Here is a 113,172-nt window from a genome sequence, read left to right on the forward strand (position 1 = left end):
GGACCCCCCCCCCCCATTTTCTGGGGGGGGGTGGGGCCCCCCCCCCGGCCGCCGGCCCCCCCCCCCCCCCCCCCCCCAACCCCCCGAGAATTTCTTCCGTCAGGCGGCTACCGTGCGGATGGCCCGGCGCACCAGGCCGATCGCGCCGCGGAATCCCTCGCGGGCATCGTCTGCGCCGAACCTCAACACGGTCCAGCCCTGCCGGATGAAGGCCTGATCGCGCCGTAGGTCCCTCTTCAGCTGCTCTGTGTTGCCGTGGTGCTCCCCCTCGTACTGGAGGGCGATCTTCCAACCGGGGTAGCCCAGGTCTGCGGTGGCCGGGAAATGTGCCGAGTACTCGGGGTCCCAGCATTCGACCTGCAACGTCGGCTCGGGGAGCCCGGCCCGGAGCATCGCCAGCCGGAACTGGGACTCCTTCGGAGAGTCAGAGCTCGTCCTGATCAGGCCCAATGCCTCCCGCGCCCTGGTGATTCCGGACAGGCCCGCATACCGGCCCACACCGTCTCGAAGCCGCTGCACCGTGGTGGAGGGTTCGCTCCGTGACTCCGCCCAGGCGCGGGGCACCCGGACCAGGGAGTCACCCAGCATCACGAGCTCCGTGAGGGTCAACAGGGAGGCACAGTCCAGCCACGTCCTCTCCACCGAGGTGACCCGGCGGCCGTGGATGCGCACGATGTCCTCGTCCAGAACGTCGGAGAAGTGCGTGACCACGGGGCGACGCTCCAACCGTGATCGAGAGGCCGGACGGATGACGTGCACCGTCGGCGGAGAGACCCACTGCTCCGGAAGCCACCATGATCGGAGCAGGGCGGCCGTGGTGTGGGATGCACAGGAGTCGGGCACCGCGGCCAGGACGGTGGACGCCAACGGCAACGACCTGTGGACGGGACCCGCCTCGGTCGAGCCGATCTCGGGTCCTGCAGGGCCGGACTGCGTGGTGGCCGCGGGCTCGGTGCGGGGCCCACGCCAGCGGTACCGTCCCCGGCTGACCCGCACGATGTCCCGGCGCCGAAGCCGCTCGACGGACACCCCGGCCGCCAGGGCCTCGGCGCGGGTGAACACGCCGACCCTCAGAGCCTCCGGGAGCGGACGGGGATGACGCACCACCCCAGTCTCCGATGCTCCGCGGCATCGTGCGGCGGTTATCCACAGGTGGTGATCGCGCCCCCACAGTCAGCCCCGAACAGGCGCCCTGCAGCCGTCGCCCAGCCATTCCTCCGGTTGCGAACGGCCGGGCCCCAGGAGTCCCCCGTAGACTGACGCCCGGTACCGTGGACGGGTACGGCTGTGCCCTGGTCCGGTGGCTCGCGTCAGTGACCCCGCGCGGCCCCCCGCATGCCGCCGTACCGACGTGGACACGCCGTGCCCACCGCGCAGGTCGAAGGTCAGGAGAGTTGTTGAAAGCCAAGAAGGTCTTCAAGGGCCCGATCATCTGGATCGTTTTGGCCGCCGTGTTCCTGATGCTGATCATCCCGGCGCTGACCCAGGGCTCCTCCGCCCGCGTGGACACCAACGTGGGGTTGACGCTGCTTCAGGAGAACAAGGCGGCCCAGGCGAAGATCCAGGACGGTGAACAGCGGGTCGACCTGACCCTGCGCGAGTCCTACTCCCAGGACGGCCGGGACCTCGGTACGGACGTCTACTTCTACTACTCCACGGCCCGTGCCGAGAACGTCGTGGCGGCCATCGACGACTCCGGGCTGGACGGTTTCACGGACGAGCCGGTGCAGAACAACTGGCTGCTGTCCATGCTGGGCTTCCTCATCCCCTTCCTGCTGATCGGCCTGGTCTTCTGGTTCCTGCTGTCCCGGATGCAGGGTGGCGGCGGCAAGGTCATGCAGTTCGGCAAGTCCAAGGCCAAGCTCATCACCAAGGACATGCCGCAGGTGACCTTCGTGGACGTGGCGGGTGCCGAGGAGGCCGTGGAGGAACTCCACGAGATCAAGGAGTTCCTCGCCGAGCCCGCCAAGTTCCAGGCCGTGGGCGCCAAGATCCCCAAGGGCGTGCTGCTCTACGGGCCTCCCGGCACGGGCAAGACCCTGCTGGCCAAGGCCGTGGCCGGCGAGGCGGGCGTGCCGTTCTACTCGATCTCCGGCTCGGACTTCGTGGAGATGTTCGTGGGCGTGGGCGCATCCCGCGTGCGTGACCTCTTCGAGCAGGCCAAGACCAACTCCCCGGCCATCATCTTCGTGGACGAGATCGACGCCGTCGGCCGCCACCGCGGTGCCGGCGTGGGCGGCGGCAACGACGAGCGTGAGCAGACCCTGAACCAGCTCCTGGTGGAGATGGACGGCTTCGACGCCACCACCAACGTGATCCTCATCGCGGCCACCAACCGCCCGGACGTCCTGGATCCCGCCCTGCTGCGCCCGGGCCGCTTCGACCGGCAGATCCCCGTGGAGGCCCCGGACCTGGACGGCCGCCACCAGATCCTCTCGGTGCACGCGCAGGGCAAGCCCATGGCCGAGGGCACCGACCTGCGCTCGCTGGCCAAGCGCACCCCCGGGTTCACCGGTGCGGACCTGGCCAACGTGCTCAACGAGGCCGCCCTGCTCACGGCCCGCTCCAATGCCCAGCTGATCGACGACCGCGCCCTCGATGAGGCCGTGGACCGCGTCATGGCCGGCCCGCAGAAGCGCTCCCGCCTGATGAAGGAGCACGAACGCAAGGTCACCGCCTACCACGAGGGCGGTCACGCGCTGGTGGCCGCCGGCCTGCGCAACTCGGCCCCGGTCACCAAGATCACCATCCTGCCCCGCGGCCGCGCCCTGGGCTACACCATGGTGGTCCCGGAGGACGACAAGTACTCGGTCACCCGCAACGAGCTGCTGGACCAGCTCGCCTACGCCATGGGCGGCCGCGTGGCCGAGGAGATCATCTTCCACGACCCCTCCACCGGCGCCTCGAACGACATCTCCAAGGCCACGGACACGGCCAAGAAGATGGTCACCGAGTACGGCATGAGCGAACGCGTCGGGGCCGTGAAGCTCGGCTCCGGCAGCGGCGAGCCCTTCATGGGCCGGGACATGGGCAGCGGCCGCGAGTACTCCGAGCAGGTGGCCGGCATGGTGGACGCCGAGGTGCGCCAGCTGCTGGACGCCGCCCATGACGAGGCCTACTGGATCATCAACGCCAACCGGGAGATCCTGGACCGGCTGGCCTATGAGCTGCTGGAGAAGGAGACCCTGAACCAGGCCCAGATCGCGGAGATCTTCGCCGGGATCCGCCAGCGTGAGCCCCGCCAGGTCTGGTTGTCCAGCGAGGACCGGCCGGTCTCCACGCAGCCCCCCGTGCTGTCACCGGCGGAGCGCCGGGCGCTCGCGGGGAAGAATGGCGACGTCGGCCCGGCGCCTCGGGACGACGCCGCACCGGAGGCGGTGGATCCGGAGTCCACCTCGGACTCGTTGAGCCCCACGGTGGACCCCACCCCGGGTAGCCAGCTGCCCGGTGAGCCCGACGGCGGCACCGGACGGCCCGGCGGCCCGGCCGGTCCCAGCGACCTGCCGCGCACCGACCTGCCGCGGACCGACCTGCCGCGCACCGACCAGGAATGAAGAGGACCGGGACCGTGAACGAGAAGCAACGCCAGCCGGGCACCGCCGGCGTGGACCGCCCCCGCATCCAGGCCGCCGTGCGGGAGATCCTGGAGGCGATCGGTGAGGACCCGGACCGGGAGGGGCTGCAGGACACCCCCCAGCGGGTGGCCAAGGCCTACGACGAGTTCTTCGCCGGGCTCGTGCAGGACCCGGGGGAGATCCTGGGCACCACCTTCGACATCTCCCACGAGGAACTCGTGCTGGTGAAGGACATCCCGTTCTACTCCACGTGCGAACACCACCTGGTGCCCTTCCACGGGGCGGCCCACATCGGCTACATCCCGAACCCGGAGGGCCGGGTGACCGGCCTGAGCAAGCTGGCCCGGCTCGTGGAGGTCTACGCCCGGCGTCCGCAGGTCCAGGAGCGGTTGACCACGCAGATCGTGGAGGCCCTGATGACCCACCTGACCCCGCGCGGGGCGATCGTGGTGATCGAGGCCGAGCACATGTGCATGTCCATGCGCGGGGTCCGCAAGCCGGGCGCCAAGACGGTCACCTCGGCCGTGAGGGGCCAGTTGCGTGAGGCCTCCACACGGTCCGAGGCGATGAGCCTGATCCTGCACGGCTGACGCCGGCCGGATCCCACCCGCTCCACGAAAGGACCACACCTGATGGATTCGATGGCCGCATCGACCGGAACCGGCCCGAACACGGGACCGATGACGGTGATCCGCAAGATCCGCCGCCGCACCCTGGCCGACCTTCCCACGGACCGCACCCTCGTGATGGGGATCCTCAACGTCACGCACAACTCGTTCTCGGACGGCGGCGCCTACCTGGACGCGGAGGCCGCGATCGAGCAGGGCCTGCGCCTGCTGTACTCCGGTGCGGACATCATCGACGTCGGTGGTGAGTCCACGCGGCCGGGGGCCGAGGCCGTCGACACGCTGACGGAGCAGAACCGCATCCTGCCCGTGGTCGAGGCCCTGCTGAAGGCCGGGGCGGTCGTCTCGGTGGACACCATGCACGTGGCCACCGCCGAGGCGGCGCTCAAGCTGGGCGAGGTCATCATCAACGACGTCTCCGGGCTGAACTATGAGCCGGACATGCCGGAGCTGATCGCCCGCACCGGCGCGACGTACATCCTCATGCACAACCGCGGCACCGCCCAGACCATGGACTCCCTGACCGACTACGAGGACGTGGTCGAGGACGTGGCACGCGAGCTGACGGACCTCGCGGAGGCGTTCCTCGCCGCCGGCGTGCTGCCGGAGCAGCTCATCCTGGATCCGGGGCTGGGCTTCTCGAAGGCCGGCACCCAGAACTGGGACCTGCTGCGCGGCCTGGACCGCCTGCAGTCCCTCGGGTTCCCCGTCCTCGTGGCGGCCTCCCGCAAGCGGTTCCTGGGTACCCTGCTCGCCTCCGACTCGGGGGCCGAGCCCGTTCCGGCGGAGCGGGACCACGCCACCGCGGCCGTCACCGCGCTGTCGGCCCAGCACCGGGTGTGGGGCGTGCGCGTGCACACGGTGGAGCCCTCCCTCCACGCGGTCCGGACCGCACGGGCCTGGCTCGGTCCTCAGGCCGCGACCGCCCAGGCCGAGGCCTGAGCCATGGGCGGGAGCACCGGGGGCCGGCCCGCTGACCGCATCACGCTCACGGGGCTGAGGGCCCGGGGCTACCACGGGGTGTTCGAGGCGGAGAAGCGGGACGGCCAGGAGTTCACCACGGACGTGGTGGTTCACCTGGACGCCGCCCCGGCCGCCGCCGGCGACGACCTGGCGCACACGGTGAACTACGCCCAGGTCGCCGCCACGGTGCTGCGGGTGATCACGGGGGAGTCCCTGGACCTCATCGAGACCGTCGCGGATCGGATCGCCGGGGCGCTGCTGGCCGAGCAGCCGGTGGCCGCCGCCGTCGAGGTGACCGTGCACAAGCCGCACGCGCCCATCGAGGCGGAATTCGCCGACGTCGCGGTCTCGGTGTACCGGAGCCGGACGTGACCGCCGCCGGGCCGACCGCCGGATCCGACGCCGGGCTGGACCGCGTCCCGCAGGACCCCGTCGGTGCCGTCCTGGCCCTCGGCGCCAACCTCGGGGACGCGGCCGCCACCGTGGAGGAGGCGGTCCGCCAGCTGCAGGACACCCCGGGGATCGAGGTGACCGGGGTGTCCCCGGTGGCCCGGACCCGGCCGGTGGGCGGGCCCGCGGGGCAGCCGGACTACCTGAACCTGGTGGTGACCGTGGCGACCCGGCTCTCGCCGACGGCCCTGCTCGCCGTGGGCCAGGGGATCGAGCAGGCCCACCACCGCACCCGTGACGTCCGTTGGGGCCCGCGCACCCTGGATATCGATGTCATCACCTACGGGGACCTGACATCTGATGACCCGGTGTTGACGCTGCCCCACCCGCGCGCCCACACCCGAGCCTTCGTGCTCGCCCCATGGTCCTGGCTGGACCCGGAGGCCACCCTGTCCGGAGCGCGGGTGGCGGACCTCGCGGCCCAGGCGGACGACGCCGGCTCCCTCACCCGCCTGCCCGGCGGCCAGTCACCGGGAGGGCCGGGCTCATGACCGGGATCCGCCCGCTGTGGCTGCTGCTGATCCTGCTGGTGTCCGGCGGGCTGGGCTGGGTGGCCGCCCTGCTGGCGGCGGGCGCGGGGGTGGTGGCGCCGGTGCTGGTGCGGTCCTCCCTGATCACCCTGGGCGCGGTGGCCGTCCTCGTGCTGGTGCTGGGGATCCGCGTCCAGCGGGACAAGCGGCGCCCGCTCGCGGCCCGGATGAACCCGCTGGTGGCCACCCGCACCCTGGCGCTGGCCCAGGCGGGCTCCTACGCCGGAGTCCTGATCGCCGGCTGGCACGGTGGGGTGTTGGTGCACCTGACCGCGGCCACGGGCTTCGGCACCGCCACGGTGAATGACGCGCTGCTGATGGTGATCGCGGGATTGGTACTGGTTATCGTGGGGTACATCGTGGAACAGTTCTGCCGGGTGCCCCCGGATGACGGGGCGGACGGCGCCACGGATACAGACGGCAGGAACGGCGGGGGGAACCGGGGGCGCTCCGGTCCCGCCTACGGCCCTGAGGGGGAAGGCGGCTATGCCAGCACAGCAAGAACGAGGGGCCCGTGACGTGCGCGGCCTCGAGGACGTGGAGTGGACCCCGGTCTCCCCGAAGCTGATCCCGGCGCAGCTGTTCGCCTTGGTGATCGGCACGGTCATCATCACCGCCGTGCTGTGCGTTCCGCTGGTGCTCATGCTCACCGGCGTCTGGCCCGGCTATCCGGCCTGGCTGGCCTGGCTGGTGCCGGCGGTGGCCCTGGTGTGGGGCGGGGTGGACATGCTCCTGGTCCCGCGCCGCGTGGCCGCCATGGGCTTCGCCGAGCGGGAGGACGACTTCCTGTTCAAGTCCGGTCTCTGGTTCCGCCGCGTGCTGGCCGTGCCCTATGGCCGCCTGCAGTACCTGGACGTCAAGGAGGGGCCGTTGCAACGGCGCTTCGGCATCCGCTCGCTCGAGCTGCAGACCGCATCCGCCTCCACCAACGCCACCATCGAGGGCATCCCGGTCGAGGACAGCGAACGACTGCGTGACGCCCTGATGGCCCGCGGCCAGGCGAGGCTGGCGGGCCTATGACGGGCCAGCCAGCGGAAGCGGACGGCCAGGGGCCGGACGAACGGCCTGACGCGGCGGACGGCCAGACGCCGCGCAGGCGACCGGAGGCGGCCGACGGCGAGTGGCACCGCGTGCACCCCATCAGCCCCTGGGTGCGCGGCTGGGTGATCCTCGTGGCCATGCTCTTCTTCGGCAGCCAGTCCTTCGGCGAGGACGCCATCCGGGCCCTGCTGGGCCAAGGCGAGTTCCAGGCGGCCCGGGGGCTGTGGATCACCCTGGCCGTCTATGCCGGGGTCTTCGTGATCATGGTGGTGATCTACTACTTCTCCTGGCGCTTCACGAAGTACCAACTCGCGGACGAGCAGGTCCTGCTGGACACCGGCGTGATCTTCCGCCAGCACCGGCGGGTGCGCTACGACCGCGTGCAGGCGGTGGACATCCGCCAGCCGCTGCTGGCCCGCATCTTCGGTCTGGCCGAGCTCAAGTTCGAGGCGGCCGACGGCGGCTCCACCGCCATGCAGCTGTCCTTCATCAAGGAGGCCGAGGCCCGCGTCCTGCGCGCCGAGATCATGGGACGGGCGGCCGGCATCCGTGCCGGGGTGAGCCCCGAGACGGCGGCGGAGCTCGGCCCGGCCGGCCCGGCGGGGTTGGCTGTGGCGGCGGGCGCGGCCGCCGCAGCCACCACCGAGGAAGCCGACGGGGCGGAACCGCCCGAGGACGTTGGCGCCGCGCCGATCCCCGAGGCGCCGGAGCAGGTCATGCTGCAGGTACCCGTGGGGCGGATGATCGGCTCCCTGATGCTGTCCACCGCGGTGGTGGTCATGCTGTCCATCCTGATCCTCATGGTCGTGGCGGCCGCGGTCCTGGACACGGTGCTGCCGCAGGAGGGCGAGGACAACTGGTGGCTGGTCCTGCTCTTCGCGCTCATCCCCTTCGCGTTCTCACTCATCGGCGTGGTCTGGGGCGGCTTCAACAAGGGCTACAACTTCACCGTGGCCACCTCCCCGGACGGGATGCGGCTGCGCTACGGGCTGCTGGAGACCTCGCAGCAGACCGTCCCCCCGGGACGCGTGCAGGCCGTGCGGGTCAGCCAGGGCCTGCTGTGGAGACCTTTCGGCTGGTACAAGATGGTCGTCAACGTGGCCGGGTACGGCCCGTCCATCGAGGGCGGCGCAGCCGACAAGTCGTTGGTGCTGCCGGTCGGCACCATCGAGGACGTCATGCGCGTCCTCTCCGTGGTGGTCCCGGATCCCGGCCTGGGCCCGGAGCGCACGGCTATGGTCCCGGAGGAACTCGAGACCGCCCCGGACCAGTCCCAGGACGCGCCGGACCAGTCCGACGATGCCCCGGACCAGTTCGAGGACGCGCCGGCGGTCATCCGGGAGGGGATCACCGGCCTCGGTGACGGGCACGGCTTCACCTGTGCGCCGCGGCGGGTGTGGTGGCTGGACCCGCTGACCTGGAGGCGCAACGCCTACCGCTCCACCCGCACCCTGCTGATGCTGCGCTCGGGCCGCCTGGAGCGCTACCTGCAGCTGATCCCCCACGAGCGGATCCAGTCCGTGGACCTGCAACAGGGGCCGTTGTTGCGGCGGCTGTCCGTGGCCACGCTGCGTTTCCACTCCACGCCCGGCCCGGTGGCCCCGCAGCTGGTCCACGCGGACGAGGAGGTCGCGGCCCGGCTGTTCCTCGAGGAGGCGGACATCGCCGCCGTCTCCCGGCGGATGCGGGACCGGAACCAGTGGATGCGCCAGGAGGAACTCGAGCGTTTCGACCAGCGCACCCGTCAGGCGGTGCAGCAGTGACCGGGCCCGGCATCGGACGGGCCGATCCCTCCGGGGCGGCGCCACAGCACCGCCCGGGCCGGCTCGGGGTCGGCGTGATCGGGGCCGGCAAGGTCGGCGCCGTGCTCGGAGCCGCCCTGCGCAACGCCGGACATGCCGTCACCGGGGTCCATGCGGTCTCCGAGGCCTCCCGCACCCGGGCGGAATCCCTGTTGCCCGAGGTGCCCGTCCTCGAGGTCCCCGAGATCCTCCGCCGCTCCGAGATGGTCCTGTTCGCCGTGCCGGACGACGCCCTGCCGGAGCTGGTGGCCGGACTGGCCGAGGCCGGCCACTTCCAGGCCGGCCACCTCGTGGTGCACACCTCGGGACGCCACGGGGTCTCCGTGTTGGACCCGGTGCGCGGTGCCGGTGCCATCCCGCTGGCGATCCACCCGGCCATGTCCTTCACCGGCCTCACCCTGGACCTGGCCCGGCTGCAGGACTGCATGTTCGGGGTGAGCGCGGATGCGGTGGTGTTGCCGGTGGCCCAGGCCCTCGTGGTGGAGATGGGCGGAGAGCCGGCGGTGATCCGCGAGCAGGACCGCGGGACCTATCACGCCGCACTGTCCCATGCCTCGAACCACCTGGTGACCCTGGCCGCCCAGTCGGCGCAGCTGCTGGCCTCGATCGGGGTGGAGCAGACCGAGAGGATGCTCGCACCCCTGATGTCCGCCTCGCTCGAGAACGCCCTGTCCAACGGGGACGGGGCCCTGACCGGACCGGTGGCCCGCGGGGACGTGGGCACGGTGCGCCGGCACCTCGACGTGCTGGACGCGCTGGTGGGCGAGGGGGCCGGGGAAGGCATCCCGGCCGACGTCGGGCAGGCGTACCGCGCCATGGCCGCCGCGACCGCCCAGCGCGCCCTGGCCCGCGGCGCCCTGTCCGAGGCGACCGTGGCCGAGCTGCTGACGCTGCTGGGCCGGTAGTCGAATCGTCAGTTGCCGTGCCGATCGGAGTCCAACCGCTACCGCAACTGACGACTCGATGGGGGCGCTCAGCCCTAGACTCTCCTGCGTGACCCCGCTCGACCGCGCCCCCGACCGCACCCCCGTCCCCACCGGCACCGGCCTGACCCTGGAGGACGCCACCACGCCGGCGACCCCCGGCTCCACCGGCCCGCTGCCTCAGGTGCTCACCACCCGCGCCGCGTTCCAGGCGGCGCTCGCCGAGAAGGTGCGAGCCGCCGTCCAGGCCGGGATCGACGAGCCCACCGTGGGACTGGTCCCCACCATGGGTGCCCTGCACGGCGGCCACGCGGCACTGGTCCGCCAGGCCCGCGCGGAGAATGACATCGTCATCGCCACGGTGTTCGTCAACCCCCTCCAGTTCGGGGATCCCGCCGACCTCGAGCACTACCCGCGCACGCTGGAGGCGGACCGTGCGATCCTCGGTGCCGCCGGCTGTGAACTGGTCTTCGCGCCGGACGTGCAGGAGATGTACCCGGGGTACCCCGATGCCCCGATCGTCACGGTGAGCGCCGGGCGGATGGGGGAGGTCCTGGAGGGGGCCTCCCGTCCCGGGCACTTCGACGGCGTCTGCACCGTGGTGGCCAAGCTGTGGAACATCACCGCGCCCCCGGCCCCGGCCCGGCTGCGCAGCTACTTCGGCCAGAAGGACGCCCAGCAGCTGGCGGTGCTGCGCCGCCTGCAGGCCGACCTCGACATCGCCGTGGAGATCCGGCCCGTGGCGCTCGTGCGCTCGCCGGAGGGGCTGGCCCTCTCGAGCCGGAACACCCGGCTCTCCCCGGACTCCCTCGCGGCGGCCCTGGTGCTGCACCGCGCCCTGGCCGGGCTTCGCCGGGACGCCGACGCCGGCCGGCCGGTGGACCTGGCCGGTGCCCGCGCGCTGGTGCGGGCCGAGCCGCTGGCGGTCCTGGACTACCTCGAGGTCGTGGACCACGCGACGCTCGAGCCGCTGAGCCCCGAGCAGCTGACCGCGCCGCTTCACCGGGAGGCCCTGGCGCTGGTGGCCGCGGTGTTCGAGCCCGTCCGCCTCATCGACAACGTCATCCTGCCGCCCGCCACCGGCTGAACGCTTGCTGAGCGTGCCCTGAGCGGGCGCCGGCTCGGTCTTGAAAGCGGGCGGCCGCCCGTGTTTAGGGTGGGCCATGACGATGAATGAGACCGCCCACGGCGAGAAGAAGCAGACCGTCACCCGGACCATCGAGGCCCCGGCCAAGGACATCTTCCAGATCCTGACCCTGCCGGCCCGCCACCAGGAGTTCGACGGCTCGGAGATGGTCCGTGCCGACGAGAAGTCCCAGCGCATCCAGCAGGTCGGCGACACGTTCGTGATGAACATGCACGCCGAGTCCCAGGGCGGTGACTATCAGCGGGAGAACCATGTGGTGGCCTATGACGAGAACAAGCTCGTCGGCTGGAAGCCCGGCGCGGTCGGCGGGGAACCCGGCGGCTGGCAGTGGGTGTACCAGCTGCAGTCGGTGGACCAGGACACCACCGAGGTCTCCCTCACCTACGACTGGTCCCAGGTGACGGATCCGGACCTGCTGGCGAAGAACATCTTCCCCGCCATCAGCGAGGACCAGATGGACGCCTCCCTGGCCCGGCTGCAGTCCCTGGTCTGAGCAGGCGGGCAGAGGGCGCGGGCGAGGGCCCGGGTCACGGCCCCGGCGGCACCGCTAGGATCGGGGGAACGCCGGACCGGCCCTGAGCCGGCCCGCCACCCACGGCGACCTGCCCTCGGAGGGCCGGGCGCCGCCGTCGTGCCCCGGATACGCCAAGGAGCCCCTCAGTGACTGTGACCAGCCAGCCGACCGCCCGCGAGGACCTCTACCGGCACGTCAACGGTGCTTGGCTCCAGTCCCACACGATCCCCGCGGACCAGGGCGCCTACGGGGCGTTCATGGAGTTGCGGGACGCCTCGGAGCTGGCCGTGAGACACCTCGCCGAGGACGCCGCGGCCTCGTTCTGGTCCGGCCCCGGCGCCGGTGGGGAGTCCGGGCCCGTCACCGCGGGGGACGACGACGCTGGCGCCCGACGCCGCATCGGTGCCCTCTACGCCTCCTTCATGGACTCCTCCGGGGTCGAGGACCGCGGGCTGGAGCCGATCGTGGCCGATCTGGCGCAGATCGAGTCCGTCTCCACGCCGGAGGAGTTCATCCGGCTCTCCGGGCAGCTCCAACGGGCCGGCGTCAGCGGGCTGATCGGCACCGGCGCCCTGAACGACGCCGGCAACCCCGAGCGGATGCTGCTGCACCTCATCCAGGACGGGCTGGGCCTGCCGGATGAGTCCTACTACCGCGAGGAGAAGTTCGCCCCGCTGGTGACGGACTACCGCCAGCACGTGGACAACCTGTTCATGCTCGCCGGGATCGGCGGGGACCGGCAGGAGGCCCAGCGGGACGCCGACCTCGTGGTGGACCTCGAGACGAAGATCGCGGCCGCGCACTGGGACGTGGTCAAGGTCCGGGACGCCGTGGCCCGCTACAACCTGATGGATCACGCCGCGCTGCTCGACTCCTTCCCGCTGGCCGGGCCCTGGCTCGAGGGCGTGGGCGCTGCGGGGGCCCGCAGCGAGGAGGTCGTGGCGTGGCAGCCGGACTTCCTGGCGGCGATGCAGACGCTGCTGGTGCAGGAGGACCTCGAGACGTGGAAGCGCTGGCTGCAGCTGCAGCTGCTGCGTTCCGCCGCGCCGTACCTCACGGAGGCCTTCGTCGCCGAGAACTTCGAGTTCTACGGCCGCAAGATCGCCGGCACCGAGGAGGTCCGGCCCCGCTGGAAGCGGGGCGTCTCCTTCGTCAACGGCGCCGTGGGGGAGGACGTGGGCCGGCTGTACGTGGCCAAGCACTTCCCCGCGGGCCACCAGGCCGCCATGGACGAGCTGATCTCCGCCCTCACCGAGGCCTACCGGCGCTCCATCGGCACGCTGGACTGGATGGGCGAGGAGACCCGGCAGAAGGCCCTGGAGAAGCTGTCCATGTTCAACCCCATGGTGGGCTTCCCCGTGAAGTGGATCGACTACTCCGCCCTCACCGTGGACCCCGGGGACCTGATCGCCAACGTCCGCGCGGCGAACGCCTTCGAGTTCGAGCGGGACCTGGCCAAGATCGAGACGGGCCCGGACCCGGAGGAATGGCACATGACCCCGCAGACGGTCAACGCCTACTACTCCCCGCTGGAGAACGCCATCGTGTTCCCGGCCGCCATCCTGCAGGCCCCGTTCTTCGACCCGGCCCGGCTGGCGGCGGAGAACTTCGGCGCGATCGGTGCCGTGATCGGCCATGAGATCGGCCACGGCTTCGACGACCAGGGCTCGCAGTACGCCGGGGACGGGTCCCTCCAGAACTGGTGGACCGACGCCGACCGTGCGGCCTTCGAGGAGCGGACCGCCCAGCTGGTGGGCCAGTACGAGGCCCTGCGGCCCGCCGAGGCGCCCGAGCACCAGGTCAACGGCGAGCTCACCCTCGGCGAGAACATCGGCGACCTGGGCGGACTCGGCATCGCCCACCAGGCCCTGGGCATCTGGCGGGAGGAGCACGCGGACGGCTCCGGCGGGGACGAGGATGCCGCGCGGGAACAGGACCGGGCCTTCTTCGCCTCCTGGGCGGAGTGCTGGCGCCAGCTGACCCGCACGGAGACGGCCATCACCCGCATCACCTCGGACCCGCATTCGCCGAACGAGTTCCGCTGCAACCAGGTGGTGAAGAACCTGGACGCCTTCCACGCCGCGTACGGAACCGAGCCGGGGGACGCGATGTGGCTGGACCCGCAGCAGCGGGTCACCATCTGGTAGGCCGCCTCCCGCGGTCACCGCGGGCCTCGGCGGGGGCACGTAGACTGGATGACCGTGAGCACGGACAATCCCATCAGCAGCACGGACCAGCGCCAGGTGCGCCATGACAAGCGAGCCGAGATCCTGGACTCGGGCCGCCAGGCCTACCCGGTGGCGGTGGCGCGCACCCACTCGCTGCACCAGGTCCGCGTGGCCCATCCAGACCTGGAGCCCGGCACGGAGACCGGTGAGACCGTGGGGATCGCCGGCCGAGTGGTGTTCCTGCGGAACACCGGCAAGCTGTGCTTCGCCACGCTCCAGGAAGGGGGCGACGGCGGCGAGGGGGTCCGCCTGCAGGTGATGGTCTCCCTGGCGAACGTCGGGGAGGAGTCCCTCGCGGCGTGGAAGCGACTGGTGGACCTGGGCGACCACGTCGCCGTCACCGGTGAGGTCATCGCCTCGCGCCGCGGCGAGCTGTCCATCATGGCCGGCTCCTGGCAGATGGCGTCCAAGGCCCTGCGCCCCCTGCCGGTCCTGCACGCAGAGCTCAACGAGGAGACCCGCGTCCGCCAGCGCTACGCGGACCTGATCGTCCGTCCGGAGGCCCGGAAAATGGTGCACGACCGCGCCGCCATCATCCGGTCGATCCGGTCCACGCTCGAATCCCACGACTACGTGGAGGTCGAGACCCCGGTGCTGCAGCTGATCCACGGCGGCGCCCACGCGCGGCCGTTCGAGACCCACCTCAACGCCTTCGACCAGGACATGACCCTGCGCATCGCCACCGAGCTGTACCTCAAGCGCGCGGTGGTGGGCGGGATCGACCGGGTCTTCGAGATCGGCCGGGTCTTCCGCAACGAGGGCGTGGACTCCACGCACTCTCCCGAGTTCACCACGCTGGAGTCCTATGAGGCGTGGGCGGACATGTACGTCATGGCGGAACGGATGCAGGAGATGATCCTGAACGCCGCGGACGCCGTGGGTGCCGGCCGGCTGCTTCAGACCCCGCAGGGCACCATCAACCTGGACGGTGACTGGGCCTGGGTGGAGGTCTACCCGGGGTTGTCCGAGGCGGCGGGGCGGGAGATCACCCCGGAGACGACCGTCGAGGAGCTGCGGGCGGTGGCCGAGGAGCACCAGGTCGGCTTCGACCCGTTCTGGGACGCGGAGAAGCTGGTCATCGAGCTGTTCGGCGAGATCGTGGAGCCGACCCTGATCGACCCCACCTTCGTCTACAACTACCCGCCGGCCGCCCAGCCGCTGGCGCGGCCGCACCGCGATCAGCCCGGGGTGATCGAGGCCTGGGACCTGATCATCGGCGGCATGGAACGGGGGACCGCGTTCTCCGAGCTGATCGACCCGGTGATCCAGCGCGAGCGGCTCGTCGCGCAGTCCCAGGCCGCCGCCGCCGGGGACGACGAGGCCATGCAGCTGGACGACGACTTCCTGCGGGCCCTGGAGTACGGGGCCCCGCCGATGGGCGGCATCGGCCTGGGCATCGACCGGCTCGTCATGCTGTTCACGGGGGCGGGCATCCGGGAGACCATCCTGTTCCCGCTGCTCAAGCCCGAGGCCCCCGGGGGCGGACACTGATGGCCACCTTCTGGGATTACTTCTCGGTCCTGGCCCCCTCGGTGGGGCTCGCCCTGATCTTCTGGTTGGTCATGCGCTCCGTGTTCCGGGTGGACACCGGCGAGCGTGAGGCCAAGGCCGTCCTCGAGGAGCGTGAGGCCCGTGAATGGGCCAGCGAGCGGGCCAGCCGGCAGGCGGACCGGCAGGCGGACCGGCAGGCGCCGGGGGGCCGTGCGCAGGAGCCGCCCGCCGAGGGCGGGGAACGCCCCGCTGCCGGACAAGAATGATGAATGCTGCTCGATTATTCTCACATTGACTATCCTGTGAGTTTACCGAGAATAGCGCCCTAACGGCCTGGCCGAGTTGAACATTGGCAGTGCAGTGGTAATACTCGGATTCTGAACTTGTAGCTGCGGATCGGATTCCGTATTGCACGGTGGAGCACCGAGGTTCACTCCGTCAGGTGAAAGGTGCTCCCGGGTTGAGGAAAGACAACAACGAGGGGGAACCTTGGCACAGAAGGTGGAAGTGGTCTTGGTGGATGATCTGGACGGTAGCCCGGCCGATGAAACCGTTCAGTTCTCCTTGGACGGACGTCATTATGAAATCGATTTGTCCACGGAGCACTCCAAGGAGCTGCGGTCGACCCTGAAGACGTACATCCGCAAGGCCCGCGCGGTGGCTCCGCCGGCCCCCGCCAACGAGGCGGCGCGGATCCGTGAATGGGCGGCGGACAACGGCTATGAGGTGTCCCGCCGCGGGCGGCTGCACCGGGACGTGGTGGAGGCGTACCGCAACGCCAAGAAGTAGCCGGCCCGGCGGTCGGCCCAGAAGCACCCGGAACCTGACTCGGGCGGCTGTTCTCCCAGTGGCGAACAGCCGCCCGAAGTCGTCTGTCGGTGCGTAGCATCGACACCACAGTCAGCAAGGAGTGTGCCCAAATGTTTGAGAGATTCACGGACCGTGCCCGGCGGGTGGTGGTGCTCGCGCAGGAAGAAGCGCGCATGCTCAACCACAGCTACATCGGTACCGAGCACATCCTGCTCGGTCTGATCCACGAAGGCGAAGGAGTGGCCGCCAAGGCCCTCGAGTCGCTCAACATCTCCCTGGGCGCCGTGCGCGAACAGGTACAGGAGATCATCGGCCAGGGTCAACAGACCCCCTCCGGCCACATCCCCTTCACCCCGCGTGCCAAGAAGGTCCTGGAGCTCTCCCTGCGTGAGGCGCTGCAGCTCGGACACAACTACATCGGCACCGAGCACATCCTGCTCGGCCTCATCCGCGAGGGCGAGGGCGTCGCCGCCCAGGTCCTCGTGAAGCTGGGGGCCGACCTGAACCGCGTCCGGCAGACCGTCATCCAGCTGCTGTCCGGCTACCAGGGCGGGGCCGGGGGCAAGGAGACCGCCGGCGCAGGCGTCTCGGCCGGCGGCCAGTCCGAGGGGGCCCCCGCGGGGTCCGTGGTGCTGGACCAGTTCGGCCGCAACCTGACCGCTGCCGCCCGTGAGGGCAAGCTGGACCCGGTCATCGGCCGCGCCCAGGAGATGGAGCGGGTCATGCAGGTGCTGTCCCGCCGCACCAAGAACAACCCCGTGCTCATCGGTGAGCCCGGCGTCGGCAAGACGGCGGTGGTGGAGGGCCTGGCCCAGGCGATCGTCCGCAACGACGTCCCGGAGACCCTGATGGACAAGCAGCTGTACACGCTGGACCTCGGGTCCCTTGTGGCCGGCTCCCGCTACCGCGGTGACTTCGAGGAACGCCTGAAGAAGGTGCTCAAGGAGATCCGCACCCGCGGGGACATCATCCTGTTCATCGACGAGATCCACACGCTCGTGGGTGCCGGTGCGGCCGAGGGCGCCATCGACGCGGCCTCGATCCTGAAACCGATGCTGGCCCGTGGCGAGCTGCAGACCATCGGCGCCACGACGCTGGACGAGTACCGCAAGCACATCGAGAAGGACGCCGCCCTGGAGCGTCGGTTCCAGCCGATCCAGGTCAACGAGCCCTCGGTGGAGGAGACCACGGAGATCCTCCGTGGCCTGCGTGACCGCTACGAGGCCCATCACCGCGTCTCCATCACGGACGGCGCCCTGAAGGCCGCCTCCACCCTGGCCGACCGCTACGTCTCGGACCGGTTCCTGCCGGACAAGGCCATCGACCTGATCGATGAGGCCGGTGCCCGCCTGCGCATCAAGCGGATGACCACCCCGCCGGAGATCAAGGAGTTCGAGGCCCGCATCGCCGAGGTCCGCGCGGAGAAGGAGGCCGCCATCGACGGCCAGGACTTCGAGGGCGCGGCCAACCTGCGTGATCAGGAGCAGAAGCTCACGGACGAGCGCAACCAGAAGGAAGAGGAGTGGCGGACCTCCGTCACCGAGGGCATCGCCGAGGTGGATGACGACCTCATCGCCGAGGTGCTCTCCGCCTCCACCGGCATCCCCGTCTTCAAGCTCACCGAGGAGGAGACGGACCGCCTGCGCAACATGGAGGCCGAGCTCCACCACCGGGTCATCGGACAGAACGAGGCGATTTCCTCGCTGTCCCAGGCCATCCGCCGCACGCGGGCCGGGCTCAAGGACCCGAACCGGCCCTCCGGATCGTTCATCTTCGCCGGGCCCACGGGTGTCGGCAAGACCGAACTGGCGAAGGCGCTGGCCGAGTTCCTGTTCGGTGACGAGGAGGCCCTCATCACCCTGGACATGTCCGAGTTCCAGGAGAAGCACACGGTCTCCCGGCTCTTCGGTGCCCCTCCCGGTTATGTGGGCTACGAGGAGGGTGGCCAGCTGACGGAGAAGGTCCGCCGCCGCCCGTTCTCCGTGGTGCTGTTCGACGAGGTCGAGAAGGCCCACGCCGACCTGTTCAACTCGTTGCTGCAGATCCTGGAGGACGGCCGCCTGACCGACTCCCAGGGCCGCGTGGTCGACTTCAAGAACACCGTGATCATCATGACCACGAACCTCGGCACCAAGGACATCTCCAAGGGCGTCATGACGGGCTTCCAGTCCGCCGCGGACACCCAGACCGGGTACGACCGGATGAAGGGCAAGGTGCAGGAGGAACTGCGCCAGCACTTCCGCCCGGAGTTCCTGAACCGCGTGGATGACGTGATCGTCTTCCCCCAGCTGTCCAAGGGCGAGATCGTGCAGATCGTGGACCTGTTCGTGGCACGCCTGCAGAAGCGGCTGGACGACCAGGACCTCACGATCACGGTGTCCACCCCGGCCAAGGAGTTCCTGGCCGACCGGGGCTACGATCCCGCGATGGGTGCCCGTCCGCTGCGCCGTGCCATCCAGCACCTCGTGGAGGACCAGCTCTCGGAGCGGATCCTCTTCGGCGAGATCACGCCCGGTTCCGCCATCACCGTGGACCTGGAGGGCGAGGGCGAGACGGGGAAGCTCACGTTCAGCGTCGCCCACCAGCCGGCGGCCCTGGATCCTGCCCCGGAACACGGGGAGATCGAGGCCTCGGCCGCCGGTCAGTAGGGCCCGGCAGGCCCTCTGGGCCGAGGCCGTCAGGTGTTGATCAGCGGATTCCCAGCCTGGGGGGTTTGAACGTGAGCGTTCTTGCCCCCTAGGTTGGGGACTACCGCTCAATGGCGGAACGGAGGGGGACCGTCCAGGTCGCCCGCCGTGTTCCCGATCTAGGAGACGCTCATGTCCTTCGCAGACAACCTCGGAAACCTCGCCGACGAACATGGTGACAAGATCAACGAGGCCGTTGACGGCGCTCAGGAGCAGCACGGCGACAAGCTGGGCGAGCATGGAGACAAGGTCAACGGCGCGGTCGACGGCGCGCAGGAGAAGTTCCTGGGCGGCCAGGACGACGGTGAGCAGAACAACCAGCAGTGATTCCGCCCGGGCGTGAGCCCGGCCCCGGACAGGACGGCACCCACGTGCCGGGAGGACCCGCCCCCATCCCACGGGGCGGGTCCTCCGCCGTCCGGGACGGATGCCGGTGACACGGTTCTAGACTGATCCGATGGAATCCACCGAACTTCTCATCCGGCCGGCCCGGACCCACGACGTGCAGGCGATCCGTGCCCTCGTGGAGCCGCTCGCCCAGGACCGGGTGCTGCTGCAGAAGGAGGCCGTGGCGTACTACGAGGCGATCCAGGAGTTCGTGGTGGCCGAGGCCCCGGACGGCTCACTGGCCGGCTTCGGGGCGCTCCACGTGATCTGGGAGGACATCGCCGAGGTCCGCACCCTGGCCACGGCCCGGGCCTGGCGGGGCCACGGGGTGGGCCACCTGATCCTGGACCGGCTGATCGAGCGGGCGCGGGCCGTCGGGGTCTGCCGCGTGTTCTGCCTGACCTTCGAGGTCGAGTTCTTCACCCGGCACGGCTTCACCGTCATGGCGGACCAGACCGCCGTCGACCCGGAGGTCTACTCGGAGCTGCTGCGCTCACAGGACGAGGGCGTGGCGGAGTTCCTCGACCTCGCCCGGGTCAAGCCGAACACGCTCGGCAACACCCGGATGATCATGCAGCTGGAGGACTGAACGTCTGCTCCCAGGGGGGTGCCGCGGCGGCCCGGAAAGTGATTGACTGACGGTGATGCGCCGGCGTCAGCCGTCCGCACACCGAAGCGAGGAGGATCATATGGGTACCGGAGACCGCTTTGAGAACAAGGCCGAAGAGGTCAAGGGCCAGGCCAAGCAGGGCCTGGGCGAGGCCACGGACAACGACCGCCTCAAGAACGAGGGCCGCGCCGACGAGGCGAAGGCCGGCCTGAAGCAGAAGGCCGAGGACGTCAAGGACGCGGCCAAGGACCTCTTCGGCGGAGACAAGAAGTAGAGCAGTAGAGGACTGCTCCACCGAGGCCCGGGGCCCCGGGCTCAGCCAGGCAGGCTGAGCAGGGGTTCCGGGCCTTCGTCGTCCCGGGACGCGAGCCCGTCCGCGACCAGCCCGGCGGCGCACCGCTCGAACTGGGCGGCCTCCGGGGTGTGTGCTCCCAGGGTCCCCGCCGCCGCCGTGCGCTCGGGGATCTGACGCACGGCGACCCGGCCGGACTCCCGCAGCAGGGCCATGATGGCGCCGCGGACCTGACGGTCGGTGCCCGCCCAGGCCTGACCGGTGGGCGTGTAGTGCGGCGCGGGCATGCCGGCCTCGCGCCACGCACACAGCTCGGCCACGGGACACTGTCCGCACTGCGGGGACCGCGCGGTGCACACGAGGGCGCCCAGCTCCATCACGGAGGCGTTCCAGCGGCACGCCTGCTCCGTGTCCTCGGGCATGAGGTCCCGGGCCAGGGCCATCTCGGCCGCGGTGAGGGACTTCTCCGGCAGGGCGCGGCCCGAGACCAGTCGGGCGTGCACCCGGCGGATGTTCGTGTCCACCACCACCTCGGGGTGGCCGAAGGCGAAACAGGCGACGGCGGCGGCCGTGTAGGTGCCGACGCCCGGCAGGGCCAGCAGCTCGGCGGCGGTGGCCGGGACCTCGTTCCCGTGTGCCTCGGCGATCTGAGCGGCGGCGGCCTGCAGCCTCAGGGCCCGGCGTGGGTACCCCAGGCGGCCCCAGGCGCGGATGGCCTCGGCCGGGGACTCCAGGGCCAGGTCCCGCGGGGTGGGCCAGCGTTCCATCCAGGCGGTCCAGACGGGAAGCACCCGGACCACGGGGGTCTGCTGCAGCATGATCTCGCTGACCAGGATCCCCCAGGCACCGCATCCAGGGTGGCGCCAGGGCAGGTCCCGGCCGTGGGCGTCGAACCAGCCGTTGATGCGCCGGTGCAGCGTGGAGGTCGGGGCCGGCGCAGACATGCCGTCCACTGTAGTGCGCCGACCCCGCCGTCTCACGTCACCGTCTCACGGTGCGGTCCCGGCGTGGCCGGTCCGGGGAAGGCCAGGCGGGTCCATAAGCTGGAGGCATGCCCGGTGAGCCTCGAACCAACGACCTGCTGCGTCCCCAATCCCCTGCGGTGTACCGCCGCCGTCGGCTGGTGGCGGTGGTGTTGCTCGTGGTGGTGCTGGCCCTGCTCGTGACCCTGGTCTGGTGGTTGGTCTCCCTGTTCCGCCCGGCCCCGGACGAGACCGGCTCCTCGCCGTCGTCGAGTACGGGCCAGTCGGCCTCCCCGGCGGCCACGGACTCCGGCACGCCATCGGGGACCCCGCCCCCGTCCGCCTCCGGATCGCCCGCCGCCTCGGCCGATGCCGCGGCGGCGGGGGACTGCCCGCCCGGGGACATCGTGATCTCGGCGGCCACCGACCAGCCGACCTATACCGATGGCGAGGAGCCCGTCCTCGAGCTGCGGGTGGACAACACGGGGCAGGAGCCGTGCGAGGCCAACCTCGGCACCTCCCAACAGGTGTTCACCGTCTACTCGGGCTCCGACCGGATCTTCTCCACCGAGGACTGCCAGGTGGACGGGGAGGACGCGATGGTGGAGATCTCCCCGGACGAGCAGGAGCGTGCCCGGCTCACCTGGCCGCGGGTCCGCACCGGTCCGGACTGCGCGGAGATCGACTCGGACCCGCGCAGCGGCACCTACCGGCTCGAGGTCTCCCTCGGGGAGCTGCAGGCCCAGCCGGTGTCCTTCAACCTGCAGTGAGGACCCTAGGCGACCCAGGCCTTCATGGTCTCCAGCGCCTCGGTCAGCGTGCGGACCTCCGCGACCCGCACCCCCTCGGGTAGCTCGCCCAGCGGTTCGGGGGACTTCGGCACCACGGCCCGGCGGAACCCCAGCCGGGCCGCCTCGCGGATCCGGCGGCCGATGCCGGGCACGGGGCGGACCTCCCCCGCCAGCCCCAGCTCCCCGAACGCGATCAGGCCCTTGGGCACCACCGCATTGAGCTTGGCGCTGGCGATGGCCAGTGCCGCGGCGAGGTCGGAGGCCGGCTCGGTCAGCCGTACCCCGCCCACCGTGGCCACATAGCAGTCGTCCTGGTTCAGGGGGAACCCGGCGCGGCGCTGCAGCACGGCCAGGATCATGTTGATGCGGGCGGTGTCCAGGCCGCTGACCGTCCGGCGCGGGCTGCCCTGTCCGGAGGGCGTGAGCAGGGACTGGACCTCGGCCACCAGGGGCCGGCGTCCCTCCAGGGTGACCGTGACGCAGGTGCCCTCCACGGGGTTCAGGGTCCCGGACAGGAACAGCCCGGAGGGGTCCTCCAGGGAGATGATGCCGGCGTCCCCGAGGTCGAAGCAGCCGACCTCGTCGGTGGGCCCGTAGCGGTTCTTCACGGCCCGCACCAGGCGCAGCCGGGAGTGCCGCTCGCCCTCGAACTGGCAGACCACGTCCACCAGGTGTTCCAGCAGCCGGGGCCCGGCGATCGAACCGTCCTTGGTCACGTGGCCCACCAGGACGGTGGTCATGTTGCGGGCCTTGGCCTCGTTGATCAGGCTCGCCGCCACCTCGCGCACCTGGGTCACACCGCCTGCGGTGCCGTCCACGGACTGGGACTGCAGGGTCTGGACGGAGTCCACCACCAGCAGGTCCGGGTCCGCCTTCTCGATCTGGCCCAGGGCCCGGCCCAGGTCCGTCTCCGCGGCCAGGAACAGGGTGTCCGCCACGGCCCCGATCCGGTCGGCGCGCAGCCGCACCTGGGCCGCGGACTCCTCCCCGGTCACATACAGCACGGACCGCGTGGAGCCCTCCGGGCGGCGGTGCCGGGCGACCTTCGCGGCCACGTCCAGCAGCAGCGTGGACTTGCCGATGCCCGGCTCGCCCGCCATAAGCACGACGGCGCCGGGGACCAGGCCGCCGCCCAGGACCCGGTCCAGCTCGGACACCCCGGTGGTGCGGAAGCGGGCCTGGGAGGCGTCGACCTCACCGATCGGCACGGCCGGGGTGGCCACGGTGGCGGCCGGGGTCCGGCCGGAGGAGGCATCAGCCCCGGCCTCGGAGACGGTGCCCCAGGCCTGGCATTCGCCGCACCGGCCCACCCACTTGGCGGTGGTCCAGCCGCATTCGCTGCACCGGTAGCCGGGATTCGTTCGCTTGGTGGTCTTGGACGCCATGGACCAAGGGTAGTCGGGGAGCCGGACGCGGTAGGTGCCGGCCGCCGTCGTCTGTGGTTGCCCGGTGGACGTCCGGCTCAGAGCCGGGGCAGGTAGCCCACCGCCTCGTCATGGGAGGCGCCGGTGGCCTCGATCAGGTCCACCATCATGGGGCGCAACAGCATCACCAGGGCCTCGGAATGCAGGGTGCCCGCGCCCAGCTCGGCGGGATCGAGCCGGGCGGCGGCCCCGCCCAGGGCGCCCCGGGCCACGGACAGGGACTTGTGGCGGCCGCCCGCCGAGGGCTCGCCCAGGGACCGGCCGAGGATCCCGACGGCGTCAGCGGCCTCGTCGAACCAGTCGGCCAGCAGGGTGGTCCCCTCCTCATCCAGCGCGCCGTTGTCGATGACGCTGATGACCCGCCGGGCGACGACCCTCAGGCTGCGGACCGCGAGGTCCGACTTCTCCACGGTGTGTGCCATCTCCTCCAGGTCCGACCTGGACCGGCGCTGGATCGGCGAGAAGGTCGCCACCTCCTGGGCGTTGTGCACGTCCTTGCGCAGGTTGTCCACGGCGGTCTGGGTGCTGCGGCAGGCCACGAGTCCCATCCAGGCGGTCCGAGACTCGTGGGATCGCAAGGCCTCCGAGCAGTCGCGCAGGGACCTCGTCAGGGTGGTGTAGAGGTCTCGCAGCCCGGAGGCGGCGTCCTTCTGCAGGCTGCGGGGTGACAGGAGGGTCACCAGCAGGGCGATCAGACCCCCGACGACGGCGTCCTGGCTGCGGGTGAACGGCCCGCCCTCGGCGGCGGGCAGCAGGACCACCAGGATGGACTGCAGGCTCATTTGCAGGGTGAAGGTGGCGCTGGGGTCGATGAAGCGGGCCACCAGGATCGAGGTGAAGACCACGAGCACCGCCTGCCAGTACCCCTGGCCCAGCCCCGCCTGCATGAGATCGCCGATGAGGATGCCCAGCGTGCACCCCACGGCCACCTCGATGACCTTGCGGACCTTCGGATCCCGGTTGAAGCCCAGGGCGATGAGTGCGGCGGTGGCCGCGAACAGGGGGTCCTCGTGGCCCAGGACCAGCTCGGCGAAGACGTACGCCAGGACCGCGCACAGGGAGCTCAGCGCCGCGGGGATCAGGGCGGAGCGGACCCGGGAGGCGCCGGAGCGGGCCCGGCGCGAGCCGAAGGAGCGCGCCCGGGCCCACCCCTGCCGGGTTCTGGCCTTGGTTCTCGTCCAGGAGGAGCCGGACGCGGGCTTCTGCTCCATGATCCCTAGCTTAGGCCGGAGCCGGCCTGCACCCCGAGCATGCCCCGGGGCCGCCGGATCGGGGTGAGATTGCTCACCCCGGCGCCTCCGCCCGGAACCGCCTCGGGAATCATTAGATCCGCGCCGTTGCAGGGCTGTGGGGCCACCACGGGGCCGGCGGGGGCGGGTGGGGTGGCGGGCCGTTAAGGTCGCGTTAATCTTCAACGGCCCCGCCCGTCACCTTGCCCCCATAGCTTTCTCGAGGAACGAGGTCAGCAGGATCCCTGCCTGCTGCACGCGTCACCACCAGTACGGTGGGGTGGCGACCTCGACTGCACTGTCATCAAACTCGAAAGAGGCAAATCTGTGAAGGCTCTCCGCATCGGCCGTTCCGCCGCCGTCCTGTCCGTCGCCGCACTCGCCCTGACCGCCTGCGGCGGCAACGGCTCCACCGACGAGACCGCCCCGGCCGGCAACGGCTCCGAGGGCGCCTCGGCCGAGGTCTCGGGCACCCTGATCGGCGGTGGCGCCTCCTCGCAGGAGTCCGCCATGACCGCCTGGACCAACGGTGTCACCGAGGTCCACCCGGACCTGACCGTCCAGTACGACCCGGTGGGCTCCGGCTCCGGCCGTGAGGGCTTCCTGGCCGGCCAGTACTCCTTCGCCGGCTCCGACGCCGCCATGGACGAGGAGGAGATGACCGAGGCCGAGGGCGTCTGCGGCCCCGAGGGCGTCTTCCACGTCCCGTCGTACATCTCCCCGGTCGCCGTCGCCTTCAACCTCGAGGGCGTCGACGAGGTCAACATGGACGCGGAGACCATCGCCCAGGTGTTCACCGGCGAGATCACCACCTGGAACGATCCGGCCATCGCGGACCAGAACCCGGACGTCGAGCTGCCGGACACCCCGATCACCGTGGTGCACCGCGCTGACGACTCCGGCACCACCGAGAACTTCACCGACTACCTGACGGCCGCCGCTCCGGAGTCCTGGACCTATGACGTCGTCGAGGCCTGGCCCTCCGAGATCACCGCCGAGTCCGCGCAGCAGACCTCCGGCGTGGTCTCCCTCACCCAGTCCACCGACGGCGCCATCACCTACGCCGACGCCTCCCAGATCGGCGAACTCGGCACCGTGTCCGTGCAGGTCGGCGAGGAGTACGTGCCGTACTCCGCCGAGGCCGCCGCCGCCGCCGTCGAGAAGGCCGAGGCGGGCGAGGCCGGTGCCGTGGTGCTGGACCGCACCACCACCGAGGAGGGCGTCTACCCGATCGTCCTGGTCTCCTACCACATCTTCTGCAACCAGTACCAGGACCAGGAGACCGCCGACGCGGCCAAGGCCTTCGGCGAGTACGTGGTGTCCGAGGACGGCCAGTCTGCCGCCGAGGCCTCCGCCGGCAACGCCCCGATCTCCGAGACCACGCGCGAGACCGCACTGGAGTCCATCCAGGCCATCTCCGTCCAGGGCTGATCACCGTCCGGTTCCAGCCGGTGGTGACCACCTGTTGACCCAGCCGCCGACCCTCTGAACCAGGGTCGGCGGCTGTGTCATGCTGTACACGCCATCCATTCCCGGGATGCGGGGTCCGAGCCCGCACCACGAACTCCGAGGGGAGTCTCCGTGCCTGAAACTGCCACTGAGCCGGCGAGGGAGTCGTCGCTGACGGCACCGCGTGGCGGTGCCGCGGGGGACAAGGTCTTCTCCGGCCTGGCCCTCGCCGCCGGCGTCATCATCCTGATGGTCCTGGCCTTCGTGGCGATCTTCCTCCTGGTCGAGTCGCTGCCGGCCCTGTGGCCGAAGGTCTTCTCCGACGAGGAGTCCATCGAGAGCGCGGACACGTTCTGGCAGTACGTCTGGCCGCTCATGGCCGGTACCCTCATCGCCTCGTTCATCGCCATCCTGATCGCCACCCCGGTGGCCGTGGGCATCGCCCTCTACATCTCCCACTACGCACCCACCTCGATCTCGACCCCGGTGGGCTACGTGATCGACCTGCTGGCCGCCATCCCCTCCGTCGTCTTCGGCGCCTGGGGCATGACCACGCTGGCCGGGGGCATGGTGCCCATCTACCAGTGGCTCGGCGAGTACCTGGGCTGGATCCCGTTCTTCGGCGGGGGCGCCTCCACCACCGGCCGCACCCTGCTCACCGCGGCCGTGGTGCTGGCCGTGATGATCCTGCCGATCATCACCTCCCTGTGCCGTGAGATCTTCATCCAGACGCCCAAGCTGCACGAGGAGGCGGCCCTGGCCCTCGGGGCCACCCGGTGGGAGATGATCAAGATGACCGTCTTCCCGTTCGCCCGGGCCGGCATCGTCTCCTCCGTCATGCTGGGCCTCGGCCGCGCCCTCGGCGAGACCATGGCCGTCACCCTGGTGCTCTCCGGCGGCGCCTTCTCGTGGAGCCTGATCTCCTCCGGCGCCAACCAGACCATCCCGTCCGAGATCGCGCTGAACTTCCCCGAGGCCTTCGGCATGCGCCAGTCCGAGCTGATCGCGGCCGGCCTCATGCTGTTCATCATCACCCTCGTGGTCAACATGATCGCGCGCTGGATCGTCAACCGGCACAAGGAATTCTCGGGAGCGAACTGATGACTACCCCCACTGCAACCACCCCGAGGGGCACGGCGCCCCGGCCGGGCGGATCGAAGAAGAACTCCCTGACCGCCGGCCAGATGCCGCGCTGGACCTGGATCGCGGTCCTGGCCGGCGCCCTGGTCCTCGCGGCGGGCCTCACCGCCCTGCTCGGCGGGGGGACGTTCAGCTGGACCGGCTGGCTGATCTTCGCCGCCGTGCTCTACGTGGTGGGCATGTACGTCACCACCTTCGTCCTGGAAACCCGGCGCCGCGCCACGGACGGCATCTGGCGCAACCTCGTGTGGGCCGCCTTCATCCTGGCCCTCATCCCACTGGTCTCGGTGATCTGGACCGTGGTCGCCAACGGCCTGCCCACCCTGGTGGCCCAGCCGCAGCTGCTGTGGTCGGACATGAGCGGCGTCACGGGCGCCGATGACATCGCCACCCAGGGCGAGGGAGCGCCCCTGCAGGGCGGCTTCCTGCACGGGCTGGCCGGCACCCTGATGATCACGCTGCTGGCCACGCTGATCTCCGTGCCGATCGGGTTGCTGACCTCCATCTACCTCGTGGAGTACGGCCGGGACAACTGGTTCTCCCGGGCCATCGTGTTCTTCGTGGACGTGATGACCGGCATCCCCTCCATCGTGGCCGGCCTGTTCGCCTTCGCGCTGATGGAGCTGATCATCACCACGTTCATCGGGGAGACGCCACGTCACCTCCAGATGATCAAGATGGGCCTGACGGCGGCCGTCGCGTTGTCCGTGCTGATGATCCCCGTGGTGGTCCGGTCCACGGAGGAGATGCTCCGCGTGGTCCCGAACGAGCTGCGGGAGGCGTCCTTCGCCCTGGGCGTGCGCAAGTGGCGGACCATCTTCAAGGTGGTGTTGCCCACGGCCATGTCCGGCATCGCCTCCGGCATCACGCTGGCCATCGCCCGCGTGACCGGCGAGACCGCCCCCATCCTGGTGACCGCCGGCTATGCGGCGGCCACCAACTGGAACCCCTTCGGCGAGTGGATGACCGCGCTGCCGGTCTTCATCTACCGCCAGCTGATGAACCCCACCGCCCCGGCCGCGGGCATGCCGTCGGCGGACCGCGCCTGGGCCGCCGCCCTCGTCCTGATCGTCATCGTGATGTTGCTCAACCTGGCAGCCCGCATCATCGCCAAGGCGTTCGCGCCGAAGAAGACCGGCCGCTAAGCCGAGCAGACCGAAAGTCAGAGGAACCCACATGTCAAAGAGCATCGAGGCCATCGACCTCAACGTCTACTACGGCAGCTTCCGGGCCGTGGAGGGCGTCAACATCAAGATCGAGCCGCGGTCCGTCACCGCGTTCATCGGTCCCTCGGGCTGCGGCAAGACCACGTTCCTGCGGACCATCAACCGCATGCACGAGGTCCTGCCCGGTGCGCGTGCCGAGGGTCGGCTGCTGATGGACGGCGAGGACATCTACGCCCCGGGCGTGGACCCGGTCACCGTCCGCACCCAGGTCGGCATGGTCTTCCAGCGTCCGAACCCCTTCCCCACCATGTCCATCCGGGACAACGTCCTGGCCGGGCACAAGCTCAACGGCCGGCGGATGTCCAAGTCCGAGGCGGACGGCATCGTGGAGAAGTCCCTGCGGGGCTCCAACCTCTGGAACGAGGTCAAGGACCGTCTGGACAAGCCCGGCTCGGGCCTGTCGGGCGGCCAGCAGCAGCGCCTGTGCATCGCCCGCTCCATCGCCGTGGAGCCGGCCGTGATCCTGATGGACGAGCCCTGCTCCGCCCTGGACCCGATCTCCACCCTGGCGATCGAGGACCTGATCAACGACCTGAAGAACGAGTACACCGTCATCATCGTCACGCACAACATGCAACAGGCCGCCCGGGTGGCGGACCGCACGGCGTTCTTCAACATCGCCGGCACCGGCAAGCCCGGCAAGCTCATCGAGTACGACGAGACCTCGGTGATCTTCAACAACCCCGGCAACAAGCAGACCGAGGACTACGTCTCCGGCCGTTTCGGCTGACCCGCCCCTCTCCTCGCTTTGAGGGCAATCCACACCAGTGTGGATTGCCCTCAAAGCGGTTAAGGGCGGGGCACGACGCGCGGGCCGTCACCTCGGCCCCGGACGGGCCGCGGCCCGCCCCTCACCTCAGAACAACGGGCTGGCCGCCGCGGCCAGGATGAGCGCCGCGAGGGCTGGGGCCACGAGCGTGGCCAGCCAGTACCCGACCACCTTCTGGAACTGCGGCCACCGGACCGCCGTATAGCGCTGGTTCACCCCGGCCCCGATGATGGAGGCCGTGGCCGAATGGGTGGAGGACAGGGGAAGGTGCAGGGCGAAGGAGCCCACGAAGAGCAGTCCCGCGCTGACGATCGAGGCGACACCGGCGCGCAGGGGGTCGAGACGGACGAGGGTGTCCGTCAGGGTGTGCGCGATGCGCCACCCCCCGAACAGGGTGCCCAGGGCCACGGACAGCCCGGCGGCGACCGGGACCCACCAGCCCAGGGCCTCGGGCCGGCCGATGGCGGCGAAGGCCAGGGCGACCATGAAGGTGAGGCGCTGCCCGGACTGGACGCCGTGCCCGAGGGCGTTGGCGGCCCCGGAGATGGCCAGGGACATGCGGGCGGCGTGGTTGACCCCGCCGGGCGCCGCGTCACGCGCCGCCCAGGTGGCCGGGGTGACGAGGACCCAGGACAGGAGCCAGGCCAACACGGGGGAGAGGACCAGGCCGAGCAGCATGGCGGTGACCAGGGTGGGGGTCCAGAGGCCCTCGAAGGAGGCGTGCCCGGTGATGGACAGGGCGAGGCCGGCGCCGACCAGACCGACGATCAGCGCGTGGGTCATGGAGATGGGCATGCCGCGCCGCCACGCGAAGTACCCCCAGGCGATCGCCACCGCCTGGGCGACGAGGGCCATCACCAGCCCGGGGGCCCCCTCGGGGACGACCGGGGGCAGCTCGCGCCACACCGCGGTCAGCAGGCCGCCGGACAGGATGCCACCGATCAGGTTCATGGCGGCGGCGAGCAGGAGGGCTGCCCGCGGGGTGAGGGCGCGGGTGCGCACGGGCAGCGCGATGGCGTTGGGGGCGTCCCGCATGCCGTTGAGCAGGCCGTAACCCGCCGCGAAGAGGAACACCAGACCCAGCAGGACGAGGTCGACAGGGGCCACGCCGGTCAGGACTCCTGCACGAGGATGCTGCCGACATGCACCGTGATCTGCCGGACGGCGACGATGGCCGCGTCCACGGCGTGCGCGGCCTCCCGCTGGCGGTTATAGCTGCGCTGGAGCAGATCACCGGTCATGCCGGAGATCCACTCGATCATGACCCGCTCGGCGCGCTTAGAATTGCGCTGGAGCTGGATCCAGGTCTCCTCGAGGGCGTCGAGGTCCCGGAACTGGGTCACGGACTCCTCGAGCAGCTCGGCCTGGCGGCCGAGGTTCTCGAGCACGTCCATGGCCTCGCCCGGCAGGCGGAACTGTTCCGTGGCCATGATCAGCAACCCGGCGTTGCAGACCTTCTCCACCGCGTTGTTCAGGCCGTCCGCCATCAGGTAGAGGTCCTGGCGCGGCAACGGGGTGATGTAGGAGCTGCGCAGGCTCGTGAGCAGGGCCATGTGACGGGCGCTGGCCGCACTGTCGATGCCCTTGAGCTCGGCATCGATCTCGGCGGCGGTGGCCCGGGAGGCACCCATCAGCTGGGCCACCTGGTTCACCGCGGCTCCCAGGCCTTCCGCCAGGGCGGCCAGGTGCTCAATGCTTGCGGTGTCCGGGGCGAGCAGGGAGGACAGTGAGAAGTTCATCAATGCACAGGGTATCCCGCCCTGCTCCGAAGGGGGAGGACGTCGGGCGGTGCCGGACCGGGAACGCCTCTCGGCGAGTGGCCGCTCGTGGCGGCAGAATATTGGAGCCCGGGGTTACCGCGGCCCGGCACCGGTATCCAGTGTGCGCGGTCCCGGCGACCGATGTCCACTCCCGGAACCGGTGTCAGCCATCAGCACAAGAGGGCCGAAGACGGGAATATCCGTGCCGTCCGGTCCTCAGTCGAGCGTGTCCTGCCGCCAGGCGGCGGCGGCCTCCTCCAGTTCCTCGGCGGTTCCGAGCAGCCTCTTGGCCTGGCGGAGCATGGCGGCGGCCTGGGCCGGGTTGCCGGCTTCGAGGGCCTCGGAGTGGTGCGCCTGCCCCAGGCAGACCACCCGGCAGTAGGCTGCGGCCCGTTCCAGGGCGACGCCGAAGTCGCCCGTGAAGGCGCCCGTCAGGATGTGGTCCGTCAACTCCCTCAGCTCACGGGCCCCCGGCGGCTCTGCGGCGCCCGCCACGGCCCGGGCGACGTGGGCCTCGTGGCCGGCCCGGTACCAGGACGCCCATTGCCGGCCGTTGCGGGCGGTGGCCGTGCTCAGGGCGTACAGGCGCCAGAGGGCACCGCTCAGGGACACCGCGGGGGCATCGGCCCAGAGGCCGGCCACCGTGTCGATCCCGGCGTCGTCGACCAGGCCGACCAGCCGGCGGACCGCCGTGTCGTCGGCGCCGGCGTGGCCGCCGTCGATCAGGGCGCGGGCCAACAGGGCGGCCCCCTCGGCCGTCGCGGCTGGGTCCGAGCCGCCCTCGAAGGCGGCGAATTGCTCCGGGGCGAAGGGCCGGGGCCGGTGGTGGCGGACGGTTCCGGCCGCCGTCGAGCTCGGGGACCGGCCGGCACTGTTCCGGGAGGAGGGCACGGGGTGGATCACCTTTCCTGGGAGATCGGGAACGGGGCGCGCGCCGCCTCGGGACCACGCGGCGCGTACTCCACGGTACGCCGTCCGGGCCGGGTCGAGTCCGTTACCATGGAATGCGGCCACCGGCCGTGGCAGGGCCTTTAGCTCAGTTGGCAGAGCATCGGACTTTTAATCCGCGGGTCGCGGGTTCGATCCCCGCAGGGCCCACCGCACACCGGCTCCCGTTCCGACCAGGGACGGGAGCCGTCGTGCTGTCAGGGCCCGGCGACCGTCCCCTCGTTGAAGGTTGCAGGAATGTCTCGCCAGGCGTTTGGAAGATCAAGATTTGATAACTGCTTCGCATCACGGGAGGGCGGGAGCGGCCGGCGCAGCACGTCCGGCGCAGACCCCTGCCGTGGCCGCGACACGCGGAGGTCCTGCGGATCTTGCCCCCGGACGCCCCTCGCCGGGAGTCCGTTGGGCGCCGTGACCGGTGCGATGGCCGGCCCCGGGGCGGGCTTCCGTGAACTCCTCGGTCATGCCTACGCTGGTAGGCATGAGTGCTTTCCCCCGGGTGCTCCGCCGCATGTTGATGCTCGGCGGTGCCCTCGCGCCAGCGGCCGCCCTGACGGCTCTCCTCGGCGCACCCGGGGCCCTGGCCGCACCGGTGGTGCAGGCCTCACCCCTGACGGCACCGGTGGTCACCCTGGACTTCGGCGACGCCCTGCCCTCCAACCCCGATCTGCTCCGCCAGATGATGTGGATCAAGTCCGGCCAGGTCCCCGCGGTCGCCGACGACGGGTTGCGGGTGGCCACCTTCTCCGCGGGACTGAGCCGGTCCGCCCCCGAAGAGCTGGCCGAGGACCTGTCCGAGCCGGGAGACCCCCAGGGCATGCAGGTGGCGGAGACGGTCCAGCGGGCCGCGCCGGACGTGGTGCTCCTGACGGACATGGACGTGGATGCCGGCGAGGACGTGGCCCAGTCCTTCCGGACCAACTACCTGGCCGTCGGAACGGGCGGACAGAGCGGCATCGACTACCCCTACATGTACGTCTCCGAGGTCAACAACGGTGTGGACACCGGGGCGGACCTGGATGACGACGGGATCATCGGCGGCTCGGGCGACGCCTTCGGGCCGGGGGACTTCGCCGGCCAGCACGGCATGGTGCTGTACTCGAAGCACCCCCTGGACACGGACGGGATCCGGACGTTCACCGAGTTGCCCTGGGCCTCCATGCCGGACAACGCCATCCCCGAGGGGGTCTATTCCGACCTCGAGCTCTCCGTGCTCCGCCTGTCCTCCACCGCCCACTGGGACATCCCGGTGACCGTGGACGGGCAGACCGTCCACATCCTGGCGGCCCAGCCGAGCCGCGCGGAGGACGGCCCGACCGGGGCGGAACGCCACCATGATGAGATGCGCTTCTGGGCCGACTACCTGGCGGCCGGGACCGGGCAGGACGCGTACATCGTGGACGATGAGGGGCAGCCCGGCGGCCTGCCCGGCGACGCACCGTTCGTGCTGGCCGGTGACTTCGGACCCCTGACGGGGACGGCGCTGTCGGACACGGAGCACCCCTCCGCCGTGGCCGAGATGCTGGCGTCCGGGCTCATCCAGGATCCCCTGCCGGTCTCCCAGGGGGCCGAGCACCTGAAGAAGGACGAGCCCGCCGCCACCGAGGTGGTGAGCCGGGAGGGCGGGGAGTGGGCCCTGGCCCGCTCGGACTACCTGTTGCCCTCGTCCACGATCACGACGACGGCCTCCGGCGTGTTCTGGCCGGTGCCCGGGCAATTGGGCTCGCAGCTGACGCGCGCCAACGCCCCCGGGGGCGAGCTCGGGGAGCCCAACGAGACCACCCCGAGCGAACACCGCCTGGTCTGGACTGACCTGGACCTCTCGGGCGGCGGGACCGACTGACCGTGCCCGAGCGCCAGACCCTCTCCACCGGCCACCAGGTGGTCTGGTCCCGGCCCGCCTCCGAGCGTGACGGCACCGACCTGGTCCTGGTGATCCATGGCTACGGCGCCAACGAGGTCCGTGCGGCCCAGGCCTACTTCCGCATGCTTCCCGAGGGGACCACGGGCCTGGCGGTGCGCGGCGGATTCGAGATCGACGCCGGCCACGCACCCGTCGCGGCGGGCACCGATGACCGGGGCGGGGGGCCCGGCGGGCCCGAGCCGGGCGCCTGGGGCTGGTTCCTGCTGGACTACTTCCTCACCAACGACTTCGCCGAGGTGGTGGCCGCGGCCCACCGCGTCTTCGACCTCCTGGACGCCGAGGAGGTCACCCGCCATGGCTTCACCCGGGTCGCCCTGCTGGGGCACTCCCAGGGCATGGCGATGGCCTCCACTGCCTACCGGCTCCGTCCGGAGGCCTTCCACTGCGTGGTGGGGCTCAGCGGTTTCGTGTTGTCCAACCAGCTGCTGGAGACCCTGGACAGCCCACCGGAGGGGCCGGGGCCGAGGCCCTTCTTCTGGGGCCGGGACGTGGAGGATCTGGTCATCAACCCGGACGCCATCGCCTACACGGCCGAGTGGCTGGACACCCACACCCGGCTCACGGCGCGGACCTACGAGGGGATGGGGCACGGCACCGGCCCCGAGGAGGCCCGTGACGTGCGGATCTTCCTGAAGCACACCCTGGGGGCGGGCGGTCAGTAGTCGCGTGTCTCGTCCCGGCGGACCGACTCCCCGGTGCGGGGGTCGTGCGTGGTCCGTGACTCGCTGACGCGGCGGTTCGCCGAGTTGGCGACCCCCATCTGGATCAGGGACACGATGAAGAGCAGGGCCCCGGCGGCCATGAGGATGTAGCCCGCGATGGTCAGGTCGAACCCGGCGATGGAATCCTGGACGGCGAAGCTCAGGATGGCCCCCAGGGCCATCAGGAGGATGGCGGAACCGAATTTCATGGGTCTCCTTCAAGGATCGGTCATTCAGCGTTGCTCGGTAGTGTTTCAGACGGTACCCGCCACAGCCAGCTCGAGGAGGCCACCAGCCATGGCAAGGAAATCGATCATCGCGTCCGTCGCCGGTCAGAAGGCGACCGACTTCGCCATCAACCGCGCCGTCGACCAGCACGGGAACCCGACCCCGGCGTTCCAGAAGATCGTGCTCAAGGCCGTGGACGTCCAGCGCCCGCTGGTGTTGCGCAACCTCAACCGCCTGCGGCGCAGACACCCCCAGGACACCCCGGCGCAGCTGGCCGAGCGGCTGGGAAACCAGTACCTGCTCGCGGTCACGGGCGAGGGCGCCGCGGCCGGCGGGACAGCCGTGGTTCCGGGGGTCGGCACCGCCGCCGCCCTGGGCCTCTCCGCCGCCGCCACGGTCGCCTTCCTCGAGACCACCGCCTTGTACGCGCAGTCGGTGGCCGAACTGATGGGCGTGTCCACCGAGGACCCCCAGCGGGCCCAGACGCTGGTCATGGCCGTGATGCTCGGCGACGACGGCCGGAAGCTCCTGCGCGACTTCTCCAGCCAGGCCAACGGCTCCGGCCCCGGGCCCCTGGGCGGCGCGGTGGCCGCGATCACCGGCGCCTCGGGCATGTCCGATCTGCTCTTCCAGCAGATGAGGCGCATGTTCATGAAGAAGTTCATCATCAAGCAGGGAGCGGGGATGCTCGGCCGGCTGGTGCCCTTCGGGATCGGCGCCGTCATCGGCGGAGTCGGCAACCGCGCCATGGGCAAGGGCGTGATCAAGGCCGCCCAGAACATCTTCGGCCCCCTGCCGGCAGCCCTGCCCGGGCCCCTGGCCGCGGAGCTCAAGGCACTCCCAGCCGGACGGAAGCCCGCGAAGGCCGCCGCCGACCGGGCGGAGGCCCCGGGGGAGGACCAGGCGGTCGGTCAGGCGGACGAGGGCCCCGATCCGGACCTCAGGGAGCTGCTCGAGGAGGACATCCGTGCGGATATCGACGCCCTGCGGGCCGACGGCACCCTCGCGGAACTGCGGGACGAGGACCCGGCGGCGTTCGCGGCGGACGTGGAGGCCGCCCGCGCCGAGCACCGCCGGAACCGCGGCTGACCGGGGCTGACCGGGGCTGCGGGACCGCTGGCGTCCAGCCGGGCTGCCCGGACAGTACGGCTAGCCGAACACGAGGGTGGCCACCGTGTAGATGGCCAGCCCGGCCAGGGCCCCGACCACGGAGCCGTTGATCCGGATGAACTGCAGGTCACGGCCCATGTAGAGCTCGATGGTGCGGGAGGCCTGCCGGCCGTCCCACCGCTGGATGGTCTCGCCGAAGACCCCCACCAGCTCCGGGCCGTAGCGCCGGGCCACATACTGGGCGCCGTCCGAGGCCCATCCATCCACCCGGGCGGCCAGGCCCGGGTCCTCCTGCAGCCGGCCACCCAGGTCCATCAGGGCGGAGACCAACGCCCGGTGCAGGTCTGAGCCGGTGTCCCTGAGCTGGGCCAGGAGCGCGGACTTGGTGGTGGCCCACGCCCGACCGGCCCACTCGCGCATCCGCGGGTCGTTGAAGAGGTCCTCCTTGGCCCGCTCGACCTTGGCCTGGGTCACCGGATCGTCGCGCAGATCCGCCTCGAGGTCAGCGAGCCAGCCGTCCACCGAACTGCGCAGCTCATGCTGGGGATCGTCCCGCACGGCCGCCAGGTACTTCAGGGCCTCGGCGTGGACGCGCTCCGCCAGCAGCTGGTCGACGATCTCCGGCACCCACTGCGGAGACCGCTGCCGGACGCTGGTGAGGAAGAACTCCGGGTGCCGGGTGACCCAGTCCCCGGTCCGGGTGACCAGCAGGTCCACCACCTTGTCCTGATGCCGCTCGGCCGTCACCTTGCCGAGCACCTCGGAGAGGGTGGGGGACCACTCCGGCTCCACCATGTGTTCCTGGACGAGGTTGGCCAGCAGGTCCCGCACCAGGACGTCGTCCATGGCATCCAACAGGCCCTCGGCGGAGGCGGTCACCTCGGCGGCCACCCGTTCCGCGTTCGGCTGCCGGCGCAGCCACGCCCCCGCCCGGCCGGCGAGCTTCAGGCCGGCCAGCTTCTCCCGGGCGACGTCCCCGTCCAGGAAGTTCTCCTGCACGAACGATCCGAGGGACTCGCCGATCATGTCCTTCTTGCGCGGGATGATCGCGGTGTGGGGGATCTTCAAGCCCATCGGGTGGCGGAAGAGCGCGGTGACGGCGAACCAGTCGGCCAGCGCGCCCACCATCCCACCCTCGGCGGCGGCCCGCACGTACCGCAGCCACGGGTGCTGCTCCTGCAGGGCGAAGGACACCACGAAGATGATGGCCAGCAGCACCAGCAGGCCGGTGGCCACCGTCTTCATCCGGCGCAGGGCCGCTGCCCGCTCGGCATCCGGGGTGCCGGGGCCGGCGGAGTCTGACACCAGGGGCCCGGTGGGGGCGCTGGGACGGCCGGGGCCGGCGTCGGGCATGGGGTTCTGCATGGGTCCTCCGATGAGGAGTCGAAGTGTCAGCACAAGTTAACCAGCCCGTCGCCCCCCAGACGGCGTACCCGGCGGGATGGGCGCGTAGCCTTCACGGTGTGTCCGCACCCCACGCTCCCGGCACCTGCCCGCACCCCTCCGGTCCATCCTCCGGCGCCTCGCCGCGTCGACCGCTGGTGATCGCCCACCGCGGCTCCTCCGCGGCCTTCGCCGAGAACACCCGGGCGGCCTTCCTGCACGCCCTCGCCGAGGGCTCGGACGGGGTGGAGGTGGATGTCCACCTGACCCGGGACCGGCAGGTGGTGTGCCTGCATGACCGGACCCTGGAGCGCACCTCCGACGGCTCCGGGCCGGTTGCGGACCACACCCTGTCCCAATTGCGCCGGCTGGACTTCCACAGCTGGAAGGGGGCCCGGATCCCCGGCCACTACGGCCCCGCCTCCGCCCAGCTGCTCACGCTCCCGGAGTTGGTCGAACTGCTGGCCGAGGCCGGGCGCCCCGTGAAACTGGCCCTGGAACTCAAGCATCCGAGTCCCTACGGCCACGAACTCGAGGAGCGCGTGCTGAGCTGGCTGCTCGGGGCCGGGTGGGACCCGGAGACCTCGCGCCTCGGGACGGTGGAGGTCTCCTTCATGAGCTTCTACGCCGGCTCGCTGCAGTACCTGGCCCCCACCGTGGACAGCGAGTACCTGTGCCAGCTGTTGGCTGCGGTGCCGGCGGAACCGGGCCCCGGCCGCTTCGCGCCGGGCCCGCTCAGCCGTGCGGCCGTGCGGGCCGCCCTGCGCCAGGCGACGGCGGACGCCGAGCGGCTGGTCTGGGAGGGCCGCGCCGGGATCGCGGGCCCCGGGGTGGAGTACGTGCGGGAGAACCTGGCGGATGTGAAGGCCTGGCTGGCCTCCGGGCGGACGCTGCGCGTGTGGACGGCCGACCGGGAGGAGGACGTGGACCTGCTGGTGACGGCCGGCGTCCAGCAGATCACCACGAACCTACCCGCCCGCGTGCTCGAGCGGGTCTGCAGGCGCGAACGGGTGCCGGCCACCGCGGGGGCCTGACGGTCCTGACGCCCCCACCGTCGATGACCGTCGATCACCGTCTGCCGGGCAGCCGCAGGAGCTGCTCCACCGGCCCGACCGGCCGCCACCTCACCCACAGGTGGGCGAGCACCAGCAGTACCGTGGACAGCACGATGGTGATGAGATAGCCCCCGGCCAGCGAGTGCGGCTCCGGCCGGACCAGGGCCGCCAGGATGAACAGGTGCGCCACGTAGAGGGTCAGGGACAGGCGGCCCGCCGAGACCAGGACCCCGAGCCGACGCTCCACGAGGCGGCCGGCCCACAGGAATCCGCCGATCACCGCCAGTGCGCCGCCCACACTGGAGACCAGCCACAGCGGCATCTGGGAATGCCCGACGGCGGAGCGCAGCCGGTCCCAGCCGATGGCATCCTCCGGTTGCCCTGCCACCAGGATCACCACCTGCGAGAGCGCGTAGGCGCCCACGGCGGCCACCAGCCCCCAGAGGACCAGCCGCCTCTGCAGCCGCCGCTCGCGCAGCGGGGCCCGGCCCAGGGCCAGCCCCAGCAGGAACGGCGCGCACCACACCAGCACGGGGTAGGGCCCGGACACGAGGATCCGGTGCAGCACGTGCGGCGGGTCGTCCGCCAACCCCGGGTCCGCGAACTGGAACGGGGTCCCCGACGCCAGTTGGATCCCGATCCAGGCCACGGGGCCCGCCACGGCCATGACCCCGGCCAGGGTGGCCACGAGCGCGGCGGGGGCCTTCAGCAGCGGCAGGGACAACAGGAACAGCACCCCGTAGACGGCCAGGATGACGCTGACCTCGTGGCCCAGTTCCTGCAGGGCGAGGCCCCCGGCCAGCAGGAGCGCCGACCGCCACAGCACGGTGCGCCAGGGCAGCCTCCCGCCGGGCTCTCGGGCGGAGCGGGTCAGCAGGGACATCCCCACCCCGGCGAGCACCACGAAGAGGATGGAGGCCCGCCCGACCGGCAGGTCGTACAGGGATCCGGCGAGTCCGGGCTCGCCCCGGGGCCCGACGTTGACCGCGATCATGCCGAGGATGGCGACGGCACGGGCCGCGTCGAGCCCGGTCAGCCGCCCTAGGGCCGGCGGGGCACCGACGCCGGGTGGGTCCGCGGGGGTCCCCCGCGCGGACGCGGGGGAGTCGGCGGAGTCGGTCATGGGGGACATCCTGTCCGGTGGGACGGCTCGGGTCATGGATTCCTGGGCGAGGGGCGGCATGCGGGCGGCGTGATGCCGGGGCAGTGGCAGTGTAGGAGCGCTCGCTGTGCGAGGCGCCCAGCCGGCGCGGAGGCCCTGCACAGCCCAGGCCGCTATGATCGCTCGGGCCCGCCCGTAGTCGAGCACCCGAGGAACCCCGATGCCGCGGCCCCGCACGCCGTCCACCCGCCGTCTGACCCCGCTGGCCGCCCTTTCCGCCCTCTCCGCCATCCTCTTGGCCGTGGCCGGCTGCGGCGCGCCGGCCCCGGGCCCGCCCTCCGGCGGCACCGGTTCCCCGCCGAGTCAGAGCAGCACCGGTGGCGCCGACGGAACCGAGAGCACGACGCCGGCCCCGTCCCCCTCCGCGGACGTCCTCCGGGAGCAGGCGGTGGCCGCCGGCCACCCGGCCGCGGTGCGGGTCGGCACCGAGATCCTCCAGCGCGGCGGCAACGCGGCCGACGCGGCGATCGCCACCGCGTTCGCCGTGGCCGTGGTGGAGCCCTTCGCCTCCGGGATCGGCGGGGGCGGTTCCACCCTGGTGGCCTCTGGGTCCGAGGACCCCGTGGCCTATGACTACCGGGAGACGGTGTCCGGCACCGGCGAGATCCCGGAGTCCGGGACCGGCGTCCCCGGGCTCGTGGACGGGATGGCCACGCTGCATGCCGAGCACGGCAGCCTGGAGTGGTCCGAGCTGCTGGCCCCGGCCACCGCGCTCGCGGAGGAGGGCTTCCCCGTCTCGCCGATGCTCGCCCAGCGGATGCGGTCCGACTACGGACCCGGCGCCATCGAGGGCCTGGAACAGTTCCACGGCCCCGGGGGCGGTCCGCTCGCCGAGGGGGAGGACCTGGTCCAGGCCGAACTGGCGGACACCCTGGACACCCTGGCGAGCCAGGGACCGGGGGCCCTCTACACCGGCAGCCTGGCCGATGAGCTCACCGCGGTGGACGGGCTGGACGCCGCCACCCTGGCGGACTACGAGACCGTGACCACCGAACCCGTGGGCGGCACCGTGGGCGACCACACTCTCGTCTCCGCCGCACCGCCGCTGCCGGGGGCCGGCGTCGTGCAATTCCTCCAGGTGGCCGAGGCGCTCGGGGTGGCCGAGGCGGAGCCGGGCTCCGCCGAGTACGTGGACGCCATGACCGCCGCCTGGCAGGTGGCCGAGGCCGGCGTGCGCGAGTCCCACGGCGACCCGGCGTTCGTGGACGTGCCCGTGGACCGCCTGACGGACGCCGAGGCCAATGCCGAGCTGGCCCGCGAGGCGGACGCCGCCGCTCCCGCCGCGGCCGGTCCTCGGGAGCCGATCGAGGCGGGCAACACCACCCATCTGACGGTCGTGGACGCCTCCGGGCTGACCGTGTCCATGACCAACACGATCACGAGCTTCTGGGGTGGGGAGCACGCCCAGGAGGTCGGCGGGTACTTCCTGAACAACCAGCTCTCCCGCTTCGAGGCGCTGGACACCCCCGCCAACCAGCCGGAGCCCGGGCGGAAGTCCGTCAGCTGGTCCGCGCCCAGCATGGTGCTGGACGCCGAGGGGCGGGTCGTGATGGGCCTGGGCTCCCCGGGCGGTCAGGCGATCCCCTCGATCCTGGCCGGGGTGCTGGTGCCCTGGGCGCTGCAGGGTGCCCCGCTGCAGGAGGCCGTGGACGCGCCGCGCCACTACTTGCAGGACGGGGTGCTGGCGCTGGAGGAGCAGCCGGCGGGCGGGGTGCCGGCCCTGATCCGCCAGCGCGGGTGGCAGCCCCGCGTGACCGAGCGCGCGGACGCCGTCTTCGGATCGGTCCAGGCCCTGGAGATCGACTACGAGGACGGCACCGTCACCGGGGCCACGGACTCCCGACGGGAGGGCGACGTGGACGTGGTGCCCGCCGGATAGGACGGACGGGCCGGGGGCCGGAGGGACGGGGAGACGCGCTGACACGCCCCGGGTGTCCTGGCGTCGGTGGTGGTTGTGATTATGATCACAACAGACGCCGTGAGGTGACCAACGTCACGGTGATCACTCGACACCATCGGGAGGGGACCCCATGTCAGCCAATCTCAAGCGCCGTCTGAGCGCCGTCACCGCCGCCACGGCAGCGGCCGCCCTGCTGCTCAGCGGCTGTGCCCAGAGCCAGCGTGACGACTCCGGCGGGGAGACCGCCGGCGCAGGCGAGTCGAGCGTGGACGGCCAGTTCATCTTCGCGGCGTCCTCCGACCCGAAGAGCATGGACCCGGCCTTCGCCAACGACGGCGAGACGTTCCGGGTCTCCCGCCAGATCTTCGAGGGGCTGGTGGGCACGGAGCCCGGGACCGCAGACCCGGCCCCGCTGCTGGCGGAGTCCTGGGAGGCCGGTGAGGACGGGCTGAGCTACGAGTTCCAGCTCAAGGAGGGGGTGACCTTCCATGACGGCACGGACTTCAACGCCGAGGCCGTCTGCGCGAACTTCGACCGCTGGTACAACTTCGAGGGCATCGCCCAGGCGGAGACGATGTCCTACTACTACGGCAAGCTCTTCCGCGGCTTCGCGGACAGCCCCGAGGACGCCGTCTACGAGTCCTGTGAGGCCGTGGACGAGCACCAGGCCACCGTCACGCTGGCCCAGCCGTTCGCCGGGTTCATCGCCTCCCTGTCCCTGCCGGCGTTCGCGATGCAGTCGCCGGCCGCGATGGAGGAGTTCGGGGCGGACGAGACCGGCGGCACCGCCGAGTCCCCGGAACTGAGCGAGTACGCCCGGTCCCACCCCACCGGCACCGGCCCCTTCGCCTTCGAATCCTGGAACGTGGGGCAGGACATCACCCTGAGCGCCTACGGGGACTACTGGGGCGAGCAGGGCGACGTGCAGGAGATCACCTTCCGCGTGATCGACGACCCGGTGGCCCGGCGGCAGTCCCTGGAGGCCGGGCAGATCGACGGCTACGACCTCGTGGCCCCGGCGGACGTGGCCGACCTGGAGGGGGCGGGGTTCAAGATCTTCACCCGCGATCCCTTCACGATCCTCTACCTGGGCCTGAACCAGCAGGTCGAGGAGCTCCAGGACGTCACGGTCCGCCAGGCGATCTCCCACGCGATCGACAAGGACGCCCTGATCCGCCAGACCCTGCCGGAGGGCACCAAGACGGCCATCGAGTTCATCCCGGACTCGGTCAACGGCTACACCGAGGACGTGGAGACCTACGACTACGACCCGGAGCGCGCGCGGGAACTGCTGGCCGAGGCCGGCTACGAGGACGGCTTCACGGTGGACTTCAACTACCCCACCGGGGTCTCCCGGCCGTATATGCCGACCCCCGAGCAGGTGTTCTCCAACCTCTCCAGCCAGCTGGCCGAGGTGGGGATCGAGGTCAACGCGGTGCCCGAGAAGTGGAGCCCGGACTACCTGGACCGGGTCAACGGCACGGCGGACCACGGCATCCACCTGCTGGGCTGGACCGGTGACTACAACGACACGGACAACTTCGTGGGCGTGTTCTTCGGACAGGAGAAGCCGGAGTTCGGCTTCGACAACCCGGAGCTCTTCCAGGCCCTGAGCGAGGCCCGCCAGGAGCCCGTGCTCGAGGACCAGACCCCCCTGTATGAGGAGGTCAACCGGATGGTCTCCGAGTATGTCCCGGCCGTCCCGCTGGCGCACCCGGCACCATCGCTGGCCTTCGCCGAGCGGGTGGACCACTACCCGGCCAGCCCGGTCAACGACGAGGTGTACAACGAGATCGAACTGAACAAGTAGCGTGCTGAGGCTCATCGGCAGGAGACTGCTGCTGCTGATCCCCACGCTGTTCGGCCTCTCGATCCTGCTGTTCCTGTGGGTCCGTGCCCTCCCCGGGGGGCCGGCCACGGCGCTGCTCGGGGACAAGGCGACCCCGGAGGCGGTGGCGAGGGTCAACGAGGCCTACGGTTTCGACCGGCCGCTGCTGGAGCAGTACGTGATCTACATGGGCCGGATCCTCTCCGGGGACTTCGGCAACTCGCTGCTGACCAACCGACCGGTGCTCGAGGAGTTCGCCGCCCGGTTCCCCGCCACCCTGGAACTGACCGCGTTCGCCATCATCTTCGCCGTGGCCTTCGGCATCCCGCTCGGCTACTGGGCGGCGCGGCACGTGGGCCGCTGGCAGGACCAGATCGCCGTGCTGCTGTCCCTGATGGGCGTGGTGGTCCCGGTGTTCTTCCTGGCCTTCATCCTCAAATGGGTGTTCGCCGTCCAGCTGGGGTGGCTGCCGCCGGACGGGCGGCAGGATCCGCGGATCGACGCCACCCACTACACGAACTTCTTCGTCTGGGACGGGATGATCACCGGCGAGTACGACGCCGCGTGGGACGCGCTGATGCACCTCGTCCTGCCCGGGGTCGCGCTGGGCACCATCCCGCTGGCGATCATCGCCCGGATCACGCGGGCCTCCGTCCTGGAGGTGCAGCACGCAGACTTCGTGCGGACCGCCCGGGCCAAGGGCCTGGCACCGCGGCTGATCCGGGACCGCTTCGTGCTGCGCAACGCCCTGCTTCCGGTGATCACCACGCTCGGGCTGCAGCTGGGGCTGCTGATCTCGGGGGCCGTGCTGACCGAGACGGTGTTCGCCTTCAACGGGATCGGCAGCTTCCTGTGGGACGCCATCTTCAACCTCGACTTCCCGGTGCTGCAGGGGTTCATCATCTTCATCGCGTTGATCTACTCGCTGATCAACCTGCTGGTGGACGTCTCCTACGGCCTGATCGACCCCAGGGTGCGTGTCTCATGAGCATGAATCTGCCCCCCGCCGCCGGTGGCGGCCCGTCCGCGGAGATGACGCCCGGCGGGTCACCCGCACCGGGCCCCGCACCGGACCTCGGTCCGGCCGGGCCCGCGCCCGGGGCCGGTGCGCCGCGCGGGACCTCCGTCTGGAAGGACGCCTTCCTGCGGCTGCGGCGCAACCCGGCGGCGATCGCCGGCGCGGTGATCGTGGCCCTGTTCCTGGTGGTGGCCGCGCTCGCCCCGCTGATCGCCCCCTACCCCGGGGAGGCGGTTCCCGGGGCCCGGGAGATCACCCCCGGTGAGATCCCCGGGCCGGGCGAGCTGCCGGGGTACCCGCTGGGACTGGACCGGTTCGGCGGGGACGTGCTCTCCAAGCTCATCTGGGGCGCCCAGTCCTCGCTGCTCATCGGCGTGGTCTCCACGGCCTTCGGCCTGGTCGGCGGCATGGTCCTGGGGCTGCTGGCCGGCGCCTTCGGCGGCTGGGTGGACGGCGTGGTGATGCGGATCGTGGACATCCTGCTCTCCGTGCCGAACCTGTTGCTGGCGGTGTCCATCGCCGCGGTGCTCGGCCAGGGGCCCTACGCCGTCATGATCGCCATCGGTGTGGCCCAGGTGCCGATCTTCGCCCGGTTGCTGCGGTCCTCCATGCTCAGCCAGAAGGGGGCCGACTACGTGCTCGCGGCCCAGACCCTCGGCCTCAGCCGGCGCACCATCACCATGAGCCACGTGCTGCCGAACTCGGTGGGCCCGGTGATCGTCCAGGCCACCCTGACGCTGGCCACCGCGGTGATCGACGCCGCCGCCCTGTCCTTCCTCGGCCTGGGTGGCGGCCGGCCGGAGACGGCCGAGTGGGGGCGGATGCTCACCTACGCCCAGGCCGAACTGGGCATCGCGCCGTGGCTGGCCTTCCTGCCGGGACTCTGCATCGCCGTCACCGCCCTCGGGTTCACCCTGCTGGGCGAGTCGCTGCGCGAGGCGCTGGACCCGAAGTCGCGGACCCGGTGAGCGGGATGACGGAGACGAACCAGATGAATGAACCCCTGTTGGACATCCAGGACCTGACGGTGGACTTCTCCACCATGCACGGCTCCGTGCGGGCCGCGGAGGGGGTCTCGCTGTCCCTCGCGGCCGGCCGCACCCTGGCCATCGTGGGGGAGTCCGGATCCGGCAAGTCCACCACCGCCATGGCGGCCATCGGGCTGCTGCCCGGCAACGGCAGGGTCACCTCAGGCGCCGTGAGGTTCAACGGTGAGGACCTGGTGCGGCTGCCGGAGTCGAGGATGCGCGGCATCCGTGGGCGCCGGATCGGGCTCGTGCCGCAGGACCCCATGTCCAACCTGAACCCGGTCTCCCGGATCGGCACGCAGATCGCCGAGACCCTGCTGACCCACCGGCTGACCACCCGCCGGGAGGTGGACGACGCCGTGGTGGAGGTGATGGAGCGGGCCGGGATCCCCGAGGCGGCGCGCCGGGCGAAGCAGTACCCGCACGAGCTCTCCGGCGGCCTGCGCCAACGGGCCCTGATCGCGATCGCCCTGGCCTGCCGGCCGCAGCTGCTGATCGCCGACGAGCCCACCTCCGCCCTGGACGTCACGGTCCAGCAGGTGATCCTGGACCAGATCGAACAGATGACCCAGGAGCTGGGCAACGCGGTGCTGCTCATCACCCACGACCTCGGCCTGGCGGCCGAACGCGCCCACGACCTGGTGGTCATGCACCGGGGCACGGTGGTGGAGTCCGGCCCGGCCGAGCAGCTGATGGAGGACCCCCAGCACCCCTACACGCAGGCGCTGATCAAGGCGGCCCCCTCGGTGGCCGCGGTCCGCCTCGTCCCGGGCGCTGGGGGCGCGGCGGACGCGGCAGGTTCCGGGCCGCCGTCGGGCCCGCCGTTGGTGAGGATCACGGACCTGACCAAGACGTACCCGCAACGGGGCCGCGAGGACTTCTACGCGGCCCGGAACGTCTCCCTGGAGATTCCCCGCGGGACCACCGTGTCGATCGTGGGGGAGTCCGGGTCCGGCAAGACCACCACGGCGAGGATGCTGCTGAAGGTGATCGAGCCGACGTCGGGCTCCATCTCCTTCGACGGCCGGGACGTCCTGACGCTGGACCGGCCCGGTCTGCGCGACTTCCGCCAGCGCGTCCAGACGATCTTCCAGGACCCGTACTCCTCCCTGAACCCCATGTTCACGGTGGGGCGGATCATCGAGGAGCCACTGGTGGCCTACCGGCGCGGCGGGCCCGGCGAACGCCGGGCCCGGGTGGCGGAGCTGATGGAGCAGGTGGCCCTGCCCGCGCAGCTGTCCCGCCGGTACCCCGCCGAGCTCTCCGGTGGCCAGCGCCAGCGGGTGGCGATCGCGCGCGCTCTGGCCCTGAAGCCGGAGCTGATCGTCTGCGATGAGCCGGTCTCCGCGCTGGACGTGCTGGTGCAGGCGCAGATCCTGGACCTGTTGCGCGGGCTGCAGGAGGAGCTGGGGCTGAGCTACCTGTTCATCTCCCACGATCTGGCGGTGGTCCGCCTGATCTCGGACTACGTGTGCGTGATGAAGGACGGCGAGCTGGTGGAGGCGGCCTCGAGTGAGGAGGTCTTCACCCGGCCGCGGCACCCCTACACGCGCACGCTGCTGGCCTCGATCCCCGGAAACGAGCTGGAGATCGACCCGGACGCGGCCTGAAGCGGCTAGAGGGCGCCGTGGTCCTGGGACACCGAGAGGGTCAGCTGGGCGATCGCCATCTCCTCGTCGGTGGGCACCACCAACACCGGGATGGCGGAGTCCGGCGAGGAGATCACCCGGGGCGCGTCCGAGCGCTCGAGGTTCTTCTCGGCGTCGTAGGCGATCCCGAGCGCGGCGAGCCGGTCCAGCACGGCGGCGCGGAACGGGGCCGAGTTCTCCCCGATGCCCGCCGTGAACACCACGGCCTGGGCGCCGCCCACGGCCACGTGGTAGCCGCCCACGTACTTCGCCAGCCGGTAGGAGGCCACCTTCAGGGCCATCCGCGCGCGGCGGTCCCCGGCGTGGGCGTTGTCCACCACCTGGCGCATGTCCGCGTGGCCGGACATGCCGAGCAGCCCGGACTCCCGGTTGAGCATCCGGTCCATCTGCTCAGCGTCATAGGAGCCGTTGCGGATGAGGTGGGTGATGATCGAGGGATCCACGTCCCCGGAGCGGGTGCCCATCACTAGGCCGGCCAGCGGCGTGTACCCCATGGTGGTGTCCACCGAGGCGCCGTCGGCGATGGCCGTGGCGGAGGCCCCGTTGCCCAGGTGCAGGATGACGGCGCTGAACTGCTCCCGCGGGATGCCGAGGGTCTCCGCGGCCAGGCCGGTGACGAGGTCATGGCTGGTGCCGTGGAATCCGTAGCGGCGGATCCCGTCCTCCGTGTACAGGGCGTCCGGCAGGGCGTAGCGCCAGGCCTCCTCGGGCATGGTCTGGTGGAAGGAGGTGTCGAAGACCACCACCTGCGGCATCGCCGGCCACTTCTCCGCGATGGCCCGCAGGCCCTGGGCCGCCGCGAGGTTGTGCAGCGGCGCCAGCGGGGCCAGCCGCTCGATGGCCCGGATGACCTCCATGGTGACCAGGGCGGGGGTCTTGAAGCGCTCGCCGCCGTGGACCACGCGGTGGCCGGCGGCGTCGATGGTCCGGCCGTCCAGCACCGTCTCCAGCTCGGCGTTGACCTGTTCGAGGGCCTCGGCGTGGTTGTCCACCCCGGAGCCGGGCACGCCGATGCGCTCCACCAGTCCGCTGGCGATCACGGGTTCCGCGGGCTCGCTGCCGTCCGGGTGGACCTCGCGCAGCTGGTACTTCAGCGAGGAGGAACCCGAGTTGATGACGAGGATCAGCATGGGATCAGGCTCCTTCCCCGGCCGGGGTACCGGCCGGCGTGTCGGCGGGCCGCCCGGACTGGACCGACTGGGCCTGGATCGCGGTGATGGCCACCGTGTTGACGATGTCATCCACGGTGCAGCCCCGGGAGAGGTCGTTCACGGGCTTGTTGAGTCCCTGGAGCACGGGCCCGACGGCGACCGCGCCGGAGGACTGCTGGACCGCCTTGTACGTGTTGTTGCCGGTGTTCAGGTCCGGGAAGATGAACACGGTGGCCTGGCCGGCCACCTCGGACTCCGGCATCTTCGAGGCGGCCACCGAGGCGTTGACGGCGGCGTCGTACTGCAGGGGCCCGTCCACCTTGAGCTCGGGGTGCTCGTCCCGGACGAGCTCGGTGGCCGTGCGGACCTTGTCCACGGCGTCCCCGGAGCCCGAGCCCCCGGTGGAGTAGGAGAGCATGGCCACCCGCGGGTCCACGCCGAACTGGCGGGCGGTCGTGGAGGAGGCGTAGGCGATATCCGCCAGCTGCTCGGCGTCCGGATCCGGGTTCACGGCGCAGTCGCCGTACACCAGGGCGCGGTCCGGCAGCAGCATGAAGAACACGGAGGAGACGATCGAGACCTCGGGGCGGGTCTTGACGAACTCCAACGCCGGCCGGATCGTGTTGGCCGTGGTGTGGGCGGCCCCGGAGACCATGCCGTCCACGTCACCCAGCTGGACCATCATGGTGGCGAAGTAGGCGCCCTCCGTCATGATGTCCCGGGCCCGGTCCAGGTCGATGCCCTTGTGGGCCCGCAGCCGCGCGTACTCCTCGGCGTAGCGCTCGCGGTCCGGTGCGGTGGCCGGGTCCATGAGCCGCAGCCCGGTCAGGTCCACCCCCTCCTTGGCGGCGAGCTCCCGGACCGCCGCCTCGCGGCCGAGGACCACCAGGTCGCAGACGTCGCGGCGCCGCAGGATCTCGGCGGCCCGCAGGATCCGCGGGTCCTCACCCTCGGGGAGAACGATCGACTTCCGGTCCGCCCGGGCCCGTTCGATCAGGGAGTGCAGGAACCGCAGCGGCGTGGTGCGTGGGGTGCGGGGCAGGTCGATCCGCGCCAGCAGCTCGTTGCCGTCGACCCGCTGGTGCCAGGCACCGAGGGCGGCCGCGGTCTTGCGGGGCTGGGAGCTGGAGAGCTCGCTGCGCACGGTGGACACCGCCCGGGCGGTGCCGAAGGTGTCGGCGAACGTGGTGAAGATGGGGAACGGGGCGTCGGCGTACAGGCGCCGGATCTGCTCGTTGGGCTCGATCCCGTTGGTGAGGATCATGCCCGAGGCCACGGGGAACTCCGGGGCCAGCGAGGAGGCCACCGTGGCCAGCACGGCGTCCGAGCGGTCCCCGGAGACCAGCACGAGCGAGCCCTCGCGCAGGATCTGCAGGAAGTTCCCACCCTCCATGGAGACGGCCTTGACCTCGGAGACGTCGCGGTCCAGGTTCAGGTTGCCGGCCACCTGTGTCAGGCCCAAGGTGTCGGCGATCTCCGCGACCGAGGGCAGGGCGAGCTCGGACAGCTCGGGCAGCACGTACACGGGCCAGGCGTGCCGGCCGGGCCGGATCGCGGTCTCGATGTCCTCCATCCGGGCCGGGTCCGCACGGTTGACCATCATGGCCAGTAGGTCCACGCCCGACTCGTCCAGGGTGCGGCGGGCCAGGTCCACGGCGTCGGCCGCCCCGGCGGCGTCCAGGCCGGCCGCGGACACCACCCCGACCACGGGGGTGCCCAGGTGCCGGGCCAGCTCGGCGTTGAGCTCCAGCTCCACCCCGGGATCGGCGCCGGTCAGGTCACTGCCCTCGACCACGATGATGCTGCAGTTCGCCGCCATCTCGTCGAACAGGGCGACGCAGCGTTCATGGATCTCGTCCGTGCGGCCCTCGGCCGCCAGCCGGCGCGCGTCCGCCGCCGTCACGCCCCCGGCGGCCAGGCCGGCGTCGAGCCCGTAGTCCTCCCGCATCAGCTGGACCATGGGATCGGTGTCCACGGAGTCCCCGGGCACGATGGGACGGAGGTAGCCGATGCTGCCGGAACGCTTGTAGAGGGAGTCGGCGAGTCCCAGGGTGACGAGGGACTTGCCGGCCCCGGTGGTGGTCGTGGTGACGAAGATTCCGTGGCTCACGCGAATCCACACTAGTCTGTGGTGCACACCGCACGCTGATGTCACGAGGGGTAAGACATGTCACGAGGGGACCAGGTGGACCGGGGTCATCCCGTCCACAATCCGGATATCGTCGGCTTCACCGACGCCGAGATCAATGAGAAACCGGTCAAGGTCAAGTGGAACTCGCTGGGACCGGGCATCGTCGCCGCGGCCACCGGCGTGGGCGCCGCCGACCTCGTGGCCACCCTGACGGCGGGATCGCGCTACGGCTACATGCTGATGTGGGCCGTGGTCCTGGGCGTCATCTTCAAGATCGTGCTGGTGGAGGGCGTCGGCCGCTACTACCTGTCCACCGGCAAGACCATCTTCCAGGGCTGGCGCACCCTCGGGGTGTGGACCAGCTGGTACTTCGGCATCTACATCATCATCTGGGGCTTCGTCTACGGCGCCACCGCCATGAGTTCGGTGGCCCTGCCCCTGGCGGCCCTGTTCCCCGGGGTGAATTCGATCGTCTTCGCCATCGCCTCGGGCCTGCTGGGCCTGGGGCTGGTCTGGCTCAACCGGTACGGGCTCATCGAGAAGCTGATGACCGTGCTGATCGGCATCATGTTCGTGGCCGTGCTGGCCTCGGCCATCATGGTGGGCCCCAACATCGGGGACATGGTGGCCGGCCTGGTCCCGCGCATCCCGGAGGAGGACGGGGCCATGTTCTACGTGCTGGGTCTGGCCGGCGGCGTGGGCGGCACCATCACCCTGGCGGCCTACGGCTACTGGCTGCGCGAGAAGGGCTGGAACGCCCCGAAGTGGATGAAGGTGATGCGCTTCGACAACGCCGTGGCCTACATCCTCACCGGCATCTTTGTCATCGCCACCATGGTGATCGGCGTCCAGCTGCTGTACACGGCCGGGCTGGAGATCTCGGCCAGTGACGAGGGACTGCTGGACGTCGGCGACCAGCTGGCCCTGCGCTTCGGCGAGCCCTTCGCCATCCTGTTCCTGGTGGGCTTCTTCGCGGCCTCGTTCTCCTCCCTGCTGGGCGTGTGGCACGGCGTCTCGCTGATGTTCGCCGACTTCTGGGCCAACTTCCGCAAGCCCGCCGAATCCCTGGACCAGGACGACGCGCCCTCGCTGGAGTCCAAGCCGGCCCGGTTCTATCTGCTGTGGCTGACCATCCTGCCCATGTCCCTGCTGTTCCTGGACCGCCCGATCTTCCTGATCCTGCTCTACGGCACGCTCGGGGCCCTGTTCATGCCGTTCCTGGCGATCACCCTGCTGTTCCTGAACAACCAGCGCAAGCTGGTGGCGTCCCAGTTCCGGAACAACTGGCTGCACAACGGCCTGCTGGGCCTGACCACGCTGGTGTTCGTGGCCCTGGGCATCCAGCAGCTCATCAACGCCCTCGAGCCGCTGTGGGCGGGTGGCTGACCGGGCCGGCCGGACGCCACCGGGGGCCCGCCCTGACCCCCGGGCCGCCCGGTGGGGCAGACTGGGTCCATGATCATCGCCTTCTCCGTAGCCCCCTCCGGCACCCCGCATCCCGACGGCCCGGGCGCGCAGCACCCGGCCGGGGACGGCTCCGTGCATGACGCCGTGGCCGCCGCCGTCCGGGTGGTCCGCGACTCCGGCCTGCCCCACCGCACCTCCTCGATGTTCACCGAGATCGAGGGCGAATGGGACGAGGTGATGGGGGTCGTCAAGGACGCCGTGGAGGCGGTGGCCCCCTACGGCTCCAGGGTCTCCCTGGTGCTGAAGGCCGACATCCGGCCCGGACACACCGGCGAGCTGGACGGCAAGATCGAGCGCCTCGAGAAGGCCCTCGGGAACCGGTGAGCCGGGCCGGGAACCGGGGGCCCGACGCCGGCCGGCCCGGTCTGCGGCGCGGCGGCACCCGGTACTTCGTCCGGGACGCGGCCGCCGCCGACCTGGAGGCCGTGCTGGCCATGAAGGCCGCCGCCTGGCGCGAGGCCTACGGGCACCTGCGGGACGAGTCCTTCTTCGAGCGCGCGGAGGCCACCCTGGGCAGCCAGGTCGAGCACTGGCGCTCTCAGCTGGCGGCCGGGCGCACCCTGTGGCTGGCCGAGGACGCCCGCGGCCGGTGCGTCGGCATGGCGGCGGCCGGCCCGGTTATCCACGGGTCACCGTCGCCCGCCGACGACCACGACTCTCCGGAGCTGCAGCTGTACTCGATCTACGTCCTCGCCCAGGCTCAGGGCAGCGGCGTGGCCGATGCCCTGCTGGACCGGGCCATCGGTTCCGGGGACTGCCTGCTGTGGGTGCTCACCGGCAACGGGCGGGCCCGCGCCTTCTACGCCCGGCACGGCTTCACGGCCGTCGGTGATCCGGTGCCGATGGAGGGGCCGTGGTCCGGGTTGGACGAACAGCTGATGGTGCGCCGTGGGGCGTGACCGCGGCGGCCGCGGTGGCGGGAAGTCCGGCGGGAAGTCCGGTGGCAAGGCCGGTGGCAGCCCCGGCATCCGGGGTGGTCGGGGCGGAGCGGGCGCGGCCGGGCCCCAGATCGAGCCGGGCGTCTTCCCGATCGACGCCGGCACCGCCGAGATCACGCGGGACCCCTTCAGCGACGGCGCCTGGCTGCTGACGCTCAACGGGGCGGAATCCTCGCAGCTGAACCCGGACACCCCGCTGGAGCTGGGCTTCGAGTACATGCGCTGGATGGCGGCCGTGATGATGCACCGCTGGGAGTCCGGGGAGCCGTTGCGGATCCTGCACCTGGGCGGGGCCGGGTGCACCCTGGCCCGCTGGGCGGCGGCCTGGTATCCGGGAGCGCGGCAGACCGCCGTCGAGCTGGACGCCGGCCTGGCCGCCCTGGCCCGGGAGCGGTTCGCCCTGCCGCGGGCCCCGCAGCTGCGGATCCGGGTGGCGGAGGCCGGCGAGGTGCTGTCCGGGGCGCATCCCGGCAGCCGGGACGTGGTGATACGGGACGTCTTCGCCGGGACCCGCCCCGAGGACCAGGCCACCCCGGGTCACCTGCTCGGGGTGGAGGCCGCCCAGGCTGCCGCCCGCGTGGTGGGGGACGGGATCTACCTCGTGAACCACGGGGGTGGACCGGACCTGACGGCGGCGCGCCGCGAGGCGGCCACACTGCGGGAGGCCTTCACCACCGTGGCCGCCTTGGCGGATCCGCAGATGCTCAAGGGCCGTCGGCGCGGCAACATCGTCTTCGCCGCGAGCAACGGTCCGCTCACGGGGGGCGGTCAGGCCCGCCGTGACGCCTTGGTGCGGCACCTGCTCTCCGATCCGCTGCCCACCCGCCTCGTGGATCCCCTCGAGGCCTTTGCGGCCGGGGCCCGGCCCTTCGGTGAATCGCTGGCGGTGACTAGACTGGATTCACCATCGGCCCGTGTCAACGAGGACTACGGGGATGACTGACAGGAGGCCGTCATGACCGGTTCGCAGGAGCAGGACAACATCCCCCTCAACGTGGACCGTGCCACCACGCACGGGATCGTCGTGGGCGTGGACGGCTCGGAGCAATCGGTCTCCGCGGCCAAGTGGGCCGTCCGTGAGGCCGAGCTGCGTGGCCTGCCGCTGACCCTCGTCACGGCCTACACCATGCCCGTCTTCGCCGCCTCCGCCCTGGAGGCCGGGTACGGCGTGCCGGATGACACCCTGATCCGGGACGGCGCCATGCAGGTGCTCCAGGGTGTGGTCAACCAGCTGGGGACCCTGCAGGTGCCGCTCGTGCACCGCGTGGAGATGGGGGACGCCGCCGGGGTCCTGGTGGACTACTCCGCCGAGGCCAACCTGCTGGTGGCCGGTACGCGCGGCCGCGGCGGCTTCTTCGGCCGGCTCCTCGGATCCGTGGCCTCCGCCCTGCCGGCCCACGCCAAGTGCCCCGTGGCGATCATCCCGAAGGGGGAGCACGCCTCCCGGGCCGAGGCCGGCGCCCCGGTGATCGTGGGTGTGGACGGTTCGGAGCAGGGCCGGGTCGCCGCGCTGGACGCCGCCCTGGAGGCCGAGATCCGGCAGGCCCCGCTGCGGGTGGTGATCGCCATGCCCCCGATCTCCGGGGCCGTCGCCTGGCTGCCGGCCACGGTGGACGAGCAGTCCATGGTGGAGGAGATGCGGGAGAAGCTCGAGGCCGGCGTGGAGTGGCTGCGGTCTGAGTTCCCGTCCCTGGAGATCACCGCGGACATCGTGGACGGCGTCCCGGTGGACGTCATGGTCAACGAGTCCAGGACCGCCCGGCTCACCGTGGTCGGCACGCGTGGCCACGGCGGTTTCACGGGCGCCCTGCTGGGTTCCACCTCCCAGGGCGTGATCACCCACGCCCACGGCCCCGTCCTGGTGGTCCCCTACATCAAGGACAGCCGCCTGGCCCGCCGCGCGAGCTTCGGCCCCACCTTCTCCTGACCCCCGGCGCTTTGAGGGCGATCCCCACGGTGGGATTGCCCTCAAAACGTCTGGGGGAACGACGCCGGCCGGCACCTACCGCAGGAATCCTGCGGGAGGTGCCGGCCGACGTCGTGCTGGCGGGTGTGCCGCCCCGGCAGGGGCGGCTGCGGGCTCAGTAGCGCCCGGCGTAGGGGTGGATGTTGTTCACGTAGCTCAGCGGGGTCACGGAGATCCCCACGCTGGGGTTGCGGGCGTGCACGACCTGGCCGTTGCCGATGTAGATGGCCACGTGGTACATGCTGGAGCCGCCGTTGGAGGTCGAGAACACCAGGTCGCCGGGTTGCAGCTGTGACAGCGGGACGTACTGCTTGGCGGCCCGGTACTGCTGGGTCGAGGTGCGGGGCAGGTACTTGCCGGCGGCCTCGAAGGCGTCGCGGGTGAAGCCCGAGCAGTCGTAACCCTGGGGGCCGTTGCCGCCCCACGAGTAGTAGGAACCGGGCTCATTGGCCTTGTTGATGGCCCAGGTGATGGCCGTGGAGGTCCACGGCCCGGAGGTCTGGGCCGGGGGTGGGGTAGGCGTCGGCGTGGGCACCGGCTTCGGAGCGGCCGTCTTCGTGGGAGTGGCCGTCGGTGTCGGGGTGGGGGTCGGGGTGGGCGTTGCCGTGGGCGTCGCGGTCCGGGTGGGAGCCGCGGTGGCCGTGCGCGTCGGGGTGGGGGTCGCGGACGGGGTCGGCGCAGCGGTGGCGCTCGGCGTCGCGGTGGCGCTCGGAGTAGCGGCCGACGACGGGGTCGGCGAGGCGCTGGGGGTGCTGCTCGGCGTGGCCGCGGCCGTGGGGGTGGTCGTCGGGGCCGGCGCGGCCGGGATCACGGGGGCCGAGGTGGCCGGTGCCGTGCTGGCCGGGTCGGCGCTCGGAGTCGGTGCGGCGGGTTCGGGGGACGGGGCGGCGGCTGCCTCCTCCGCCTGGCGCTGGGAGGCGACGATGGCCTCCTGCAGGGCGTCGTCCCGCTCGGCCTGCTCCATGGACTGGACGGAGGCGGTGGCCTCGGCCACGGTGAGGTCCTCCAGGTCGGCGAGCAGGGCGATGAGCTGCTTGCGGTCCGCCTCGTTCTGCCGGGCCGCCTCCTCCGCGAGGCGGGCGGCCTCGTCCAGGCGGCGCTGCTGCTCCTCGGCGCGGGCCGTGGCCTCGGCCTGGGCGGCCTTCGCGGCCTCAGCCTGGCGGGCGAGCTCCTCGGCCTCGGCGGCCTGCCGGGCGGTCTCCTCGGCGGCGAGGGCCTTGTCCGCGGCGACCTTGTCCGCGGTCGCCTGGCGGGCCAGGACGTCCTCGTCACCCAGCAGGACGTCGGCGGCGCCGGACCGGCCGCCGCGGTACATGTCTGCGGCCACGGTGCCGGACTCGTCCCGGGCCTTCGTGGCACTGGCGGTGGCGGCATCGGCCCGATGGCGGGTGGAGTTCGCGGTCTCGTTGCGCTCGGCCAGGGCCTCGTTCGCCTCCCGCAGGCCCTCGTTGGCCTGCTGGGCCCGGGCCTCGGCCTGACGCTCGCGCTGGGCCGACTGCCGGATGGAGTCCTGCAGCTGCTCACCCATGGAACTCTTGGCGGCCGGCTGCTCCTTGGCGGCCACCACGTCCTCACGCGCCGGGATCGCCGGACGGGAGATGTCCGGATCGGTCTGGGTCGAGTGCTCGGTGCGCTGCAGGTTCGCCTGGACCGAGTCCGAGGAGGCCTCGAAGACGGCGGGAAGGGATGCAGCGGCCAGTGCGGTGGCGGCCACGGCGGCCACCACGGCGGTCACGCCCACGGTGCGGCGGGTGTTCACGGCAGTTCCTCACTGTGGCACCCGTGCGAGTGGGATTTGGCAGGTCCGGCAGCCAGGGGTGAGCCGAACCAAGGTGCGAAGTGGTCACATGTCCGTCACGGAAACACATCGTGACGGTCACGTGGCCTGCCATAGAGGCGCCACGACAGTGAGGATAGTTGTACTTTTGTCACAAATGCAACACAGACCTCAGCAGAATCATAAACAACACTCGTGTCATTCCTGCACTTCTGTCAGGTGTGTCGCTCAATTCATCGTTCGAGGTTGAGGGCAGAGGTGGCTTAGCCCCAGCCCAGCCCGTGCAGCGTCTCGTCATCGATCCCGAAGAAGTGGGCGACCTCGTGGACCACCGTGACGGTGATCTCGTCCACCAGTTCCTCCCGGTCGTGGCACATCCGCAACAACGGCCCACGGAAGATCACGATCCGGTCCGGCAGCTGGAAGGGCATCTCCGCCCGCTCGGTCAGTGGGATGCCGTCGTAGAGACCCAGCAGCTCCGTGTCCGGATCCTCCCAGGGCTCCGGCTCGTACTCCTCCTCCACGAAGACGGCCACGTTGGACAGGCGCCGGGCCAGCGCCTCCGGGATGGACTCGAGGGCGTCGGCGACGGCCTGGTCGAACTCGGCCTCGGACATCGCCTCATTGACCGCGTCGGTCCCGTCTGCGGGCTCGCTCGGGGGTCCGTCCGGCGGTCCGTCCGGTGGGGGAGTGCTCTCATGGTTCACCCCTCCATCCTGCCTGCCGCTGCCGGTCGGCGGGGCATCGGGCTGGTCGGCGGGGCATCGGCGGGAGTCGGGCCGCCCCGGTGGGACGCAGGTTTGCGGTTCCGGCCGGGATCCGCCTACACTTCTACAGGTCCACTTCGGGAACCCGAAGTGTTCTGGCCCCCATCGTCTAGAGGCCTAGGACACCGCCCTTTCACGGCGGCGACACGGGTTCGAATCCCGTTGGGGGTACGCAGGAACGAACATGCCCGGCCCTCCGGCCGCCCGAGCAGTGATGGTCAGGGGCACGGAAATGGTCTGGTAGAGTTGGTTCTCGCACACTGGCCCTGTAGCGCAGTTGGTTAGCGCGCCGCCCTGTCACGGCGGAGGTCGCGGGTTCAAGTCCCGTCAGGGTCGCTCGGATGTTCCGATCGCCGGTTTCACCGGTCCGGAGGATTCTGGTGATCACCGGTCTCGGCCGGAGTTGCCAGGCTCTGTAGCTCAGTTGGTAGAGCGTTCGACTGAAAATCGAAAGGTCACCGGATCGACGCCGGTCGGAGCCACTGAAACCCCGCGTAGCTTCTACATCGCGGGGTTTCTTCACGTCCACGCCCGGGTGCCGACACCCGCCGGGGGCCGGCCGGTAGCGGCTGACGGGGAATAGACCCCGGTCGGAGCGGGGTTGCACCAAGAGATGCAACCCTCCGACCGCAAAGGACACAACACACCGTGGCAGTTCCCCTGAGCATTCTCGACCTCGTCTCCATCTCCGAGGGCTCGACGGCCCGGGACGGTATCGCCGCCTCGATGTCCGCGGCGCGGGTGGCCGAGGATGCGGGCTATGCGCGGCTCTGGTTCGCCGAGCACCACAACACCGTGAACCTGGCCGCCAGCGCCACGGCCCTGCTGATCTCCCAGGCCGCCTCGGTCACCGAGCGGATCCGCGTGGGCTCCGGCGGCGTCATGCTGCCCAACCACGCACCCCTCATGGTCGCCGAGCAGTACGGCACCCTGGCCAACCTCCACGGCGACCGGATCGACCTCGGTCTCGGGCGCGCCCCGGGCACGGACATGATGACGGCCCAGGCCCTGAGCCGATCCTCCGCCGAGCCGCAGGCCTTCGCACAGAGCATCTACGACCTGCAGGGATGGTTCAGCCCCGAGGGCCAGGCCCACAGCACCCCCATCTCGTCCGCCGTGTCCGCGGGCACCGGGGTGCCCCTGTGGGTGCTCGGCTCCACCGTCAACGGCGCCTCGATCGCCGGCCAGCTCGGCCTGCCGTTCTCGCTGGCCTCGCACTTCGCGCCGGACCAGATCGACGACGCGATCGCGGTCTACCGGGACAGCTTCAGCACTCAGGCCCCCACGGCCCAGATCGAGGCCCCCTACGTCATGGCCGGCATCAACGTGATGGTGGCAGACACGGATGCCGAGGCCGAGCGGGAGTTCACCACCCTCGGCCAGATGTTCGCGGACCTCCACAGCGGCCAACGCCGCATGCTCCAGCCGCCGGTGGACCCGGCCACCGCGCCGGGCCTGGACAACCCCATGCTGAGGATCAAGGCGGTGGGGTCACCGGCCACCGCCGTGCGGCAGCTGGAGGAGTTCGTGGCACGCACGGGCGCCGACGAGCTGATCACCGTCACCTATGCCTACGACCCGGCCGTCCGGGAGCGCTCCCTGAGGCTGTTGGCCGAGCACTGGTCCTGAGTGCTCAGCGCTTGAGGAACCACGCGGCCGAGTCAGGCATCAGCTGTCCGTCCTGCAGGGCCTCGGCGGGATCGACGCTGTAGATCGCGGCGGCGTAGTCCTCGGGGACATCCACCGCGGTCTCGCCCAGGTTGGCCAGCACGAGCACGACCTGCTCGGGCATCCGTTCCCCGGAGTCGAGATCGTGCCCGTGCTGCCCGCCGCCGGTGGTGACCGAGAAGGCCAGCACCCCGTGCTCCGGGCTGTGCAGTCGGGACCAGGCGAAGGCGCCGGTGCCCAGGTCCAGTTCCCCGCGGACGTCCAGCAGCTGCCGGTACAGCTCGAAGGTCGAACCGGCGACGCCGACCTGCCGGTCCGCCGCATAGGTCCCGAACGACTCCGGTTGGGGCAACCAGGGTGCCGCGGGAGCGCCCGCCGCCGGGCCGGCGTCGTGCCCCTGCCTTTCTCCGGATCCGGCGCTGAAGCCGAACCCGGGTGAGCCGGCACGCCAGGGCATGGGGACGCGGCAGCCGTCCCGGCCCTTCTCCGCGCCCTCGGTGCGGACGAAGGTGGGGTCCTGGCGCAGGGAGCCCTCCAGCGTGGTGTGCTCGGGCAGGCCCAACTCATCACCCTGGTAGATGTAGGCGGAGCCGGGCAGGCCGAGCTCGATCATCGCCGCGGCCCGGGCCCGCTTCCAGCCCAACGCCTCATCCGGCTGCTCGTCATCGGCTCCGATCCCCGAGGGATAGCGCGTGGGGTCCGTGAGCCCGAAGCGTGAGGCATGCCGGACCGTGTCATGGTTGGAGAGCACCCAGGTGTTGGACGCGCCCACCTTCGCCGCCTCCTGGAGGGATCCCGTGATCGCGTCGGACAGGCGCACGGCGTCCCAGCCGGCCAGTAGGAACGTGAAGTTGAACGCCTGGTGCATCTCGCCGGGGCGGACGTAGCGGAACAGCCGCTCGAGCGGGGCGACCCAGGCCTCGGCCACCAGCAGCGGATCGTGGTCATACTCGGCCAGGACCCGGTTCCAGTCCCGGTAGATCGCGTGGACCCCGTCCTGGTCGTGGTACGGGACCGGATGGGCGTGGTCGTCCGGGTTGTCCTCGGGGTGGCCGGCCACGTCCTCTCCGGCGTCCGTGACCATCCCCGGCCGCACGGCATGGTCCGGGAGGCCCTCGGCCTTGACCAGGCCGTGCGCCACATCCACGCGGAAGCCGTCCACGCCGCGGTCCAGCCAGAACCTCAGGATGTCCTCGAACTCGTCGCCGACCTCCGGGTTCTCCCAATTCAGGTCAGGTTGCGAGGAGTCGAACAGGTGCAGGTACCAGTCCCCGGGTGTGCCGTCCGGATTCCGGGTCCGCGTCCAGGCGGGCCCGCCGAAGGTGGACTGCCAGTTGTTGGGCGGCTGGGCGCCGTCCGGCCCTCGCCCGGGACGGAACATGTAACGGTCCCGGGCCGCACGGCCCTGCTCGGTCGCCGGATCGGCGGCCAGCGCCTCGGCGAACCAGGGATGCTCGGAGGACGTGTGGTTGGGGACCAGATCCACGATCACCCGGAGCCCGGCCTCGTGGGCGGCCTCCAGCAGCCGCTCGGCGTCGGCCAGGGTGCCGAAGCGGGGGTCCACGTCCCGGTAGTCCGCCACGTCGTAGCCGCCGTCCCGCTGCGGGGAGACGTAGAACGGGGAGAGCCAGATCGCATCCACGCCGAGCTGCTGCAGGTGTGGCAGCCGGGAGATGACCCCGGCAAGGTCCCCCATGCCGTCCCCGTCCGCATCCGCGAAGGACCGGGGATAGACCTGGTAGATCACGGCGTCCACCCACCAGGGGTTCACCGGATGGTTGCGTGCCTCGGACGGTGGGGTGCTCAGCGGTCCCGTGGTCATGGGGTCAGCCTAGTGTCACATCCGGCTGTGAGGGCCGGCCGGTCTGCGAGGAACCCGGGCTGCAGGGTGCCCGGGCGGCGGCGGCCGCCGTCAGCCCTGACGACGCTTCGCGGCCTGCCGGTCGGCCTTCTTCTGTTCCTTCTGGCGCCTGCGGTGGGCCTTGATGATCCTGGCCCGCTCGATCGTGTCCATGTCCCCGGTGATCCCGAGCCGTTCGTTGTAGTCCTCGATCCGCTCCACCTCGCGATCGAGCAGGCTCTTGTCCCGCAGCCCGGCGACCTCGTCCTCACCGACGAGTCGGGCGATATCGGTCAGGGCCCGTTGACGTCGTCTGGAGTCCGGGGCTGCCTTGACGCGTTCGACCTCCCCCATGGTCCACGGCGTGGCGCCCCGGTTGTTCCGGGCGGCCCAGGTGCGGAACCACCGCGGCGTCCAGGCCAGGGGCCACCACAGGAAGGACAGCACCACCAGGGCCAGGGGGATGAGCACGACGTTCCACGTGGCGACGCGAGCCCCTTCCATGCGGGTGGCCTCGAAGAACACCGAGGGCAGCGCCGTCAGCAGCGTGATGCCGATCATCAGGAGCATGAACGGCCAGGTGTTGTGCTTGGCGATCTGGAAGGGGAGGGGCGGCAGCACGGCCCAGGTGCGGCTGTCCCCGTTGAGGCACCGCCAGGCGATGTAGAACAGCAGGGCAGCGGCCCCGCCGACGAGGACGAGCATCCCCAGATAGGCGGGGGTGGTCAGGACGGTGCGCAACACCATGACGGGTCCTTCGGGTCCGGGCACCTAGGGCTGTGACCTGTTCTGCCGTTCAGCCTCGTGCTGTGCGAGCTTGGCCTTGAGCTCCTCCGTGCGTTCATCGAAACGGGTCTTGGGGGCGGTCCCCGGCAGCCCGGTCAACTCCCAGGCCTTCTCGGAATCCTGGCCGGACCAGCCGATGTCACTGCCCAGCGCGGCGCGGGAACGGTCGTCGGGGGCGTCGGTGAGGGCTTGTGCTGCTTCCTCCAGTGGCCAGGGGGAGACCTGGGGGGATTGCGGGTGGCGGGCCCACCGCTGGTACCAGTCCGGGGTGAGGGCGAGGGGCCAGGTGAAGAAGGACAGGACCACGAGGGCCAGGGGGACGAAGGCCGGCCAGGACCAGATGAACTGCCGGCCGGCCTCGTTGCCGAGGGCCTCGAAGACCGTGGCCACGGCGAGCATGACGAAGAACAGGCCGAAGCCGAGGATCATGAACGGCCAGGTGTTCCGGTGGGAGATCTGGAACGGGATGCCGGACGCGACCACCCAGCGGCGGTGCCGTCCGTTGAGCTGGCGCCAGGTGATCAGGAACAGGCCGGCGGCCACCAGCAGGCTGGCCACCACCCCACCCCAGGCGATGGCCGCATCCACACCGCTTCCGGTGGAGACAGTCGTGGCGGTCAGCGGCATCGCCGCCGTGGCGGCGGGGTGGATGGTCAAGGGGAGCCCTCCGGGTGGTGGATGTCAGGGGGTCAGAGGATGCGTGCTCAGCTCGCCCGGCCCAGCTGCCGCACCGGTAGCCAGCGCCGCACCATGCGGTGGTTGGCCACCACGGCCGCCTCGGCGTCGCCCTCCTCAAGGGCCTCGATCGCGGTGCGCACGTCGAACGGGGAGTCGTCCGGCCACACCAGCCGGGCCAGGCCGCCGTAGTCCAGCTCCACCATGGAGTCCGGGTGGAAGGACTCCAGCCAGGACACCAGGAGCGTCAGGTCATGCAGGAGGTCCATGTCCGGCGCGTGCAGGGACAGCACGACGGCGGCGCGCCGGGCCCGCTCCAGGGCCAGTCCCAGCGGGACGGTGATGCGCACGGTGTCCGGGGCGGCCGGGTCCCCGAGCACGCTCACCCGGTCCTGCTCCTGGACCAGCGCGAACCATCCGGCGGGCACACCCCAGACCGCCGTGCGGGTGTGCACCTGGTGCAGTTCCTCGCTGTCCGTGAACTCGAGCCGTTCGGCGAGCCGTTCCGCGTTGGCCTCGCGGGCCGCCTGCGGGACCAGCGTCTCGAAGATCTGCGGGCGCAGTGACTCGGTGAGCTGCTCGGCGGCGAGCTCACAGCGCAGGGCCATCTCATCCGGGCAGAAGAACTCGGAGAGCGGGGCGGCGGGGGCCTCGGGGGCGTCCCCCGCCCCGCCGGACCCACCGACTCCGGTGCGCCCGCCGCCTGCGGTGCCCGGGCCGGCGTCGTTCCCCGATGCCGGGACCCGCAGCACCCGGACCAGGTCCCGGCCGTGCGGGAACGGGTCGGTGACGTCACGCAGCAGGCGCCGCCGCGCCCGCTGGCCGGCCTCGGCCTCGGTCTCCCCGCGCGATCGGCTCCGCGCCCGCTGGTACTGGGCCTGGACGGCGTCGGGAAAGGCCGCGAGCGGCTGGTAGACGCGCAACTCGGACTGGTACTGCATGCGCGGCCGGCTCAGGACCCGAGGTCCACGACCACGGGGGCGTGGTCCGAGGCGCCCTTGCCCTTGCGTTCCTCGCGGTCGATCCAGGCGTCCGTGACGGAGCCGGCGAGGGCGGGTGAGGCCAGCACGAAGTCGATGCGCATGCCCTGTCTCTTGGGGAAGCGCAGCTGGGTGTAGTCCCAGTAGGTGTAGGTCCCGGGGCCGGGGTGGCGGGGGCGGACCACGTCCTGGAAGCCGGCCTCCTCGAAGGCGTGGAAGGCGGCCCGCTCCGCGGGGGAGACGTGGGTGAGTCCCTCCTCGATGAAGTACTGGATGTCCCAGACGTCCTCGTCCTGCGGGGCGATGTTCCAGTCGCCGGTCAGCGCCAGGCGCAGGTTCGGGTTTGCGGCGAGGTCCGCGGCGGCCTGCTCCTTCAGCACGTGCAGCCACTGCAGCTTGTAGGGCATGTGCTCGTCCTGCAGGCCGCGGCCGTTGGGGACGTAGAGGGACCACAGGCGGACGGCCTCGTCCCCGGAGCCCACGGTGGCCGCGATCGCCCGGGCCTCCTGCACGGGGTCCACGCCGCCCTTGCCGAAGGCCGGCTGGCCGGCGAAGGTGCGCTCCACGTCCGCCAGGCCCACGCGGGAGGCGATGGCGACGCCGTTCCACTGGGAGAAGCCGAAGTGGGCGACCTCGTAGTCCATGCGCTCGAAGAGCTCCCACGGGAAGTTCTCGTCCTTGCACTTGGTCTCCTGGATGGCCAGGACATCGACATCGGCGCGCTCGAGCCAGGACTCGACACGGTCGGCGCGGGCACGGAGGGAGTTCACATTCCAGGTGGCGATCTTCACCCCGCCAGCCTAACGAACCTCGATCCGCCCCCGGGCTTTCGGCCGGAGGGGGTGTACAGGAGGCGCCGAGGTTGCTAGGTTAGTTACACAAGTAATGAACCAACCTACCGACTGACCGTGAGGGAGCGCCGCATGGAGATGGATGCCTCGCAGCCGATCTTCCGCCAGCTGGCGCTCCGGATCGAGCAGGGGATCGTGGACGGGACCTACCCGGAGGAGACCCAGGTCCCCTCCACCACCGAGTTCTCCGTCTTCCTGCGGATCAACCCGGCCACGGCGAACAAGGGGATCAACCTGCTGGTGGATGCGGGGATCCTCTACAAGAAGCGGGGGATCGGCATGTTCGTGGCCCACGGGGCCCGGCAGCAGCTGCTCAGCTCGCGCCGTGAGGCCTTCACCCAGCAGTACGTCCGCCCGCTCCTGGCAGAGGCCGCCCGCCTCGAGATCTCACCGGAGGATCTGTCCGGGATGATCCACCGCACTGCAGCCAAGGGCGCACCCGCCCCGGACCTCACCTCCACCGCCCGACCCACCCTGTAGGGGGAACCATGCACGCCACGCCCCAGACCGCCGCCGGCCTCCGTCCCGGCCCAGCCGCAACCACGGGCGGCAGCACGGCCGCCGCCCTCAGCCACGCCGCCCGGCCGATGCCCGCCGGGCAGCCCCTGGACCCACAGGCCGCCGTCAGTGTGCGCGGGCTGCGCAAGTCCTTCGGCCGCAAGGACATCCTGCACGGCCTGGACTTCGATATCCCCGAGGGCTCGATCGTCGGGCTGCTGGGCCGCAACGGTGCCGGAAAGACCACCGCCCTGTCCATCCTCTCCGGTCAGGACGCCGCCACGGCCGGTGAGGTCTCCGTGCTGGGGCGGCGCCCCTTCGAGGACCCCACCACCGCCTCCCGGCTGTGCTTCGCCCGGGAGAACCAGAAGTACCCGGAGTCCTTCAAGGCCGCGCACGTGCTCAAGGCCGCACCCTGGTTCTTCGAGCACTGGGACCAGGGCTTCGCCGAGCGGCTGGTGCGGATGTTCCGGCTGCCGGTGGAGACCAAGATCCAGAAGCTCTCCCGAGGGCAGCTCTCCGCGGTGGCGATCGTGGTCGGCCTGGCGGCACGGGCCCCGCTGACGTTCTTCGACGAGCCCTATCTCGGCCTGGACGCCACGGCCCGCCAGCTGTTCTACGACGTGATGCTGCAGGACTACCTGGAGCACCCGCGCACCATCGTGATGTCCACCCACCTGATCGATGAGGCCGCGGACCTGCTGGAGAAGGTCCTGGTGATCGACGACGGCCGGATCCTCATGGACGCCGACGCGGACACCGCGCGCAGCGCCGCCTTCTCCCTCTCCGGCCCCGCGGCCGCCGTCGGGCAGGTCTCGGCCGGCTGGACCGCCCTGCACCAGCGCAGGATCGGCGGACTCGCCTCGAGGACCCTCGCCGGGCAGCCCGACGAGGCACTGACCGCCGCCGCTGCCGAGTACCACCTGGAGATCGGCCCCGTGGGGCTGCAGGACCTGGTGGCCGCCATCGGATCCCGGCCCACCGACTCGACGGGCGTCACCGACCCCGCCGCGGAGACCTCCGTAGAGACCACAGAGGAGCAACGATGAGTACCGCAACCCTGAGCCACGCCGCAGACCTGCCGGCCACCTCTGCACCCGGTGAGAGCGGGATGCACCGCGTCCTGCGCATCGTCCGGCTGCACTACGTGGACCGCATGCAGATGATCTGGGTGCCGGTCATCATGCTGGCCTCCGTGGCCGCCGTCTGCGTGATCATCATGGTGGTCCTGCAGGCCTTGACCCCGGCGACCGGCGAGCAGCTCTCCGAGGGGTTCCGCTACAACCAGGCCGCCCTGTGGTCCTGGCCGGGCTTCATCGTGACCATCGGTGTGTACGCCTACGCCCGCACCATGCCCTTCGCCATCGGCATGATGGGGTCCACCCGACGTCACTACTGGGCCGGGACCGCGCTGTGGATCCTGGTGCAGTCCGCGTACCTCGCGGCCCTGGTCGGCGTCTTCCTGCTGCTGGAGCAGGCCACCGACCACTGGTTCACCGGCACCCGGATGTTCGATGTCTACGCGCTCGGGGACGGGCACCTGGGCCTCACCCTGCTGTTGAGCTTCGCGATCGCCGCGGCGTGCCTGTCCGTCGGCGCCGGCCTGGCGGCGGTCTACCTCCGCTGGGGCCAGTACGGGGTCATGGCCGGGATCGCCGCACTGCTGGTGATCATCCTCGGGGCCCTCGCGCTGGTGCTGGCCTCCGAACTGGATGTGGCGACCTTCTTCGCCACGAACCTCATCCAGAAGGCCTCGGCGCTGCTGCTGGTGATCGCCGCCCTCGCCACGGCGGTCTCCTGGGCCGTCATGCGGCGGGTGCCCGTCGGCCGGTAGCGCCCCGGTCCGCGCGGGGGCTGAACACGCTGCGCCGGCGGACCGGCCCCGCGGAGGCCAGCCGGTCCTGGAAGTTGAAGCCGGTCCTGACGGCGACCCGGAGCCACAGCGCCTGGGGCGCCGCGGCATGGACGGCCCCGAGCTGGGCGGTCACCGAGGGCACCCGCAGCACGTGGGTGATGACGAAACGGTGCACTCCCCGGTGACCGAAGACGGGCTCCCCATCGCGGTCCAGATGGAGGTAGATCAGGTCCCGGGGCCGGGTGTGGGGCGGGAGCTCGCCGGTCTGGCGGACCAGCTCGAACAGCTGGTCCAGCCGCTCGTACCGGCGCATGACGTCATCCCGGGTGGCCATCCCGTCCGCGAGTGCCGGGCCGTACTGGCGGATGCGCCCCAGCTGGAGCTCGACGGCCCCGGTGTCCTCCCAGTCCACGCCGTCCCGCCAGTGCTGCAGGGCCGCGCGCGCCAAGGGATTGGTGGAGAAGTGGTGGTGCTGGAGGTCCCAGTCGCCGGCCACCACGGTGCCGTGGTGGGTGGCGGGGGCGAACGGGCCGTAGGACCGCGTGACATCACCCGGGGAGAACACCACCTGGTGTTCCAGGGGTCTTCCCCTGAGAGGTCTGGTGAAACGCATTCTCTGAGTATCGGGTGAATTCCATGAGAATACGGTGAGTACAGCGTGAGACTTCTTGACGTCCCAGGTCAGCGCCACCACTCGTCGAGGATCGTGACCGGCGTGGTGCGCTTGTGCCGTGAGCGCAGGTAGACCGACTCCAGCTTCTGGGCGGCCTGCTCCGGGATGGCCCGGCCCTCGAGGTAGTCGTCGATCGTGTCATAGTCCAGGCCCAGCTCGGCCTCGTCGGTCTGGCCCGGCTTGCCGTCCAGCAGGTCCGCCGTCGGCACCTTGGCCCAGAGCCTCTCGGGCGCACCGAGGTGCTGCAGCAGGGCCCGGTTCTGGCGCTTGTTCAGGCCGAACAGCGGCAGCACGTCGGCGCCGCCGTCACCGAACTTCGTGAAGAACCCCGTGACGGATTCGGCGGCCTGGTCGGTGCCGATCACCAACAGGCCATGGTCCCCGGCCACCGCGTACTGGGCCACCATGCGCACGCGCGCCTTGACGTTGCCCTTGTTGAAGTCGGAGATCTGCTGGCCGGTGGCGTCGGCGAATTCGGCCTCGAAGCCGTCGACGGCCGGGGCGATGTCGTAGGTGACGGCCGGGGCGCCGCCGATGAACTCGAGGGCCGCCTGGGCGTCGTCCTCGTCATGCTGCACGTTGTACGGCAGTCGGACCGCCACGAACTCCGTGTCGACGCCGTCCGCGCGCAGTTCCTCCACGGCCAGCTGGGCCAGGCGCCCGGCCAGGGTGGAATCCAGACCGCCGGAGATGCCGAGGACGAACCCCCTGGCCCCGGCGGCCCGGAGATAGTCCTTCAGGAACGCCACCCGTGCGGCGACCTCGGCGGCCGGATCGATCTCGGGACTGACGCCCATCTCGGCGATGATGGCCCGCTGTAGTTCACGCATGGTCCCAGCCTAGAGCCGTTCAGCCGCGCTGCCAGCCGAGATTCCCGGCCATGGTCCGCAGGGAATCCACCACCACGTGGTACTCGTCCTCGCTGATCCCCTCGGTGATCTCGGCCCGCAGCTCCTCCACCACGGCGGCCACGCGCTCGCCGGAGGTCCGCCCCGTGCTGGTGAGGGTGTACAGCTCACCCTCCGTCACGAGCCAGCCGGATTCCACGAGCTCGTCCAGGTGCTCCTCCAGCGTCCCGGGGCCGTCCTCGGAGACGGCCGCCGCCGGGGCCAGGGAGCCGCCGAGCTCTTCGGTGGTCTGAGGGCGCTCGGTCAGCGCATTCATCAGCTGCCACTGCGCGCGGGTCAACCCGTGCTCGGCCAGCGACTCGTTGACCCGGGTGGTCAGCAACGAGTCCACCAGGGTGATCCAGTAGCTGAGCATCTGTTCGGCGGAACGACCGGCGGGGGCATCCTGTTCGGTGGGCTCACTCATGCCACCACCCTAGGAGCGCCCCGGCGGAGAATCCAGAGTCCGTGAATCTAGGATGGTGCCATGACTTCACAGACCCAGGACCGTGCCCGCCTGCTGGAACTGATCAGGGAACTGGCCGTGGTCCGGGGCCGGGTGACCCTGTCCTCCGGCCAGGAGGCCGACTACTACATCGACCTGCGCCGCATCACCCTCCACCACGAGGCCGCCCCCCTGGTGGGACGCGTCATGCTGGCCCTGCTGGACGAGGCCGGCATCGGCGCCGAGGCGGTGGGCGGGCTGACCATGGGCGCCGACCCGGTGGGCACCGCCATGCTCCACGAGGCCGGCCGCCAGGGCCGCGTCCTGGACGCCTTCGTGGTGCGCAAGGCACAGAAGTCCTACGGCATGGGCCGCCAGGTGGAGGGCCCGGCCGTGCAGGGCCGCCCCGTGGTGGTCCTGGAGGACACCTCCACCACGGGCGGTTCCGCGCTGACCGCCGTGGAGGGGGTGCGTCAGGCCGGGGGCGAGGTGCAGGCCGTGGCCGTGATCGTGGACCGGGACACCGGTGCGGCCGAGCGGATCGAGGCGGAGGCCGGAGTGCGGTACCTCTACGCCTTCGGCAAGGACGAGCTCGGCCTCGACTGACTCCTCACCTCCCATCACGAGAGCGGCAACTGTCGATTTCACCGGCGTGTCTCGACCTCAACTGCGGCCGTGATGGTGGTGGGGCGGGGCTACCGTGGAGCCCATGAGTGAATCCCGCGTGTTCAAGCCCGCCGACACCGTCCAGACCGCACCCGTGGTGGTCCTCGGGCTGGTCGGCGGATTCCTGACGGGCCGCGAGACGGGCAACCGTCCCCTGGCCGGCGTCCTCCTCGCCGCCGCCGGAGTCTACGCGGGCCGTACGTGGGCCGCCAAGGGCGGCGCGGCCACCACCGTGGCGCTCTCCGCCGTCTACCTCGGCGGCTTCGGCGCCTCCCACCCCCTCGCGAAGAAGATCGGCGCCTGGCCCGCGGTCCTGTCCGTGACGGCAGCCTCGGCCCTCGCCTCCTGGGCGCTCGTCGACCGCAAGCAGTGAGGCCCGACGCCGGCCCGGGCGCCCCGGGTGCGCCGGTGCCGGATCCGGGGGTGCCGGAGAGCCGGGAGGCACCCGGGGAGACCGCGCAGACCGGGCCGGTGGCCGACGTCGTACCCGGGATGGAGACCGGGCCCGAGCGCGAGGTGGGCGTGGGGCCCTGGGAGGGCGACTGGCCCGAGGGCGAGCACTGGGACCCGGAGCTGCTGCGGGACGGTGACCGGCGCAACGTCGCGGACCAATACCGCTACTGGTCGCTGGAGGCGATCGTGGCCGAGCTGGACACCCGGCGGCATCCCTTCCACGTGGCGATCGAGAACTGGCAGCACGACCTGAACATCGGCACCGTGGTGCGCACGGCCAACGCCTTCAACGCCGCCGGGGTGCACATCATCGGCCGGCGCCGCTGGAACCGCCGCGGGGCCATGGTCACGGACCGCTACCTGCACGTGCACCACCACCCCACGGTGCAGGACTTCACGGACTGGGCCGCTGCAGAGGGGCTGGCGGTGATCGGCGTGGACCTCTTCGACGACTCCGTGCCGCTGGAGACCTACGAGCTGCCCGAGCGGTGCGTGCTGGTGTTCGGCCAGGAGGGGCCCGGGCTGTCGGAGGAGGTGCACGCGGCGGCCGAGGCCACGCTGTCGATCGCGCAGTACGGCTCCACCCGGTCCATCAACGCGGGCGTGGCGGCGGGCATCGCGATGCACGCCTGGATCCGCCGCCACGCCACCCGGGAGATCTGAGGGCAGAACGAACCGGTTCGTTCTGCCCTCAGAGTCCTGACGCCGCTGTAGGCGCGCGGGCGGATGGATAGGATGGAGGAGGACAGGCCGACCACCGTGGCCCGCTGCCACCAGACGCCCCGAACGCCAAGGAGCCTCCATGCCCATCGCTTCCCCGGACCAGTACGCCGAGATGATCGACTCCGCCAAGAGCGGCGGCTACGCCTATCCGGCGATCAACGTCACGAGCTCCCAGTCGCTGAACGCCGCGATCCGCGGGTTCGCGGAAGCGGGCTCGGACGGCATCATCCAGGCCTCCACCGGTGGGGCGGCCTACTTCTCCGGCTCCTCCGTCAAGGACATGGTGACCGGTTCGCTGGCCATGGTGGCCTTCGCCCGCGAGGTCGCGAAGAACTATGACGTCACCATCGCCCTGCACACGGACCACTGCCCCAAGGACAAGCTGGACGGCTTCGTGATGCCGCTGCTGGACGCCTCCGCGGCCGAGGTCAAGGCCGGGCGGGACCCCTTCTTCAACTCCCACATGTGGGACGGCTCCGCCGAGCCCCTCGAGGAGAACCTGCGGATCGGCCGCGAGCTGCTGGCCCGCACCCACGCGAACAAGCAGATCCTGGAGGTGGAGATCGGCGTGGTGGGCGGCGAGGAGGACGGCGTGGCCCACGAGATCAACGACAAGCTCTACACCTCCGTGGCGGACGGCCTGGCCACCATCGAGGCCTTGGGCGCCGGGGAGCACGGCCGCTACATCACGGCCCTGACCTTCGGCAACGTGCACGGCGTCTACAAGCCCGGCAACGTGAAGCTGCGCCCGGAGATCCTGGCGGAGATCCAACGGGAGGTCGGCGCGAAGATCGGCCGGGACCGCCCCTTCGATCTGGTGTTCCACGGCGGCTCCGGCTCCTCCCAGCAGGAGATCTCCGATGCGGTCTCCTACGGCGTCATCAAGATGAACGTGGACACGGACACCCAGTACGCCTTCACCCGCCCGGTGGTGACCCACATGTTCAAGAACTACGACGGCGTGCTGAGGATCGACGGCGAGGTCGGCAACAAGAAAATGTACGACCCCCGGACCTGGGGCGCCCTGGCCGAGACGTCCATGGCGGAGCGTGTGGTCCAGGCCTGCACCGAGCTCGGCTCGGCGGGCCAGTCCATCAAGTAACCGGTATCCCCGGGCCCCTCCGGCCCGGACCCGGCCGACGGAAGGAACACCCCATGCCGTGGTTCGCATGGATCGCCATCATCGCCATCCTGGTCTGGGGCGGCCTCTCCGTCTTCAGCATGGTCACCGGGCGCCCCCTGCCGGGCTCTGATGCCGACGGCACGGCGGATCCGAAGGAACTCGAAAAGCTCAAGAAGCGCGTCAAGGCCCTGGAAGCCGGGGCCATCAAGCCGGAGCTGGAGCGGCGTATCGACCGCATCGAGGCCAAGGTGGACAAGCGCGAGATCCGGGACCACGAGCACGATGCCTGGGAACGTCAGGCCCGGCAGCTGGGCCTGGATCCCGCCGATGACGGCGGATCGGCGGAAGGGCACGACGGCGGGGCGTCCGGTCCCCGGGAGCCGCGCGGCTGAGCCGTGCCCGGGCGGGGGTGATCCTCCGTCTCAGCGCAGGGTGCGCCGCACGGCGGTGCTCACCAGGTCCACCAGGGCCGAGAGCACGATGAGCGTCAGCACGGTGCCGGCCATCCCCCCGAAGTCGAAGGCCACCCGTTGGTCCTCCAGCAGGCGGCCGAGACCGCCGGCGCCCACCACGCCGACCACCACCGTCTCCCGCATCGCCACCTCCCAGCGGTACAGGCCATAGGAGAGGAACCGCCCGCCCGCCGGCGGTACGACGCCGTACGCGAAGGCACTCAGTCCCGGGGCCCCGGAGGCTACCAGCTGGTCGTGGGCACGGCGGTCCAGGTTCTCCACCACCTCTGCGCAGAGGCGGCCGAGGATGCCGAAGTTGTAGGCGGCCAGGGCCAGCGCCCCGGGCAAGGGTCCCGGCAGGAACAGGAACAGCGCCAGCAGGGCCCAGACCGGGGGCGGCAGGGAGCGGGTGAACAGCAGCAGCCCCCGCGCCGCGGCGCCTGCCGCCCGGCGGACCGGGCCGCCGCCGTCCCGGGCCGCGAGGAAGGCCGTGGCCACCGCGGCGACCCCCGCGAGGGTGGCGGCCACGAGGGACATCTGCAGGGTCTCCACGGCGTCCGCCACCAGTCGCGCCCAGCCGCCGGCCGGCAGGGCCGGCGGCCACAGCTCGTCTACCAGCCCGGCGAGCAGCCCGGCGGTCCGCGCCGAGAAGACGCGGGCGAGGTCCGGCCCGAGGTGCACCAGGGCGGCGACGGCCAGCCCCGCCGCGAGCAGCACCGAACCGCTCACGCGCACCCGCCCGCCCGACCGCCGCAGGCCCGCGCCCCATCGGTCCACCACGGCACCGAGCAGGACCAGGACGAACACCTGGGTCCAGACCTCCGCGTGCCGGGCCCCGGAGAAGCTCAGGACCAGCTCGAAGCCGATCCCGCCGGCCCCCACCATGCCGAGGATGACGGCGGAGCGGACCGCGCACTCGAAGCGGTAGAAGGCGTAGGAGGCCAGGTCGGGCAACGCGACCGGGAGCACCGCATAGAGCAGGGCGGTGCCGCGGCCGGCGCCCGTGGCGCGCAGGGACTCGAACGGGCCGCGGGCGGCCTCGTCGATGATCTCGGCGTAGACCTTGGCCGTGATGGCGCCGAAGGGGATGGCGATCGCGAGCACCCCCACCAGGGGGTCGCGTCCCAGCACGCTGAGCAGCAGCAGCGCCCAGACGGCCTCGTGGATCCCCCGCGGCAGCGCGAGTCCCAGGCGGGTGACCAGCCAGCCGGCCCGGCGGACGGCGCGCCGGGGCCGTGAGCCGGAACCGGAGGCCCACCAGGTCTCGGAGGTGAGGACCCCGGCCACCAGGCCCACGGCGACCGCGAGCAGTGTGCCCAGGACCGCGTAGGACAGCGTGGTCAGGGTGGCCTCGGCGATCCGGGCCAGGAAGTCCGCGGAGAGCTCCGGCTTCAGGGCCGCCGTGAAGAAGTCCACGAACATCGGCCATCCACGGGTGTTGACCAGGGGGCCGTCCTCGGCGACCCAGCTGGACACCGACCAGGCCATGACCAGCAGCCCGGCACCGGCCCAGGCCCGTCCGGCGCCGGGCACCCGCCACCGCCCGGGCCGGCCCCGGCCCCGCCCCGGCTCCTCCCACCGGGTCAGCGCGGCGAGTCCGCCGCGGCTCACCGGTCAGGACCCAGGTCGTACAAGCGCTCCCGGGCCTGCTCGTCCACCTCGTCCGCCGGCAGGTCGAGGACCACGCGGCCGTGCCGCAGGCCCACCACCCGGTCACAGTGCCGCACGGCGAGGTCGAAGTCATGGAGGCTGACCACGAGGGTCCGGCGCCGGTGCGTCTCCTCCATCAGGCCGCAGAGCAGCCGCATCACCTCATCGGCTCGCGCCGGGTCCAGGCTGGAGACCGGTTCGTCCGCGAGGACCAGGTCGGGGTCCTGCACGAGCACCCGGGCCAGGGCCACCCGCTGCTGTTCCCCGCCGGAGAGCCGGTCCGTGCGCGAGTACAGGTGCCCGGCGATCCCCACCCGTGCCAGCGCCTCGCGCGCCTGGCCGACCTGCAGGGGGCGGACCAGGGATCGCAGGGCTCGCCACCGTCCCCACCGGCCCAGATGGCCCGCGTTGACGTTGTGCACGGCCCGCAGCGGCCCGATCAGGTGCAGCTGCTGGTGGACGGCGCCGATCCGTCGCCGCAGGGCCCGCAGCCGGCCCGCCGGCAGCCGCGCGGGGTCCTCACCCAGGACCCGGAGCCGGCCGGATGAGGGCACCACCGTGCCGTTGCACAGCCGGAGCAGGGTGGACTTCCCGGCGCCGCTGGGACCCACCAGGGCCACCCGCTCGCCGGGGTTCACCTGCAGGGTGATGCCGTCCACGGCCCGGCGGTCCCCGTAGACCACCGAGACCTCGCGCAGTGACACGGCCGCCATCGGCTCAGCCTCCGGCGCAGTCATGGGTCAGCGGATCAGGCCGAGTTCGCGGCCGATCTCCTCGATCCGATCATGGTCCGAGGCCTCGGCCGGGACGATGGCCTCCGCGCCGTAGGCCTCCAGCAGCTCCGTCTCCTCGGCATCGGAGCCGTCGAGGTCCAGGAGGGCCTGGCGGAGGTCCTCCGTGAAGCCCTCGCCGAGCCGCTCGTCGAGCCCCGGGGAGCCGATCCAGTGGTAGTCGGCGTACTCGGGGGTGGTGAAGACCGCCCGGACCTTCTCGGTGTCCACGGACCCGGCCGCGAGCCGCGCATCCCAGACCTGCTCATTCAGGGCCCCGGCCTCATAGCTGCCGGACTCCACCAGGTCGATGGTCAGGTCGTGCGAACCGGAGAACCCGGGTTCCCCGTCGAAGGAGGAGGCCGGGTCCACCCCGGCCTCGCTGAGGAAGGAGGAGGGCATCAGGCGTCCGGACGTGGAGGACTCGCTGCCGAAGGTGAAGCGGGTGCCCGCCAGCTCGGACAGCCCGGCGACATCCTCGACCGGCTCCAGGCCGGAGTCGGCGTGGGCGATGAAGACGCTGCGGAAGTGCTCGTCGATGTCCCGCTGGGCCAGGACCTGGGCGCCCTCGGTGCGCAACCGCGCCTGCACCCCGGTCAGCCCGCCGTAGAAGACCAGGTCGAGGTCTCCCGTGCCGAACAGGCTGACGGAGGCGGCATAGTCGCTCACCGGCACGTACTCCACCTCCACGCCCAGCTCCTCGGCGAGGTACGCGGCCAGCGCGTTCTCGCGTTCGGCCAGGTCGGAGGGGTCCATGTCCGGGATGGCGCTGATCCGCAGGGTCGCCGCCTCCTGCCCGGAGTCCGCCGTGCCCCCGGATCCCTCCGAGGGGCCGCCGCACCCGGTGACGGCGAGGGTGGCGGCCAGGCCGAGGGCCGCCGAGGACAGGGACAGCCGAAGGGCCCGGGGGGAGGAGGTGCGCATGGCCGCATCCTATCCAAGGGCCCCGCCGGTCTGTGCCGATGACCCGTTGCGGTTCCTTCGGTAAGGTCGGGGGTGTCCCACGCCCGGACGGCGCGCACCACGGCACCGGGGGCGCCACGGGACCTGAGAGCCACCAGATCCAAGGAGCACCATGTCCTCTGACGCATCCCTCGTCGGCAAGAACCTCATGCAGCCCGCCCCCACGCAGCTGCCGGAGGAATCGGAGGTGCTCGCGCGGATCGAGGCCGGCGACCTCCCGGAGGACCTCGCCACCCGGTTCCCGAAGTCCTCGCTGGCCTGGGCCCTGATGGCGGAGGACGCCTGGGCCGAGGGCCGCACCATCGACGCCTACGCCTACGCCCGGGTGGGCTACCACCGCGGCCTGGACTCCCTCCGTGCTGCCGGCTGGCGAGGGGCGGGCCCCGTGCCCTACGCCCACGAGCCGAACCGCGGCTTCCTGCGCGCCCTCTACCTGCTGGGCCAGGCCTCCGCCGCGATCGGCGAGGGCGAGGAGGTCCACCGCATCGACGCCTTCCTGGTGGACGCGGACCCCACCGCCAAAGAGCAGATCTCCCGGGGCTGATCGGTGGCCGCCAGCACGGAGGACAGCTCCCTCGGTGCCGTCCTCGTCGGAACGTTCAACGAGCCCGGCGAACGGGACCCTGCCCTGGCCGGCTCCGGCGGGCTGGTCCTCACCACCGGCTGGCCCGAGGCCCCCGCGGTGCGGGCCGGCACCGGGCCGGACGCCCCCTCCTGGCTGGTGCGGGGCCGTCCCGGGACGCCGTCCGAGGGCCTGCTCTACGCCGCGCTGCACCGCTCCGAGGGCGAACTGGCGGTGCTCTCTCCGGCCGGGCCGTCGCGGCCCGGTACCACCGGTGGCGCCGGAGCTCAGGACCGAGGGAACGACGTCGGCTGGGTCACCTCCCAGCGGATCCCCGCCGGTGGCGTGAGCACCTGTCACGCGGACCTCAACCCCTCCGGCACCTGGCTGGCCGCGGCCTCCTACGACTCGGGCACCCTGACGATCGCCCCGGTGCTCGACGACGGCCTGCTGGGCGAACCCGTGGCCGTGGCGGCCCCGGCCGGTTCCGGCCCCGTCGCAGCACGCCAGCAGGAGCCGCACCTGCACTTCGTGCTGTTCCTCGATGACGACCGGCTGCTCGTCACGGACCTGGGCGCCGACCGGATCCTTGAGTACTCCATCCGGGACCTGACCGGCGCGACCGGTGCCGGAGACCACGGACAGCCGACCTTCGTGCACACTCTGCCCGCCGGCACCGGTCCCCGCCACCTCGCGGTCCTGCCCCCGCTGCCCGAGGCCGGGATCGAGCGGCGGCACCTCGCCGTGGTGGGCGAGCTGGACTCGCGGCTGCACCTGCTGGACCTGGACTCGACCCCGGAGGGCTTCGCCGAGGTGGCCGTGGTCCCCACCCACGGTCAGGACCAGGACCCCGAGTCGGCCCGGGAGAACCTGCCCTCCCACCTGGTGCTCTCCCCGGATGCGTCCCTGGTCTACGTGGCCAACCGCGGGCGGAACACGATCGGCGTCATCCGGCGGGCCGGGACGCCGGAACTGATCGCCGAGGTGCCGTGCGGCGGTGACTGGCCCCGGCACATCGCCCTGGGCCATCCCGGCGGGGCACCCACACTGTTCGTCGCGCTGGAACGGGACGACGCCGTCGTCGGGCTGGGCCTGGATGCCGACGGCATCCCCGGGGAGGTGAGAACCCGGGTCACCGTGCGGCGACCCGGGTTCCTGCTGCCCGGAACCTGACTCCGGGGGCGGTCTATAGTGGCAACGGCCCACCACCGCGCTTTCAGGGCAATCCCCACCGGTCGGGATCGCCCTGAAAGCGCAGGGATCCCACAGCGCGAATAGCAACCCCAAGGAGAGACGATGCTGTTTCTGGCACGGATGGACGTGACCTTCCCCGAGTCGATGTCGGACGAGACCAAGGCCGATTTCACGGTCCGGGAGAAGGAGTACTCGGGCAACCTGCAGCGCCAGGGCACCATGAAGGACATCTGGCGCGTGGTGGGCGAATACGCCAACTACTCCGTCTATGACGTGGCGGACAACGACGAGCTGCACGCCGTGCTCTCCGGCTTCCCCATGTACCCGTACATGAAGATCAAGGTCACCCCGCTGGCGAAGCACCCGAACGCGATCAAGTAGCGACCCGGACGCTGGAGGGCGCGCCCGCATGGCCAAGCTCTACTTCCGCTACGGGGCGATGAACTCCGGCAAGTCCACCGGGCTGCTGCAGGCGGCGTTCAACTATGAGGAGCGCGGCCAGCGCGTGCTACTGGCCAAGCCGCAGGTGGACTCCAAGGGGGAGGCGCAGATCGTCTCCCGGCTGGGCGTGGCCCGGCCCGTGGACTTCCTGATCCCGCCCGGGGCGGAGCTCATGGAGCTGTTCCGTCAGGAGGCCCGCGGTGATGACCCCACCGCGCTGCTCACGCAGGTGGACGCCGGTCTGGCGCCCGTCGCCTGCCTCCTCGTGGACGAGGCCCAGTTCCTCGAGCCCGCCCAGGTGGACGACCTGCTGCGGATCGCGGTGCTCGAGAACGTGCCCGTGATGGCCTACGGCATCCGCACGGACTTCCGCACGGCGTCCTTCCCCGGCTCCGCCCGGCTGATGGAGTTGGCGCACTCCCTCGAGGAGCTCAAGACCATCTGCCGGTGCGGGCGCAAGGCCATCTTCAACACCCGCAAGGTGGTGGACATCGGGCACGACGCCGGCCCGGTCGCCGATGCCGGTCCCGGCACCCAGGTGCCCGCGCACCCCCGCGAGCGGTTCGTCTTCGAGGGCGACCAGGTGGCGATCGACGGCGTGGAGGTCACCTACGAGTCCCTGTGCGGGGTCTGCTACCTCCAGGAATCCGGGGGTCGGTTGGGATGAGCATCCAGCCGAACAACGGGGCCGAGCAGGAGCAGCGTCCGGAACCGGTGACAGCCCGGATCGGCTTGGTGCGTTGGTGGTTGGTGGGGATCGTGAGTCTGGCTCTGACCGTCCTTCTGGTCTGCGCTGTGCTCGGGATCCCGAGGTCGTACTTCGATGATCCCTCCCCGATGCTGGTCTTCTTGCGCATCGTGGCAGTGCCGGGTGTGCTCTTCGCCGGGTACGGTGCCTGGTTTTACCTCAACGGGGCTATCCGGCCGCAGCACGTGACGATCGATGATCGTGGGGTCTCCACGCCGGCCTGGACCCTTGCCTGGGAGGAGATCAAGAGCGCCAGGGTGGAACCCTCGGACCAGGCTGATGCGCACAAGCAGCAGTTGGCGTTCTATGTGCGGCCAGGGGCGTTCGAGCGGGTCCGTGCCGCCAATCGAGGCCATTCCGGCAGGCCCTTCGGAATGGGGGGCCTGCCGGCTCTATATCCGATGGTGAAGACGCAGTTCGACACGAAGCCGTCGGCCGGCGAGGTCTTCCCCTTCGTCGAACAGCACCTCGAGGCCACGCCTTACGAGGGCGGATGGCGTCCACCGTGGCCGCGCGCGCCTCAACGGTACGTCAGGCCGCGCAGCTGAAACTCGCCGAGGCTGATGTGGGTTCGCCGGAATCCCTTAGAGCGAGACGAGCAGCAGCGTTCCCGCGAACACCAGTCCGGAGGCGATGAGCACCACCGTGGTGTAGCCCAGGATGTCCCGCATCTTCAGCCCGGCGATCGCCAGCAGCGGGATGGCCCAGAACGGCTGGATCATGTTGGTCCACTGGTCGCCGTAGGAGACGGCCATGATGGTGACCGCCGGATCGACACCGAGCTCCGCGCCGGCGTTCAGCATGATGGGTCCCTGCACCGCGAACTGGCCGCCGCCGGAGGGTACGAAGAAGTTCACCAGGCCGGCGGAGAGGAAGGCCAGCAGCCCGAAGGTCGTCGGGTTGGAGATGGAGACGAAGGCATCGGAGAAGACCTGGATCAGGCCGGTCCCGGACATCATTCCGAGGATGCCGGCGTAGAGCGGGAACTGCAGCAGGATCTCGCCCACGTTGGAGGCGGCGTTCTTGGTCAGCGCGATCAGTTCGAATGGGTTGCGCACCAGCAGCAGGATCAGGGCGAGGAAAGACCAGTTGACGGTGTCCAGGGTCAGCGTGCCGCCCTGGGCGAAGTGCAGGACGAGATAGGCCACCAGGGCCAGCCCCACCAGCAGAGTCACGATCCGGCTGGCGTCCACGCGGTCGGCCGGGGTGACGATCTCCTCCTCGGTGTCCACGTTCTTCTCCCGGGCGTCCACCGCCAGCTCCGTGATCCGATCGCCGGCGCGGGGAGCCACGAGGAACAATGCCAGCGCCACCACGGCGATGGCCACCACGGCGGCGATGAGGTTCCAGGGGGCGAACACGGTCTCGGTGATGGGCAGCGGTTGGCCGCCCAGCGGCTCGATGAGGAAGGACCCCTCGGTGGCCGCCGTGAGCGGGCCGGACGCCGAGTAGCCCATGTGCCAGACCACGAAGCCGGCGAATCCGGAGGCCACCAGCATGGGGAAGTGCAGCTTCATCCCCCGTTCGCGGCCCTGGTAGGCCACCTCGCGGGCCAGCAGGCCGCCGACCACGAGTCCCAGCCCCCACGTGATGAGGGAGGCCAGGGCGGCCACCACGAAGACGAAGACATAGGCGAACAGCGGCGTGGTGGGCACGCGCCCCAGGAAGGCCAGTAACCTCCGCACCGGCCCGGTGTTGGCCAGGATGTGGCCCAGCAGCAGGATCAGGGCCATCTGGGTCATGAAGGCCAGCAGGCCGGCCAGCCCGTCACCCCACTGCAGGACCAGGTCGCCGGGCCCGGTGTCCGTGAGGATCAGGGCCAGGATGGCCACGATGAACGTCAGGGCGATCGAGAACACCAGGGCGGAGGGGATGAACCGCTCCACCACGTGGTTGACCGGGCGCATGGCCCGTGAGAGCGGGGTGCCCTCCTTGCGGGGCTGGGTGCGGACGTTGCCTGGCGAACCGGCCATGGTGAGGCTCCTCGGGTGCTGCCGGCCGGCGTCGTGCAGGTGGGGTTGACGGTCAGGTGCGATGACCGCCAGGCGCCGCCCGGGGCGAATGTGACAGACACCACAGTAGGCCGGAAGTCACGGGGTCCGGCGCAACCTGGCGGCGTTTCACCTCTTAACACCGGCGCGGCGAGCGGCAAGGATGCCAACCATGCAGACTCTTGTGGCACTCGAAGACGAGATCGTGATCCACCTGCCCCCCGCCCGGGTCTGGGAGCTGCTGACGGACTGGTCCGCCGCGCCCGCCTGGCTCCCCGGGATCGAGGAGATGCACGTCAACGGGCCCGCCGGCCCCGGGCAGGAACTGGCCTACTCCTCCGGCGGCCACGCGCGCCGCTACACGCTGTCCACCCTGGACCCCGGCCGCGGGCTGACTATGGTCTCCGGCGCCGCCGACGACGACCTGGCCGTGGAGTACGGGTACCTGCTGGTGCCGGACGCCGCGTGGACCCGCGTCGGCCTGCGCGTGGCCGTGCGTGCGGACGAGTCGCTCGCCGAGGAGGGGCTGGGGCTGGCCGCGGCGCTCGCCGATGCCGAGGCGGGCCAGTTGGAGTCCCTGCGCGACTACGCCGAGAAGGCCCCCTGAGCGCCGACTGGTAAACTCCGGTTGTAAGGCCCTCGTGTGATGCACCGCACGGCAGTGAACCGTCGTCAACGGTCACCGGGGGCGTTTTCCATGTCGAGGGCCGGTCTGCGCCACCCCCAAGAGGCGCGGCGCCGGCGTACGGGGAGAGATGCACTGATGCCAGCAATCGCGATCGTCGGCGCCCAGTGGGGCGACGAGGGCAAGGGCAAGGCCACCGATCTGTTGGGCGGCCGCGTCGACTACGTGGTCAAGCCCAACGGCGGCAACAACGCCGGACACACCGTGGTGGTCGGCGGCGAGAAGTTCGAGCTGAAGCTGCTGCCGGCCGGCATCCTGTCCCCCAACGCGGTCCCCGTGATCGGCAACGGCGTGGTCGTGAACCTCGAGGCGCTCTTCGAGGAGATCGACGGCCTTCAGGCCCGCGGCCAGCGCTGCGACCACCTGAAGATCTCCGCGAACGCCCACCTGGTGGCCCCGTACCACCAGACCATGGACAAGGTCTCCGAGCGCTTCCTGGGCAAGCGTGCCATCGGCACCACGGGCCGCGGCATCGGCCCCACCTACATGGACAAGGCCGGCCGTCTCGGCATCCGCGTGCAGGACCTCTTCGACGAGTCGATCCTGCGCCAGAAGATCGAGGGCGCCCTGCGCCAGAAGAACGAGCTGCTGGTCAAGCTCTACAACCGCCGCGCCATCACGGTGGACGAGACCGCCGAGTACTTCCTGTCCTTCGCCGAGCGCCTGCGCCCCATGGTGGTGGACTCCACCATCCTGCTCAACGACGCCCTGGACGAGGGCAAGGTGGTGCTCATGGAGGGCGGCCAGGCCACCTACCTGGACGTGGACCACGGCACCTACCCGTTCGTGACCTCCTCCAACCCGACGGCCGGCGGCGCCTCCGTGGGGGCGGGGATCGGCCCCACCCGCTTCACCCGCACCATCGGGATCATCAAGGCCTACACCACCCGCGTGGGCGCCGGCCCGTTCCCCACCGAGCTGTTCGACGAGGACGGCATGGGAACCCGGCTGCGCACCGTGGGCGGCGAGTTCGGCGTGAACACCGGCCGCCCGCGCCGCACCGGCTGGTATGACGCCGTGATGGCCCGCTACGCCACCCGCATCAACGGCTTCACCGACTACTTCATCACCAAGCTGGACGTGCTCACGGGGATCGAGCAGATCCCCGTCTGCGTGGCCTATGACGTGGACGGCGTGCGGCATGACGAGATGCCGATGACCCAGACCGCGTTCCACCACGCCCAGCCGATCTTCGAGTACTTCGAGGGCTGGACCGAGGACATCTCGGGCGCGCGCACCATGGACGACCTGCCGGCCAACGCCCGGGACTACGTCCTGGCGCTGGAGAAGATGTCCGGCACTCGGGTCTCCGCGATCGGCGTGGGCCCCGGCCGCGACCAGGTGGTCCAGGTCCGCGACCTCATCGAGGACTGACCCCGACCCCGGTGGCGGGTGAGCTGCGGACTGTCCTCTGATTTCGCGCATTCCACGCGCTGATCCAGCCGTGGATGCGTGGAATCGGAGGACGTCTCCGGCGCCGCGCCGTGGCGGGCGGGTCGGCGGACTCCAGCGCCGCCACGAAGCCGTCCGGGCGGAGCAGCACGGCCGTGCCGTCCGGCAGGCCGGCCTCCGGGGCCGCACGGTACGTGAAGACCGGTAGCCCGGATCCCGTGCCCGACGACGGCCCCACGCCCCCCGCGGCCTTCTCTCGGTGGCGTTCGGCCAGCTCACGGGCTGCCCCAGCGGCGGCCAGCTCACGGGCTGCCCCAGCGGCGGCCAGCTCACGGGCTGCCCCAGCGGCGGCCAGCTCACGGGCTGCCCCAGCGGCGGCCGGCCCGTAGGCGTGCACCTGCCAGACGGCCTCGGTGAGGGACTCGTGGTTATCACCGCGTGCCTCGCCTGACCCGCCCTCCGGCACGCCCTCAGACCGGCCCTCCGATCCGCCCTCCGGCACGCCCTCAGACCGGCCCTCCGATCCGTCCTCCGGCCCGGCCCCGTCGGGGACCGCGCCGGCGCGCGGTCCGGCGCGGCCGGCGTCGGGAAAGCCGGCATCCGGGACCCAGGGCAGGCGGCGGCCCAGCACCCGGCCGCGGCGCCCCCAGCGGCGGCTCGACTGCTCCGCCTCGGTCCCCGGCATCCAGTAGTGGATGCGGATCTGGGAGAGATAGCCGAACAGCCTCCCACCGGCGGGGGACCGGGGGACCAGCCGGACCACCAGCGGGGCCACCGCCGGGAACACGAGGGTCCTGAACAGGCGCGCCCCCGCGGAGGCGGAGGTGATGGCGCCGAACACCACGTCCGTGGTCCGCACCAGGTTCAGGGCGACCGGCCGGCGCTCGGCCTCGTAGCGGTCCAGGCTCTGCTCCGGGGCCCGGCCGACGAGGACGTCCGCGATCTTCACCACGATGTTCTGGGCGTCCTGCAGCCCCGTGTTCATGCCCTGGGCGCCCACGGGGGAGTGGATGTGTGCGGCGTCCCCGACGAGGAACACGCGACCGGCGGTGGCATCGGAACCGCCGGAGCGGAAGGCCGCGGCCACGCGGTGGTGCACGCGATAGGTGCTGTACCACTCCGTGCCCGCGTAGCGGACGCCGAACTCCTCGGCGAGGGAGGCCCGGGCGCGGGCCTCGTGGTGCGCGTGGTCAGGGACCCCGGCCCGGTCCTCGGCCCGCAGGATGCCCAGCAGTCGGGCGCGCCTGCCGCCGCTGCCGTCCGCGCCCATCGGGAAGGCCAGCATGAAGTGCTCCCGGGAGGCGCGCAGGGTGATGCCGGCCTCCGTCCCGGTGACCCCGTGGGCGTCCAGCACGTAGAACTCGAAGCGGTTGGTGGCCCCCTCGAATCCGATGCCGAGGGCGGTGCGCACCGGTGAGGAGGCGCCGTCGGCCGCCACCACGTACCGGGCGGTGACCCGCACCGGGCCGTCCGGGGAGTCGAGGTCCACGGCGACGGGCCGGTCGCCGGCCGGAGGGGTCCCGGCGAAGGCCCGGAACGAGGCACTCCAGGCCACGGGCCGGCGCTGCCGCGCGAGGTAACCCGCCAGCAGCTCCTCGTTGGCGCTCTGCTCGAAGACCGTGATGCCCGGGAACGGCGTCAGCCCGTGACCCACCCGGCCCAGGGGCAGGGTGCCCAGCGTGCGGTGGCGGTATCCCGGACTGATCGTGGCGGCGGGGGTGGCGGCGTCCAGGACCGCCTGCGCCAGGCCCAGCTGCCGGTAGACCTCGAGGGAACGGGCCTGCAGGCCCAGCGCACGGGATTCCCGGGTGGGGCCGGCCTTGCCGTCCACCACGAGCGCCTTCACGCCCAGCTTGGCGCACCACGCCCCGGCCATCAGCCCCGTGGGTCCGGCGCCGACCACCAGGACGTCGGTGGAGAGCCGGCGTCCGGGCTCCGTCTCTGGCAGGGGGGACATGGCCTCAGGTTAGGCTGGGCCCACGGCATCACACCATGCGGGGAGGACGGGAACATGAGGATCAGTGTCGGACAATTCCGCCCCACGGGGGTGGTCTCGGAGAACGTGGCCACCCTGCGGCGACTGGCCGAATCCGCCCGGGACGACGGGGCCGGTCTGGTGCTGTTCCCGGAGGAGTCCATGTTCACGGTCCGGCACGTGCACGGCCCGCTGGCCGAGGCCGTCGACGCCGGCTGGTCCACCTTCGTCTCCGAGGTCACCCGGATCGCGGCGGACCTGCAGATCGCCATCGTGGCGGGCGGCTACGAGCCCTCCGGCACCGAGCGCCCCTACAACACGGTGGTGGCCGTGGACGCCGAGGGGCGCATCCTGGGCACCTACCGCAAGCTGCACCTGTACGACGCGTTCAAGTACAAGGAGTCGGACCGCATCACCGCCGGGGACCGCGGGATCCTCACGGTCGAGCTGGACGGACTGACGTTCGGCATCATGACCTGCTACGACCTGCGCTTCCCGGAGGTGGCGCGTTCACTCGCGGTGGCCGGTGCCGAGGTCCTGCTGGTGCCGGCCGCCTGGTTCAAGGGCGACCACAAGATCGACCACTGGCAGCTGCTGCTCAAGGCCCGCGCCGTGGAGAACACCGTCTGGGTGGCGGCCGCCGGCACGCGCAGTGACAACACGATCGGCCACTCGGCGATCATCGACCCCCTGGCCGTGCCGGTGGCCTTCCTCGGCGAGGAGGGCGAGGCCGTGGAGACCGCCGAGGTCACCCGCGAGCGGATCGACGAGGTGCGGTCCTTCCTGCCCGTGCTCGAGAACCGCCGCACGGACGTGGGCGCGCTCCAGTCGTAGCCCTGGGCACGAAGTGACGAAAACACGTCACAACGGTGGGGGTCAGGTCACTTTGCGCCCGGGGGCTGGGTGATGCTGCTCCGGTAGGCCGCCGCCTCGGTGAGGAAGAACTCCACGGCCTCCGGATTGGCCAGCGAGCCGCGGTTGATGGCCTGCTCGGCGGGCCTGCCGGTGAACACCCGCTTCAGGGGCACCTCGATCCGCTTGCCCGCGTGGGTCACGGGGACGCCCGGGGCGGTCAGGACCGCATCCGGGACGTGCCGGGCGGAGGCGCGCTCGCGGATGGTGCGGCGGATCCGCTCCTCGAGCTCGGCGGTCAGTTCGGTCCCCTCGGCCAGCTGGACGTAGAGGGGCATGTAGTAGCCGCCGGGCTCCTCGATCCCGAGCACCATGGACTGCACCACCTCCGGCACGTGCTGCAGCGCGGAGTAGATGTCCGCCGAGCCCAGCCGCACGCCCTGGCGGTTGAGGGTGGCATCCGAACGGCCGTGGACCACGAACCCGCCGCGCTCGGTCTCGGTGATCCAGTCACCCTGAACCCAGGAGCCGGGGAAGACAGAGAAGTAGGTGTCCCGGTAGCGGGTGCCGTCGGGATCGTTCCACAGGCCCACGGGCATCGAGGGCATGGGCTGACGGATCACCATCTCACCGACCTCACCGCGCACCCGCTCGCCGTCCTCGTTCCAGACCTGCACGTCCACCCCGAGCAGCGGGCCCTGCAGCTCGCCGAGGTGGACCGGCTCCAGGGGGTTGGACCCGATGAACCCCGAGCAGATGTCCGTGCCGCCCGTGTCCGAGCCGAGGTGCACCTGGTCCCGGACCGCCTCATGCACCCACTGCCAGGTGGAGTCCGGCAGGGGAGAGCCGGTGGAGAGGATCGAGCGCAGCCGGGACAGGTCCCACCGCTGTCCCGGCACCAGCCCGGATTTCTCCACGAGGGAGAGGTACGCGGCGCCGGTGGCGAACATGGTGGCCCCCGTGCGCTCGATGATCTCGAACTGGCGGTCCGCGTCCCCCGCCTTCGGTGAACCGGAGTAGGTGACCACGGAGGCGCCCGTCGCGAGGTTGTTCACGAGCGTGTTCCAGACCATCCAGGAGGTGTTGGCGGCCACGTAGTAGCGGTCCTCCGGGCCCATGTCCTGGTTCAGCCCGGAGCCCTTGAGCGCCTCGAGCAGCATCCCGCCGTGCGAGTGGATGATCCCCTTGGGATCGCCCGTGGTGCCGGAGGAGAACAGGATCCACAGCGGGTGGGCGAAGGGCACGCGGGCGAAGCCCGCCGCGGTCTCCCCGGCCCCGTCCTCACCGGTGACGTCAGGCTGGGAGCCGGCCGGGCCGGCGTCGTGCGCCGTGGCCTGCGTGTCCTGCTCCGTCAGCACCGTGGTCACGGTGGGCAGCCCGGCGGCGATCTGATCCAGCTGCGCCGAGTAGTCCAGGTCCTTGCCGTTGAACCGGTACCCCCGCGTGCCGATCAGCACCACGGGCTCCAACTGGCGCAGCCGGGACAGGGTGGCGGTGACCGAGAGGTCGGGGGAGCTGATGGTCCACACCGCGCCCATGGACGCCGCGGCCAGCAGGCCGACCAGCGCCTCGGGGACGTTCGGCAGCACGGCGGCCACCCGGTCCCCGGGCCGCACGCCGAGCGCGCGCAGCCGCGCCGCCAGCGCGAGGGTGCGGTCCCGCAGCTGGGCCCAGGTGATCTGGACGGTCTCGTTCTCCTCGGAGATGTGCACGACGGCGGCCGTCCCCGCCCGCTGCGGGTCCGCCGCCCAGCGCAGCACGTTCTCCGCGAAGTTCAGGCGCGCCTCCGGGTACCAGACGGCCCCGGGCATCTGCGGCTCGACCAGGGCGTCGGTGGTGAATCCCGTGCCGATGACCCCGTGGAACTCGCGGACGGCGTCCCAGAACTCGGCGAGGTGGTCTACGGACCACTGCCACACGGCGCGGTAGTCGTGGCGGCCGTCCTCGGTGCGGAGGTCGGTTCCGCGGTGCTCGGCGACCCAGTCGATGAACCGGCTCAGGTTCGTGACCTGTCCGGGGTCCGGGGTCCAGGTGACGGCGGGGCTCTGGGCAGCGGGGTCGGCGGAAGTGTTCTGCATGCCTCTGATGGTGCCGTAGATCACGCGGTGGCGTCGGTGGGTGTGCGCCTGTTACGTGCGGGGGCCTCTTCGCCGGGGGCCGGATGGAACTCGTTGCGGATCATTCCGATCCCCTCGATGGTGCTGGTCAGGACGTTGCCCGGCTGCAGGCTGATGCCGTGCGCCTTGCCCACTCCAGCGGGGGTTCCCGTGAAGATGATGTCCCCGGGGTAGAGGGTGGTGATCCTCGACAGTTCAGAGACGATGGTGGCCACGGGGAAGATCATGTCCCGGGTGGAGCCGTCCTGGACGCGCCACCCGTCCTTGCCCTTGCCCTCCGTGCCGGGCCCCTCGAGCACCGCGGTGACCCGCAGGTTCGCCGGGTCTTCGAGCTCATCCGGGGTCACCACGGCCGGGCCGAAGGGACCGAAGTTCGGGAAGGACTTGCCCAGACTGAACTGGGGCACCGGTGGGCGCAGCTGGATGGTCCGCTCGGAGTAGTCCTGACCCACGGAGTATCCGGCCACGGCGGCCAGCGCCTCGGTCTCGTCCGCCAGGCGCACCTCGCGGCCGATGGTCACGACCAGCTCGGTCTCATAGTCCACCTCGCCTCCGGCCGGCAGCTCGACAGCCACATTCGGACCCGCCAGGCAGGAGGCGAACTTGGTGAAGACGAACAGGTGCTCCGGGTAGGGCAGGGACGCCTCGTCCGCGTGGTCCTTGTAGTTCAGGCCTATCGCGAAGACCTGTCTGGGGCGGGGGACGGGAGTGCCGAGCTCGGCGCTGTGGGCTTCGAGGCCCGCGGAGACGTCCACGGTGGGTCCCCACGCGGCGAACTCCTCCCAGTCCTCGTAGACGGACATGGGATCGGGGCCGAAACGGCCGTTCGAGGCCTCGTGGATGTCGACGTAGCGGGTTCCGTCGGTCAGGGCGACACGTCCGGCCAGGTTGGCGATGCGCATGGGGTCCTCGTCAGTTCTCGTAGTTCTCGAAGGTGATGACGCCGCCCTCGACGTCGGGGACACCGGGGACCCCGTCGCGGAGTCCCGGCTCGGCGGCTAGTCGGCCCGGCCAGACGTCCGGCAGGGCCGGGTCGGTCCGGGGGGTGTCCGTGGGGTATTTGCCGGCGTAGGTGTCCCGCTGGATGGTCTGGAAGTCATCGCCAGCCGCGCGTGCGGCCAGCAGCTTCTCCGGGTCGAACTGTGGACCGAGCTGGTCCTCCGCGAACTCCTGGGACGCCCACATCCACTCCTTGGACACCGTCCAGTCCTCCCAGGCATCGACCTGGATTTCGACGCCGTTGCCGTCCGGGTCCATGTAGTACAGGGACATGGTCATGCCGTGGTGCAGGGCGATCGCCGGCAGGATGCCGTGGTCTCGCAGGCGGGCGTAGTTGTCGAGCCACTGGTCGAAGGTGGCGTACTCGAACGCGGTGTGGTGCAGGCCGGCGGTGTGGGGCTTGTCCACGGGTGCCTGCAGGCCGGGGAGCCGCAACAGCGCGATCCGGTGGTTGGCCTCGTCGTTGGTCAGCCAGGCAGCGTGCTCGGCGTAGTAGACCGGCTGGAGACCGCAGACCAGTTCGTACCAGCGCACCATGGCGTCCACGTCCAGGGTCATGAAGGTTGCGTGGTGCAGCTTGGGGACGGTGATGGGACGCTGCTTGGGTTGGGAGGCGTAGACGGAGCGTTCGGTCATGGCATGGCCTTTCGGAGGTGATCAGGCGGTCAAGCGGTCAGGAGGTGGGCGTCGACCAGGTGGTAAGCGGTCGCCAGGCTCGTGGCCATCGTCGGGGCGTCCCCGGCGGAGGCGGCGCCCCCGGCGTAGAAGTAGTCCGGTCGGATCGCGACGCCGGCCAGGCCGGCGTCCGCGAGCATCGGCAGGTAGCGCTTGTCGTCGTCTGTAGCGGTGACCACCGTGGCGCTGGCCGCGCCGGTGCCCGGGGGTGGGCCGGCGTCGGGGACCGGGACCGTGACGGCAGCCGCCGGCAGCACAGATCCGGCGGGCAGGACTCGGAGGACGGTGGCGTCCACGCCGGCCGGAACTGCGGCCGCAGTGGCGTCGGCGGTGGCCGCATCCACGGCGGTGCCGTCCAAGACCAACAGGGTGGTTTGCGGAGCCAGCCGGTCGGCGAGGATGGACTGCTGGCCGGAGCCGGTGTTAACTCCGAGGCGCCCCTGGACGGAGATCAGGCCGGCCACGGCGGATGCCGCGGGGTCGGGATCTGTGAAGGCACCGGCGCCCAGCCGCTCGGGGGGGATGGGCGGCAGAACGTCTTCTGGTGCGGGACCCTGGGCCATGAAGTGGGCGTCGCGGGCAGCGACCATCTGCGGATCCACCTCACAGATCACCTTGCCGAGCTCCACGGACATACCGATCGCGTGGCGCACGTGGACGGACCGCTCGGAGGCGTAGGTGTCCAGCAGTTCGTCGCCGGCCGTCCCCCGCAGCACGAGGTCGAGCTTCCACGCGAGGCTCGCGGAGTCGCGCATGCCGGAGACCATGCCCTGGCCGTAGAACGGGGGCATCTGGTGGGCGGCGTCGCCGGCCAACAGGATCCGACCGTCGCGCCACTGCGTGACCCATCTGGCCTGGAAGGTGTACAGGGCGCGGCGCTCCAGCTCCGCGGTCTCCGGCGTGACGCCCCAGGGCTCCAGCAGGGCCCACGCGGTCTCGTCCGTGTTGAAGGCGTCGAGGTCGTCCCCGGGCATGCGCATGAACTCGAAACGGCGCCGTCCCGGGCCGCCGTCCACGGAACTGGTGGGTCGCGCAGGGTCGCAGACCTGCAGGTTGGACGGCTCCCAGACCCGCTCCTCGGTGGGGACCAGGTCCACGATCAGCCACTCGTAGAAGAAGCCGAGGTCCTCCACGGAGGTGTTCATGTACTCGCGGACGGTGCTGTGGGAACCGTCTGCGCCGATGACGTACCGGGCGGTGATGTTCTTGTGCTTGAGGGTTCGGCTTGTGATGGTCAGGGTGGCCGAGCCGACGTCCGTGCCGGCAGGATCCTGACTTACCCCGACGACGGTGCAACCGCGGAGGACCGTGATGTTGTCCATGGTCTCGGAGCGCTGCCGCAGTGCCTGCTCCAGGGCGGGCTGGTTGAACATCGAGGACTCTGGCCAGCCCTGGTCCCCCTGGGCGGAGTAGTCGAAGCGGAGCATCGTGCGGCGTTCGGCGTTCTGCCACTCGTAGGAGTCGGTGGCGACGGCGAAGGCCGCCATCTGCTCCGCCAGTCCGACCGTGTCCAGCAGGCGGGAGATGTCCGGGTCGTAGTGGACGGCCCGCGGCAGGGAATAGGGGTGCTTCTGCTTCTCCACCACCACAACCCGGTGGCCGCGCTGGGCCAGCAGCAGCGCCAGGGACTGGCCAACCGGACCGAGCCCGACGACGGCCACGTCATAGCGCGGGCCGGAGCCGGATGCGGGGGTTGGCTCGGATGACGAGGTGGATGAGAGGGGCACGGTTCCTCCTGCGGTCGGTGGTGCCGGTGTGTTGTGACCAGCGTCTCAGAAAGTTGCCGGTCAATCAAGTGCGTTATCGATAATCGCTTGTGTTGACGAACGAAAAGTGTCAGTATCGAGTGAAATCGTTGTGAGGGAGAACACATCATGAGTCATCGGAAGCCGGACAAGCCCGGGGCCGTGGCCCCCGGTGGGGCTGCCGGAGCGGCGTGGGTGGACGTCCATCAGCACGTCATCCCCCCGTCGTGGCGGGCCCTGGCCGAGGAGGGCACCGGCAACGTCGGGTGGGCCCTGCCGGCCTGGGACCCGGAGTCCGCCCGCGCCTTCCGCCGGGAGCGGGGCATCGGGGCCGCGATGCTGTCCAACAACATCTCCTCGGTGATCACCGGCCGCCCGGACCAGGTGGACCTGGTGCGACGGTCCAACGACTACTGCGCGGAGCTGGTGGCCGGGAGCCCGCGTGAGCTGGGCTTCTTCGCCAGCCTGCCGCTTCCCGGCCCGGGTGACCCCCTGGAAGCGGTCTTGGCCGAACTCGACCGCGCCCTGGGCGAGCTGGGGGCCGGTGGCGTCGTGCTGCCGACCTCCGTGGCCGGGACCTACCTGGGCGACCCCTGCTTCGAACCGCTGTGGGCGGAACTGGACCGCAGGGAAGCCGTGGTGTTCCTGCATCCGGACGAACCGACGTTCCCCGCCCTCCCCGGGGTCCCGGCCGTCCTGCTGGACTTCGTCCTCGAGACCATGCGCTGCGCCGTGCAGCTTGTGGCCAACGGGGTGGTCCACCGCCATCAGCGGGTGCGGATCATCCTGTCCCACGGCTCCGGCGGGTTGGCCTCGGTGGCCCACCGGGTTGCCTACGGCCTGCCCATGGTCGACCCCGGCCGCTCCGGCGAGGAGTGGCTCGCGGACTTCCGTCGCTTCTACGTGGAGACCTCCCTGTCCAGCACCGGCCCGGCTCTGGCGGCGTTGTCGGCCTTCCTGCCCGAGGGCCACGTGCTCTTCGGGACAGACCACCCCTACGCCCCGGTGCACGCCGTCGACCGATTCCGCTCCCACCTGCGGGATGCCCCGCTGGAGGATGGGTGGCGCTCCTCCGTGCAGGCCGGTGCCGCCCTGGCCCTCTTCCCCGGTCTGCACCCCTGACCCCCGTCTCCTTCCGACACCCGTCCCTGATCCGAACCCCCTGGAGGACCCTATGAACCACCGTCATCTCACCCTCGCTGCCGCTGTCCTGGCGTCGGCCGCCCTCGTGCTCACCGGATGCGGCACGGGCTCGACGACCGGCGCCTCGGCCCCCGCATCGCCGGAGTCCGGTGCCGCCGGCGCTTCGTCGTCCTCGCCTGCCACGGCGGGTGAGGAGCAGGCGGTGGCCATCGGCGGGCTGCTCGTCGGTCCGAACGCCGCCATCAACGTCGGGATTGAGGACGGCACCTTCGCCGAGCACGGGCTGGACGTCACCTTCAACTCCGGCCTCGACGGCCCGGCCCAGCTGCCTGCCCTGACAACGGGTGCCACCCAGTTCTCCATCTGCAACCCGACGTCCCTGCTGATCGCCAATGACAAGGGGCTGGACATCCGACTCGTCTCGGGGTTCAACTACGCGCAGGCCCGGGAGCCGGACTTCAACGGGGTCGTGGTGAAGAAGGACAGCGGGATCGAGTCCTTCGCCGACCTGCCCGGCCGGACCGTGTCCGTCAACGCCCTCCAGACCCACGGCGACCTGATGATCAAGGCCGCAACCGAGCAGGAGGGCGGGGACCCCGCGGCCATCAAGTTCAACGAGATCGACTTCCCGGACATGTTGGCCCAGCTGGAGGTCGGCAACACTGAGGCGGTGTGGCTGCCCGAGCCGTTCCTCGGCATGGCCGCCCAGAATCCGGAGTTCGAGGTCATGGGACACCCCTTCTACGAGGTGGCCCCCGGCTCGCCGGTGCAGATGATCTGTGCCGCGGGGGACTATGTGGAGGAGAACCCGGAGACCGTCGCTGCAATGCGGGATGCGCTGACCGATCTGTCAGCCACCGTCACCGCGGACGACTCCGCCGTCCGCGCCGAACTCGTGGACTTCCTGGGCATGCCGGAGCCGGCGGCCCAGGCCATGAGCATCGAGGACTTCAACACGGAGATCCGCGAGGAACAGCTCTCCGTGCTCAACGATCTGATGGTGGAGTACGGGATGATCTCGGCGCCCGTGGATCTCGAGGCCGTCACGGTCCCCGAGACGGACTGACCACAGGCCTTACTACAATGCATTCAAACCGTGCGATTTCTGCCGATCCTATGGATCCGGCACTGACGTCTGGAGGGAGATGAAGACCGCTATGTCGTCTCAGGTGATCGAGGGGAGTGGGCGTGGCGGCTCGCGCGTAGAGCTGGTGTACTCCAGCCTGCGCGGGGAGATCATCTCCGGGCGTTATGCGCCGGGGACGCCGTTGCGGACGGCTGCCCTGGCCAAGGAGCATGACGTCAGCCTCTCGGTGGTCCGAGAGTCCCTGGTCCGCCTGGCCGAGAGTGGTTTGGCAGAGTCCAACCCCAACCAGGGATTCCGGGTGGTGAGCATCTCCCGGGCCGATCTCCTTGACCTCAACGGGGTGCGCATCCTGCTGGAGACAGAGGTGTTGCGGCGATCGATCGACACGGGCGACATCTCGTGGGAGGCGGAGGTGGTTTCCACCCATCACGTCCTAGACAGCATCCCGGTCCAGGGCGCGAACGGCGAGGCCAGTTCCGCCGAATGGGCGGAGGCGCATGCGCGGTTCCACGACGCGTTGGGGACCGGCTGTGGGAGCCCCCGCCTCATCTCCATGGTGCGGACGATGCGGGACTCTGCCGAGATCTATCGGCAGCTGTCCGGCCCGCGCGGCCAGGAGTCGGGGCGGGACATCCGGGGTGAACACCGCACGATCATGGAACTCTCCACGGGTCGTGACTCCGACGGTGCCACGGCCGCCCTTGCGCAGCATCTGCAGAGGACCACCGACCTGCTGCTCAGCGAGGTGCTGACGGAGGACTCGGTGTAGGGGGGCGGCGTAGCTCTCAGGTAACTCACAGCATTCGCCCTGCCCGTTTTCACGTCGGCTTCCTAGCATGGAAGCACCTCATCAAGGTGCGAGTGATGACAGAGGGCCCCGGGCCCGGCAGATATGCGTTCCCCTCACGCAGCCGGATCACCCGGGGCCCTACTCTGTCCCGGGCCGTGGCCCGGCGCCCGTCCTAGTAGGCGTCCACAGACCGTTCGCGGCGCCGCATCAGGAACATCATGGCCACCGGGATGGCCAGCAGCAGTAGCGGGATGAGCAGCAGCAGCCCGGCCGGCTTCTTCACCATCTGGTCCGCGGCAGCGGCCTGGGAGGAGGAGCGCAGCTCATCGGTGCCAGAGGCGAGCTGCAGGGACCCGGAGGCCAGCTTGCCGGTCCCCTCGGCGAGGGCCCCGTTGCCCTCGGCCAGGGCGGTGGCCCCCTCCTGCAGCTGGGCGGCTCCCTCATCCAGGTCACCGGCGCCGGTCTTCAGCTCCTCCAGTCCGCCCTCGAGGCGTCCGGCACCGCCGGCGAGCTTCCTGGCCCCCGTCTCCAGGGCGGTGGAGCCTTCGGCCAGGGCGGTGTTTCCCTCCTGGAGCTGGGCGGCACCCGACCCCAGTCGCTGGGCCCCGGCGGTGAGCTGGTCCGAGCCGTCGACCAGGCCCGGGGTCTTGGCCGCCAGCTCGGAGGTGCCCTCATGCAGCGTGCCCGCACCGGTGGCCAGGGCCCCGTTGCCCTCGGCCAGCTCGGTGGCGCCGGAGGACAGCTTCCCGGCGCCGGTGCTCAGCTCCGTGGCCCCGGCGTGCAGTCGGCCGGTGCCGTCCACCAGCTGGGTGGAGCCCTCGGCCAGGGCGGCGTTGCCCTGGGCGAGCTCACCCGCGCCGGCCTCGAGTTGTTCGGCGCCGCCGACGAGGCCGGGGGACTTCGTGGTGCCCTTGACTCCGGCCTGGATCTGGCCCAGGCCCTTCTGCAGCGCCTGCGACCCGGTCAGGGCCTCCTGGCCCCCGGTCTCGAGCTGCGCGAGCCCGGAATCCAACTCCGAGGCACCCGCCGCGGCTTGGGCTGCGCCGGCGGACAGGGCGGCTGAGCCGTCCGCGACCTGCTGGCCGCCATCACGCAGCTGGAGGGTGCCGGCCTGCAGCTCGCCGACGCCGGCATCGAGCTGTTGCCCGCCGGCGGCGAGTTGCTCCACGGCGATGCGCAGGTCCGGCGGGGACAGCGGGTTCTTCCGGACCTCGTCCCGCAGCTGGAGCAGTCCGGCCGAGAGCTGGGCGGAGCCGTCCTTGAGCTCGGCGGTGCCCTCGACGCCCTGTTGCAGGCCGGCGTAGAGCTGGGCTGAGCCGTCCTTGAGCTGGGCGGCGCCCCCGGCCAGTTCGGCCGTGCCGGACTTCAGGGCACCGGAGCCCTCGGAGGCCTGCGTGAGCCCGGTTGAGAGGGTGCCCAGGCCAGTGGAGAGTTCGGAGGAGCCTGCGGCCGCCTCGTCCACGCCCGCCCCGAGCTGGCGGGCGCCGTCCGCGAGGGTGCCGGCGCCCGCGGAGAGCTCATCGGCTCCGGCGGCGGCCTGTCCGGCCCCTTCCTGGAGCGCCTTCGCGCCGGTGTCGAGTTCGCCGGCGCCGGAGGCCAGGGTCTGCGTGCCGTCCTGGAGCTCCCCGGCGCCCGCGGACAGGGTGTGGGCCCCGTCGGCTGCATCCTGGGCTCCGGTGGACAGGCGGCCCGCACCGGCATTCAGCTCCTGGGCGGCGTTGTCGGCGCGCACAGCCCCCGCCGCCACCTCTTGGGTGCCTGCGAACAGCCGGCCGGCGCCGTCCACCAGCTGGCCCGCTCCGTCGGAGGCCTGGTTCGCGCCGGCCTTCAGCTCGGTGGTCCCGGCCCGCAGCTCCGTGGATCCGACGGCCAGCTCCGTGGATCCCTCATGGGCATCGGAGGCGCCCTGCGCCAGCTGCGAGGAGCCGTCCTTCAGGTCACCGGTACCGGTGGCCAGTTGCTCGGCGCCGTCCTTGGCCTGGACGGCGCCGTCGTTGAGCTCGGCGCTGCCGCTCTGGGCGGTGCGCATGCCGTCGTCCAGCTGGGCGGCGCCCTGGGCCACTCGGGAACTGTAGAGCGAGTAGAACGCGAGACCGGCGATGAGGAAGAGGGCGAGGAGTGCGGCCAGCACCGCCCAGGGCAGGTGGTGGCGGGAGCGGGTGTGCATAGGAGTCCTTGGCGTCAGGCCGCACCGGGTGCGGCTGTGGCTGCAGGGTGTGACGGGTGCCACATGCAATGAGACTCATAGTTACCAGCGAGTAGGTGTTGACGCAATAGGAGTATCGAGTATCGCGAGAAAATGATTCGCGCGGGTCCAGGCCCGGGATGGCGCGGAAGCGGCGTCGTCGACCAGCGAACACACAGGCGCCGTGGGGGTCATCCTCATGTGTGGTCCCTACTCTGAAAGAGCCTCATCAAGGTGCGAGTGATGAAGGTGCGAGTGATGACAGGGACCCCGGGTCCGGACCGCTTCGGCGGCCGACAGCCCGGGGTCTCGTCGCGTCGTCTCGTCGCGTCCGGGCCGTCGGGGGTGCTTCGTCGGGAGTGCTTCGGGGGCAGGCCAGGACGGCCCGTCCGCCCTGATGCCATATACACAGGGTTCTCACAGCTGGTGTGGGGTTGATCCCCACCTTCGTTTCCTACGCTGGAAGCACCTCATCAAGGTGCGAGTGATGAAGGTGCGAGTGATGACAGGGACCCCGGGTCCGGCGTATATGCGATTCCCCTCCGCAGCCGGATACCCGGGGTCTCGCTCTGTCCGGTGAGGAGACCGGCGGGCATGAAGTGACCCCACCCCGTCACAACGGCGGGGGTGGGGTCACTTTGCGCCCGGGGGAGGGGCGCTGGGAGGGACGAGGATGCCAGACGGGGGTACTAGCGGTCCAGCTCCTGGCGCTTCGAGGAGATGACCCCCGTGTTGAAGCCGGCCAGGTTCAGGCCGCCGTGGAAGCGGGCGTGCTCGATCTTCACGCAGCGGTCCATGACCATGTTCATCCCGGCGGACTCGGCCTGGTGCGCGGCGTCCTCGTTCCAGATGCCCAGCTGCAGCCACACCGTCTTCGCGCCCGCCGCCCGGGCCTCCTCCACCACGCCGGGGGCGTCGGAGGCCTTGCGGAAGACCTCCACGATGTCCGGTTCCACGGGCAGGTCCGCCAGCGAGGCGTAGACCCGGTGCCCGAGGATCTCGGTCCCCTTCTCTGCGAGGATCGGGTTGATGAAGTACAGGTCGAAGGTGGTGGAGCTGTTCAGGTACGTGGCCACGAAGTAGCTCGCGCGGGCCGGCTTGTCCGAGGCACCGACGATGGCGATGGACTTCGCCTCGCGCAGCAGGGACAGCCGCTCGGGCGCGGACGGTCCGGTCCAGGTGCGGTCGGGCAGTGCGGTGCTCACTTGGTCTCCTCCTCGGTGGCAGTGGCAGTGGCGGTGTCGTCGGCGCCGTTCACGGCGGCCTCCAGGGCCTGGTCCAGGTCCCAGAGGATGTCCTCCACGTCCTCGATCCCCACGGAGAGCCGGATCAGGTCGTCCGGGATGCCGGCGGAGACCAGCTGCTCGGCGGTCAGCTGCTGGTGCGTCGTGGAGGCGGGATGCAGGACCAGGGTCTTGGCGTCGCCGATGTTGGCCAGGTGGCTCGCCAGCTGCAGGTTCGAGATGAAGGAGGCGCCGGCGTCGCGCCCTCCCTTCACGCCGAAGCTGAACACAGACCCGACACCCAGCGGCAGCAATTCCTTGCCGCGCGCGTGGTGCGGGTGGGAGGGAAGGCCGGCGAAGTTGACCCAGGAGACGCGCTCGTCCGCCTCGAGCCACGCGGCCACGCGGTAGGCGTTGGCCAGGTGGGCGTCCATGCGCTGGGCCAGGGTCTCGAGGCCGAGCATGAGCTGCTGGGCGGAGGCCGGGGGCAGGGCGGGACCGAAGTCGCGCAGCTGTTCGGAGCGCAGCTTGGTCAGGAATCCGTACTCGCCGAAGTTGCCCCACCAGGAGACGTCCCCGTAGGAGGCCACCGGCTCCGTCATCGACGGGAAGCGGCCGTTGTCCCAGGGGAACCGGCCGGACTCCACCACGACGCCACCCAGGGTGGTGCCGTGGCCGCCGAGGAACTTGGTGGCGGAGTGGATGATGATGTCCGCGCCGTGCTCGAAGGGACGGATCAGGTACGGCGGGGTCAGCGTGGCGTCCACGATCAGCGGGACCCCGGCGGCGTGGGCCACGCGGGCCAGGCCGGGCAGGTCCACGATGTCCCCGGAGGGGTTGGCCACGATCTCGGTGTAGACGGCCTTCGTGTTCGGCTGGATGGCGGCCTCGAAGTCGGCAGCCTCCATCGAGTCCACGAAGGTGGTCTCCACGCCGAAGCGTCGCAGCGAGACGTCCAGCTGGGTGATGGTGCCGCCGTAGAGCTTGGACGAGGCCACGATGTGGTCCCCAGCCCCGGCCAGGGCGGCGAAGGTGACGAACTCCGCGGACATGCCGGACGCCGTGGCCACCGCGCCGATCCCGCCTTCCAGCGAGGCCATCCGCTCCTCGAAGGCGGCGACCGTGGGGTTGCCGATGCGGGAGTAGATGTTGCCGTACTTCTGCAGCGCGAACAGGTTCGCGGCGTCCTGGGCGGACTCGAAGACGTAGGAGGTGGTCTGGTGGATCGGCACGGCGCGGGAGCCGTGCACGGCATCGGGGACGGCACCGGCATGTAGCGCGCGGGTACGGAAGCCGAACTGGTGTTCTGCCACGAGGGTCCTTCCAGCAGGGGTGTGGGCCCCGGCGCACCGCTGCGCCGCAGGTCCGTTTGGATTCATTGTTCACGACGACGGCCGGTTACGCGAAGCGTGTTGCCCCCGGCGACGGGGCGGCGGCACTCCGGCGCGCCCTGAGCTCCAGGTGCGGACTCGGGTGCCGGCTCAGGTGCCGCAGAACGTGGTGTACCGGCCGAAGTCCTCCGGGGCGCCCTCGGCGTAGCGCTCGAGTCCCGGGCGCTCGCGGAAGGGTTCGCTGAGCGCTCCCAGCAGTTGCTCCAGGGGACCCAGGTCCTGCTCCGTGGCGGCCGCGAGGGCCTCCTCGACCAGGTGGTTGCGGGGGATGTACACGGGGTTCGTCCGGTCCATGAGCCCGGCATCCGGGGCGAACGAGAGCCAGCGTTCCGTCCAGGCGTCGAAGGCCGGCCGGTCCGTGAACACCGCCCGGACCGGGGCGAGGTCCCCGCGGGCCGCGTGGCCCAGCCGCCGGAAGAACCCGGTGTAGTCGATGTGGTCCTGCTGCAGCAGGGCGAGCAGGTCATCGATCAGCGGAGCCGCGGCCTCGTCGCCGGTCTCCGCCGGCAGGCCCAGCTTGTCCCGCATGCCGGCGGAGAAGGCGGTGCCGAACAGCCGCGGGAACTCCCCGAGCGCCTCCGTGACCAGGGCCACCGCCTGGTCCTGGTCCTCGTGCAGCAGCGGCAGCAGGGCCTCGGCGAACCGAGCGAGGTTCCACTGCGCGATGGCCGGTTGGTTCCCGTAGGCGTAGCGCCCGCCGGAGTCGATGGAGCTGTAGACGGCGTTGCGGTCGAAGACGTCCATGAACGCGCAGGGTCCGTAGTCGATGGTCTCGCCCGAGATCGTCATGTTGTCCGTGTTCATCACCCCGTGGACGAAGCCCACGAGCAACCACCGGGCCACCAGCTCGGCCTGCGCGGCCATGACCCGGCGGAACAGGGACAGGTAGGGCTGGGCATCCTGCGCGGCCTCCGGGTGGTGGAGCCGGATGGCATGGTCGGCCAGGCGCTCCAGGACGTCCGGCTCATCCAGGTTCCGGGCGTATTGGAAGCTGCCCACGCGCAGGTGGCTGGAGGCCACCCGCGCCAGGACCGCTCCCGGCAGGTACCCCTCCTCACGCAGGATGGGCCGGCCCGTGGCGACCACGGCCAGTGAGCGGGTCGTGGGGATGCCGAGCCCGTGCATCGCCTCGCTGACGATGTACTCCCGGAGCATGGGCCCCACGGCGGCCCGTCCGTCCCCGCCGCGGGCGAAGGGTGTGCGCCCGGAGCCCTTGAGGTGGAGGTCGTGCCGGTGCTCGCCGGTATCGGTGACCTCACCGAGCAGCAGGGCGCGGCCGTCCCCCAGCCGGGGGGAGTAGGCGCCGAACTGGTGGCCGGCATAGGCCTGGGCCACCGGTGTGGCCTGTTCGGGGAGCCGGTTGCCGGTCATCAGGCCGATGCCGTCGCGGCCCCGGAGCCAGTCGGGGTCCAGTCCGAGGGTGGCGGCCAGGGGCTCGTTGAGCGCGAGCAGCGCCGGCTCGGGCGCCTCTTCGGCCTGCCAGGGGATGGACAGTTCCGGCAGGTCCGTGGCGAAGCGAGCCTGCAGGGACAGGGTGGGGTGCGGGGTTCGGCTCACGGTCCCCACCGTATCGGTGCGCTACCGCGGGTGCGAGGGGCCGGCGTCGTCGGGGCGGGCAGCGCCAGGAGCCGCGTGGCGGTCTCGAGCGTCTTCCGGTCGTCCGGGGAGATCTCCGCGGCGGCGGCCTGGGCCTGGAGGGCCCAGTGCTGGGCGGTCTCGTGGTCCACCTCGCCGGCCGCGGCCAGGACGGTGCAGGCCAGCTCCGCCTCATGGACCAGGGCGGCCCGCTTCCGCGTGGATCCTGTGACGGCCAGGAGGTCGAGGCCCGCCTCCGCGAAGACCAGGGCCCGGCGGGCATGGTGGGGGGGGGTCGGTCGGAGGGTGGCAGGCCTGGGCCACGGCGTGGACATAGAGCTCGGCCAGGGCCAGGTTGTGCGCGCCGATCGGGGCCTCGTCCGTGTCCCCGATGCGGCGTTTGCCCTCGTAACCTTCCGTCAGATGCGCGATGGACGTCCCCAGCGCGCGCAGCACCGCGGGGGCGGTGTCCGGGCCGCCGTCCCAAGCGGCGACGGCCGCCTCCCGTTCTGCCCGGCCCTGGTTGATGAGGGAGCCCAGCACGCGCCGCTGCCGCACCCCGGGCATGTCCGCCGCGAGGGCGTGCCGGGCCACTGCCCCGGGCAGGTCCCCCTCCGCCTCCAGCAGCAGGGCCCAGTAGTTCTCCAGCTGCCGGGCCTGGCCCGGATCCGGGGTGAAGGCGCCGCAGTCCTGAAGCCGGGTCAGCTCCTCCAGGTGGCTGCGGACGCCATGCCCGTGGGCATCCGGGCGGTCCAGGCCGCTGCTGAGCAGGATCCAGGTCCGGGCGATGAGGTATCCGCTCAGCAGGGGGATCCCGTCCGGCACGGCCCATGCGGTGCCGGGCCATGCGGTGCCGGGCCACGCGGTTCCGGACCCCGCGGCTCCGGACCCCGCGGTTCCGGGCCGCACCGGTCCGGAGTGCGGGGCGGCCGACGGATCCGTGCACCGGACGGCCTCCACCCGCTCGTCCAGCAGGGACAGCTCGGTGAAGGCCTCCTCGAAACGTCCCATGCTCTCCAGCAACAGGGCCCGGTCGAGGGTGCCCCGCCAGCCGGTGAACCGGCGCGTCCAGTCCGCGATCCACAGGGCGACGTCGGCATCACCGCTGATCAGGAACGCGGAGACCAGCGCGGTGAGGTTCTCGATGGACAGCATCTGCAGCAGGTCACGGTCCGCGATGGAACCCTGTTCCTCGTGGTGGATCACGGCCGCCAGGATCTTCAGGCCCCGGTAGTGCTCCCGGCTCACGGCGAGCCCGATGTATCGGTTGAGCAGCTCGCGGTAGGCCACCTGCCCCCGCTCGGCGGGCGGGGCGTGCATCAGGGTGGTGAGGACGGCGGTGGGATCGTCATGACCGAGGAAGTGGCGCAACAGGCTGGGCCGCTCCCGCTGGGTGATGCTGCGGAGGGTGTCCTGGTGGGCACCCACCAGCCGTGGCCAGTCCGCAGGGCCGGAGAACTCATAGCCTCCGGTCATCGGTCCCGCCACCAGGAGGCCGTAGTCGGCGATGAGACGGTCGAGCCAGAGGGTCCCGTCGGGCTCACCGTCACCGACGCCCGGGGCCGGCTCCTCCAGCAGGGTGGTGAGGACCAACCCGGACACCAGGTCCCGGGGCAGGGCCCGGGCGGCGTCCACGGAGGGCCGCCACGGGGGCCCGAGGGTCAGGGTCCCGAAGGCCATGGCCGTCAGCAGGGCGCGCTCGGCCACCGGTCCGAACGCCTGCCGGAGCACGGCCACGGGGTCGTTCAGCGGCGCCGGATCGGCCGGGGGTAGACCGGTGCCCCCGGTGCCGGTGACGGCGCCCGTCCGAGGTTCGGGGCCGGCGTCGGGCTCGGGGTCTGTGAAGGTGGCCGCCTCGATCCCGGCCTCGGCCAGCTGGCGTAGTTGCGCCTCGAGTTCATCGTGGTGGACGCGGAGGACGACCTCCACCGGGACACCTCGGAAGCAGGCGGCGATGCCGCTGGTGCCCAGGGAGGTGGGTTCCATGGCGTTCCACACCACCACCCGGGCGACGTCTCCACGCCGGGTCACCATGCCCATGCGGCGCCGGATCCGGGTGGTTGCCTGGTCCTCACGGCCGAACCAGCGCCTCACCATGACGGCGACGCGGCCCTCCGGCCCGGCGTTGAGGGCCTGGGGCGCGAAGCTGATGATGACCACGCCGATGACGAAGGTGCTGAGCAGCAGGGCGTTCTCCCAGTCGGTCGACAGGGAGAACGATTCCAGCGCCCTGCCCATCAGGCCGTTGAAGAGATCGAGGATGAGCAGGGCCAGCAGGGCCAGCACGCCGAAGAACAGGGCGAGTCCCCAGCTGAGCACCCGGACGAGCCAATAGCTGGAGACGAGTGTGCCGGCGGTGGTCCGGATGGTCCGTTCCAGCTGATGGGCCGTGGTGTCCGGCGTGAGGAGGACCTCCAAGGTGTCACCGCTCAGGGTGTAGCCCTGGCTGACGAGTGAGGAGGCGCGGGGCGGGCGGAGCAACGCCGTCATTCCCGGCGCAACGCGCCAGGCAGCCGGATGAGACATGGTGCGATCCTTGGGCCACGGGGGGATGGAGCCGATGTCCGGAGCTTAGGCCGTGCCGCCGTGCCGCGGCGATGGTTGGCCGGTGCCACCGCCGGTGCCACCGCCGGGGCGCGCGCCCCGGCGGCCTCGGGGCAGGACACCGCTCTTCTCGAAGTCGCGGGTGGTTGCTAGTCTCCGATCAAGCGCGTCTCCCCGTCCACGGACCGTGCTGACTCCGTGCAGGGGACCACGCGCCAGGGATACACCTGTGGCGCCGAATCCGCGCGAGGAGAATCCCGTGAAACTGCCGCTGACCCGAGGGCCGGTCACCTACTCACTGTGGCCCGATCTGCTGTCCTATCCGGCCGACCGTCAGCTGACCACCACCGCCGAATCCGTGCGGAGCGCCCTGACGGCCTCGGAGGACATCCTGTACGACGAGGACCTGCAGCTGGCCCTGTTCTGTCTGTACGAGCTGCACTACTCCGGCGTCAACGGCGTGGACGAGCGGTGGGAGTGGGACCCGGCCCTGCTGGCGGTCCGGCACCGGATCGAGTCCGCCTTCGAGGCCCGGCTGCGCCGCGGGGCCGAGGAGCTGTATGGGCCGATGCAGGAGATGCCGAGGTCCGCGCAGCAGATGGCCAGCCGCCTGTTCGAGATGTCCGCCGGCCACCGGGGCCCCTCCGTCGTCGACCACATCGACCGGGAGGCCACGGAGGATCAGGTCCGGGAGGCCCTCGTCCACCAGTCCGTCCACCAGCTCCGGGAGGCCGACCCGCAGACCTGGGCCATCCCGCGGCTGCACGGCCGCGCCAAGTCCGCGCTGGTGGAGATCCAGGTGGACGGGTACGCCGGCGGCAGGCCGGGCCGGATGTACGCGGAACTGTTCGCCGCCGCGATGACCGGGCTCGGCCTGAAGACCGGCTTCGGCGACTACCTGGACCGGGTGCCCGCCCTCTCACTGGCCGCGGCGAACACGATGTCCCTGTTCGGCCTGCACCGGCGCCTCCGGGGAGCGGTCGCCGGCCACCTTGCCTTCCACGAGATGGCGTCGCCGCGGACCCATGCCGCGTCCGCCCGGGGCCTGCGCCGGCTCGGATTCACGGCCGCCGTCACCGAGTACTTCGACGCACACGTGACCCACGGCGCGGCGCACGAGCAGATCGCCGGGTGTGAACTGGCCGGGCGGATGGTGGAGGAGGACCCTGCCCTGGCCGACGACGTCTGGTTCGGGGCGGCCAGCGCCGGCCTGGTGGACCGGCTCCTGGGGCGGTGGCAGCTGGAGGCCTGGCACGCCGGGCGCAGCTCGCTGCGCACGTCCCCGTCCGCCGCCTCCGTGCCCCGCGGGGAGCAGGTGGCCGCCTACCCCTAACCCACGGCGAAGACCAGCGCCAGCGGCCCGCCCACGAACACGAGGAGGAACACCACGACGGCGGTCCGGCCGGCCCGGTTGCCCACGTTGACGGTGGTCCCGATGCCGTAGCCCTCCCGCTTGGGGACCATGATCAACGGCTCGTCCGGGTTGTTGTAGATCCCGCCGGGGAGCCAGAGCCTCTCCTCGGCCTGTTCCTCGGCGGTGGGCGCGAAGCCGTGCTCCGTGGCCCGGGCGTCCGACCAGCGCTGCCATCGGCGGTAGGGCACGAAGATCATCACGAAGACCAGGACGAGATACAGGGCCATCGGCCATGCGAAGGACACGTCCTGCGGGGTGGTCCACCCCTGGACACCGAGTCCGCCCACGAGCAACGCGGTCAGCAGGGAGACCCATCCCAGCGCCGAGATCGTGGCCCGCTCGGCCCCCTCGAGCCGGTACCGCCTCCAGGGGGACGGGTCCCGGGGAGGGTTCATCAGGGCGGGGATGATGAGCGCCAGGACGGCCATCAGGGCGGCGGTGCCGGCGGAGATCAGCTGGGGCATGAAGACCGAGCCGAAGGACTTCTCCTCCCAGGCGTCGGGGGCCCCGCCGGGTCCCCAATGCGTGGGAATGGTCTCGGGGAGGTCGTCGTAGATCCGGGCGCCCCACACCGCCAGGACCGCCAGGGCGAGCAGCGTCAGCAGGAACGGTGCCCACGCCGCCGCCCGCCCCTGGCGCAATCCCGGAAGGCTGGTGTTCTCGTCGTCAGTCACGTCCCGATACTAGTCAGGCGGGATGCGGTCCGAGCCCGCCGGCGCTCTCAGCCTTCCGGGGCTGCAGCTCAGGTGGTGGCGAAGCGCCCCGTGGTGCCGAACCGCTCCCAGACCCGGTGCGCGGGCATCAGCGCCAGCAGCTGCGCCACAGCGTCCGCGCCGCCGGAGCCGTTCACGACGCCGGCCCCCTCCAGGTATCCGGCCGCGCGCAGGACCTCCTCGCCCGCGCCGAAGGAGCCGATCGCCTTGGCCTGCCGCCAGACCTCGCCGAGGAGCAGCTCGACCCGCGGGTCGACCGTTCCCGTCCCGGCGGTGACGCCGACCTTGCTGTCCAGGCCGTTCGCCGCGTCCGGGGCGGGCGGTGTGGCCGAGGCGACCAGGACGGCGTCGAACTCGATGGACCGGGCCGTCAGGTAGGTCCGCTGGGCCACCAGGTCCTTGCCCAGCAGCCGGGTGGCCGCCTCGCCCCCCGTGGGGGCGATGACGAGGGGGACGAGTCCGGCCGCGTCGACCGCCGCGACGGCGGCGGCCACCTCACCGGCGTCCACCTCGGGGCCCACGAGGAGGCCCACCTGCCGTCCGTCCAACGGCCAGGTCTGGCCGACCTGGGACAGGGCGGGGGAGGGGGCCACTTCCGTCAGGTCCTCGGACGGCTTCGGTGCCGGCAGTCCCAGGCCCTCGGCCACGACCTGGCACAACACCGGGTCGATGTTGGCCAGGGCCTGCAGCTGACGTTCACGGACCGTCTGCTCGTAGCACTTGCCGAGTTCGAAGGTGTAGGCCTGCGCCGTGTGCTCCTTCTCCACCTCGGACAGCGAGTGGAAGAACAGGCGCGCCTGGCTGTAGTGGTCGTCGAAGGAGGCGGGCAGGGCCCGTTCCTTGACCGAGGCCGGGACCGGGGCGGGATGGTCGATGAAGGGCCGGTCGCCCGCGGGCGTCTCGAAGGGGTTGCCCCCGTCCAGGGAGTTCGGTCGGTACGGGGCGACGCCGCGGTGCACCGCGGTCTGGTGCATGCCGTCCCGCAACATGTCATTGACCTCGGCGTGCGGTCGGTTGATGGGCAGCTGGTTCCAGTTCGGCCCGCCCAGGCGGGTGATCTGGGTGTCCAGGTAGGAGAAGAGCCGGCCCTGCAGCAGCGGGTCGTTGGTGACGTCGATGCCGGGGACGAGGTTGTTCGGGTTGAACGCCACCTGCTCGGTCTCGGCGAAGTAGTTGGAGGTGTTCTTGTTGAGGGTCATGAGGCCGATCGGTACGACCGGGACCAGTTCCTCCGGAACGATCTTGGTGGGGTCGAGCAGGTCGATGCCGGCGAACATCTGGTCCTCGGTGTCGTCGAAGACCTGCACGCCCAGCTCCCACTCCGGGAAGGCGCCGGCCTCGATGGCGTCGGCCAGGTCCCGGCGGTGGAAGTCAGGGTCGGCGCCGCTGATGATCTGCGCCTCCTCCCAGGTCACCGAGTGCACGCCCAGCTTGGGCTTCCAGTGGAACTTCACCAGGACGGTGGAGCCGTCCTCGGCGATGAGCCGGAAGGTGTGGATGCCGAAGCCCTCCATCATCCGGAAGGACCGCGGGATGCCCCGGTCGGCCATGTTCCACATGGTGTGGTGCTGGGCCTCGGTGTGCAGGGACACGAAGTCCCAGAAGGTGTCATGGGCGGACTGTGCCTGGGGGATCTCCCGGTCCGGGTGTGGCTTCACCGCGTGCACCACGTCGGGGAACTTGAGGGCGTCCTGGATGAAGAACACCGGGATGTTGTTGCCCACCAGGTCCCAGGTGCCCTCGTCCGTGTAGAACTTGGTGGCGAAGCCACGGGTGTCCCGGGCGAGGTCCGAGGAGCCGCGGGAACCGACCACGGTGGAGAAGCGGACGAAGACCTCGGTCTCCTTGTCCTGGGCGAAAACGCCGGCCCGGCTGATCCTCGAGGCCGTGCCATAGCCGCGGAAGGTGCCGTGGGCGCCGGCGCCGCGGGCATGGACCACGCGCTCGGGGATCCGCTCGTGGTCGAAGTGGCTGATCTTCTCCCGGAAGTGGTGGTCCTGCAGCAGCGCCGGGCCGCGGGGGCCGGCGCGCAGCGAATGGTCGGAGTCCTTCAGCCGGGCCCCGTGGGCCGTGGTCAGGAACTTCCCGCCCTGGGCCATCTTCTCCTGGGGGGTCCCCGTCTCCTGGCCGGTGGGGGACACGGTGGCCGGCCCGGACTGGTCCGGCTTCGGCGGCAGGGGATCCGCCGGGGTGGTCGGCTCCTCGAGGGGTGGCGGCACGGGGCCGGGGGAGCCGGGGATCTGTGGCTGCTTGTCTGACATGATGCACCTTTCGCCGGAGGTATCTACTGCATCGTCACCGTAGTCACGGCTCCCGGGGCCTGGGCCAGTGCTCGTCTGCTGTGAGTCTGCTGTCCGGCTGGCTGGGCGCAGAGTGACCGGGCCCCGTCACAACGGTGGGGGGCAGGTCACTCTGCGCCTGGGTGGGTTACAGCTAGGCGGGCTGGGGCAGGCCGCGGGCCGCGAGGGCAGCGAACGGGCCGGACCCGGCCAGCAGCTCGGCCGGGGCGCCGCGCTCGACGATCCGCCCGCCACTGAGCACCAGGACCTGGTCCGCGGCGGTGACGGTGGAGAGGCGGTGGGCGATCATCAGGGTGGTGCGCCCGGCGGAGAGGCGGTCCAGGGCGGCCTGCACGCGGGCCTCGGTGGTGTTGTCCAGGGCGGAGGTGGCCTCGTCCAGTACGAGTACCGGCGGATCACGCAGGATGGTGCGGGCGATGGCCAGGCGCTGCTGCTCACCGCCGGAGAAGCGGTGGCCGCGGGCGCCCACCAGGGTGTCGAGTCCCTCCGGCAGGGCGGCGACGGTGCCGGCCAGGGAGGCGGCGTCCAGGACCTCCCAGAGCCGGGCGTCCGTGGCGTCCGGGTCCGCCAGCAGCAGGTTCTCCCGCACGGACGCGTGGATCAGGTAGGTCTCCTGCGAGACCACCCCGACGGTCGCCGCGAGGTCGGCCGGCGCGAAGTCCCGCACGTCGGTGCCGTCGATGCTGACGTTGCCGGCCGTGGCGTCGTAGAGGCGGGGCAGCAGGGCCGCCAGGGTGGATTTCCCGGAGCCGGTGGGGCCCACGATCGCGGTGGTGGTGCCGGCCGGGACCACCAGGTCGATGCCGTCGAGCACCCAAGGTGCCGGGCCGCCGTCGTGCCCGGTGTCCTCCGTCCCGTAGGAGAAGGAGACGCCCTCGAGGCGGACCTCGCCGCGCACCCGGGCGGGATCGATCGCGGCGGGCGCGGCCGGCGGTTTGAGGGCGGGGTCCAGGTCCAGGTACTCGAAGATGCGGGAGAAGAACGCCAGGGCGGTGACCCACTGGACGCCGATGTTCAGCAGCCCCATCACGGGGCGGAACACGGTGCCCTGCAGGGCGGTGAAGGCCACGAGGGTGCCGATGGTCATGCCGCCGGAGGTCGCGGGGAGGCCGGCGGCGAGGTAGATCACGGCGGGGATGGCGGCGAAGACCACCTGCATGGTGGCCATCCGCCAGCGGCCGGCCAACTGGGAGCGCATCTCCAGGTCCACGAGGGCGCCCGAGCGCGCGGCGAAGCGGGCCGCGTCCCGCGCCGTGGTGCCCAGGGTCTTGGCCAGGCGCACGCCGGAGACGGAGAGACCCTCCTCCACCTGGGTGTGCAGCCCGGCCAGCGTCTGCTGCCGTTCGTCCGTGACCCGGCGGCGGATCAGCGCCACGTGGCGCGTGAGCCAGATGGCCGGGGGCAGCACCACGAGGGAGATGAGGCTCAGCTGCGGGGACAGGGCCACCATGGCGGCGGCGGTGGCCACGGTGGTGGTCAGGTTGGTGGCCACACCGGTGGCGGTGGAGGTGACCACGGACTGCATGCCCGCGATGTCGTTCATCAGACGGGACTGGACCTCGCCGCCGCGGGTCTTGGTGAAGAACGCCAGGGGCTGGGACTGCAGGTGCGTGAAGAGCCGCACGCGCAGGGTGTGCATGACCTGCTGGCCCATCTTCGTGGCCCGCCACGTCTGCACCACGCCGATCGCGGCCGTGAGGGCGGCGACGGCGACCATCGCGCCCGTCAGCCAGGCCAGCAGGGGCAGGTTCTGGTGGGGCAGGGCGTCATCGATCACGCCCTTTACGAGGAAGGGCTGGGCGAGGTTGACCACCGAGGAGACGGAGATCAACAGCACGACGACGGCGATGCTCACCTTGTGCGGGGCGAAGAGGGCCGCGATGCGGCGCAGGGAGACGGGGTGGCGCTTCAGCTGCGCCTGGTCGGCCGGGTTCTTCCGGGCGGGGCCGCGGCCGCCGGGGCGTCCGCCGGAGGGGGTGCCGGAGGGGGTGCCGGGCGGGGCGTGGGGAATGGGGGTGCTCATGGGTCCTCCCTTCAGAAGACATAGGGAGGTTACCTCACTAAGAGGTTGCCGGTCAATATTCGCGTAGGATGGCGGCATGACTGCTACTGGCTCCGCTGCCGGGGATGCTCCCGAGTCGCCCGACCTCGGCGACCTCATGCACGCCGCATTCCGCCGGCTCCGCCACCGGTGGAGCCACCAGCTCGCGCCGTTCGAGCTCACGCCGTACCAGTTCCGGGCCCTGGGGACCGTGGGCGGCGGGGGGCGCGATCACTCCCATGCCGAGCACGAGCGGGCCGCTCGGGAGGGGCTGCGGCTGAAGGACATCGCCGACCGGCTGCGCATCGCGCCGCGCTCGGCCACCGAGGTGATCGACCAGCTGGAGGCCAAGGGCCTGGTCGAGCGCCGCCCCGACCCCGCGGACCGCCGGGCCACGCGCATCAAGCTGACCCCGGCGGGTCTCGCGCTCCGGGATGAGGTCCGTGAGGCCCGACGGCGGGAGGCCGGGGACTACTTCTCCGCCCTGTCCCAGCGAGACCGGGCGGAGTTGGCGCGGTTGCTGGCCGAGCTGGTGCGGGGGCAGGAATAGGGGGCGGGGTGGATCGGGTTGAAACCAGTAGACGCCCGAATCTTTCCTGGAGGAGCCCCATGGCCACCGTAGACATCACCGTAGACACCTTCGGCAGCACCGTTGCCGAGAACGACACCGTCCTCGTGGACTTCTGGGCCGCCTGGTGCGGTCCGTGCCGCCAGTTCGCCCCCGTGTTCGAGGAGTCCTCGGCGAAGCACGACGACGTGGTGTTCGCCAAGGTCGACACCGAGGCGGAGCAGCAGCTGGCCTCGATGGCCGGCATCACCTCCATCCCCACGCTGATGGCCTTCCGGGGCGGCGTGCTGGTCTTCTCCCAGGCCGGCGCCCTGCCCGGCAGTGCCCTCGAGGACCTGCTGACGCAGGTCAAGGGGCTGGACATCGCCGAGGTCCGGCGGATGGCAGAGGAGCAGGCCGCGCAGTCCGCTCAGGAGGGTGGGCAGCGGGGCGGTCAGCCGGAGGAGCCGTCCGTAGACGAGGCGGTCGAGTCCGCCGCCGACCAGCTGAACGCCCTGCACGGGCGGTAAACGAGCGTTGGTCGACCCCGGATGTACATCGGGGTTGTAGATCTGGCGGTCGAAAGGTGACCGGAATCGACGAGAAATCGTGATTCCTGGGCATCTTCCGACCGCCAGTTGCGTTGGGGGCTGGGGTATGGCGCCTCCGCCTCTCTGGGCCGACATCTCGGTGACCTGCATCACTGCAAGTTTGCAGTTGCGCAATAAGTGCAGTCGTGCAACAATATTGGCATGCCCCCCACGGATTCCCTTTCTCTTCGCGAGCGCAAAAAGACCGAGACCTGGCACGCCATCCACGATGCCGCGGCCGAACTCGCCCTCGACGACGACACGAAGCACGTCACCGTGGAGGCCATCTCCAGCGAGGCGGGGATCTCCCAGCGGACCTTCTTCAACTACTTCCCCACCAAGGAAGACGCCATCCTCGGCGTGCGGACCCCCCGGGTCCCGGAACTGCCGGAGGACTTCCTGGACGGGGAGGGGCTGATTCAGCGAACCACCGAGTTACTGCTGACGGTGGGACGCAGCACCTACGCCGAAGGCGACGCCGACCGGCGTTCCCTGCTCTTCGAGAAGTTCCCGCACCTGCTGCTGCGCCGCCGCGAAATGATGATCGAGGGCGAGGACCTCGTCTACCAGGCCATCGCCACCGCCATGGCCGAGCATCCGGACTGGTCCGAGGGGCTCAACGGGCACAGCGTGGAGAGCGCCGCCCGCATGCTCACCATGGCCGCCGGGGTGCCCCTGCGTTATCTCATCGTCAGCGGCGGAATGCCGGGCGCGCGGCTGGAGACCGGCTCGTTGACCACCGCCCTTGACCTCTATCAGGACCTCTACAGGAAGCTTTCATGACCACCACCTCCCAGGACGCACACCAGGGGTCCGCGTCCGCCCCCGCCTCCAGCATCCCGAAGGGGACGCTCGTCCCGCTGTTCATCGGCCTGATGCTGGCCATGCTGCTGGCCTCCATGAGTCAGACCGTCTTCGCCACGGCACTGCCGACCGTGGTGGGTGAGCTGAACGGGGTGAGCCAGATGGTCTGGGTCATCACCGCCTATATCCTGGCCACCACCATCGTCATGCCGATCTACGGCAAGCTCGGTGACCAGATCGGCCGCAAGCCACTGCTCATCGCGGCGATCACCCTCTTCATGGTCGGTTCCGTGGTCGGCGGCCTGGCCGATGACATGGGCATGCTCATCCTGGCCCGCGTGATCCAGGGGATCGGCGGCGGTGGGCTGATGATCCTGGCTCAGGCCTCCATCGCGGACGTGGTCCCGGCGCGGGAGCGCGGCAAGTACATGGGCATCATGGGCGGCGTGTTCGCCCTGTCCTCGGTGGTGGGCCCGCTGCTCGGTGGCTGGTTCACCGATGGGCCCGGTTGGCGCTGGGCCTTCTGGATCAACCTGCCCATCGGCGTGCTGGCCCTGGTGGCCGCGATCTTCTTCCTCAAGCTGCCCCGCCATCATCACGGGCGTCCGACCCTGGACTGGGGTGGCATGGCCCTGATCGCCGCGGCAACCACCTCGATGGTCCTCGTGACCACGTGGGGTGGCGGCACCTATGCCTGGAGCGACCCGGTCATCCTGGGCCTGATCGGTCTGTTCGTGCTGACGGCCGTGGCCTTCGTGCTGGTGGAGCGGCACACCGCCGAGCCGCTGATTCCCATGACGCTGTTCAAGGAACGCAACTTCGTGCTCACCACGATCGCCGGACTGTTCATCGGGGTGGCCATGTTCGGAGCGCTGGGCTATATGCCGACCTACCTGCAGATGTCGTTCGGCCTGGACGCCTCCGTGGCCGGACTCGCCATGATCCCCATGATGGGCGCCATGCTGATCACCTCCACGACGTCCGGTGCGCTGGTCTCCAAGTACGGCAGGTACAAGTGGTACCCGGTGGCCGGTGCCCTGTTCATCGGCGGTTCCATGGTCCTGCTGTCCCTGATGGATCCCCACCAGCCCCTGTGGCTGGCCTGCACCTACCTGGGGCTGCTCGGCGTCGGCCTGGGCCTGTCCATGCAGAACCTCGTGTTGATCGTGCAGAACACCTTCCCGATCACCATGGTCGGCACTGCCACCGCCTCGAACAACTACTTCCGCCAGATCGGTGCCACCCTCGGGTCCTCGCTGGTCGGCAGCCTGTTTGCCTCGCGACTGGCCGGCATCATGTCCGAGCGCCTGCCGGCCTCGGGTGCGGGCCAGATGGGCAGCGCTGAGTCCCTCACGCCCGCCGCGGTGTCCGGCCTGCCGGAGCCGCTGCACGATCTGGTGATCACCGCCTACTCGGACGCCCTGACTCCGATCTTCCTGTGGATCGCCCCGCTGGGCCTGGTCGCCGCCGTGCTGCTGATGTTCGTGTACGAGAAGCCGCTGGCCACCCGGATCGAACGCTCCGTGGAGACCGAGCCGCTGGCCACAGGCAGCATCTCCTTGGTCTCTGAGCAGCCGCGCCGGATGACGGTGCACAGTGAGTCCACCGGGCCCGATGACGCCGAGCTGGATTCAGAGAGGGCTCCCGCAGGGGCGCAGGCCCAGCCCCGCTGACCCCCGCCCCCTGCAACTGGCGGTCGGATCCGGCCCATCTACTCACGGGTAACCCCGTGAAATGGGCCGGATCCGACCGCCAGTTCTCTGTGGTGGGTAGCATCGGCGCCATGACCAGCGCACCCGAGTACCTGCCCCTGCCTGCGGACCCCGTGGTGGCCGTCATCGGCGCCGGAACCATCGGACTGTCCTGGGCGCGGCTGTTCGCCTCCCATGGGCACCCCGTGCGGATCTTCGACCCCCGCCCGGACCTCGCCGAGGTGGTGGAGGCGTTCGCCGCAGAGCACCCGGACCTGGCCTTCCGCATCACCCGTGCGGAGTCCGTGGCGGATGCCGTCCGTCAGGCCGGGTTCGTCCAGGAGAGCACCCCCGAGAAGCTCGAGGTCAAGCGCCAACTCCTGGGCGACCTCGCCGCAGCGGTGTCCGAGCACGCACTGATCCTGTCCTCCTCATCGACCCTTCCCGCGAGCCGGATGGCCGAGGGGCTCCCAGATCAGGTGGCGGCCCGGCTGCTGATCGGCCACCCCTTCAACCCTCCGCACCTCATGCCGCTCGTGGAGGTCGTGCCCGGGGAGCGGACCGCGCCGGAATCAACCGAACGTGCCGTGGCGTTCTACCGGTCCGTGGGCCGGGAGCCCGTGGTGCTGCACCGTGAGGCCGCGGGCTTCGTGGGCAACCGCCTGCAAAATGCTGTGCTGCGCGAGGCCGTGCACCTGGTGCAGACCGGGGTGGTCAGCCCCGTGGACCTGGACACCCTGGTGACGAACTCGCTGGGACTGCGCTGGGCCGCCGTCGGGCCTTTCGAGGGGATGCACCTCGGTGGGGGTCCGGCCGGCTTCCGCGGCTTCATGGAACACATCGGCC

Annotated in this window: 104 protein-coding genes and 4 tRNA genes (1 of these 108 only partly in view); 68 read left to right on the plus strand and 40 right to left on the minus strand. The window is 71.1% G+C overall.

The features are described 5' to 3' along the window. Window positions 1-99 precede the first annotated feature (99 nt). A complete protein-coding gene (locus AB0K08_RS11760; RefSeq protein WP_363354641.1) occupies window positions 100-1,104 on the minus strand; it encodes a hypothetical protein in 1,005 nt (334 codons plus the stop codon). A 293-nt stretch (window positions 1,105-1,397) separates the two neighbouring features. Here AB0K08_RS11760 and ftsH point away from each other — a divergent pair, with 293 nt between their 5' ends. The 19 genes from ftsH (at window position 1,398) to AB0K08_RS11855 (ending at window position 20,058) form a co-directional block, all read left to right on the plus strand. Then, a complete protein-coding gene (ftsH, locus tag AB0K08_RS11765; RefSeq protein WP_363354643.1) occupies window positions 1,398-3,554 on the plus strand; it encodes an ATP-dependent zinc metalloprotease FtsH in 2,157 nt (718 codons plus the stop codon). A 14-nt stretch (window positions 3,555-3,568) separates the two neighbouring features. Then, complete coding sequence (folE, locus tag AB0K08_RS11770; protein ID WP_363354645.1) at window positions 3,569-4,165, plus strand: GTP cyclohydrolase I FolE; 597 nt, start codon at window positions 3,569-3,571, stop codon at window positions 4,163-4,165. Between the two features lie 42 nt (window positions 4,166-4,207). Beyond that, window positions 4,208-5,143, plus strand: a complete 936-nt coding sequence (gene folP, locus AB0K08_RS11775; protein ID WP_363354648.1) for a dihydropteroate synthase — start codon at window positions 4,208-4,210, stop codon at window positions 5,141-5,143. 3 nt (window positions 5,144-5,146) lie between these two features. Beyond that, window positions 5,147-5,536: a dihydroneopterin aldolase gene (folB, locus tag AB0K08_RS11780; RefSeq protein WP_363354650.1), complete on the plus strand. Its 390-nt coding sequence runs from the start codon at window positions 5,147-5,149 to the stop codon at window positions 5,534-5,536. Window positions 5,537-5,571: 35 nt separating this feature from the next. Beyond that, window positions 5,572-6,105: a 2-amino-4-hydroxy-6-hydroxymethyldihydropteridine diphosphokinase gene (gene folK, locus AB0K08_RS11785; protein WP_363354940.1), complete on the plus strand. Its 534-nt coding sequence runs from the start codon at window positions 5,572-5,574 to the stop codon at window positions 6,103-6,105. Next, on the plus strand, window positions 6,102-6,662 hold the full coding sequence (locus tag AB0K08_RS11790; protein WP_363354652.1) for a DUF3180 domain-containing protein: 561 nt from the start codon (window positions 6,102-6,104) through the stop codon (window positions 6,660-6,662). Before folK ends, AB0K08_RS11790 begins: the two co-directional genes overlap by 4 nt. Then, on the plus strand, window positions 6,631-7,164 hold the full coding sequence (locus tag AB0K08_RS11795; protein ID WP_363354654.1) for a PH domain-containing protein: 534 nt from the start codon (window positions 6,631-6,633) through the stop codon (window positions 7,162-7,164). The genes AB0K08_RS11790 and AB0K08_RS11795 overlap by 32 nt, the downstream gene beginning before the upstream one ends. Then, window positions 7,161-8,948 carry a PH domain-containing protein gene (locus tag AB0K08_RS11800; protein ID WP_363354656.1) on the plus strand — a complete coding sequence of 596 codons (1,788 nt, stop codon included), beginning with the start codon at window positions 7,161-7,163 and terminating at the stop codon, window positions 8,946-8,948. The genes AB0K08_RS11795 and AB0K08_RS11800 overlap by 4 nt, the downstream gene beginning before the upstream one ends. Next, window positions 8,945-9,892 carry a DUF2520 domain-containing protein gene (locus AB0K08_RS11805; protein ID WP_363354658.1) on the plus strand — a complete coding sequence of 316 codons (948 nt, stop codon included), beginning with the start codon at window positions 8,945-8,947 and terminating at the stop codon, window positions 9,890-9,892. Before AB0K08_RS11800 ends, AB0K08_RS11805 begins: the two co-directional genes overlap by 4 nt. A gap of 88 nt (window positions 9,893-9,980) precedes the next feature. Next, a complete protein-coding gene (gene panC, locus AB0K08_RS11810; RefSeq protein ID WP_363354660.1) occupies window positions 9,981-10,997 on the plus strand; it encodes a pantoate--beta-alanine ligase in 1,017 nt (338 codons plus the stop codon). A 76-nt stretch (window positions 10,998-11,073) separates the two neighbouring features. Then, window positions 11,074-11,550 (plus strand): SRPBCC family protein, encoded by a 477-nt coding sequence (locus AB0K08_RS11815; RefSeq protein ID WP_363354663.1) that lies wholly within the window; start codon window positions 11,074-11,076, stop codon window positions 11,548-11,550. A gap of 167 nt (window positions 11,551-11,717) precedes the next feature. Beyond that, window positions 11,718-13,718 (plus strand): M13-type metalloendopeptidase, encoded by a 2,001-nt coding sequence (locus AB0K08_RS11820; protein WP_363354665.1) that lies wholly within the window; start codon window positions 11,718-11,720, stop codon window positions 13,716-13,718. 54 nt (window positions 13,719-13,772) lie between these two features. Beyond that, complete coding sequence (lysS, locus tag AB0K08_RS11825; protein WP_363354667.1) at window positions 13,773-15,290, plus strand: lysine--tRNA ligase; 1,518 nt, start codon at window positions 13,773-13,775, stop codon at window positions 15,288-15,290. Further along, complete coding sequence (locus tag AB0K08_RS11830; protein ID WP_363354669.1) at window positions 15,290-15,556, plus strand: hypothetical protein; 267 nt, start codon at window positions 15,290-15,292, stop codon at window positions 15,554-15,556. The genes lysS and AB0K08_RS11830 overlap by 1 nt, the downstream gene beginning before the upstream one ends. 223 nt (window positions 15,557-15,779) lie before the next feature. Beyond that, the gene (locus tag AB0K08_RS11835; RefSeq protein WP_363354671.1) at window positions 15,780-16,079 is read left to right on the plus strand and encodes an Lsr2 family protein; all 300 of its coding nucleotides are present in this window, start codon (window positions 15,780-15,782) and stop codon (window positions 16,077-16,079) included. Between the two features lie 131 nt (window positions 16,080-16,210). After that, a complete protein-coding gene (locus AB0K08_RS11840) occupies window positions 16,211-18,748 on the plus strand; it encodes an ATP-dependent Clp protease ATP-binding subunit (protein WP_363354673.1) in 2,538 nt (845 codons plus the stop codon). 171 nt (window positions 18,749-18,919) lie between these two features. Next, window positions 18,920-19,114 carry a hypothetical protein gene (locus AB0K08_RS11845; protein ID WP_363354675.1) on the plus strand — a complete coding sequence of 65 codons (195 nt, stop codon included), beginning with the start codon at window positions 18,920-18,922 and terminating at the stop codon, window positions 19,112-19,114. Window positions 19,115-19,244: 130 nt separating this feature from the next. Next, complete coding sequence (locus tag AB0K08_RS11850; RefSeq protein ID WP_363354677.1) at window positions 19,245-19,763, plus strand: amino-acid N-acetyltransferase; 519 nt, start codon at window positions 19,245-19,247, stop codon at window positions 19,761-19,763. Window positions 19,764-19,863: 100 nt separating this feature from the next. After that, on the plus strand, window positions 19,864-20,058 hold the full coding sequence (locus tag AB0K08_RS11855) for a CsbD family protein (protein ID WP_363354679.1): 195 nt from the start codon (window positions 19,864-19,866) through the stop codon (window positions 20,056-20,058). Window positions 20,059-20,099: 41 nt separating this feature from the next. Here AB0K08_RS11855 and AB0K08_RS11860 read toward each other — a convergent pair whose 3' ends face one another. Continuing rightward, window positions 20,100-21,020 carry an A/G-specific adenine glycosylase gene (locus AB0K08_RS11860; RefSeq protein ID WP_363354681.1) on the minus strand — a complete coding sequence of 307 codons (921 nt, stop codon included), beginning with the start codon at window positions 21,018-21,020 and terminating at the stop codon, window positions 20,100-20,102. A 107-nt stretch (window positions 21,021-21,127) separates the two neighbouring features. Here AB0K08_RS11860 and AB0K08_RS11865 point away from each other — a divergent pair, with 107 nt between their 5' ends. Then, the gene (locus AB0K08_RS11865; RefSeq protein WP_363354683.1) at window positions 21,128-21,808 is read left to right on the plus strand and encodes a hypothetical protein; all 681 of its coding nucleotides are present in this window, start codon (window positions 21,128-21,130) and stop codon (window positions 21,806-21,808) included. Window positions 21,809-21,813: 5 nt separating this feature from the next. On the opposite strand, the gene radA is transcribed toward AB0K08_RS11865, so the two are convergent. Both radA and AB0K08_RS11875 read right to left on the minus strand, forming a co-directional pair. After that, window positions 21,814-23,214, minus strand: coding sequence for a DNA repair protein RadA (gene radA / locus AB0K08_RS11870; protein WP_363354685.1), 1,401 nt, complete (start codon window positions 23,212-23,214; stop codon window positions 21,814-21,816). Between the two features lie 77 nt (window positions 23,215-23,291). Beyond that, complete coding sequence (locus tag AB0K08_RS11875) at window positions 23,292-24,464, minus strand: FUSC family protein (protein ID WP_363354687.1); 1,173 nt, start codon at window positions 24,462-24,464, stop codon at window positions 23,292-23,294. Window positions 24,465-24,809: 345 nt separating this feature from the next. Between AB0K08_RS11875 and pstS the strand changes: the two genes are divergently transcribed. From pstS to pstB, 4 genes are all read left to right on the plus strand, one after another. After that, entirely contained in the window at window positions 24,810-25,913 is a 1,104-nt protein-coding gene (pstS, locus tag AB0K08_RS11880) for a phosphate ABC transporter substrate-binding protein PstS (RefSeq protein ID WP_363354689.1), read from the plus strand. 150 nt (window positions 25,914-26,063) lie between these two features. Further along, window positions 26,064-27,032, plus strand: coding sequence for a phosphate ABC transporter permease subunit PstC (gene pstC / locus AB0K08_RS11885; protein ID WP_363354691.1), 969 nt, complete (start codon window positions 26,064-26,066; stop codon window positions 27,030-27,032). Further along, window positions 27,032-28,216, plus strand: coding sequence for a phosphate ABC transporter permease PstA (gene pstA / locus AB0K08_RS11890; RefSeq protein WP_363354693.1), 1,185 nt, complete (start codon window positions 27,032-27,034; stop codon window positions 28,214-28,216). Before pstC ends, pstA begins: the two co-directional genes overlap by 1 nt. A 31-nt stretch (window positions 28,217-28,247) precedes the next feature. Continuing rightward, window positions 28,248-29,027: a phosphate ABC transporter ATP-binding protein PstB gene (gene pstB / locus AB0K08_RS11895; protein WP_363354695.1), complete on the plus strand. Its 780-nt coding sequence runs from the start codon at window positions 28,248-28,250 to the stop codon at window positions 29,025-29,027. Window positions 29,028-29,153: 126 nt separating this feature from the next. Here pstB and AB0K08_RS11900 read toward each other — a convergent pair whose 3' ends face one another. The 3 genes from AB0K08_RS11900 to AB0K08_RS11910 all read right to left on the minus strand — a co-directional run bounded on the left by AB0K08_RS11900 (window position 29,154) and on the right by AB0K08_RS11910 (window position 31,717). Next, window positions 29,154-30,173 (minus strand): inorganic phosphate transporter, encoded by a 1,020-nt coding sequence (locus AB0K08_RS11900; protein WP_363354697.1) that lies wholly within the window; start codon window positions 30,171-30,173, stop codon window positions 29,154-29,156. Between the two features lie 5 nt (window positions 30,174-30,178). After that, entirely contained in the window at window positions 30,179-30,805 is a 627-nt protein-coding gene (locus AB0K08_RS11905; protein WP_363354699.1) for a hypothetical protein, read from the minus strand. Between the two features lie 237 nt (window positions 30,806-31,042). Continuing rightward, window positions 31,043-31,717 (minus strand): hypothetical protein, encoded by a 675-nt coding sequence (locus AB0K08_RS11910; RefSeq protein WP_363354701.1) that lies wholly within the window; start codon window positions 31,715-31,717, stop codon window positions 31,043-31,045. 134 nt (window positions 31,718-31,851) lie between these two features. On the opposite strand from AB0K08_RS11910, the gene AB0K08_RS11915 reads away from it, so the two are divergent. The 3 genes from AB0K08_RS11915 (at window position 31,852) to AB0K08_RS11925 (ending at window position 34,357) form a co-directional block, all read left to right on the plus strand. Then, a tRNA-Lys gene (locus tag AB0K08_RS11915) sits at window positions 31,852-31,924 on the plus strand. Between the two features lie 328 nt (window positions 31,925-32,252). Then, the gene (locus AB0K08_RS11920) at window positions 32,253-33,614 is read left to right on the plus strand and encodes an endonuclease/exonuclease/phosphatase family protein (RefSeq protein ID WP_363354703.1); all 1,362 of its coding nucleotides are present in this window, start codon (window positions 32,253-32,255) and stop codon (window positions 33,612-33,614) included. A 2-nt stretch (window positions 33,615-33,616) separates the two neighbouring features. Further along, complete coding sequence (locus AB0K08_RS11925; RefSeq protein ID WP_363354705.1) at window positions 33,617-34,357, plus strand: esterase; 741 nt, start codon at window positions 33,617-33,619, stop codon at window positions 34,355-34,357. On the opposite strand, the gene AB0K08_RS11930 is transcribed toward AB0K08_RS11925, so the two are convergent. Continuing rightward, window positions 34,351-34,605, minus strand: a complete 255-nt coding sequence (locus tag AB0K08_RS11930; RefSeq protein WP_363354707.1) for a DUF6458 family protein — start codon at window positions 34,603-34,605, stop codon at window positions 34,351-34,353. The two genes, AB0K08_RS11925 and AB0K08_RS11930, sit on opposite strands and share 7 nt — an antisense overlap. An 88-nt stretch (window positions 34,606-34,693) precedes the next feature. On the opposite strand from AB0K08_RS11930, the gene AB0K08_RS11935 reads away from it, so the two are divergent. Further along, window positions 34,694-35,713 (plus strand): hypothetical protein, encoded by a 1,020-nt coding sequence (locus tag AB0K08_RS11935; RefSeq protein WP_363354709.1) that lies wholly within the window; start codon window positions 34,694-34,696, stop codon window positions 35,711-35,713. Window positions 35,714-35,773: 60 nt separating this feature from the next. Here the strand turns inward: AB0K08_RS11935 and AB0K08_RS11940 are convergent, their stop codons facing one another. After that, window positions 35,774-37,099, minus strand: a complete 1,326-nt coding sequence (locus AB0K08_RS11940) for a DUF445 family protein (protein ID WP_363354711.1) — start codon at window positions 37,097-37,099, stop codon at window positions 35,774-35,776. A gap of 173 nt (window positions 37,100-37,272) precedes the next feature. Between AB0K08_RS11940 and AB0K08_RS11945 the strand changes: the two genes are divergently transcribed. Next, window positions 37,273-38,151 carry a glycerophosphodiester phosphodiesterase family protein gene (locus AB0K08_RS11945; protein WP_363354942.1) on the plus strand — a complete coding sequence of 293 codons (879 nt, stop codon included), beginning with the start codon at window positions 37,273-37,275 and terminating at the stop codon, window positions 38,149-38,151. Between the two features lie 34 nt (window positions 38,152-38,185). On the opposite strand, the gene AB0K08_RS11950 is transcribed toward AB0K08_RS11945, so the two are convergent. Continuing rightward, window positions 38,186-39,295, minus strand: coding sequence for a DUF418 domain-containing protein (locus AB0K08_RS11950; protein WP_363354713.1), 1,110 nt, complete (start codon window positions 39,293-39,295; stop codon window positions 38,186-38,188). Window positions 39,296-39,494: 199 nt separating this feature from the next. Here AB0K08_RS11950 and AB0K08_RS11955 point away from each other — a divergent pair, with 199 nt between their 5' ends. The 5 genes from AB0K08_RS11955 to AB0K08_RS11975 all read left to right on the plus strand — a co-directional run bounded on the left by AB0K08_RS11955 (window position 39,495) and on the right by AB0K08_RS11975 (window position 46,718). Then, window positions 39,495-41,213 (plus strand): gamma-glutamyltransferase, encoded by a 1,719-nt coding sequence (locus AB0K08_RS11955; RefSeq protein ID WP_363354715.1) that lies wholly within the window; start codon window positions 39,495-39,497, stop codon window positions 41,211-41,213. Window positions 41,214-41,364: 151 nt separating this feature from the next. Next, a complete protein-coding gene (locus AB0K08_RS11960; protein ID WP_363354717.1) occupies window positions 41,365-43,044 on the plus strand; it encodes an ABC transporter substrate-binding protein in 1,680 nt (559 codons plus the stop codon). A gap of 1 nt (window position 43,045) precedes the next feature. After that, window positions 43,046-44,050 (plus strand): ABC transporter permease, encoded by a 1,005-nt coding sequence (locus AB0K08_RS11965; protein ID WP_363354719.1) that lies wholly within the window; start codon window positions 43,046-43,048, stop codon window positions 44,048-44,050. Beyond that, window positions 44,047-45,048 carry an ABC transporter permease gene (locus tag AB0K08_RS11970; protein WP_363354721.1) on the plus strand — a complete coding sequence of 334 codons (1,002 nt, stop codon included), beginning with the start codon at window positions 44,047-44,049 and terminating at the stop codon, window positions 45,046-45,048. The genes AB0K08_RS11965 and AB0K08_RS11970 overlap by 4 nt, the downstream gene beginning before the upstream one ends. 23 nt (window positions 45,049-45,071) lie before the next feature. Beyond that, complete coding sequence (locus AB0K08_RS11975) at window positions 45,072-46,718, plus strand: ABC transporter ATP-binding protein (RefSeq protein ID WP_363354723.1); 1,647 nt, start codon at window positions 45,072-45,074, stop codon at window positions 46,716-46,718. Between the two features lie 5 nt (window positions 46,719-46,723). Here AB0K08_RS11975 and AB0K08_RS11980 read toward each other — a convergent pair whose 3' ends face one another. Both AB0K08_RS11980 and pta read right to left on the minus strand, forming a co-directional pair. Further along, window positions 46,724-47,887, minus strand: a complete 1,164-nt coding sequence (locus AB0K08_RS11980) for an acetate kinase (RefSeq protein WP_363354725.1) — start codon at window positions 47,885-47,887, stop codon at window positions 46,724-46,726. 4 nt (window positions 47,888-47,891) lie between these two features. After that, entirely contained in the window at window positions 47,892-50,018 is a 2,127-nt protein-coding gene (gene pta, locus AB0K08_RS11985) for a phosphate acetyltransferase (protein ID WP_363354727.1), read from the minus strand. 57 nt (window positions 50,019-50,075) lie between these two features. Here pta and AB0K08_RS11990 point away from each other — a divergent pair, with 57 nt between their 5' ends. The 5 genes from AB0K08_RS11990 to AB0K08_RS12010 all read left to right on the plus strand — a co-directional run bounded on the left by AB0K08_RS11990 (window position 50,076) and on the right by AB0K08_RS12010 (window position 54,371). Continuing rightward, the gene (locus AB0K08_RS11990; RefSeq protein WP_363354729.1) at window positions 50,076-51,425 is read left to right on the plus strand and encodes an Nramp family divalent metal transporter; all 1,350 of its coding nucleotides are present in this window, start codon (window positions 50,076-50,078) and stop codon (window positions 51,423-51,425) included. A gap of 69 nt (window positions 51,426-51,494) precedes the next feature. After that, window positions 51,495-51,830 (plus strand): thiamine-binding protein, encoded by a 336-nt coding sequence (locus tag AB0K08_RS11995; protein WP_363354731.1) that lies wholly within the window; start codon window positions 51,495-51,497, stop codon window positions 51,828-51,830. Next, window positions 51,827-52,405: a GNAT family N-acetyltransferase gene (locus tag AB0K08_RS12000; RefSeq protein WP_363354733.1), complete on the plus strand. Its 579-nt coding sequence runs from the start codon at window positions 51,827-51,829 to the stop codon at window positions 52,403-52,405. Before AB0K08_RS11995 ends, AB0K08_RS12000 begins: the two co-directional genes overlap by 4 nt. Beyond that, window positions 52,395-53,387 (plus strand): fused MFS/spermidine synthase, encoded by a 993-nt coding sequence (locus AB0K08_RS12005; RefSeq protein WP_363354735.1) that lies wholly within the window; start codon window positions 52,395-52,397, stop codon window positions 53,385-53,387. The genes AB0K08_RS12000 and AB0K08_RS12005 overlap by 11 nt, the downstream gene beginning before the upstream one ends. A gap of 12 nt (window positions 53,388-53,399) precedes the next feature. Next, on the plus strand, window positions 53,400-54,371 hold the full coding sequence (locus AB0K08_RS12010) for a universal stress protein (protein WP_363354737.1): 972 nt from the start codon (window positions 53,400-53,402) through the stop codon (window positions 54,369-54,371). A 154-nt stretch (window positions 54,372-54,525) separates the two neighbouring features. Here the strand turns inward: AB0K08_RS12010 and AB0K08_RS12015 are convergent, their stop codons facing one another. Further along, complete coding sequence (locus AB0K08_RS12015; RefSeq protein WP_363354739.1) at window positions 54,526-56,169, minus strand: NlpC/P60 family protein; 1,644 nt, start codon at window positions 56,167-56,169, stop codon at window positions 54,526-54,528. 281 nt (window positions 56,170-56,450) lie between these two features. Then, window positions 56,451-56,804: a metallopeptidase family protein gene (locus AB0K08_RS12020; protein ID WP_363354944.1), complete on the minus strand. Its 354-nt coding sequence runs from the start codon at window positions 56,802-56,804 to the stop codon at window positions 56,451-56,453. A gap of 248 nt (window positions 56,805-57,052) precedes the next feature. On the opposite strand from AB0K08_RS12020, the gene AB0K08_RS12025 reads away from it, so the two are divergent. From AB0K08_RS12025 to AB0K08_RS12040, 4 genes are all read left to right on the plus strand, one after another. Further along, window positions 57,053-57,125 (plus strand) — tRNA-Glu (locus AB0K08_RS12025). A gap of 91 nt (window positions 57,126-57,216) precedes the next feature. After that, window positions 57,217-57,290: transfer RNA gene (locus AB0K08_RS12030), tRNA-Asp, on the plus strand. Between the two features lie 73 nt (window positions 57,291-57,363). Further along, window positions 57,364-57,436 (plus strand) — tRNA-Phe (locus AB0K08_RS12035). 166 nt (window positions 57,437-57,602) lie between these two features. Then, a complete protein-coding gene (locus AB0K08_RS12040) occupies window positions 57,603-58,583 on the plus strand; it encodes an LLM class flavin-dependent oxidoreductase (RefSeq protein ID WP_363354741.1) in 981 nt (326 codons plus the stop codon). Between the two features lie 4 nt (window positions 58,584-58,587). On the opposite strand, the gene AB0K08_RS12045 is transcribed toward AB0K08_RS12040, so the two are convergent. The 5 genes from AB0K08_RS12045 to AB0K08_RS12065 form a co-directional block, all read right to left on the minus strand. Continuing rightward, window positions 58,588-60,444, minus strand: coding sequence for a glycoside hydrolase family 13 protein (locus AB0K08_RS12045; RefSeq protein ID WP_363354743.1), 1,857 nt, complete (start codon window positions 60,442-60,444; stop codon window positions 58,588-58,590). Window positions 60,445-60,534: 90 nt separating this feature from the next. Beyond that, window positions 60,535-61,209, minus strand: a complete 675-nt coding sequence (locus AB0K08_RS12050) for a hypothetical protein (protein ID WP_363354745.1) — start codon at window positions 61,207-61,209, stop codon at window positions 60,535-60,537. A gap of 24 nt (window positions 61,210-61,233) precedes the next feature. After that, window positions 61,234-61,905 (minus strand): hypothetical protein, encoded by a 672-nt coding sequence (locus AB0K08_RS12055; protein WP_363354747.1) that lies wholly within the window; start codon window positions 61,903-61,905, stop codon window positions 61,234-61,236. A gap of 47 nt (window positions 61,906-61,952) precedes the next feature. Continuing rightward, the gene (locus AB0K08_RS12060) at window positions 61,953-62,864 is read right to left on the minus strand and encodes a hypothetical protein (protein WP_363354749.1); all 912 of its coding nucleotides are present in this window, start codon (window positions 62,862-62,864) and stop codon (window positions 61,953-61,955) included. Window positions 62,865-62,875: 11 nt separating this feature from the next. Beyond that, complete coding sequence (locus AB0K08_RS12065; protein WP_363354751.1) at window positions 62,876-63,694, minus strand: exodeoxyribonuclease III; 819 nt, start codon at window positions 63,692-63,694, stop codon at window positions 62,876-62,878. 138 nt (window positions 63,695-63,832) lie between these two features. On the opposite strand from AB0K08_RS12065, the gene AB0K08_RS12070 reads away from it, so the two are divergent. The 3 genes from AB0K08_RS12070 to AB0K08_RS12080 are packed head-to-tail and all read left to right on the plus strand — an operon-like array spanning window position 63,833 to window position 66,086. Then, complete coding sequence (locus AB0K08_RS12070) at window positions 63,833-64,234, plus strand: GntR family transcriptional regulator (RefSeq protein WP_363354946.1); 402 nt, start codon at window positions 63,833-63,835, stop codon at window positions 64,232-64,234. 8 nt (window positions 64,235-64,242) lie between these two features. Continuing rightward, window positions 64,243-65,301, plus strand: a complete 1,059-nt coding sequence (locus AB0K08_RS12075; RefSeq protein ID WP_363354753.1) for an ABC transporter ATP-binding protein — start codon at window positions 64,243-64,245, stop codon at window positions 65,299-65,301. Beyond that, window positions 65,298-66,086, plus strand: a complete 789-nt coding sequence (locus AB0K08_RS12080; RefSeq protein WP_363354755.1) for a hypothetical protein — start codon at window positions 65,298-65,300, stop codon at window positions 66,084-66,086. Before AB0K08_RS12075 ends, AB0K08_RS12080 begins: the two co-directional genes overlap by 4 nt. Here AB0K08_RS12080 and AB0K08_RS12085 read toward each other — a convergent pair. The 3 genes from AB0K08_RS12085 to AB0K08_RS12095 form a co-directional block, all read right to left on the minus strand. Further along, a complete protein-coding gene (locus AB0K08_RS12085; RefSeq protein ID WP_363354757.1) occupies window positions 66,058-66,675 on the minus strand; it encodes a hypothetical protein in 618 nt (205 codons plus the stop codon). The genes AB0K08_RS12080 and AB0K08_RS12085 overlap by 29 nt on opposite strands. Window positions 66,676-66,788: 113 nt before the next feature. Further along, window positions 66,789-67,610 carry an ammonia-dependent NAD(+) synthetase gene (gene nadE, locus AB0K08_RS12090; RefSeq protein ID WP_363354759.1) on the minus strand — a complete coding sequence of 274 codons (822 nt, stop codon included), beginning with the start codon at window positions 67,608-67,610 and terminating at the stop codon, window positions 66,789-66,791. Between the two features lie 19 nt (window positions 67,611-67,629). After that, entirely contained in the window at window positions 67,630-68,094 is a 465-nt protein-coding gene (locus AB0K08_RS12095; protein WP_363354761.1) for a MarR family winged helix-turn-helix transcriptional regulator, read from the minus strand. Between the two features lie 60 nt (window positions 68,095-68,154). Between AB0K08_RS12095 and pyrE the strand changes: the two genes are divergently transcribed. From pyrE to AB0K08_RS12120, 5 genes are all read left to right on the plus strand, one after another. Then, window positions 68,155-68,718 carry an orotate phosphoribosyltransferase gene (pyrE, locus tag AB0K08_RS12100; protein WP_363354763.1) on the plus strand — a complete coding sequence of 188 codons (564 nt, stop codon included), beginning with the start codon at window positions 68,155-68,157 and terminating at the stop codon, window positions 68,716-68,718. 103 nt (window positions 68,719-68,821) lie between these two features. Continuing rightward, window positions 68,822-69,151 carry a hypothetical protein gene (locus AB0K08_RS12105; protein ID WP_363354765.1) on the plus strand — a complete coding sequence of 110 codons (330 nt, stop codon included), beginning with the start codon at window positions 68,822-68,824 and terminating at the stop codon, window positions 69,149-69,151. Window positions 69,152-69,270: 119 nt separating this feature from the next. Next, on the plus strand, window positions 69,271-69,894 hold the full coding sequence (locus AB0K08_RS12110) for an RNA methyltransferase (RefSeq protein ID WP_363354948.1): 624 nt from the start codon (window positions 69,271-69,273) through the stop codon (window positions 69,892-69,894). A gap of 139 nt (window positions 69,895-70,033) precedes the next feature. Then, window positions 70,034-71,056: a class II fructose-bisphosphate aldolase gene (gene fbaA / locus AB0K08_RS12115; protein ID WP_363354767.1), complete on the plus strand. Its 1,023-nt coding sequence runs from the start codon at window positions 70,034-70,036 to the stop codon at window positions 71,054-71,056. 53 nt (window positions 71,057-71,109) lie between these two features. Beyond that, a complete protein-coding gene (locus AB0K08_RS12120; protein WP_363354769.1) occupies window positions 71,110-71,469 on the plus strand; it encodes a hypothetical protein in 360 nt (119 codons plus the stop codon). Window positions 71,470-71,499: 30 nt separating this feature from the next. On the opposite strand, the gene AB0K08_RS12125 is transcribed toward AB0K08_RS12120, so the two are convergent. The 3 genes from AB0K08_RS12125 to AB0K08_RS12135 are packed head-to-tail and all read right to left on the minus strand — an operon-like array spanning window position 71,500 to window position 74,873. Beyond that, a complete protein-coding gene (locus tag AB0K08_RS12125; RefSeq protein ID WP_363354771.1) occupies window positions 71,500-73,140 on the minus strand; it encodes an ABC transporter permease subunit in 1,641 nt (546 codons plus the stop codon). After that, window positions 73,137-73,892, minus strand: a complete 756-nt coding sequence (locus tag AB0K08_RS12130) for an ATP-binding cassette domain-containing protein (RefSeq protein ID WP_363354773.1) — start codon at window positions 73,890-73,892, stop codon at window positions 73,137-73,139. Before AB0K08_RS12130 ends, AB0K08_RS12125 begins: the two co-directional genes overlap by 4 nt. 27 nt (window positions 73,893-73,919) lie before the next feature. Next, window positions 73,920-74,873 (minus strand): putative selenate ABC transporter substrate-binding protein, encoded by a 954-nt coding sequence (locus AB0K08_RS12135; RefSeq protein ID WP_363354775.1) that lies wholly within the window; start codon window positions 74,871-74,873, stop codon window positions 73,920-73,922. A gap of 151 nt (window positions 74,874-75,024) precedes the next feature. On the opposite strand from AB0K08_RS12135, the gene AB0K08_RS12140 reads away from it, so the two are divergent. The 5 genes from AB0K08_RS12140 to AB0K08_RS12160 all read left to right on the plus strand — a co-directional run bounded on the left by AB0K08_RS12140 (window position 75,025) and on the right by AB0K08_RS12160 (window position 78,405). Then, window positions 75,025-75,456, plus strand: a complete 432-nt coding sequence (locus tag AB0K08_RS12140; RefSeq protein ID WP_363354777.1) for a DUF3151 domain-containing protein — start codon at window positions 75,025-75,027, stop codon at window positions 75,454-75,456. A gap of 3 nt (window positions 75,457-75,459) precedes the next feature. Then, entirely contained in the window at window positions 75,460-76,647 is a 1,188-nt protein-coding gene (locus AB0K08_RS12145; RefSeq protein ID WP_363354780.1) for a beta-propeller fold lactonase family protein, read from the plus strand. Between the two features lie 123 nt (window positions 76,648-76,770). Further along, entirely contained in the window at window positions 76,771-77,049 is a 279-nt protein-coding gene (catC, locus tag AB0K08_RS12150) for a muconolactone Delta-isomerase (RefSeq protein WP_363354782.1), read from the plus strand. Window positions 77,050-77,077: 28 nt separating this feature from the next. Beyond that, a complete protein-coding gene (locus AB0K08_RS12155; RefSeq protein ID WP_363354784.1) occupies window positions 77,078-77,776 on the plus strand; it encodes a thymidine kinase in 699 nt (232 codons plus the stop codon). Beyond that, entirely contained in the window at window positions 77,773-78,405 is a 633-nt protein-coding gene (locus tag AB0K08_RS12160; RefSeq protein WP_363354786.1) for a hypothetical protein, read from the plus strand. Before AB0K08_RS12155 ends, AB0K08_RS12160 begins: the two co-directional genes overlap by 4 nt. Window positions 78,406-78,441: 36 nt before the next feature. Here the strand turns inward: AB0K08_RS12160 and AB0K08_RS12165 are convergent, their stop codons facing one another. Then, window positions 78,442-79,764 carry a TIGR00366 family protein gene (locus AB0K08_RS12165; protein WP_363354950.1) on the minus strand — a complete coding sequence of 441 codons (1,323 nt, stop codon included), beginning with the start codon at window positions 79,762-79,764 and terminating at the stop codon, window positions 78,442-78,444. Window positions 79,765-80,020: 256 nt separating this feature from the next. On the opposite strand from AB0K08_RS12165, the gene AB0K08_RS12170 reads away from it, so the two are divergent. Next, complete coding sequence (locus AB0K08_RS12170; protein WP_363354788.1) at window positions 80,021-80,455, plus strand: SRPBCC family protein; 435 nt, start codon at window positions 80,021-80,023, stop codon at window positions 80,453-80,455. Between the two features lie 156 nt (window positions 80,456-80,611). Further along, on the plus strand, window positions 80,612-81,907 hold the full coding sequence (locus tag AB0K08_RS12175) for an adenylosuccinate synthase (RefSeq protein ID WP_363354790.1): 1,296 nt from the start codon (window positions 80,612-80,614) through the stop codon (window positions 81,905-81,907). Here AB0K08_RS12175 and AB0K08_RS12180 read toward each other — a convergent pair. After that, window positions 81,894-83,882 (minus strand): FAD-dependent monooxygenase, encoded by a 1,989-nt coding sequence (locus tag AB0K08_RS12180; RefSeq protein WP_363354792.1) that lies wholly within the window; start codon window positions 83,880-83,882, stop codon window positions 81,894-81,896. The two genes, AB0K08_RS12175 and AB0K08_RS12180, sit on opposite strands and share 14 nt — an antisense overlap. Window positions 83,883-83,936: 54 nt before the next feature. Between AB0K08_RS12180 and AB0K08_RS12185 the strand changes: the two genes are divergently transcribed. Beyond that, window positions 83,937-84,734 carry a carbon-nitrogen hydrolase family protein gene (locus AB0K08_RS12185; protein ID WP_363354794.1) on the plus strand — a complete coding sequence of 266 codons (798 nt, stop codon included), beginning with the start codon at window positions 83,937-83,939 and terminating at the stop codon, window positions 84,732-84,734. A gap of 47 nt (window positions 84,735-84,781) precedes the next feature. On the opposite strand, the gene AB0K08_RS12190 is transcribed toward AB0K08_RS12185, so the two are convergent. Genes AB0K08_RS12190 through AB0K08_RS12205 form a run of 4 tightly spaced genes read right to left on the minus strand, consistent with a single transcriptional unit; the run spans window position 84,782 to window position 90,270 of the window. Next, complete coding sequence (locus AB0K08_RS12190; RefSeq protein WP_363354796.1) at window positions 84,782-86,830, minus strand: acetoacetate--CoA ligase; 2,049 nt, start codon at window positions 86,828-86,830, stop codon at window positions 84,782-84,784. Window positions 86,831-86,850: 20 nt separating this feature from the next. After that, window positions 86,851-87,771 (minus strand): fumarylacetoacetate hydrolase family protein, encoded by a 921-nt coding sequence (locus tag AB0K08_RS12195; protein ID WP_363354798.1) that lies wholly within the window; start codon window positions 87,769-87,771, stop codon window positions 86,851-86,853. Window positions 87,772-87,781: 10 nt separating this feature from the next. Then, entirely contained in the window at window positions 87,782-88,504 is a 723-nt protein-coding gene (locus AB0K08_RS12200) for a VOC family protein (RefSeq protein WP_363354800.1), read from the minus strand. A gap of 29 nt (window positions 88,505-88,533) precedes the next feature. Continuing rightward, window positions 88,534-90,270, minus strand: a complete 1,737-nt coding sequence (locus AB0K08_RS12205; protein ID WP_363354802.1) for a bifunctional 3-(3-hydroxy-phenyl)propionate/3-hydroxycinnamic acid hydroxylase — start codon at window positions 90,268-90,270, stop codon at window positions 88,534-88,536. Between the two features lie 147 nt (window positions 90,271-90,417). Here AB0K08_RS12205 and AB0K08_RS12210 point away from each other — a divergent pair, with 147 nt between their 5' ends. The 3 genes from AB0K08_RS12210 to AB0K08_RS12220 all read left to right on the plus strand — a co-directional run bounded on the left by AB0K08_RS12210 (window position 90,418) and on the right by AB0K08_RS12220 (window position 93,287). Further along, complete coding sequence (locus tag AB0K08_RS12210; RefSeq protein ID WP_363354804.1) at window positions 90,418-91,410, plus strand: amidohydrolase family protein; 993 nt, start codon at window positions 90,418-90,420, stop codon at window positions 91,408-91,410. 52 nt (window positions 91,411-91,462) lie between these two features. Beyond that, window positions 91,463-92,497 (plus strand): ABC transporter substrate-binding protein, encoded by a 1,035-nt coding sequence (locus AB0K08_RS12215; protein ID WP_363354806.1) that lies wholly within the window; start codon window positions 91,463-91,465, stop codon window positions 92,495-92,497. A gap of 79 nt (window positions 92,498-92,576) precedes the next feature. Continuing rightward, window positions 92,577-93,287, plus strand: a complete 711-nt coding sequence (locus AB0K08_RS12220; protein WP_363354808.1) for a GntR family transcriptional regulator — start codon at window positions 92,577-92,579, stop codon at window positions 93,285-93,287. 193 nt (window positions 93,288-93,480) lie between these two features. On the opposite strand, the gene AB0K08_RS12225 is transcribed toward AB0K08_RS12220, so the two are convergent. The 6 genes from AB0K08_RS12225 to AB0K08_RS12250 all read right to left on the minus strand — a co-directional run bounded on the left by AB0K08_RS12225 (window position 93,481) and on the right by AB0K08_RS12250 (window position 102,208). Continuing rightward, window positions 93,481-95,475 (minus strand): hypothetical protein, encoded by a 1,995-nt coding sequence (locus tag AB0K08_RS12225; protein ID WP_363354810.1) that lies wholly within the window; start codon window positions 95,473-95,475, stop codon window positions 93,481-93,483. Between the two features lie 707 nt (window positions 95,476-96,182). Beyond that, window positions 96,183-96,698, minus strand: a complete 516-nt coding sequence (locus tag AB0K08_RS12230) for a CoA-binding protein (RefSeq protein WP_363354812.1) — start codon at window positions 96,696-96,698, stop codon at window positions 96,183-96,185. Continuing rightward, window positions 96,695-98,029, minus strand: a complete 1,335-nt coding sequence (locus AB0K08_RS12235) for an O-acetylhomoserine aminocarboxypropyltransferase/cysteine synthase family protein (RefSeq protein ID WP_363354814.1) — start codon at window positions 98,027-98,029, stop codon at window positions 96,695-96,697. Before AB0K08_RS12235 ends, AB0K08_RS12230 begins: the two co-directional genes overlap by 4 nt. Before the next feature lie 168 nt (window positions 98,030-98,197). Continuing rightward, window positions 98,198-99,664: a protein adenylyltransferase SelO gene (locus AB0K08_RS12240; protein ID WP_363354816.1), complete on the minus strand. Its 1,467-nt coding sequence runs from the start codon at window positions 99,662-99,664 to the stop codon at window positions 98,198-98,200. Further along, a complete protein-coding gene (locus AB0K08_RS12245; protein WP_363354818.1) occupies window positions 99,661-99,834 on the minus strand; it encodes a hypothetical protein in 174 nt (57 codons plus the stop codon). Before AB0K08_RS12245 ends, AB0K08_RS12240 begins: the two co-directional genes overlap by 4 nt. A gap of 40 nt (window positions 99,835-99,874) precedes the next feature. Further along, entirely contained in the window at window positions 99,875-102,208 is a 2,334-nt protein-coding gene (locus AB0K08_RS12250; RefSeq protein WP_363354820.1) for a hypothetical protein, read from the minus strand. A gap of 277 nt (window positions 102,209-102,485) precedes the next feature. Here AB0K08_RS12250 and AB0K08_RS12255 point away from each other — a divergent pair, with 277 nt between their 5' ends. Continuing rightward, complete coding sequence (locus AB0K08_RS12255) at window positions 102,486-103,559, plus strand: iron-containing redox enzyme family protein (protein ID WP_363354822.1); 1,074 nt, start codon at window positions 102,486-102,488, stop codon at window positions 103,557-103,559. On the opposite strand, the gene AB0K08_RS12260 is transcribed toward AB0K08_RS12255, so the two are convergent. The 3 genes from AB0K08_RS12260 to AB0K08_RS12270 form a co-directional block, all read right to left on the minus strand. Beyond that, window positions 103,556-104,314, minus strand: coding sequence for a DUF1648 domain-containing protein (locus AB0K08_RS12260; RefSeq protein WP_363354824.1), 759 nt, complete (start codon window positions 104,312-104,314; stop codon window positions 103,556-103,558). The two genes, AB0K08_RS12255 and AB0K08_RS12260, sit on opposite strands and share 4 nt — an antisense overlap. A 68-nt stretch (window positions 104,315-104,382) precedes the next feature. Continuing rightward, the gene (locus AB0K08_RS12265) at window positions 104,383-106,614 is read right to left on the minus strand and encodes a catalase (protein WP_363354826.1); all 2,232 of its coding nucleotides are present in this window, start codon (window positions 106,612-106,614) and stop codon (window positions 104,383-104,385) included. Window positions 106,615-106,786: 172 nt separating this feature from the next. After that, the gene (locus AB0K08_RS12270; RefSeq protein ID WP_363354828.1) at window positions 106,787-108,676 is read right to left on the minus strand and encodes an ABC transporter ATP-binding protein; all 1,890 of its coding nucleotides are present in this window, start codon (window positions 108,674-108,676) and stop codon (window positions 106,787-106,789) included. Window positions 108,677-108,752: 76 nt separating this feature from the next. On the opposite strand from AB0K08_RS12270, the gene AB0K08_RS12275 reads away from it, so the two are divergent. From AB0K08_RS12275 to AB0K08_RS12295, 5 genes are all read left to right on the plus strand, one after another. Next, window positions 108,753-109,244 carry a MarR family transcriptional regulator gene (locus AB0K08_RS12275; RefSeq protein ID WP_363354830.1) on the plus strand — a complete coding sequence of 164 codons (492 nt, stop codon included), beginning with the start codon at window positions 108,753-108,755 and terminating at the stop codon, window positions 109,242-109,244. Window positions 109,245-109,303: 59 nt separating this feature from the next. Next, window positions 109,304-109,771 carry a thioredoxin gene (trxA, locus tag AB0K08_RS12280; RefSeq protein WP_363354832.1) on the plus strand — a complete coding sequence of 156 codons (468 nt, stop codon included), beginning with the start codon at window positions 109,304-109,306 and terminating at the stop codon, window positions 109,769-109,771. A gap of 222 nt (window positions 109,772-109,993) precedes the next feature. Beyond that, the gene (locus AB0K08_RS12285; RefSeq protein WP_363354834.1) at window positions 109,994-110,614 is read left to right on the plus strand and encodes a helix-turn-helix domain-containing protein; all 621 of its coding nucleotides are present in this window, start codon (window positions 109,994-109,996) and stop codon (window positions 110,612-110,614) included. Then, window positions 110,611-112,308: an MDR family MFS transporter gene (locus tag AB0K08_RS12290; RefSeq protein WP_363354836.1), complete on the plus strand. Its 1,698-nt coding sequence runs from the start codon at window positions 110,611-110,613 to the stop codon at window positions 112,306-112,308. The genes AB0K08_RS12285 and AB0K08_RS12290 overlap by 4 nt, the downstream gene beginning before the upstream one ends. A gap of 110 nt (window positions 112,309-112,418) precedes the next feature. Next, a protein-coding gene (locus AB0K08_RS12295; RefSeq protein WP_363354838.1) for a 3-hydroxyacyl-CoA dehydrogenase NAD-binding domain-containing protein crosses the window boundary here: on the plus strand, window positions 112,419-113,172 show its 5' portion. Its footprint extends 173 nt past the window's final position; only the first 754 of its 927 coding nucleotides appear in the window; the start codon lies at window positions 112,419-112,421; its stop codon lies off the right edge, out of view.

Source organism: Citricoccus sp. NPDC055426 (genome assembly GCF_040677445.1).
Lineage (GTDB): Bacteria > Actinomycetota > Actinomycetes > Actinomycetales > Micrococcaceae > Citricoccus.

Excerpts from the sequence above, each read along its gene's own strand:
- folP (WP_363354648.1), top strand. The coding sequence starts at position 4,208 with ATGGATTCGATGGCCGCATCGACCGGAACCGGCCCGAACACGGGACCG.
- folB (WP_363354650.1), top strand. The coding sequence starts at position 5,147 with ATGGGCGGGAGCACCGGGGGCCGGCCCGCTGACCGCATCACGCTCACG.
- AB0K08_RS11790 (WP_363354652.1), top strand. The coding sequence starts at position 6,102 with ATGACCGGGATCCGCCCGCTGTGGCTGCTGCTGATCCTGCTGGTGTCC.
- AB0K08_RS11795 (WP_363354654.1), top strand. The coding sequence starts at position 6,631 with ATGCCAGCACAGCAAGAACGAGGGGCCCGTGACGTGCGCGGCCTCGAG.
- AB0K08_RS11800 (WP_363354656.1), top strand. The coding sequence starts at position 7,161 with ATGACGGGCCAGCCAGCGGAAGCGGACGGCCAGGGGCCGGACGAACGG.
- AB0K08_RS11815 (WP_363354663.1), top strand. The coding sequence starts at position 11,074 with ATGACGATGAATGAGACCGCCCACGGCGAGAAGAAGCAGACCGTCACC.
- AB0K08_RS11830 (WP_363354669.1), top strand. The coding sequence starts at position 15,290 with ATGGCCACCTTCTGGGATTACTTCTCGGTCCTGGCCCCCTCGGTGGGG.
- AB0K08_RS11840 (WP_363354673.1), top strand. The coding sequence starts at position 16,211 with ATGTTTGAGAGATTCACGGACCGTGCCCGGCGGGTGGTGGTGCTCGCG.
- AB0K08_RS11845 (WP_363354675.1), top strand. The coding sequence starts at position 18,920 with ATGTCCTTCGCAGACAACCTCGGAAACCTCGCCGACGAACATGGTGAC.
- AB0K08_RS11850 (WP_363354677.1), top strand. The coding sequence starts at position 19,245 with ATGGAATCCACCGAACTTCTCATCCGGCCGGCCCGGACCCACGACGTG.
- AB0K08_RS11855 (WP_363354679.1), top strand. The coding sequence starts at position 19,864 with ATGGGTACCGGAGACCGCTTTGAGAACAAGGCCGAAGAGGTCAAGGGC.
- AB0K08_RS11860 (WP_363354681.1), bottom strand. The coding sequence starts at position 21,020 with ATGTCTGCGCCGGCCCCGACCTCCACGCTGCACCGGCGCATCAACGGC.
- AB0K08_RS11865 (WP_363354683.1), top strand. The coding sequence starts at position 21,128 with ATGCCCGGTGAGCCTCGAACCAACGACCTGCTGCGTCCCCAATCCCCT.
- radA (WP_363354685.1), bottom strand. The coding sequence starts at position 23,214 with ATGGCGTCCAAGACCACCAAGCGAACGAATCCCGGCTACCGGTGCAGC.
- AB0K08_RS11875 (WP_363354687.1), bottom strand. The coding sequence starts at position 24,464 with ATGGAGCAGAAGCCCGCGTCCGGCTCCTCCTGGACGAGAACCAAGGCC.
- pstA (WP_363354693.1), top strand. The coding sequence starts at position 27,032 with ATGACTACCCCCACTGCAACCACCCCGAGGGGCACGGCGCCCCGGCCG.
- pstB (WP_363354695.1), top strand. The coding sequence starts at position 28,248 with ATGTCAAAGAGCATCGAGGCCATCGACCTCAACGTCTACTACGGCAGC.
- AB0K08_RS11905 (WP_363354699.1), bottom strand. The coding sequence starts at position 30,805 with ATGAACTTCTCACTGTCCTCCCTGCTCGCCCCGGACACCGCAAGCATT.
- AB0K08_RS11920 (WP_363354703.1), top strand. The coding sequence starts at position 32,253 with ATGAGTGCTTTCCCCCGGGTGCTCCGCCGCATGTTGATGCTCGGCGGT.
- AB0K08_RS11930 (WP_363354707.1), bottom strand. The coding sequence starts at position 34,605 with ATGAAATTCGGTTCCGCCATCCTCCTGATGGCCCTGGGGGCCATCCTG.
- AB0K08_RS11935 (WP_363354709.1), top strand. The coding sequence starts at position 34,694 with ATGGCAAGGAAATCGATCATCGCGTCCGTCGCCGGTCAGAAGGCGACC.
- AB0K08_RS11940 (WP_363354711.1), bottom strand. The coding sequence starts at position 37,099 with ATGCAGAACCCCATGCCCGACGCCGGCCCCGGCCGTCCCAGCGCCCCC.
- AB0K08_RS11950 (WP_363354713.1), bottom strand. The coding sequence starts at position 39,295 with ATGACCGACTCCGCCGACTCCCCCGCGTCCGCGCGGGGGACCCCCGCG.
- AB0K08_RS11955 (WP_363354715.1), top strand. The coding sequence starts at position 39,495 with ATGCCGCGGCCCCGCACGCCGTCCACCCGCCGTCTGACCCCGCTGGCC.
- AB0K08_RS11960 (WP_363354717.1), top strand. The coding sequence starts at position 41,365 with ATGTCAGCCAATCTCAAGCGCCGTCTGAGCGCCGTCACCGCCGCCACG.
- AB0K08_RS11970 (WP_363354721.1), top strand. The coding sequence starts at position 44,047 with ATGAGCATGAATCTGCCCCCCGCCGCCGGTGGCGGCCCGTCCGCGGAG.
- AB0K08_RS11975 (WP_363354723.1), top strand. The coding sequence starts at position 45,072 with ATGAATGAACCCCTGTTGGACATCCAGGACCTGACGGTGGACTTCTCC.
- AB0K08_RS11980 (WP_363354725.1), bottom strand. The coding sequence starts at position 47,887 with ATGCTGATCCTCGTCATCAACTCGGGTTCCTCCTCGCTGAAGTACCAG.
- AB0K08_RS11990 (WP_363354729.1), top strand. The coding sequence starts at position 50,076 with ATGTCACGAGGGGACCAGGTGGACCGGGGTCATCCCGTCCACAATCCG.
- AB0K08_RS11995 (WP_363354731.1), top strand. The coding sequence starts at position 51,495 with ATGATCATCGCCTTCTCCGTAGCCCCCTCCGGCACCCCGCATCCCGAC.
- AB0K08_RS12010 (WP_363354737.1), top strand. The coding sequence starts at position 53,400 with ATGACCGGTTCGCAGGAGCAGGACAACATCCCCCTCAACGTGGACCGT.
- AB0K08_RS12020 (WP_363354944.1), bottom strand. The coding sequence starts at position 56,804 with ATGTCCGAGGCCGAGTTCGACCAGGCCGTCGCCGACGCCCTCGAGTCC.
- AB0K08_RS12045 (WP_363354743.1), bottom strand. The coding sequence starts at position 60,444 with ATGACCACGGGACCGCTGAGCACCCCACCGTCCGAGGCACGCAACCAT.
- AB0K08_RS12050 (WP_363354745.1), bottom strand. The coding sequence starts at position 61,209 with ATGGTGTTGCGCACCGTCCTGACCACCCCCGCCTATCTGGGGATGCTC.
- AB0K08_RS12060 (WP_363354749.1), bottom strand. The coding sequence starts at position 62,864 with ATGCAGTACCAGTCCGAGTTGCGCGTCTACCAGCCGCTCGCGGCCTTT.
- AB0K08_RS12070 (WP_363354946.1), top strand. The coding sequence starts at position 63,833 with ATGGATGCCTCGCAGCCGATCTTCCGCCAGCTGGCGCTCCGGATCGAG.
- AB0K08_RS12075 (WP_363354753.1), top strand. The coding sequence starts at position 64,243 with ATGCACGCCACGCCCCAGACCGCCGCCGGCCTCCGTCCCGGCCCAGCC.
- AB0K08_RS12080 (WP_363354755.1), top strand. The coding sequence starts at position 65,298 with ATGAGTACCGCAACCCTGAGCCACGCCGCAGACCTGCCGGCCACCTCT.
- nadE (WP_363354759.1), bottom strand. The coding sequence starts at position 67,610 with ATGCGTGAACTACAGCGGGCCATCATCGCCGAGATGGGCGTCAGTCCC.
- AB0K08_RS12095 (WP_363354761.1), bottom strand. The coding sequence starts at position 68,094 with ATGAGTGAGCCCACCGAACAGGATGCCCCCGCCGGTCGTTCCGCCGAA.
- pyrE (WP_363354763.1), top strand. The coding sequence starts at position 68,155 with ATGACTTCACAGACCCAGGACCGTGCCCGCCTGCTGGAACTGATCAGG.
- AB0K08_RS12105 (WP_363354765.1), top strand. The coding sequence starts at position 68,822 with ATGAGTGAATCCCGCGTGTTCAAGCCCGCCGACACCGTCCAGACCGCA.
- AB0K08_RS12110 (WP_363354948.1), top strand. The coding sequence starts at position 69,271 with ATGGAGACCGGGCCCGAGCGCGAGGTGGGCGTGGGGCCCTGGGAGGGC.
- fbaA (WP_363354767.1), top strand. The coding sequence starts at position 70,034 with ATGCCCATCGCTTCCCCGGACCAGTACGCCGAGATGATCGACTCCGCC.
- AB0K08_RS12120 (WP_363354769.1), top strand. The coding sequence starts at position 71,110 with ATGCCGTGGTTCGCATGGATCGCCATCATCGCCATCCTGGTCTGGGGC.
- AB0K08_RS12130 (WP_363354773.1), bottom strand. The coding sequence starts at position 73,892 with ATGGCGGCCGTGTCACTGCGCGAGGTCTCGGTGGTCTACGGGGACCGC.
- AB0K08_RS12135 (WP_363354775.1), bottom strand. The coding sequence starts at position 74,873 with ATGCGCACCTCCTCCCCCCGGGCCCTTCGGCTGTCCCTGTCCTCGGCG.
- AB0K08_RS12140 (WP_363354777.1), top strand. The coding sequence starts at position 75,025 with ATGTCCTCTGACGCATCCCTCGTCGGCAAGAACCTCATGCAGCCCGCC.
- catC (WP_363354782.1), top strand. The coding sequence starts at position 76,771 with ATGCTGTTTCTGGCACGGATGGACGTGACCTTCCCCGAGTCGATGTCG.
- AB0K08_RS12155 (WP_363354784.1), top strand. The coding sequence starts at position 77,078 with ATGGCCAAGCTCTACTTCCGCTACGGGGCGATGAACTCCGGCAAGTCC.
- AB0K08_RS12160 (WP_363354786.1), top strand. The coding sequence starts at position 77,773 with ATGAGCATCCAGCCGAACAACGGGGCCGAGCAGGAGCAGCGTCCGGAA.
- AB0K08_RS12165 (WP_363354950.1), bottom strand. The coding sequence starts at position 79,764 with ATGCGCCCGGTCAACCACGTGGTGGAGCGGTTCATCCCCTCCGCCCTG.
- AB0K08_RS12170 (WP_363354788.1), top strand. The coding sequence starts at position 80,021 with ATGCAGACTCTTGTGGCACTCGAAGACGAGATCGTGATCCACCTGCCC.
- AB0K08_RS12175 (WP_363354790.1), top strand. The coding sequence starts at position 80,612 with ATGCCAGCAATCGCGATCGTCGGCGCCCAGTGGGGCGACGAGGGCAAG.
- AB0K08_RS12180 (WP_363354792.1), bottom strand. The coding sequence starts at position 83,882 with ATGTCCCCCCTGCCAGAGACGGAGCCCGGACGCCGGCTCTCCACCGAC.
- AB0K08_RS12185 (WP_363354794.1), top strand. The coding sequence starts at position 83,937 with ATGAGGATCAGTGTCGGACAATTCCGCCCCACGGGGGTGGTCTCGGAG.
- AB0K08_RS12190 (WP_363354796.1), bottom strand. The coding sequence starts at position 86,830 with ATGCAGAACACTTCCGCCGACCCCGCTGCCCAGAGCCCCGCCGTCACC.
- AB0K08_RS12195 (WP_363354798.1), bottom strand. The coding sequence starts at position 87,771 with ATGCGCATCGCCAACCTGGCCGGACGTGTCGCCCTGACCGACGGAACC.
- AB0K08_RS12200 (WP_363354800.1), bottom strand. The coding sequence starts at position 88,504 with ATGACCGAACGCTCCGTCTACGCCTCCCAACCCAAGCAGCGTCCCATC.
- AB0K08_RS12210 (WP_363354804.1), top strand. The coding sequence starts at position 90,418 with ATGAGTCATCGGAAGCCGGACAAGCCCGGGGCCGTGGCCCCCGGTGGG.
- AB0K08_RS12215 (WP_363354806.1), top strand. The coding sequence starts at position 91,463 with ATGAACCACCGTCATCTCACCCTCGCTGCCGCTGTCCTGGCGTCGGCC.
- AB0K08_RS12220 (WP_363354808.1), top strand. The coding sequence starts at position 92,577 with ATGAAGACCGCTATGTCGTCTCAGGTGATCGAGGGGAGTGGGCGTGGC.
- AB0K08_RS12225 (WP_363354810.1), bottom strand. The coding sequence starts at position 95,475 with ATGCACACCCGCTCCCGCCACCACCTGCCCTGGGCGGTGCTGGCCGCA.
- AB0K08_RS12250 (WP_363354820.1), bottom strand. The coding sequence starts at position 102,208 with ATGTCTCATCCGGCTGCCTGGCGCGTTGCGCCGGGAATGACGGCGTTG.
- AB0K08_RS12265 (WP_363354826.1), bottom strand. The coding sequence starts at position 106,614 with ATGTCAGACAAGCAGCCACAGATCCCCGGCTCCCCCGGCCCCGTGCCG.
- AB0K08_RS12270 (WP_363354828.1), bottom strand. The coding sequence starts at position 108,676 with ATGAGCACCCCCATTCCCCACGCCCCGCCCGGCACCCCCTCCGGCACC.
- AB0K08_RS12275 (WP_363354830.1), top strand. The coding sequence starts at position 108,753 with ATGACTGCTACTGGCTCCGCTGCCGGGGATGCTCCCGAGTCGCCCGAC.
- trxA (WP_363354832.1), top strand. The coding sequence starts at position 109,304 with ATGGCCACCGTAGACATCACCGTAGACACCTTCGGCAGCACCGTTGCC.
- AB0K08_RS12285 (WP_363354834.1), top strand. The coding sequence starts at position 109,994 with ATGCCCCCCACGGATTCCCTTTCTCTTCGCGAGCGCAAAAAGACCGAG.
- AB0K08_RS12290 (WP_363354836.1), top strand. The coding sequence starts at position 110,611 with ATGACCACCACCTCCCAGGACGCACACCAGGGGTCCGCGTCCGCCCCC.